Raw genomic sequence first — 112,474 nt, forward strand, 5'->3', positions numbered from 1 at the left:
TCGGCGTACCGGTCTGCCGGAAGACGGCGAGGCGGGTCAGCTCCTGGAGCGCCTCCAGGGTGGCCCCGCGCTGACCGACCAGATTCTGCAGGCGCTCGCCGACCACCTCGACCATCGGACGGCCGGCGGAAACCAGCTCGTCGATGTCGCCGTCGTAGTCGAGGATGTCGAGCAGGCCCTCGACGTAGTCAGCGGCGATCTCGCTCTGCCGGAACAGGTCGCCCTCGCCGACAGCCTTCTTCGCCCGGGTGCCACTGCCAGCGGCGGTGTCGGTGTCGTCGTCCGCCTCGGTGTCGTCGGCTTCGGTGTCGTCGCCGTCCACCGCGAGCGTGGCGGTCTCCTCCTCGTCCAGGGACTGCTCGGCGCGGGGGATGCTGGTCTCGGTCACGGTCTCATCTCCGTACTCGCTCGGCCGGACCGTCGGGTCCGACTGGTTTCCCGGGGCCGGCTGGAGGTCGCCGGTGCCCACGGGCACGTCTGTACGGGCAGTGTCGCCCGTGGCCGCGCGGCGCGCGGTCGGTTCCACCCGGCGCCGGCCGTACGGCGGCTGCGCGGTGCGGAACGGGCCGCCACCGGTGGTCCGGCGGCGGCCCTCGTGGATCAGCCCTGCCGCTTGGCGGGGCGGCTCTTCTTCGGGTTGTTCACCGGCTTCGCGCCCGGCTTCGGCCCGGCGACCTTGGGCGCTGCCGCCTTGACCGGCGCCGGCGGGGCCGCCTTGCCACGACCGAACAGGCCACCGGACTTGGCGGGCTGCACCGGGTTACGGGTGGTGGCGGGAGCGGCGGCCTTCTTGGCGGTCACCGGCGGCGGGAACTTCCGCAGCACCCACTGCTGCTGGCCGAGGGTGAAGAGGTTGTTGGTGACCCAGTAGATGATGACGCCGATCGGGAAGATCGCGCCGGAGATCAGCAGCGACGCCGGGATGCCGTAGAGCATCAGTCGCTGGATCATCCGCTGCTGCGGGTCCTCAGCCCAACCGGTCTTGAGGATCATCTGACGGCTGGTCAGGTAGGTGGTCGCGATCATGACCAGCACCAGGACACCAGCAATGATCTTCACAGTGCTGCCGTTGGCACCGAGGCTGGCCAGCTCGTCGGCGGTGGAGCCGAACTTGCCGGCGATCGGGGCGGTGAAGAGCTTCGCCTGCGAGGCGCTCTGGAACTGGTCGGCGGTCCAGCCGTAGAGGGTCTTGTTGCCCTTGTCCGGGTCGAGCCGGCGCAGCACGTGGAAGAGACCCAGGAAGACCGGGATCTGAAGGAACATCGGAAGGCAACCCATCAGCGGGTTGGCCTTCTCCTTCTTGTACAGCTCCATCATTTCTTTCTGGAGCGTCTCCCGGTCACCCTTGTGCTTCTCCTGAAGCTCCTTGACCTTGGGCTGGAGCGCCTGCATCGCCCGCTGCGACTTTATCTGCTTGACGAAGACCGGGAACAGGATCACCCGGACGGTGACCACCAGGAAGATGATGGCCAGGATCCAGGCGAAGTTGGTGCCGATCACCGCGTCGACCGGCACTCCGATGGCGTCCCAGGCCGAGTGCCAGGTCAGCAGGATCCACGAAATCGCGTAGTAGATCCAGTCGAGACTCAGACTCAATTCGGGGCTCCAGTCACATCAGCACGGCGGCGGCCGCCCGGCTCCGGCACCGGGTCATATCCACCAGGGTGAAAGGGGTGGCAGCGCAACAACCGCCGCACCGCCAGCACGGCTCCCCGGAGCGCGCCGTGTCGAGCGACCGCCTCCTGGGCGTACGCACTGCACGACGGGTAGAACCGACAGCGGGCCGGCAGTGCCGGACTTATCCACCGACGGTACGCGACGATGGGCGCAATCAGCACCTTGGCACCGGTTGTCGACGGGCGAGGGCTGGTCTGCTCGGTGCCGCTCATCGGGACCGCCGCTCGCGGGGCGACCGAGCGACCGCGATGGCGGCGTCCAGGTCGGTGGCGAGCCGAGGGTACGACGCCTGCGCGGCGACCGGGAGCGCCCGGACGACCAGGGTGCTGCCGGCGGGCAGGGCGCTCAACCGTTCCCGGACCAGCGCCCGGAGCCGGCGGCGGACCCGGTTGCGGGTCACCGCGTTACCGACCGCCTTGGAGACGACGAAACCGGCACGGGACGGCGCGGACGACTGCTCCGCGCTGTTGTCCCGTGCCGGCTCCGGCGAGGTCGGTGTGTCGGGGTCGACGGTCACCGGCACGGCCAGGTGGACCACGACGGCGCCACGTCCGGCGCGTCGGCCACCGCGAACCGCTGCGGCGAAGTCAGTGCTGCGCCGCAGTCGCTGCGCGGCGGCCAGCACGACTGCCCACGTCCCCTGGACCGGCCCGGTCGGCTCAGGCCGACAGGGTGGTGCGACCCTTGGCGCGACGGCTCGACAGGATGGCACGGCCGGCACGGGTGCGCATGCGCAGCCGGAAGCCGTGGGTCTTCGCGCGCCGGCGGTTGTTCGGCTGGTAGGTGCGCTTGCTCACGTCAGGCTCTCCGTTTTCGTACGCGCCCCGCGCGACGGGATCGCCGGGGTCGTGTGGTGGTCCAGGCCACCTCGACGGTGGCCCACGATCGGTGCTGCCCGGCGGAGCGGGACCTCGACGGTGCGGGGATGCGACCGCGGACAGCAAGCACCCATCACCCTAGCAGAGGGCGAGAAAGCAGCCGTTCCAGCCTACGCAGGGGGGCAATGGCCGTCAAACACCCCGAGCAGCGGAGAACAGGACGCGCCCGAGGCCGGAGGACGGTTTTCGCTGATGCCGACAAGGGCGCCGTCGCGCCGCCGGTTGATGGCGCAGGGACAACGCTGTTACCGTGCCCGATTGCGGTGAGCGTCTTCAAGCTCCGGTCGGCACAGGCAAGACCGGACAAGGCAGTGAATCGTTCGGCACGGTGAACCCGCTTCAGCGCCCGTTCAGGCAGGGGCAGGTCCCACCCCGTCCGGTGGCGGCCACATTTGGTCGGTACACAGGCTGTGGATAACTTGTGGATGACCACCGGTCGATCGTCCGGGTGGGTGTTGTTCCACCCGCGAACGCGGCGGGCCCGGGACGGCCGGCTGGCAGACAGCGGCGGCCGGGAGCAGAAGCGAGGGGGTGGCACGACGGTGGCCGGTACGACCGACCTTGCCGCAGTGTGGTTAGCGGCGACCGACGAGCTCGCCGACGAGATCATCTCCGCCCAGCAGCGTGCCTATCTACGACTGACCCGGCTGCGAGCGATCGTCGAGGACACCGCACTGCTCTCCGTTCCGGACGCCTTCACCCGCGACGTGATCGAGTCACGGCTGCGGCCGGCGATCACCGAGGCGCTCACCCGCCGGCTCGGCCGACCGATCCAGGTCGCGGTCACCGTTCGGGTGGCCGAGGACGCCACCGGCCGACCGGCTGGCACCGTCTACCGCAGCGCTCCGGAGACCGGGCAGCTCGACATCGACGGCCCCGGAGTCGCGCCGTACGACGAGGACCAGGACGCGCGACCGTCGGCCGACGCGATGATCCCGGAGCAGTCACCCGCGCCGCGTACGCCCGATCCGGTGGCGCCGCCCGCGCCGGCGGGTCCGCCGCTCGCCCCGACCGTCGACGGGCACCGCTCGGGGCTGATCCCCGCCAGCAGGGACGGCCAGGAGGCGTTGTTCAGCGCCGCCTTCGCCGAGCCCGTCCGGCCGCCCCGACCGGGCCCGGACCGGCGCGGCTACGACGAACAGGCGGCCCGCCTGGACCCACCCGGCCCGGACACCCGGCCCTACGAGCCCCGCTACCGGGACGACTCGGCGTCGCCACGCGACCAGCATGTGATCCGTTCGCTCCCTCGGGACAGCGGAACGGACAGCGGCCCGGGTCGCAGCGCGGTGGACCACCGGACCGGTGGCCGTGACGATCGCCGGTTGCCCGGAGCCGACACCGGCGGCAACCGGCTCAATCCGAAGTACATGTTTGAGACTTTCGTCATCGGCTCGTCCAACCGCTTCGCCCACGCGGCGAGCGTGGCGGTGGCGGAGTCGCCGGCCAAGGCGTACAACCCGCTGTTCATCTACGGGCACTCGGGGCTGGGCAAGACCCATCTGCTGCACGCCATCGGGCACTACGCCACGACGCTCGGCAACGCCCGCTCGGTCCGGTACGTCTCGACCGAGGAATTCACCAACGACTTCATCAACTCGCTCCGGGACGACAAGACCAGCGCGTTCCAGCGGCGCTACCGCGACGTCGACATCCTGTTGATCGACGACATCCAGTTCCTGGAGAACCGCGAGCGCACCCAGGAGGAGTTCTTCCACACCTTCAACACCCTGCACAACGCCAACAAGCAGATCGTGATCACCTCGGACCGGTCGCCGCGTCAGCTCGCCACCCTTGAGGACCGGATGCGAACCCGGTTCGAGTGGGGGCTGCTGGCCGACATCCAGCCGCCGGATCTGGAGACCCGGATCGCGATCCTGCAGAAGAAGGCGGCCCAGGAGCGGATGTACGCGCCGCCGGACGTGTTGGAGTTCATCGCCTCCCGGGTGTCGAACTCGATCCGGGAACTGGAGGGCGCGCTGATCCGGGTGACCGCGTTCGCCAGCCTGACCCGGTCGACAGTCGAGCTGTCGCTGGCCGAGGAGGTGCTTCGGGACTTCATGCCCGACGGCGCCGGTCCGGAGATCAACGCCGACCAGATCATGGCCTCGACCGCTGACTACTTCGGGGTGAGCCTGGAGGACCTGCGCGGCCAGTCCAGGTCCCGGGTGCTGGTCAACGCCCGCCAGGTGGCCATGTACCTGTGTCGGGAGTTGACCGAGCTGTCGCTGCCCCGGATCGGTCAGGCGTTCGGTGGCCGGGACCACACCACTGTGATGCACGCCGACCGCAAGATTCGTCAGCAGATGGCGGAGCGCCGCTCGCTGTACAACCAGATCGCCGAGCTGACCAACCGGATCAAGCAGAACAGCTGAGGCGTACGACCGCCGTCGCGGCGGTGCACAGCCCGGGACACGCCCGGCCGGATCTCCGGCCGGGCGTTCTTTTTCGGCCGCGGGCTGGACTCTCCACATGGTGTAGACCACAGAATCGAGGCCGTGACCGCCTCGTCCTCCACTCGTTGTCCACAGCTTGTTATCCACCGTCGGTGGATAACTACGGTCCGTCCTTCGCCGGTTACCCACAGGCTGTGGAGAAACCCTGTGTACGAGGCTGTGGACGCCTGGGGACGACGGTCACGTTATCCACCGATCACCTTCAACCTGTGTACGAGCTGTTGAAGGTTCTGGGGATGACGGCAATGGTGATCTTCCCCGCGATCCACAGGCTTGGGGAGAAAGTCGGTGGATTACCGGTGGACAACCGGTGGACAACGGTGGACAACCAGTCGCCGAGGCCGGGCTGTGGACACACCAGCGGGTTTTACCCCGGGTTCTCCACAGCTAAATCACCGGTGGATAACCTGTCTGACCTGCGCAGACCTCGGTTTTCCACAGTTTGCACAGGTGCGATGAAGACGATGAGTTATCTCTTCTAAGAGAACAAAAACCAATCATCACCGTTGGACTTTCTGTGGATCGGGCCGAACGCTGTCGGATCAGCCGGTCAGCACCGACACGATCCATGGGGTCGGGCGCACAGCCGATACCCCCGCGCCCTAAGGTGCGATGGGTACCCGCACGGTCGGGCGGGACGGTAGGCAGCGGTCGGCATGAGAGAGTTGTCGCTGACGTCGACGCGGAGGCATTGATGAAGTTCCGAGTGGAGCGCGACGCGCTCGCCGAGGCTGTGGCGTGGACCGCGAAGAGCCTGCCCAACCGGCCATCCGTACCGGTGCTCGCCGGGGTGATGCTCCGCGTCACCGACGGCAACCTGCGGGTTTCCGGGTTCGACTACGAGGTCTCCAGCCAGGTGACCGTCGAGGTGCAGGGCGACGCCGACGGCGCCGCGCTCGTCTCCGGCCGCCTGCTCGCCGAGATCACCAAGGCGCTGCCGGCCAAGCCGGTCGACATCGCCGCGGTCGGCGCGCACCTCGAGTTGGTCTGCGGCAGCGCCCGGTTCACCCTGCCCACCATGCCGGTGGAGGATTACCCCGCGCTGCCCGAGATGCCGCAGAGCGCCGGCACTGTCGACGCCGCCGCGTTCGCCACAGCGGTGTCCCAGGTGGCCATCGCGGCCGGTCGCGACGAGACGCTGCCGATGATGACCGGGGTCCGGGTCGAGCTGTCCGGCGACACGCTGTCGATGCTCGCCACCGACCGTTACCGGTTGGCGCTGCGCGAGATCCAGTGGCGGCCGGACGACCCCGAGGTGAGCATCAACGCCCTGGTGCCGGCCCGCACCCTGAACGACACCGCCAAGGCCCTCGGTCCGCTGGGCGGCGAGGTCACCCTCGCCCTCGCCCAGGGCGCTGCGGGCGAGGGCATGGTCGGTCTCGCCGGCGGCACCCGACGCACCACCAGCCGGCTGCTCGACGGCGCGAACTACCCACCGGTGCGGTCGCTCTTCCCGGCCACGCACAACGCCGCCGCCCGAGTCCCGGTCAGCACGCTGATCGAGGTGGTCAAGCGGGTCGCGCTGGTCGCCGAACGCACCACGCCGGTGCTGCTCAGCTTCAGCGCCGACGGCCTGGTGGTCGAGGCCGGCGGTTCCGAGGAGGCCCGGGCCAGTGAGGCGATGGAGGCCACCTTCACCGGTGACCCGCTGACCATCGGCTTCAACCCGCAGTACCTCATCGACGGGCTGGCAAACCTGGGCTCCCAGACGGCCGTGCTCTCGTTCGTCGACGCCTTCAAGCCCGCGGTGATCAGTCCCGCCGGCGAGGATGGCGAGGTCATTCCGGGGTATCGGTACCTCATCATGCCGATCCGCGTCTCGCGCTGATCGCGCGCAGCAACACCCAGATCCACGGAGGTAGGAACACATGCAGCTCGGCCTGGTAGGACTCGGCCGTATGGGCGGCAACATGCGGGAGCGGTTGCGTTCGGCCGGGCACGAGGTGGTCGGCTTCGACCACAACGCGCAGATCAGCGACGTCACGTCCCTCGCGGGCCTGGCGGAGAAGCTTGAGTCCCCGCGCGCGGTCTGGGTCATGGTGCCCGCCGGTGTCACCGATGCCACCATCGACGAACTCGCCGAGGTGCTCGGCGAGGGCGACATCATCATCGACGGCGGAAACTCGCGCTTCAGCGACGACGCCCCGCGCGCCGAGCGGCTCAACGAGCTGGGCATCGGCTACATCGACGTCGGGGTCTCCGGTGGCGTCTGGGGCCGGCAGAACGGCTACGGGCTGATGGTCGGCGGCGCCCAGGAGCACGTGGACCGGCTGATGCCGATCTTCAACGCGCTCAAGCCGGAGGGCGAGTTCGGCTTCGTGCACGCCGGCCCGGTCGGCGCCGGGCACTACTCGAAGATGGTGCACAACGGCATCGAGTACGGCCTGATGCACGCCTACGCCGAGGGCTACGAGCTGATGGCCGCCTCGGAGCTGGTGACCAACGTGCCGGGCGTCATCAAGTCCTGGCGGGAGGGCACCGTCGTCCGTTCCTGGCTGCTCGACCTACTGGATCGGGCGCTCGACGAGGACCCGGAGCTGGCCGACCTGAGCGGCTACACGGAGGACACCGGCGAGGGCCGGTGGACGGTCGACGAGGCGGTCCGGCTGGCCGTGCCGTTGAACGTCATCACCGCCTCGCTGTTCGCCCGGTTCGCCTCGCGTCAGGACGACTCGCCCGCCATGAAGGCCGTCTCCGCACTGCGTCAGCAGTTCGGTGGCCACGCCGTGCACAAGCGCTGAGCGGCGTCCACAACCTGTGTACGTTCACCGGCTGGAACTGGTCGACTTCCGCTCGTACGAGCGGGTGGCGGTCGACCTCCAGCCGGGAGCGAACGTCCTGATCGGCGCCAACGGCGTCGGTAAGACCAACCTCGTCGAGGCGCTGGGCTACGTGGCGACCCTGGATTCACACCGGGTCGCCACCGACGCGCCTCTGGTCCGGATGGGCGCCACGTCCGCGGTGATCCGCTGCGCGGTGGTGCACGACGGCCGCGAGCTCCTGGTCGAGCTGGAGATCGTGCCCGGCAAGGCCAACCGGGCCCGGCTGGGGCGGTCACCGGCGCGACGGGCCCGGGACGTGCTCGGGGCGCTCCGGCTCGTGCTCTTCGCCCCGGAGGACCTTGAGCTGGTCCGGGGCGACCCGGGCGAACGCCGCCGCTACCTGGACGACCTCCTGGTCAACCGGCAACCCCGGTACGCGGGCGTGCGGGCCGACTACGAGCGGGTCGTCAAGCAGCGCAACGCCCTGTTGCGTACCGCGTACCTGGCCCGCAAGACCGGGGGGTCTCGGGGCGGTGACCTCGGCACCCTCGCGGTCTGGGACACCCATCTGGCCCAGCACGGCGCCGAGCTGCTCGCCGGCCGCCTGGAGCTGGTGGCCGCGCTCACCCCGCACGTCGCCAAGGCGTACGACGCGGTGGCCGCGGGTCGGGGTGCGGCGAGCATCGCGTACCGGCCCTCGATCGAGCTGGCCGAGCCGACCACCGACCGGGCCGCACTGGCCGAGGCGCTGACGGCGGCCCTGGCCGCGTCCCGCTCCGCCGAGATCGAGCGGGGCACCACCCTGGTCGGCCCACACCGCGACGAGTTGGCGCTGAGTCTCGGTCCACTGCCCGCCAAGGGGTACGCCAGCCACGGCGAGTCGTGGTCGTTCGCCCTCGCGCTGCGGCTGGCCGGGTACGACCTGTTGCGCGCCGACGGCATCGAGCCGGTGCTGGTGCTCGACGACGTCTTCGCGGAGCTGGACACCGGCCGCCGGGAGCGGTTGGCGGAGCTGGTCGGTGGGGCGAGTCAGCTGCTGGTCACCTGCGCTGTGGACGACGACGTGCCGGCCGCCCTGCGCGGCACCCGATACCAGGTCGGCGAAGGGACGGTACGCCGTGTCGGATGAGCCACCCACCAAGCGGTCAGCGGCAGGCGACGACCCGGCTGCGCGTACCCCGAAGGCGGCGGGGGGGTCGACGGGCGGTGAGCCGGCGGCGGCCGCCAGCGGGCCGGAGCTGGCCCGAGCGGTGCTCGACGCGGCGCTGTCCCGTCGGCAGGCGGCGGCCCGGGCCCGGCGTGCCCCCGGCGGTGGCGACGCCGCCGGCGGCTCGGGGCGGCGGTTGCGCGGCTACTCCGGCCCGGGCCCCGACCCCCGTGATCCGCAGCCGCTCGGCGCTGTGCTGAATCGGCTGGTGAAGGCGCGCGGTTGGCAGCAGCCGGCGGCCGAGGCCACCGTGTTCGGTGCCTGGGAGCGGGTCGTCGGCGCGGAGGTCGCGCAGAACAGTCGCCCGGTGAAGTTGGAGAACGGCGAGCTGACCGTGGAGGCGCGCTCGACCGCCTGGGCCACCCAGCTGCGGCTGCTCGCCGGCTCGCTGCTCAAGCAGATCGCCAGCGAGGTCGGTCACAACGTGGTGCGCAAGCTGCACATCCACGGGCCGGCCGCGCCCTCCTGGGGGAAGGGCCCACGCCGGGTACGCGGCCGGGGCCCACGCGACACGTACGGCTGAGCCGCGTCAGCTCAGCCGCGCCGGTCCGCCTCGCGGGCTGCCCGCTTGCGTTCCCGCTGCTCCCGGGTGTGGCGCTTGCGCTCGGCCAGGTCGCGTTTCCACGCCTCGCGGGCCTCGGCCGAACCGCCCTGCACCGCGCCCTGCACCCCCTCGGCGGGGCCGGCGAGGTGTCGGAAGGCCCAACGCATCAACCGACCGCCCTCGCCCGGGGCCCTGGTGCCCGCGCCGTCCTCGCTCATCTGCCGCCTCTTTCCGCGTCGCGTCGTCTCGCCGGATGCCGCCCGTCGCACGAGCAGATAATTGGGCCACCAATGGTTGGTGTACCAATGATCGGTACGATAGTCATCGTGCGGAGAGAGGGCAACCGATGAGCGAACGACCGGACGGCGTCGACCCGCTGGCCCTGGAGCAGCAGGTCTGCTTCGCCCTCTCGGTCGCCGCGCGCAGCGTCGTGGCCGTTTACCGGCCACTGCTGGAACCGATGGGGTTGACCCACCCGCAGTACCTGGTGATGTTGGCGCTCTGGCAACACGCGCCGTTGTCCGGTCGCGATCTCAGTCGCCTGCTCCAGCTCGACCCGGGCACGCTGTCGCCCCTGCTCAAGCGGCTGGAAGCCGCCGGCTACCTGCGCCGGGAACGCGACCCGAGCGACGAGCGCAGCCTCGCCGTCACGCTCACCGCCAGCGGCGCCGCACTACGCAGTCAGGCAGAGCTGATCCCCGCCGCGATCGTGCAGCGACTCGGGCTGCCCGTCGAGGACCTGCAACATCTGCACGCGGTGCTCACCCAGCTGATCACGGCCGCCAACCAACCGGCCGCCTCGGACGTCCGACCCGGCGGCTGAGACGTCCGACCCGGCGGCTCAGACGTCCGCGTAGACGGCGAACCCGCGCTCGGCGCAGCGCCGGTAGAACGCGGCCAGCACGCCCAGCTCGGCGCAGGTGAAGTTCCACTGCGGCGGGTCGCCGCGCTCGTCGCGCAGCGCATCGAGCCGGCTCTCCAGCCAGCGCAGCTGCTGCTCGGCCAACCGGCCGTCACCGAGCAGGGAGCGCAGCACGGTGCTGACCGACTCGAAGGTGACCGCCTCGCCGTTCGCGCGGTGCGCGGCCACGAACCGCTCGATGCCGCTCGCGATCCAGGAGCAGCCGTCCGGGTCGATCACCGGGTCCTCGTCCTCGGCGGCGGCGTCTGTGGCATACAACACACCTTCGAGACCGAGCAGAAGATCCACCAACTCGGTGTACGCGGTCGCCCGGATGGTGCCGGTCTTCGCGATCAGCTCGGCCAGCGCCGCCGTCGGCGCGGAGATGCGTGGCAGGTCGACGATCTCGCCGAAGTCGACGAACTCGGCCGGCGCCACCGGATCGTAGAAGCGGCCGGTCCGCGGCCAGTGCACCGCGACGTTGTCCAGCCCCATCTGTCACCTCTTCAAGAGCACGTGTCGGGTCGATCGAGTCGATCGTCCCGGTTCCAGGCCGTAAAGATCAAGGCTGGTTCCGGGGCGCCGCAAACGTACGGCACGGACGCCCCGGCCGCGACCCCCGACCCGCCCGGGCGCGGGTCAACCCGTTCGGCGGCGGCGCGTGCGATCCGAGCCTGGCGTGTGGGGGGAGTCGTGGGCGATGGGGTTCTGCCGGCTATGGACTTCTCAGCCGCCTCTCTGAGGGTGCCGAGTGGTGGTTCTGTCCTCCGCGCACAGTAGGATTGACAGCGAGACGAAGACTCGGTGCGGGGGCGGGGCCGGTGGCCCAGGTTCATTCTCCACGTCGGGTCGAGCCGATCGCGATCCGCGGGCAACCGCGGCGACCGGCGCGTTCGACCCGTGGTCCGGAGGTCTCCGGCACCGGTCCGCGCGCCGACGTCGCGTCCTGTCCGCCGAACCCGCGCCCGCCGCGCCCTACCGGCGCGGCTGACGCGAGAAAGTGGCCGAGGGTGGCAGCGCAGGACAAGCAGGAGTACGGCGCAGAGTCGATCACCGTTCTCGAGGGGCTGGAGGCCGTCCGCAAGCGGCCCGGTATGTATATCGGGTCCACCGGCGAGCGCGGTCTGCACCACCTCGTCTGGGAGGTCGTCGACAACGCTGTCGACGAGGCGATGGCCGGCTACTGCGACACCATCGACGTGGTGCTGCTCGCCGACGGCGGCGTCCGGGTCACCGACAACGGCCGTGGTTTCCCGGTCGACCTCCACCCGAAGCTCAAGAAGCCGGGTGTCGAGGTCGCGCTGACCGTGCTGCACGCGGGTGGCAAGTTCGACGGCAAGGCGTACGCGGTCTCCGGTGGTCTGCACGGCGTCGGCGTTTCCGTGGTGAACGCGCTGTCGACGAAGATGGCCGTGGTGATCCACAAGTCCGGCTTCGTCTGGCGGCAGCAGTACACCAACTCCAAGCCCAGCCAGCTGGAAAAGGGCGAGACCACCGACAGCACCGGCTCGGCCGTCTCCTTCTGGCCCGACCCGGACGTCTTCGAGACGATCGACTTCGACTTCCAGACCATCTACCGACGCCTGCAGGAGATGGCCTTCCTCAACCGGGGCATCACCATCCACCTGCTCGACGAGCGGGTCCCGGAGGACGAGGAGGGCAAGACCCGCGAGGTCACCTTCCGCTACGACGGCGGTATCGCCGACTTCGTCCGGCACCTCAACGCCTCCAAGAACCCGATGCACAAGACGGTCGTCGAGTTCGAGGCCGAAGAGGAGGGCATGTCCCTCGAGATCGCCATGCAGTGGAACGAGTCGTACGGCGAGTCGGTCTATACCTTCGCCAACAACATCAACACGCACGAGGGCGGCACCCACGAGGAGGGCTTCCGGTCGGCGCTGACCAGCGTCGTCAACCGGTACGGCACCGACAAGAAGCTGCTCAAGGGCGACGAGAAGCTCTCCGGCGAGGACATCCGTGAGGGCTTGGCCGCGATCATCTCGGTCAAGCTGACCAACCCGCAGTTCGAGGGCCAGACCAAGACGAAGCTGGGCAACACCCCGGTGAAGAGCTTCGTGCAGCGGGTCTGCAACGACCGGCTTGTCGACTGGTTCGACCGCAACCCGGCCGAGGCCAAGACGATCATCCAGAAGGCGTCCCAGGCGGCCCGGGCCCGGATCGCCGCCCAGCAGGCGCGCAAGCTGGCCCGACGCAAGTCGCTGCTGGAGTCCGGTTCGATGCCGGGCAAGCTGGCCGACTGCCAGTCGACCGACCCCCGCGAGTCCGAGGTGTTCATCGTCGAGGGTGACTCGGCCGGCGGCTCGGCGAAGCAGGGCCGCGACCCGCGCACGCAGGCGATCCTGCCGATCCGCGGCAAGATCCTCAACGTGGAGAAGGCCCGGATCGACCGGGTGCTGAAGAACAACGAGGTCCAGGCCCTGATCACCGCGCTGGGCACCGGCATCCACGACGACTTCGACATGGAGAAGCTGCGGTACCACAAGGTGGTGCTGATGGCCGACGCGGACGTCGACGGCCAGCACATCCAGACGCTGCTGCTCACCCTGCTGTTCCGCTTCATGCGTCCGCTGGTCGAGATGGGGCACGTCTACCTGGCGGCCCCGCCGCTCTACAAGATCAAGTGGAACAAGAAGGGCGACGACGCCCAGTACGCGTACTCCGACCGCGAGCGGGACGGTCTGATCGCGCTGCGCCAGCAGAAGAAGCCGAACGCCAAGCCGGACGACATCCAGCGCTTCAAGGGTCTCGGCGAGATGAACTATCCGGAGCTGTGGGAAACCACGATGAACCCGGCGACGCGTACCCTGCGTCAGGTCACTCTCGACGACGCGGCGACCGCCGACGAGTTGTTCAGTGTGCTGATGGGTGAGGACGTCGAGGCACGCCGGTCGTTCATTCAGCGCAACGCCAAGGACGTGCGGTTCCTGGACATCTGACGGGCTGCGGTGGGTCGGCCGGGCGCTGCCCGATCGACCCACCGGTCCACAGAGTTATCCACAGCTTGGCCGGTATCCACAGCCGTTATCCACAGCACAAAAACGACTCTGAGTCTGATAAGGGTATACAGTGACCGATTCTCCCGAGTCCACACCGAACGAGCCCGAGGTCCCCGCCGAGGCCATCGCCGCGGTGGTCGCGCACGACCGGATCGAACCGGTCGGGCTCGAGGTGGAGATGCAGCGCTCCTACCTCGACTACGCGATGAGCGTCATCGTCGGTCGCGCGCTGCCGGACGTCCGGGACGGGCTCAAGCCGGTCCACCGCAAGATCCTCTACGCGATGTTCGACTCCGGCTACCGTCCGGACCGCGGGTACGTGAAGTGCTCCCGCGTCGTCGGCGACGTGATGGGTCAGTTCCACCCGCACGGCGACTCAGCGATCTACGACGCGCTGGTCCGGATGGCGCAGCCCTGGTCGCTGCGCTACCCGCTGGTCGACGGCAACGGCAACTTCGGCTCGCCGGGTAACGATCCGGCTGCGGCCATGAGGTACTGTATTTCAGGAAATGTCCGTATTCGTACCGCCGACGGTAGTGTGCGGATCGCGGACGTGGTGGCCGACGCCGCGCCGTCGAGCGAGACCGACATCGACCTCAAGGTCCGCGACCGCAACGGCGACCTGGTCCGCGCCACCAAGTTCTTCCACTCCGGCGAGCACCCGACGCTGCGGCTGCGCACCCGCGAGGGGTACGAGCTGACCGGCACCCACAACCACCCGGTGCTCTGCCTGGTGGACGTGGCCGGCGTGCCGACCCTGCTGTGGAAGCTGCTCGCCGAGATCTCGCCCGGTGACCGGGTAGTGCTTCAGCGCTCGGTGCCGGACGAGATCGGCTACCCGATGCTGGAGCACGTCGAGGCGGCTGTCCTCGCTGGCGCGCTCGTCAGCGAGGGTTGGATTTCCGACCAGTGGGTCGAGTTCGCCAACGTCGACCGGGATTTCTTCACCCGCGTGGTGGCGGCCTTCGACCTGGCCGTCGGTGGTAAGCGCTGGTTCGGCGAGGAAGTTCTGCCCTCGGGGAAGACCCTGCATCGCGTTCGTGCCAGCATTCGGCAGTTTGCGACGACAGCCCTCGGCGAGCTGGTCGGCGCCCGGAGCGCCGCGAAGTTCGTACCCGAGTTCGTCTGGCAGGGTCCGGCCGCGGTCAAGCGGTCCTTCCTCCAGGCGCTCTTCGAGGGCGACGGCTCGTCCTCGCTGCTGCCGCGCAACACCATCCAGATCTCGTACTCGACGCGCAGCGAGCGGTTGGCGGCCGAGGTCCAGCAGTTGCTGCTGGAGTTCGGCGTGATCAGCCGGCAGACCCGCTATGACGACGGCGAGATCAAGGTCGTGGTGACCAACCGCCGCGACGCCCGGATCTTCGCAGCGCACGTCGGTTTCCTCGGCAGTAAGCAGGCCAAGCTGGAGGCCGAGCTGGCCCAGGTGCCGGCGAGCAGCACCGCGCTCTCCAGCGACCACGTGCCGCTGGTCGGCGACTTCATCCGCGAGCACGGCGCGCAGCGCTGGACCGAGCGGGACTGGCTGCGCCGGCACAACGTGGACCGGGTGGAGCGCTGGGAGCGGGACCGCGACGAGATCGCCGCCCGGATCACCAACACCGAGGTGCTCGACGTGGTCGAGCCGCTGGTCGACGGCCGCTTCTACTACGCCGAAGTGGCGCAGATCACCGACGCTGGCGTCCAGGCGGTCTACAGCGTTCGGGTCGACACCGACGACCATTCGTTCGTCTCCGACGGTTTCGTCAGCCACAACACCGAGTGCAAGCTCGACCCGCTGGCCATGGAGATGCTGCGGGACATCGACGAGGACACCGTCGACCTGCAGGACAACTACGACGGCCGGGCCAAGGAGCCCACCATCCTGCCGTCGCGGATCCCCAACCTGTTGGTGAACGGCTCCGAGGGCATCGCGGTCGGCATGGCCACCAAGATCCCGCCGCACAACCTGCGCGAGATCGGCGCGGCGGTGCAGTGGTGCCTGGAGCACCCGGAGGAGGACGAGGAGACCACCCTCGAAGCCCTGCTCGGCATCGTCAAGGGCCCGGACTTCCCGACCCACGGCCTGATCGTGGGCACGACCGCGATCCAGGACGCGTACCGCACGGGTCGCGGCTCGATCCGGATGCGCGCCGTGGTGGAGGTCGAGGAGGACAAGCGGGGCCGCCCCTGCCTGGTCGTCAGCGAGCTGCCCTACCAGGTCAACCCGGACAACCTCGCCGAGCGGATCGCCGAGCTGATCAAGGAGGGCAAGCTCGCCGGGATCGCCGACATCCGCGACGAGTCCTCCGGGCGTACCGGCATGCGGATTGTGCTGGTGCTCAAGCGCGACGCGGTCGCGAAGGTCGTGCTGAACAACCTCTACAAGCACACCCAGCTCCAGGAGACCTTCGGCGCCAACATGCTGGCCCTGGTCGACGGGGTGCCGCGCACGCTCAACCTGGCGCAGTTCATCCGCTACTACGTCGAGCACCAGATCGACGTGATTCGCCGGCGGACAGCGTTCCGGCTGCGCAAGGCCGAGGAGCGGGCACACATCCTGCGCGGTCTGGGCAAGGCGCTGGACGCGCTGGACGAGGTCATCGCCCTGATCCGGCGCTCGCCGACCGTCGACGACGCGCGACAGGGCCTGATCCGGCTGCTGGAGATCGATGAAATCCAGGCGACCGCGATCCTGGACATGCAGCTGCGCCGGCTCGCCGCGTTGGAGCGGCAGCGGATCGTGGACGACCTGGCCAAGCTCGAGCTGGAAATCGCCGACCTCAAGGACATCCTCGCCAAGCCGGAGCGGCAGCGGAAGATCGTCTCGGAGGAGCTGGGCGAGATCGTCGCCAAGTGGGGCGACGACCGCCGGACGCAGATCATCCCGTTCGACGGCGAGGTCTCGATGGAGGACCTCATCGCCCGCGAGGACGTGGTCGTCACCATCACCCGGACCGGGTACGCCAAGCGGACCAAGGTCGATCTGTACCGCTCGCAGCGGCGCGGCGGTAAGGGCGTCAGTGGCGCCACGTTGCGGCAGGACGACATCGTCAGCCACTTCTTCGTATGCTCGACCCACGACTGGATCTTGTTCTTCACGAACAAGGGCCGTGTCTACCGGGCCAAGGCGTACGAGTTGCCGGAAGCCAGTAGGGTGGCCAAGGGCCAACACGTGGCCAATCTGCTCGCCTTCCTACCCGACGAGCAGATCGCGCAGATCATTGAGATCCCGAACTACCAGGTAGCCCCCTATCTGGTACTGGCCACGAAGAACGGCCTGGTGAAGAAGACGCGGCTCGAGGAGTTCGACTCCAACCGTTCCGGCGGCATCATCGCGATCAACCTGCGCGATGAGGACGAGCTGGTCGGTGCTGCGCTGGTTGCCCCGGAGAACGACCTGCTGCTGGTCTCGAAGAAGGCACAGGCGATCCGGTTCAACGCCTCGGACGAGGCGTTGCGGCCGATGGGCCGGGCCACCTCGGGTGTGATCGGCATGCGCTTCACGGACGACGACGTCCTGCTCGCCATGGAGGTCGTGCGGGAAGGTTTGGACGTTCTGGTGGCCACGAACGGGGGATATGCCAAGCGCACCCCGATCGAGGAATACCCGGTGCAGGGCCGGGGAGGTAAGGGCGTGTTGACTGCGAAGATCACCGAACGGCGCGGTGGTCTGGTTGGCGCGGTGGTGATCGATCCGGACGACGAGCTGTTCGCGATCACCAGCAATGGTGGTGTCATTCGGACTCCGGTGAAGCCTGTACGCCGTACGCGTGACCGGAACACAATGGGGGTCAAGCTGATGGACCTCCCGGACGGCGTGACTATCGTGGCGATTGCTCGCAATGCCGACGAGCCTGACGAACAGGACTAGTTGAATGACGGAGACACAGGCGAAGTCGGGGAACACGGGGACCTCGGCCAACCCGGTCGACGAGGAGGCCGCCAAGGGCGGCACACCAGCGACCGGCCGCGCGGCCGTAGGCCGGGCGACGGTCCCCGCCGATGCGCCTGCCCCGAAGTTCACCAGGGCTCCAGGTATGACGCCCCCACCTGAGCAGACGGGCGAGGACGGCGGGTCGGGCGACAAGTCCGAGGCGTCGTCAAGCGCCGAGACGCCGACGTCGGCCGTGGCCAATCCTCCGGGGCCGGCGACGACACCGTCGGCCCGTCCGGCGACCACCCAGCCGATCGGTGTCCGGCCCGGCCAGGCGGCGTCGACCGGGTCCACCGGCACCCAGCCGCGGATCACACCCGGCATGACCCAGCCGCAGCCGGACCCGGCGCGTGCCACCGCCCCTGCCGGCCGTCCGGCCAGCGGCGGTGGCCTGCCACCGGGGATCGGCAACCCGTCCGCCGTCGGGGCGGCACGGGTCGGTGACGCGGTGCGTGCGGCGCGTACGTCGGTCAGCTCGGCCGCGTCCCGCGGACCACGCCGGGCCCGGCTGAACCTGAAGCGGATCGACCCGTGGTCCGTGATGAAGTTCGCATTCGCGGTGTCGGTGGTGCTCTTCATCGTCGTGGTGGTCGCCACCTCGGTGCTCTACCTGGCGCTGGACGCGATGGGTGTGTTCCAGAGCGTCAACGAGAGCCTGAGCGACCTGGTCAACGCCGGCGGTGGGCAGAGCACCAGCGGCTTCCAGATCACCGCCAAGGGCGTGATCCTCAGCTCGGCGCTGATCGGCCTGGTCAACGTGGTGCTGTTCACCGCGCTGGCCACGCTTGGCGCGTTCGTCTACAACGTCTGCGCTGACCTTGTTGGCGGGATCGAGCTGACCCTCGCCGAGCGGGACTGAGCCACCGGGGCGCCGGAGCACCGCGGAATGCGGTCGCTCCGGCGTCCCGTACTCGGGTAGGTTTTGGAGGCGACGGCGGGCCCCGGCTCGCAGGCTCGGACCCCGATTTGGGGCCGGCAGAGCGGATGGGTTAATCTTGCTCGTCGCAACGCGGGGCTATAGCTCAGTCGGTTAGAGCGCAGAGCTGATAACTCTGAGGTCGATGGTTCGATTCCATCTAGCCCCACCGCATGTCGTCCGACGATAGTCGAGCGCGAGGGGTCGCCCCATGTTCAAGAAGCTGCTGATTCTGGCTGGCGTCGTCGGTGTGGCCGCCGTCGTGTTCAACAAGATCAAGGCCTCGAACGACGAGCGTGCCCTGTGGCACGAGGCGACCACCGCGCCCGACCTGCGCTGACGGTCTGCCTGCGGCGAGCGATAGTCGCCGCGGCACTCACGGGGCCCTAGCTCAACTGGCAGAGCACTGCCTTTGCAAGGCAGGGGTTAGGGGTTCGAGTCCCCTGGGCTCCACCAAGCTCCGGTGCAGGTCACCGGGCGTCTTCCCTCGTGATTCCGGATTGTCGGATCGACGGTCATCCTTATTCGTCAGCGAATCGGACAAGCCCTCCCGCGCGCTTGCGCTGTGCGGGTAGCCGCATCAGCAAGACTGGCGACAGAGGTTGGTAGTCGTTGACAGGACGGCAACGTCTTGGACGTAGACACCACTCGCTGACCTTCCGGAACAACCGTTGGTCAGCTTGAGCCGCCTTTGTCAGCACGGCTCGTACAGCAGTAGCGCCTTACCGGTCCAGCGCGCTGCCGAGCCGCTTGAGCGCGTCGCGGGTGGCCGCCGAGGACACCACCGTGTAGATCTCCATGGTGATGGCGAACTGCGCGTGCCGGAGGATCTGCATCGCCACCCGGGGGTGGACGTCCAGGTCGGCCAGGAGCGAGGCGCAGACGTCCGGCGTCTCGCACGGTGATCCGCCGGACTTCGGACTCGTCCAGCGGGTCAAGCGGGCTTGGCCTGCAAGATCGTCGTCGGATGCGCGTCGGCGAGTTTACGGACCAGGGCGCTGTGAAATCCCGGGCTGCTCCGCTCGCCGTCGGATGGCAAGCTCATGCCTCATGATCCATGACTTCGCTAAGGACTATCTGCACCGCCAGCTCAGGTCGAGACGTCAGGCGCTGATCTGGAAGCTCGGTGGGGACGCCGTGAGAAGTCCGGATCGCGTGGAGGTTCGCCCGTGAGGGCGGTCATCGTCGCGGCCGCGGTCGCGTTCATCATCTCCCTGTTCGGCACGCCGGTGGCGATTCGCGTCTTCACCGCGCTCAAGGCAGGCCAGCCGATCCGATCCATCGGGCTCGCCAGCAACCAGGGCAAAAAGGGGACGCCCACGATGGGCGGCGTCGTCTTCATCGTGGCGACCGTCTTCGCCTACGTCGCCGGGCACATCGCCCTGACCACCCTGCCCGAGCGGCAGATCGCGCAGGAGGGCCCGACGATGACGGCCCTGGTGCTACTCGGCCTGTTCGTCTTCTGCGGCGCGGTCGGCTTCTTCGACGACTTCCTCAAGGTGCGCCAGCGCAACTCCGACGGACTGTCCGCCAAAGGCAAGCTGCTCGGCCAGGCCATCGTCAGCGCAGGCTTCGGCATCGCCGCGCTCTACGTGCCGAGCACCAACGGCCAGACCGTGGCCAGCGAGCACATCTCGCTCATCCGCGACATCAGCTGGCTCGACGTCGGCAAGGTCGGCGCAGTCATGGTCATCGTCTTCGTGATTACGGCGATGTCGAACGGCGTGAACCTCACCGATGGCCTCGACGGCCTGGCCACCGGCGCGTCGATCCTGGTGCTCGGCGCGTACGCGCTGATCGGCTTCTGGCAGTACCGGCACTGGTGCGCCGACGACGCGTACGGCCGCGTGAACGACTACTGCTACCAGGTCCGGGATCCCCTGGAGGTCGCCATAATCGCGGCGGCGGCGGCCGCCGCCTGCGTGGGCTTCCTGTGGTGGAACACGTCCCCGGCGCGGATCTTCATGGGTGACGTGGGCGCGCTCGGACTCGGCGGCCTGATCGGCGGGCTCGCGGTGGTAACCCGCACCACGCTGCTGTCGATCCTGATCGGCGGTCTCTTCGTCATCATCACGGTCACCTGGGTGATCCAGATCGTCTCGTTCCGGACTACCGGTAAACGCGTCTTCCGGATGGTGCCGTTGCACCACCACTTCGAGCTGGCCGGATGGAGCGAGGTCAACATTGTGGTCCGCTTCTGGATCATTGCCGGCGTCTGCGTGGCGGTCGGCCTGGGCCTGTTCTACTCGGATTTTCTGGCGGTCGTTGGATAAGAGCCACGCGACAAGCCTTGTCGCGCCACCGACGGTGATCCACCTGGCAGCCTGGTTCCCCAACCGGTTGCCAGCTGATCATTCGAGCATGACAGCGGGCCGTGAGCTACGCGGAGTTTCGGGGTGGCTGTGACCGAAGCTGTTTGGGTACCTCTTGCCTCCGGCGTTCCCGCCCTCCGTCAGCAAGACGTCACCGAGACGCGCAACAACGGCCGACAACCGCCGGCACAAGACAGCAAGGTTCTTGACGCCAGCGCAATCCGCCGGCACCTATCGGCAAGCGCCCAATCCATGGAGTCGCCTTTGCAAGGCACTGTTAGGGGTTCGAGTCCCCTGGGCTCCACCAGCACTTTCACCGGTTGATCTCGGTCCCGAGTACAGCCATTCGTACAGCCAAGCGGTCACGCCGTCCCCTCCTAGTCGAGAATCCGGTCAATGGCCGAGGCAGCCTGACGAGCCCGCGCCGGCAGAACGTGGCGAAGGCGTACCCCAGGTCGTGCAGGTGCAGCCAATCCAGCCGGCCGCCGCGCGGGGTGCCCGAAGCGCCGGTTGACGTTCCGCGGCTCCATCGCGGTGCCGATGGTGCGGGCGAAGACCAAGGCGGCCCGCAAGCGGGCCGCGCCGGCATGGCCCCGGCCTGCTGGCGACCTCCGCCGGCCCGGCCACACTGTGGGGACACAAGACCCTGAAGACCCTGGCCGTTCTACGACTGCCCGACGAGGAGATCCGCTTGAATCCGCAGGCGCTTGGGCCGCAGGCACTAGAGCCTTGCTGTAGCCGAGCGAGAGGAGCCCTCTCTGCCTGTGCGAATCATGGTGCTGAGCTTCGCTAGCCTCTGCACGTGATCTTCTACCGCGCTACCGCCCCCGCAGACCTCGACCGCGTGACCCCGTGGATCGTGACCGAGCCCGTTGAGTGGATCCCCGCCGACCGTTACCTGGCCGAACTGGCCGAGGACATGTACCGGCCGGAATGGACATGGATCGCCGAGCACGACGGCCAGGTCGTGGGACGGGCATTGTGGTGGGGGCCGAGGGGCAGCCTGTATCCGGTCGCGCTTGACTGCCTCGACGTGGATCCTGCCGTGGGTGACCGCGCCGTTGTCGCCACCGAGCTGATCAGGGCGGCGCTGGCCGGGTTCCCGGAGCCGGTGCAGTACCAGATCAAGGTCACCGGAGGCTGGCGTGACGATCCGGCTATTTCGGCTGCGGTGGAGTGGCGGCGGGCGGCGGCGTACGCGGCGGGCCTCACCCGGGAGGTGGAGCGGCTGCAGTTCGAGTGGGCGCCAGCCGACGGGGTGCCCACCGCGGCCGGCAGGCTGCGGTTCGCCGAGGCCTCCGACGAGGAGTTCCTCGCGGTGTTTAGGAGAATCGCCGAGGGGAGCCTGGATGCCCAGACCCGTGCGAACCTGGCCGCCAAGGGCATGGACGCGACCGCGCGCGAAGAAATGGACTTCTATCTCAGGGCGCCGGGCAAGCGGGAGTGGTGGCGGATCGCCTACACGCGCGAGGGCGAGGTGGCCGGCATGGCGATTCCCTCCGCGACTCAGTACAACGTGAACGTCGGCTATCTCGGGGTGGTGCCGGAGTTCCGCGGGCGCGGCTACGTGGACGAGGTGCTCGCCGAGATCACGCGCTTTCACGCGACCAACGGGGAGTCGCGCATCACCGCCACCACCGACATGGGCAACGCGCCTATGGCGGCCGCTTTCGGTCGCGCCGGATACCGCAACACGGGGATCCGGATCAACCTTTCCAACGACGTCCAGCCCTAGACGAGGAAAGGTCGGTGCCGACATTGCAACGCACGAGCTCGGACCGCCTTGCCCAAGCTACGGATCAGAAGGTGGCTGTACAGCCATTCGTACACCGCCGGTGAGCTGCACCGAAGCTGAGTTCGAGATCATCGGGCCCACTTCCGGCACCGCCAGGAGTGATCTCTTTATCGGGGTTGCGCGCGCCGTGGCTCTACTCTGATTCCACGACGGATCAGCCAAGCGGTCGCCGGCCAGGCGGCGATGAAGCCGCTGGCCAGCCCGATCTGGGTGAAGAACCAGAAGGCCGGTGTGGTCGGATTCAATGGTGGCTCCGGGACAATGACGTGGTGTGACAACGCCAACCAGACGAACAGCGCCATCTCGAAGGCGGTCACGGTCAGCAGGTCGGCCTTGGCGACGGTCACTATCGCGTCCCAGATCCTGTGCCGGCCCCTGCGCACCGAGGTGAAGTATCGGAACGTCACCCCAACGACGACCGCCCCCAGATAGTCGCTGACGTACGAGGCCCACAGCGTGTCGCCCGCTAATTTGATGTCACCTGCAAAGACGACCACCTCACCGAGGACGACGCCCAGAGCGCAGTGGGCGCCGCACTGACAAACTCCGGTCAGGACGGCTAGCTGCCGTGGCTTTTTCGGTGGCCTGCCGTGTCTCTGCTGCCACCTGGGGGAATGGGGCCTGATCCAACGGCGGTAGGCCACAACGGCGGCTGGGCCGAGGTAGAGCCCGGTCACCGGCCAGACAAACTCTTCGTTCTTGAGTAACTGGCGGTACCTGCCGACGCGGATGTCGACGACGATCGAGGCTGAGCTGACCACTCCCACACCGATTGCGATCCAGGACAGCGACATGAGCACCATCTGCTGCATAGCCCACCCCTTGCCCGTGCACGAGGTGGTGACGCAACCCAGCACGGAGGGAGTGTGGCAAGCACGGGATAACGAAGCCACCTGGATGGCTCCAGCTTTTCAGTTTTCACTCGTAGCGTTGACGGAACGCATCGACCTGCTAGCGGGATCGATGCGGGGCGACGAAGAACTCGTTGCCCTCGGGATCGGCACGAAGCAGGGAACAGCTCGGAACCGGCTCAGCCCTGGGCGTCGCGTTGGGCGGAGTGCGGCGGGTGCGCCTCCGGGAGGCGTTCCATCAGCTTCGTGAGCGCGCCGTTGGCGAAGGTCGCGCCGAGCGCCGACCCGGCTCCGATGGTCCAGCCGACCGGCCCGAGCGGGGTGCAGCCGAAGAACTGGCTCACCCCCGGCGTCTGCACCACCACGACCAGCACGCCCAGCGACGCCACCGTGGAGGCCAGTACGGCCGGGCTGGTCCCGCCGGCCAGGATCGTCTGCCCGAGTTGGGTGCCGACCAGGGAGACCAGGGCGACAGTGCCGGCCCGCTGGCGACGTCCGGTGTAGCGGGCCAACGTCCAGCCTGCGGTCGCGCCCAGCGTGGTTGCTGCCGCCCGCAGCCCGATCTCCCTGGTGAGGCTCTCGCCGAGCGCCGTGTCCGGGCCTTCGCGGAGCAGCGTGTCGGTGCGGTCCGACGCGGGTGGCCGGACCGCGATGGCCAGCGCCGGCGCCAGGTCGGTGAGCAGGTTGACCAGCAGCAGTTGTCGCCCGGTCAGCGCGGAGCGGCCGGTCGCCGCGGCGCTCAGCACACTGAACGCGATCTCGCCGAGGTTGCCGCCGACCAGGATGCTGAGCGCGTGCCGCACCGACGACCACATCGCCCGCCCTTCGATCAGGGTCGCGATGATGGTTTCCAACCGGTCGTCGGTGACCACCAGGTCGGCTGCGGCGCGGGCGGCCGGGGTGCCCCGTTGACCGAGGGCGATGCCGACGTCGGCCAGCCGGATCGCCGGGGCGTCGTTGGCGCCGTCGCCGGTCATCGCCACGGTCCGCCCGCACTTCTGCAAGGCCTGGATGATCCGCACCTTGTGGGCCGGGGTGCAGCGGGCCACCACGTCGGTGTTGGCCAACCGCTGGGCGAGCGCGTCGTCGTCGAGTTGGTCGAGTTCACCGGCAGTGACCACCTGCTGCTCGTCGTGGTCGCTGATGGTGGCGGCGATCGCCTCGGCGGTGGCCGGATGGTCACCGGTGATCATGATGGTGTGCACGCCGGCCTGCCGGATGCGACGTACCGCCGGGGCGGCGCTCTCCCGCACACCGTCCGCGAGGGCCAGGAAGCCCACGAAGGTCAGCCCTCGGACGTCGCCGTCGGTCACCTTCGGGTCGTTCACCGGGCATTCCGCGACGGCCAGGATCCGGTTGCCGGCACCGGCCCGATCGGCGAGCATCCGTTCCAACTCGGCGCGGCCGGCGTCATCCAGCGGTTCCTGGCGACCGTCGGTGCGTCGGGACGAACAGCGCGGCAGCACCGTCTCCGGAGCACCCTTGACGCTCAACAACAGGTGACCGTCGGTCTGTCCGATGCTCGCGTGGTAGCCGCGGGACGGCTCGAACGGCAGGCCCCCGGCAGCGCGCCAACCGGCGGCACCGGTCTGCTCCACCACCCCGGCCTCCCCGGCGCCCCGCCGGACCGCCCGGTCGGTCTGCAACGCCAACTCCTCCGGGTTCTTGGCGGCGGGGGTGGCGCGCAGCGCCGCCGCCAACGTCATCCGGAGCCGGTCGTCCAGCCGGTCCACCGGCGCGTACCGGTCACCGACGCCGTCACCGACCCCGGCGAGCAGCAACTGGCCCTCGGTGAGGGTGCCGGTCTTGTCGAAGCAGAGCACGTCCACCCGGCCCAGCGCCTCGATCGTGCGCGGGTTGCGGACCAACGCGCCGTGCTCGGCCAACCGCCGGGCCGCGGCCAGTTGCGCCGCGCTGACCAGGAACGGCAGCCCCTCCGGCACCGACGCCACGGCGAGGTTCGCGGCGGTCGCCGCCGTTTCGGCCAGGGGTACGCCCCGAAGCAGGCCCGCGCCGGCCACCGCCACCGCCGAACCGGCCGCCAACGGGATGGCGGTGCTGGTCAACGAGCCGAGCCGAGCCTCCACCCCACTCGCCGGGGGTGCCTGCCGCACCAACGCCAGGCTGCGTCCGGCCTCGGTGTCGTTGCCGGTCGCCACCACCACCGCGGTGCCGTGCCCGGCGGCGACGGTGGTGCCCTCGTAGAGCATCGAGTGCCGGTCGGCGATGGCGGCGGCGACCACCGGCCGGTTGGACTTGGCGACCGGCAGCGACTCACCGGTCAGCGACGACTCGTCGGCCTCCAGGCCCACCGACTCGAGGACCCGGCAGTCGGCCGGCACCGAGTCCCCCGGTTCGAGGGTGATGACGTCCCCGAGGACCAGGTCTTCGGCGGCGAGAACGTGATCGGCGCCGTCCCGGCGGACCCGTGCCATGACCGCCGACCGCGACAGCAGCTCCGCCAGCGACCTCTCCGTGTTGCGCTCGTGCACCGCCCCGATCAGGGCGGACCCGCCGACCACGCTGCCCACCAGTGCGGCGTCGACCAGTGAACCGAACGACGCGGAGAGCACCGCCCCGGCGGCCAGCACCGGGGTGAGCGGGTTGGACAACTCGTCCACGAAGGCACGCAGCAGCCCACCACTTCCGGGGGCGGCGCCGCCGTCACCTGAGCCGTGGCGTCGCTTCTGCGCTTCTGCGCTGGCCAGGCCGTCCGGTGTGGAGCGCAGATGGTCGAGCACGGCGCTGACGGGCATCAGGTGCCAGGCGGTCGCCACGGGCGCCGGCGTGTCCGACTGGTCGTGCAATCGGCGGGCCTGCCAGACGCCGTTGGCGAAGGCCAGCCCGGCCGCGCCGTTGACCGCGACGAGCGCGCGGTGCGGCAGTTGGGTGGGTGGGGCCGTGAACGCGCCGAGCGCCCCGAGACCGGTGCCGGCCATGGCCAGCCGGATGTTCTGCTGGGCCGTGCGCCGGGCCACCCCGGTCGCCTCGATCACCAGTGCCACCACCCGCAGGTCGGCACCGACCAGCAGGTGCGCGCCCCACGGCGGCAGGTCCTCCGGCGCGGCGAACCCGAGGCCGCAGTCGGACGCGCCGAGCGCCTTCCGGTCCGCGGAAACCAGCATCACCACCGCGCCGTCGCGCTGCAACCCGCGTACCGACTCGGCCAACTGGTCCCCGCCGGGCAGCATCGCGTCGGCGAAGCCGTACCGCTGCTCGTCACCGCCGGCAACGACCAGCCGCAGGCCGGCATGGCGGGCGGCGGCGGGCAGGCCGTCGACGCCGGGCGCGGGTTCCGGCTCGACCCGCAGCAGTGCGGCGAGCCGGTCGCCGTGGGCGAGGCCGAGGAGCTGACCGCCGGCGGAGCGCAGCCGGGCCGCATCCGGGATGTCGTCCGGGTCGTTCGCGGGCATCCGGTCCAGCGGCCCGAGCCGCCAGCCGTCCGCAGTACGGAAAGCGGCCGGATCGTCCGGGTCGAACAACGCGAAGGCCCGCTCGGCGACCTGGTCGACGTCCGCGTCGGACGCCGGCGCCAGATCGGCGAGTACGCCCCGATCCGAGCCGAGCACCGCGGCGTCGAGCACGAGCGTGTCGATCCGGTCCAGTTCGCGCAGGACACTCCGGTCCATCGCGATCACACCGCGCCGGGCCAGCATCCGGCCGAGCTGGGCCGCGTACCCCTCGCGACCGCTGCCGGGCGCCTTGGGTAGTGCGGAAAGGCCCAGCGCGGTGGCCCGCTTCGGCCCGGCGAACGGCACGGCCGCCGCGCCGGCGGCCGCGCCCGCGGCGAGCATGCGGTTGATGTACCGCTCGACCGGGCCGTCCGGCTTCGGTCGGGGGCGGTCGATCACCGGCCAGCGGGCGGTGGCCCGTTCGGCGTCGCCGGTCAGCCGTGGCTCGGCCTTCTCCCAGGCGGAGAGTTGGGCCCGATCCTCACCCCACTGCACGATGCGTTGGGCGCCGTCCAGGACGATCCCCGTCCAGCGGCCGGTCAAGCCCTGCACCACTGCCTCGGCCAGCGGAAAGAGGACGTCGGCGCGGGGGTCGGAGCGCAGTCGTTTGCCGATGAACTGGTGCAGCTTCGGCTGCAGATCCACTGCGGAGAGCAGGCCGGACACCTCGCCCGGCAGCGGCGCGAACGGCAGGATCCGGGTGGCCGCCGAGATGGTCAGGCCCAACGCGTCCGAGGCGAGCGCGCCGAGGGTTCGCGGGGTTCGCGGCCCCTCCTCCGGTGGGTGTGGCGGTGGGATCTCCGGGTCGGGTTCGTGGTCGCAGGTCCGCTCGACACGGTCGATCGTGGCGATCAGGTCGCGCAGCGTCGGCTCGGGGGTCTGGACGGCGACCACCACCCGCCCGGAGGGTGCGTTGACCCGGGCCCAGGCAACCCCGGGCATGCGCTCCAGCGCGCCCTCCACCTGCCGGGCCAGCCGGTTCCCGCCGTCCTGGCAGACGCCGTGCACCTCGATGTGGTGCCGGCCCGGTCGGGACCAGACCCGACGCCGCGTCAGGCCGGCGGTCCGGGCCAGCCGGGTCGCGGCCGAGCCGACCGTCCGGGACGCCTCCCCGATCAGGTGCGGCACGCCGAGGGACGGCAGGATGCGGCCGGCGGCGCGACCTACCGCCGTCATCGAGGCGTACGGCTGGACGGGCCCCTGTTGCCGCTGGTCCTGACCTTGGCCATGTCGTCCTCCCACCGCACTCACGTCCGGCGGCCTGGCTTCCCGACCTGTCATCCGTTATGCCCCCTGAGTGGCGGAATTTTCCACCGGCACTGGCGCATGGAAGGGGTGGTCCGTGGAATCCGACGACCATCACCGGACAAGGGGAGGCCGGCATGAGCACGCTGACGCGAAATCTCAACGGTTCACGGGAAAACATGCAGACGTACAACCGGCGGGTTCAGGTGCCGATGCTGGGTGAGGTGGCGGTGCCGCCACCGGACAAGATCGCCTACTACGCCGGGCTCGGGGTGCTCGCCGCGCTACAGGTCATCGAGTGGCCGATCGCGGTCGTGGTCACCGCCGGCCACCTGTTGGCGGACCAGCATTTTTCCGGACTGGTGCGAGGTGTCGGGGAGGCGTTGCAGAGCGCCTGACGAGAGCCGGGTCACCGGTGGTTGACATGAATCAGGGTTGAGGTCGGATGCTCGGCCGATGCCGAGCACAGTCGTCACCGCCACACCCGCCGCACCGGGACTCTTCGCGCCCCGGCTGCGCGCGATGACGGTGGGCAGCGTCGCGCTGATCTCACTCCTCGCGTTCGAGGCGTTGGCGGTCGGTACGGCGATGCCGACCGTCGCCCGCAGCCTGGACGGGTTGGCGCTCTACGGAATCGCGTTCGGTGGCCCGTTCGCCACCGGTGTGCTGGCCATGGTGGTCTCCGGCATCTGGTGCGACGCCCGGGGTCCTCGTGGGCCGATGTGGCACGGCGTCGCCTGGTTCGTGGTCGGGTTGCTGATCGCGGGGACCGCCCCGGTGATGAGCGCGCTGATCGTCGGGCGGGCCGTGCAGGGTTTCGGCTCCGGGCTGCTCTCGGTGGCGCTCTACGTGATCGTCGCGGACGCGTACCCGCAGGACCTGCACCGGCGGATCTTCGCGGCGTTCGCGGCGGCATGGGTCGTACCGTCGCTGGTCGGGCCGGCGGTTGCCGGCCTGATCGTGCAGTACCTGGGTTGGCGGTGGGTCTTCCTGGTGGTGCCTGCGGTGGCGGTGCCGGCGGCGCTGCTGATCCATCCCGGCCTGCGGTCGCTGGGCCGGAGTGCGGCCGCGAGCCCGCCGGTGGGTGCGGCCGGGCGGATCGGTTGGGCGTGCGGGGCCGCGGTGAGTGCCGCACTGCTGCACATCGGGGGACAGCAGCGCGGCGCCACCGCCCTGGTGCTGGTCGCGCTCGCCGTGGTCGGCCTGCTGGTCTGCGCCCCGCGCCTGCTGCCGGCCGGGTTTCTCCGGGCCGCACGAGGGTTGCCCACCGTCGTCGGGCTGCGTGGTCTGGCGTCGGCGGCCTTCGTCGGTGCCGAGGTGGTCATTCCGCTGATGCTCTCCCGGGAACGGGGTCTCTCGCCGACCATGGCCGGGCTGGTCCTCACGGTCGGCGCACTGGCGTGGTCGGCGGGCTCCTGGTTGCAGGGCCGCATTCCGGTGCCGGCCTCGCGGGCCAGCCTGCCGCGCGCCGGGCTGAGCTGCATCACGGTCGGCATCGCCACGGTGGCGCTGGCCGTCCGGCCCGAGTTGCCGGTGGCCGTCGCCGTGCTCGGTTGGGCGGTCGCCGGTCTGGGCATGGGGTTGCTCTATCCGTCGTTGTCGGTGCTCACGCTGGAGTTGTCAGCGCCGGGTGAGCAGGGCCGCAACAGCTCGTCACTGCAGCTGAGCGACTCTCTCTTCGCAGCCACCGTGCTCGCGCTGACCGGGGCCGTGTTGGCGGCCGGCAGCGCGCCCGGCCCGGCCAGCTACACGACGACGCTCATGCTGACTGCGGGGCTTGCGCTGCTCGGGGCGTTGCTGGCCGGCCGTGTCGTCGTGGGCGGGGGTGTGCGACAGGGCGGGTGATCCGTGGAATCGGACGCGTCCCACCAGCTTGTGCCGGAAGGATGGCGGGCGATGAACATCCTGACCATCCTGCCGCTCGCCGTGGTCATGGTCGCCGGGACGCAGTTGGTGGTGGCGGTCTTCCTCGCCTCGTCGGATCGACCCCGGGCTGCGTCGCTGGGGTTCCTCGCGGGCGCAGGGCTGGTGGTCGCCGCCGGGGTGACGGCGGGCTGGTTGCTGACCCGGCTGGTGGGCGGGCTGGTCGCCGACGCCAGCGCCGTCGCCGGGAAGGTCGATCGTGGTCCCACCATCGACCTGGTGGTGCTCGCCCTGCTGGTGATCCTGGCCGTGCTGATCTGGGTACGCCGGAATCGTTCCGGTCCCCCACGGTGGCTGGGGAGCATCGAGCACGCCGGTCCGCCGCAGGCGATGCGACTGGGTGCGCTGCTCTTCGTGGCGACTCCCACCGACGACCTGACCATGGCCACCGTCGGGGCGACTGTGGCCCGACACGACCTGCCGTGGTGGCATCTGGTGCCGTTCGTGCTGCTCACCGTGCTCCTGCTTGCGCTGCCCCTGCTGGCGCTGCTGCTCCTCGGGAGCAGGGCGGCGCGGGTGCTGACCCGGATGCGGGAATGGGCCGAGGGGCACGCCTGGATCGTCAACGAGATCGTGATTGCGTTCTTCGCGCTGCTCACCGTGTTGGACCTGATCCGGTCGCGCTGAGCCGCGGCACCCCCCTCTGACACGTACGGGGGAACCGGCCGGAGATGAGAGCAACAACGGTTCACGTTCGTCTTACCGTGATGCCATGTTCGCTGTCGTCACCACGGTGATCCTCTACGTCTTCGGCTTCGTCTTCCTCTACGGCGTGATCCGGCTGGGTGTCCGGCACGCGTTCGAGGATCTGGAGCTGCAACGGGCCAAGGCCCAGCGCGAAGAGGAGTTGGCGGCTGCCCGCGACCGCTCCTTCATGCGCGACAACGCTTTCCTCGCCGGCAGTTGAGCGCCGGATCGATCCGGCCCGGGCCGGTGGCGTCGCCGGGCGACCGGGGAGCCGCCGGGCGGTTCAGCGTCGCGGATGCGAGGATCGCACCCGTGATGGGAACGCTGAAGACCGAACCGGCCCGCGCCCGACTGGATCTGCTCGCCCCGCCGGTCGCGGAGGCCATCGCGCAGTGGCCGGCCAACGCCCCGGTGGACGTCGACGACGTGCTGGTCGCGCCGATCGACGCCGACCTCGCCGACACGGCGGCGTTCTGCGCGGCGTACGAGGTGGGGCTGGACGTGTCGGCCAACTGTGTGGTGGTGGCGGGCAAGCGTGACGGCGTGGTCCGCTACGCGGCCTGCATCGTCCTGGCCACCACCCGGGCCGACGTGAACGGCGTGGCCCGCCGGGCGCTGGACGTCCGCAAGGCGAGCTTCGCCCCGATGGCCGACGCGGTCGAGTTGACCGGCATGGAGTACGGCGGCATCACCCCGATCGGGCTGCCGGCCCAGTGGCCGATCCTGGTGGACGCACGGGTCATCGCCACACCGCACGTGATCGTCGGGTCCGGCGTCCGGCACAGCAAGATCGCGCTGCCGGGGCCGGCGTTGGGCGTGCTGCCGGGAGCGCAGGTGGTGGAAGGCCTGGCCAGGCCGGCTTGACCAGGCATCGGCATCGATACCGTTGCACGTGAAACATTACGGTCGTCGATGCCGACCGCCGGCCGTTGGTGACTCAGTGTGAGTGGGCTGCCGACTCGCGCTGCTCGACCTCGGCGAGCGCGGCGAGCAGTGTCTGCACCTGCTGCGCGCCGGAGACCGCGTACTTCCCGGCCAGCACGAAGGTCGGCACGCTGGTGATGCCCAGGTCCCGGGCGGCAGCCAGGTCGGCGGCGACGTCGGCGACGCGCTCGTCGGAGTCGAGGAACCGGCGCGCGTCGGCCGCGTCCAGGCCGATCTCGCCGGCCAGGGTGGCCAGTGCCTCCCGCGACCCGACGTCGACCCCGCTGTTGAAGTGCGCCTGGTAGAGCGCCTCCACCATCTCGGCCGCCTTGCCCTGGTCGGTCGCCCAGGAGACCAGCCGGTGCGCCTCGAAGGTGTTGGCGATCACCGCGCGGTCGTAGTCGAGCCGCAGCCCGTCAGCCGCCGCGACCTGGGTCACGTGGTCGACCATCTGCCGGGCACGCCCCGGACCGCCGAACTTGCCGGCCAGCGCCTCCACCAGCGGAAGGGGTTCCGCCACCGGCGACGGGTCGAGCTGGAACGGTCGGTAGCGGACCGTCACCTCGCCCTGGTAGCTGGCGAGGGCCTCATCCAGGCGGCGCTTGCCGATGTAGCACCACGGGCAGATGACGTCCGCGTAGATCTCGATCTCCATGATCGATGGCAACCTCGCGGTCAGCCGAGTTGTTCCCGCACCTGACGCTTGAGCCGGCCCAGAATCGCCGTGCCGCCGCGGATTCGCAGCGGGCTGATCGCCTGCGCCAGGCCCATTCGCTGGTAGAGGTCGTCCGGCACGGCAAGCACCTCTTCCGGGCTGGCCGAGGCCAGCCCTTCGGCGAGGATCCCGGCGAACGCCCGGGTGGTGGGCGCTTCCGGCGGGCAGTCGAAGAGCGTCTCCACGGTGCCCTCCGGGGTCACCTTGGCCCGTAGGAAGAACGCCGTCTGACACTCGGGCACCTGCTCCATGCCCTCGCGCTCCGCGGTGCCCTCCGGCAGCGCCGGGATGACGTCCGCGTACTCCAGGAGCATCTCCAGCACCACATCGCGCGGCGCGGCGGCGAATTCGTCGACGATCTCGGCCAGTCGGGCCGGCATGTCAGCCATGCGTCGAGGCTACCGCCGTCGTGCCGGGGCCCCGGGTCACACGGTTGGTGACTGCTCGCTGATCTCGCTGAGCGCGCTGGTGGGGTCGAGCTGCATGGCCAGGTCGCCGAGCGACACGATCCCCACCAGCTTGCGGTCACTGTCACAGACCAGCACCCGTCGGATGCCCCGATCCCGCATGAGCGCCGCAGCCTCACCCGCTGTGCAGTGCTGTTCGATCATGACGACCTCGCGGGTGACGATCGAACCGATCGTGGTGGCCGCGGGGGAGCTGTTCTCCGCCACGGCCCGCACCACGATGTCCCGGTCGGTGAGCATCCCGGCGAGGCTGGCGCCATCGGTGACCACCACATCACCGATGTCGGCCTCCTTCATCACCCTGGCCGCCTCGTCCAGGGTGGTCTCGGCCGGCAGGTACACGACCTGCTTGGTCATCACGTCACTGACCCGGTAACCGGTCATGAGAGCCTCCGAAGACGTTTTCATCGATCCGACTGCACTACCCCGTGGTGTGGTAGCTACACCACGTTTCCACGTTCGCGGCGTACCTCGTGGACAAGTCGGTCGACAAGACCGTCCAGGGGCAGCTCCGTGCGCTCGTCGCCGGCCCGCTCGCGCAGCTCGACGTACCCCTCGGTGAGCCGGCGGCCGACCACGACGGCCCGGGGGATGCCGATCAGCTCGGCGTCGGTGAACTTGACCCCGGCCGAGACGTGCGTGCGGTCGTCGACCAGCACCCGCAGGCCGGCGGCGGCCAGGCGCCCGCCGAGCTCCAGCGCCGCGTCGAGCTGCGGGCCCTTACCCGCAACCACCAGGTGTACGTCACACGGCGCGATCGCCGCCGGCCAGACCAACCCCCGGTCGTCGTGGTGCTGTTCGGCGACTGCCGCCACCGCCCGGGAGACCCCGATGCCGTAGCAGCCCATGGTCGGCCGGACCGGCTTGCCTGCCGGCCCGAGCACGTCGACCGCGAAGGCGTCGGTGAATCGGCGGCCGAGCTGGAAGATGTGCCCGATCTCGATGCCCCGCCGGATGGTCAGCTCGCCCGACTCGCAGTCGGGGCAGGGGTCGCCGGCACGTACGTCGGCAGCCTCGATGGTGCCGTTGGCTGTGAAGTCCCGTCCGCACACCACGTCGGTCGCGTGTCGGCCCGGCTCGTTCGCCCCGGTCAACCAGGCTGACCCGGCCACCACCCGAGGATCGACCAGGTAACGGATGCCCAGCTTGTCGAGCAGTTGCGGCCCGATGTAGCCGCGTACCAGCTCCGGGTGCTCGGCCCACTCCTCGAAGACGGTCACCTGCGCGGGGTGCAGCGCGGCACCGACCCGCTTCAGGTCGACCTCCCGGTCACCGGGCAGCCCGATCACCAGGGGCTCGGCGTGGTCGGCACCGGGCTGACGGACGGACAGCACGACGTTCTTCAGGGTGTCGGCGGCGGTCCAGCCGTCCCGACCGCCCAACCGGCGGGCGTTGGCCAACTCCACCAGGCTCGCGATCGTCGGGGTTTGCGGGGTGTCGTGCACCTCGACGGCCGGTCGCGTGCCGTGATCACCGATCGCCGGCACCCGGGTGACCACCGCCTCGGTGTTGGCCGCGTAGGTACAGGAGGTGCAGCCCACGAAGGTGTCCTCGCCGACCGGCGTCGCCGCCAGGAACTCCTCCGACGCGGAGCCGCCCATGGCGCCGGACATCGCCTGCACCACCGTGTAGTCCAGGCCCAACCGGTCGAAGATCCGCCGGTACGCGGTGCGATGCCGGGCGTACGCCTCCCGCAGCCCCGCCTCGTCCAGGTCGAAGGAGTACGCGTCCTTCATCAGGAACTCCCGGCCGCGCAGCACACCGGCCCGGGGCCGGGCTTCGTCGCGGAACTTCGTCTGCACCTGGAACAGCGTCAGCGGGAAGTCCCGGTACGAGGTGACCAGGTCCTTGACCAGCAGCGCCGCCATCTCCTCATGGGTGGGCGCCAACAGGTGCTCGGCACCGCGCCGGTCGGTGAGGGTGAAGATGTCGTCGCCGTACTCCGTCCACCGGCCGCTGGTGCGGTACGGGTCGGCCGGCAGCAGCGCCGGAAAGTGCACCTCCTGATCGCCGATCGCGAACAGCTCGGCGCGTACCACCTCGGTGATCCGATCCAGCACCAGCTTGCCCAGCGGCAGCCAGGTGTAGCCGCCCGCTGCGGCACGACGGATGTAGCCGGCACGCAGCAGCAGTCGGTGGCTCGGCACCTCCGCGTCGGCCGGATCCTCGCGCAGGGTCCGGAGCAACAGGGTCGACATACGTAGCAGCATCCGCGCAGCCTAGGCCCGTGACGGCGGGCGCGGCGACGCAATTCGTCCGGCGGTTCCGCCTGCACCCGAACCCTCGATGACGAAGCCGGGCTCGGGTGGCACGCCCCACACCTTTCGGGCGGCACCAGCCGTTCCTGCGGTGACAGACTGGTCGCCGCAGGCAACGAGTGGGGTGAGGGAGGCGCGGGTGCGCTGGGGCAGCTTTGTCGCGGTCGGGGACAGCTTCACCGAGGGTATGGACGACGCGTACCCGGACGGCACCTACCGGGGGTGGGCGGACCTGGTGGCGACCCGGCTCGCCGCCGAGGCGGGGCCCGACTTCCGGTACGCCAACCTGGCCATCCGGGGCCGGCTCTTCCCCAGTGTGGTCGCCGAGCAGGTGCCCTCCGCGGTGGCGATGAAGCCGGATCTGATCAGTTTCGCGGCCGGTGGCAACGACGTGCTGCGGCGCACCTTCGACCCGGACACGCTGGTCGCCCGCTTCGACGAGGTGGTCCGGCAGCTGCGCTCGGGCGGCGCGGACGTGCTCCTCTTCCGGTTCGCGGACGTGATGGCCAGGCTGCCTGGCCAACGCCTCGTCGCACCCCGGGTGCAGCTGCTCAACCAGGCGGTCGGTGACACCGCCGAGCGGCACGGCGCCATCATGGTCGACCTGTACGCCGACGACACCTTCCTCAATCCGATGCTCTGGAGCACCGACCGGTTGCACCTCTCCCCGGCCGGCCACCGTCGGGTCGCCGGGCAGGTGTTGAACGCCCTCGGGGTTGGCTGCGACGAAGAGTGGTTGATGGTTCCGCCGCACCCGGCGCCGTCGCCGTGGCTGGCCGCCCGCGCCGCCGACCTGCGGTGGGCCGGTCAGCACCTCGCGCCCTGGGTGAAGCGGCGGTTGACCGGTCGGTCGTCCGGCGACACGGTGACGGCGAAGCGCCCGCAACTCGGCCCGCTCGTCGACTGAGCGTGCTCACCCTGCACACCGCGGCGCTGCTGCGCCGCGACCGCGACGACGAACCGGCGCCGGAGCAGGCCGTGCTGGTCGATGGCGACCGGGTCGCGGCAGTCGGCCCGCTGGCCGAGCTGAGTTCGGCGTACGCCGGTGCCCGGGTTCGCCGTTGGCCCGGCACTCTGGGGCCGGGTCTGCTGCACGACGGTCCGCTGCCGCCCGCCCCGACCCCGCGCGAGCGGGTGCACGCGCTGCTGCGTACCGGGGTGACGGCGGTCCTGGCGGAACACCTGACCGACCCGGCGTTGCGGGCCGCCGTCGAGCGGAGCGACCTGCTGGTGCTGCCCACCGCGGTGGCGCCGACGCTGCGTCCGGACGGGCGGGCCGACCTCGCGGTGCACGGTGTCGACGGCACCTGCCTGGTGACCGTGGTCGCCGGTCGGATCGTCCACCGACGCGCCTGAGCAGGCCCGTCCCGTTACAGCGGTCGTGGACGGGGATCCGGCGTACCTTGGGGATCATGTCTGTGCCGAACGATCCCGATCCCCGCCTCCAGTCGTACGCGGACCCGCAGCGGCTGGTCACCACCGAATGGCTGGCCGAGCATCTGGGCGACGAGGGCCTCGTCGTCGTCGAATCCGACGAGGACGTGCTGCTCTACGAATCCGGGCACATTCCCGGTGCCGTCAAGGTCGACTGGCACCTGGATCTGAACGATCAGGTGACCCGGGACTACCTGGACGCCAAGAGTTTCGCCGAGATGTGTGCCGCGAAGGGCATCGGCCGCGGCGACACGGTCGTCTTCTACGGCGACAACTTCAACTGGTGGGCCGCGTACGCCCTCTGGGTCTTCTCCCTCTTCGGTCACGCCGATGTGCGGCTGCTCGACGGCGGCCGGCAGAAGTGGATCGCCGAGGGGCGCGAGGTGACCCGGGACAAGCCGGCTCGTCCGCTGGCCGACTATCCGGTGCCGTCGCGTAACGACGCGCCGCTGCGGGCCTTCCGTGAGCAGGTCATGGCGCATGTCGCCGCCGGTCGGCCACTGGTCGACGTCCGCTCGCCGGGTGAGTACACCGGCGAGATGCTGCACATGCCGGACTACCCGCAGGAGGGCGCGCTGCGCGGCGGGCACATCCCGGGCGCGGTCAGCAAGCCGTGGAAGTCCGCCGCGAATGAGGACGGCACGTTCAAGTCCGCCGACGAGCTGAAGGCGATCTACGCCGACCAGCTCGGGCTGGGCCCCGACGACGACGTGATCGCGTACTGCCGGATCGGCGAGCGGTCCAGCCACACCTGGTTCGTGCTGCGGCACCTGTTGGGCTACCCGCAGGTGCGCAACTACGACGGCTCCTGGACCGAGTGGGGCAACCTGGTCCGGGCACCCGTCGTCAAGGGCGATCAGCCCGGCGGCCTGGCCGGCTGAGCCACACGACCGTCCCCGCGTGACAGTGAACGTCGCGCGGGGACGGTGTTTCAGCTGGCCAGTGCGAACACGCCGCGCAGGTCGCGGACGATGCCGGTGATCTCGCCGGTCTCCGGTTGCCAGCGGGCCAGTGCGGCCGGTTCCAGCCGGAGCAGCACAGCGCCCTTGTTGTCCCAGCCCATGACCACGCAGCAGCCCTTGGCGCGGTCCCGGCCCAGGTCGAGCAGGTGGAGCACGGCACCGGTCCGCGCGTCGAGCACGGCGGCCCCCTCAGCACCGTTGATTTCGCTGCTGGTGATCCAGGCTGCTCGGGCCAGTCGCTCGCCGTGCAGCCAGCCCCGGCCGTAGAACTCGTTGACCCGGTAGGGCGAGGGCAATGCTGAGGCGTTGACCGGCTGTTCGGAGCGAAGCTCCCCGTCCCGGGCGGTCCGGCTGCGTAGCTTCAGGCTGCCTCCCTCGCCGTACATGTCGATCAACGGGGCCTCGCGACCGGCGGCCGGATCGGGTGCGATCAGCTCCCAGGTCGACACGTCGATCGGGCTGGCCGCCCCGGTGATCCGGTCCACCGCGTACGTCCGGTCGTCACCCCCGACCAGCACCCGGTCGTGCGCCCACACCACCTGCTCCAGGTAGCCGTCGAGCGGAATCCGGCGGACGGCCGCAGTGGTGAGGTCGACCATGACCAGCTCTTTGGTCTGCGCGAACGCGGCCGTTCGGCCGTCGGGCGACAGCACTCCCGGCTTCAGCGCGTGTGCCTCGTTGCCGCCCGCGTCCCGGGTCGGTGCCAGCGTCACCACGTCGAGGCTGCGCACCACGCCGTCGTTGCCGAGCACCCGGACCGGGCCGTTCGAGTGATTCTCCTCGTCCGTCGGCTCGAACAGCGCCAGTGCCCGCTCGACCGGTCGCTCGGAGAGCGACACGGTCGCCGGATCGCCGAGCTTGGCCAACGGATCGGGCGGGAAGGTCAGCTCGGCGGGCGGTCGCTGCACCGGACCCGCGTGGGAGGGGTCGACGGTCGGGGTCACCGTCGGACCCACCGGCGCGGGATCGGCGGGCGGTCGCAGCGCCGCCACCGTGCCGCCACCGACCAGCACCACGGCCAGGGCGACCACTCCGACGGCCCGTCGGGTACGCCGGGTCCGCCGAGCCCGCTCCCATCCGGCGGCGGCCGGCTGGCTGGGCAGCACGTCCTCGACGCTGACGGTCAGCAGTCGGCGCAGCTCCTGCTCGTTCACGGGTTCACCTCCAGACCGTTGGCCAGGTCGGCCGAGCCTCGGCCCGGACGCGCATCGCGGGCGAGGTCCGGGGCGACCTCGCGGAGTCGGCGTAGCGCCGCATGACACTGGCTCTTCACGGTGCCGACGGTCACCCCCAGCGCCTCCGCGGTGGCGACCTCGGTGAGGTCCTCGTAGTAGCGCAACACCAGTACGGCCCGCTGCCGTGGCGGCAGCAGGCCCAGCGCATCGTGCATCGTCAGCCGTAACGCGCCGTCCCGGTCGTGGGCCACCTGGTCCGGCGGAGCGGCGCTGAGCCATTCCCGCCGCCGGCGACGCCACCACGACACCGAGTCCCGATAGAGGATGGCCCGCACGTACGCGGAGGGGTCGCCGTCGCGGACCGAGGACCAGCGCAGCGCCAGCTTCAGCAGCGCGTCCTGGAGGAGGTCTTCGGCCTGATGCTGGTTGCCGCAGATCAGGTAGGCCACGCGGAGCAGGCGGTGCTGGTGGTTCTCCACGAAGGCGAGGTAGCCGTCGCGTCCGTCGTCTCTCGTCGGCGCCATCCGCCCCCCTCCCGGCCGTCGCGGTGTAGGTGTCATCTGCCAGACGCATGGGAGGTGGGAAAAGGTTGGGTCAGCTCGGTGGCGTTCCGGTCAGATAGCGCTGAAGGGTCGGCGCGACCCAGGAGACCAGCTCTTCCGGCGTGGTGTCCACCATGGGCGGCAGACGGACGATGTATCGGGTGAAGGCGAGGCCGAGGATCTGGCTGGCCACCAGGCCGGCCCGTCGGGCGGTCAGGGTCGGGTCGGTGCCGAACGTGGCCACGGCGGCGGTGAGCTGGTCGGCGAAGATGCCGCGCATGCGTTCGGCCGCGCCGGGATTGGTGCTGGCGGCCCGCAGCAGCGCCACCAGGGTCTCGTCGCCCTCCCAGCGGGCAAGAAAGTGCCTGACCAGCACCTCGCCGAGTCGGGCGGGTGGCACCGAGGTCAGGTCGGGCAGGCGTAGATCGAACTCGGCCGCCGCCGCGAAGAGCCCTTCTTTGCTGCCGTAGTAGCGCATGACCATCGACGGGTCGATCTGGGCGTCGGCGGCGATGGCCCGGATCGTGGCGCGCTCGTAGCCGTCCGCCGCGAACCGTTCCCGGGCTGCCCGCAGGATCGCCGCCCGGGTCGCGTCGGAGCGGCGGGGTTGGGTCGACCGGGTGGACGAGGTCATGCCAACGATCGTATGCCAACAACTGTTGACACGCAATCGGGTGGGCTCTAGCGTTGCCAACAAGTGTTTGCCAACATGTGTTGGCAACGGTCGTCTGGAGGTGGCCATGCTGCCCACGAGCACCGACGTCCTGGTGGTGGGTGCCGGCCCCACCGGTCTCGCCACCGCGCTCACGCTGGCCCGGCGCGGCGTTCAGGTGACAGTGCTGGACCGGTTGGCCGCGCCGCCGACGACCTCCCGCGCCGCCGTCGTGCACGCGTACACCCTGGAGGTGCTGGACCGGATCGACGTCGCCGCGCCGCTGATCGCTCAGGCGGTGCGGACGCCGCGTTTCACAGTGCGCGACCGGGACCGGGTGCTGCTGTCGGTGCCGTTCCACGAGTTGCCGTCCCGCTTCCCCTACGCGCTGCTGGTCTCCCAGGCGGTCACCGAGGCCGTGCTCACCGAAAAGTTGGCCGAACTCGGTGTGCAGGTACGACGACCGTGCCAGCTCACCGGGTTGAGCCGCGCCGGTGCCGGCATGCTCGCCCAGGTCGACGGGGAGGCGGTGCGCGCCCGGTTCGTGGTCGGCGCGGACGGCCTGCACAGCACGGTCCGGCGGCTCGCCGGCATCGGCTTCACCGGCGGCACCGACGAGGAGTCCTTCGTCCTCGCCGACGTGCGGGTGCGCAGCGTGCTGCCCCGCGACGAGGCGGCGCTGTTCCTTGCCCGCCCCGGGCCGCTGGTCTGGGCGCCACTCCCCGACGGGGTGGTCCGGTTGGTCGCCGCCGTGCAGACCGCGCCGGCCGAACCGGATGCGGCCTACCTTCAGGCGCTGCTCGACGAGCGCGGTCCGGCACGGCGACCCGACCGGGTGACCGAGGTGCTCTGGGGCTCCCGGTTTCGGGTGCACCACCGGATCGCCGACACCTTCCGAGCCGGGCCGGTGCTGCTGGCCGGCGACGCAGGGCACGTGCACAGCCCGGCCGGTGGACAGGGCATGAACCTCGGCATCTGCGACGCGGTTGCGCTCGGCACCGCCCTGGCGGACGTGCTCGACGGTGGCCCGGAGGCGCTGCTCGACGACTACACCGCCCGGCAGCGGCCGATGGCCGAGGACGTGATGAGCTTCGCCGCCGGACTGACCAGGTTGGCGGGCATCTCCCCGGCCGGTCGGCCGGCCCGGGACGTGCTGCTCCGGTTGCTCGGTGCCGTCCCGCCGGTCCGCCGCAGGATCGCGCTGCGCCTGTCCGGCCTGTCCCACCGCGAGCGAACGCCGGGTTAGGCAGCGCGGCTCAACACACCGGGCGCGGCCGACCGCAGTGTCCGCCAAGCGGCCAGGGTGACCAGCGCGAACGTCCCCGCCGCCGCGCCCGCCACCGGCACCGTGCCGTACGCCGCGGCGGCCAGCCCGGCCAGCGCCGCCCCGAGCGGTGCGGTGAGCAGACCGACCATCCGCTGGGCCGCACCGACCCGGCCGAGCAACTCGCTCGGCACCTGCCGTTGCCCGTACGACGCGGACAGGCTGTTCCACACCACGGTGCCGGCGGCGAAGACGGCCAGCGCGATCCCACCCGGCACCGGATGCCGGGCCAGCGCGAAGCCGGTCAGCGCCACGGTCTGCGCAGCCAGCACCGCCCGCAACGCCGGCACCGTGCCGAGCCCGGCGGCGAGCCGCGCCGCCCCGAGAGCCCCCGCCACGCCCCCGAGGATGGCGGCGGCGGCGAACAGGCCGTACCCGGCGGGCGGCACCCGCAGCACGTCCAGCGCGTAGAGCACCAGCACCGCCAGGAGTCCGCTGATCGCCAGGTTGCTCGCGGCGGCAAGCAGGGCGAGCCGCCGCAGGGTCTGGTGCCCACGCAGCCAGCGCAACCCCTCGACGATCTCGCTCCACACCGATCCGCGTGGGGTTTCCACGCTTGTTCGCGCAGCTGGGGCAAGGGCCAGCACGAGCAGGGCTGCCGCTGCGAAGGTGACGGCGTCGACCGCGAACGGAAGGGCCGGGGCGGCGGCGAACAGGACCCCGGCGGCGGGTGCCCCGAGGAAACCACCGGCCACCGCGGACCCGGCCTGCAGCCGGCCGTTCGCCCGGGGCAGCGCGTCCGGCGGCACCAACGCGGGAAGCAGCGCGAAAGAGGCGGAGTCGAAGAGGGTCCCCAATGCGGCGAGCAGAAACGCCGCCACCAGCAACACCAGGACACTGACCCGGTTGAGTGCGACCACCACCGCCAGCGCCGCCACCACCACAGCGCGTACCCCGTCGACCAGGGCCATCGTCCGACGGCGGTCCCAGCGGTCCGCGTACACGCCGCCGAGCAGGCCGAAGAGCAGCGGCGGCAACTGACCGGCCACGGTGACCGCCGCGATGATCCGGGGGTCGCGGGTCACGGTCGCGGCCAACAGGGCCAGTGCCGGCGTACGCAGCGCATCCCCGAAACGCGACGAGACGGCGGCCGACCACAGCAGCCGGAAGTCCCGGCCCAGAGCGGAGGAAGTCATGGCGGCGACCGTGCCGGTTCGAGCGGGTCGAGGGTCAAGCCACCACAGTGCGGAACGACCGTCAGCCGCCACTCCACCGCAGGCAGTTCGCGGTCTAGGCTTGCCCGGTGACGGTGGAGCAGCAGGCACGGGGTGCGGCGGGCGCGGGCCGGCGCAGGTCCCGCAAGGACGAGATCCTGGAGATCGCGGTAGGTCTCTTCGCGGCGCGCGGCTATCACGGCGTGTCGATGGACGACATCGGCGCGGCCGCCGGAGTGACAGGTCCGGCGCTGTACCACCACTTCGCGGGCAAGGAAGCCATGCTGGCCGCCGCGTTGATCCCGGTCAGCGAGGGGTTGCTGGCCGGCGGGCGGGAACGCGCCGCCGGGCGCTCGGACGACCCGCGCGGCGTACTGGAGTCGCTGATCGACTTCCACGTCGAGTTCGCGCTGGCCAACCCGGCGGTGATCGCGTTGCACCTGCACGAGCTGGACCGCCTCCCCGAGGAGCCGCGGCGGCGGATTCGTCGTCTGCAACGGCTCTACGTCGAGGAATGGGTGACCGTGCTCACCGCGCTGCACCCGGGCATGCCCGACGGTGAGGCGCGGGTGCTCGCGCACGCCGCGTTCGGCCTGATGAACTCGACGCCGTTCCTCGGTGGTGAGGTGGACCGGCGACGCCGGGCCGAGCTGCTGCGCGGCGCGACCCTGGCCGCGCTGCTCGCCTGATCCGACTCGTCAAGAGCGCGCCGGTCATGATTCCCTGACATCGTCCCACCATCCGGACGCCGGGAGGAAACATGATCGAGTCACTGCTGGTCGCCAATCGGGGCGAGATCGCCTGCCGGATCATCCGGACCGCCAAGCGGCTCGGCATCCGCGTGATCGCGGTGCACTCGGAGGCCGACGCCGACCTGCCGTTCGTCGCGGAGGCGGACGAGGCGGTCCTGATCGGCCCGCCGAACCCGGCGCTGAGCTACCGCAACACCGAGGCGATCCTCGCCGCCGCGAAGTCGACGGGTGCGCAGGCCATCCACCCCGGGTACGGCTTCCTGTCGGAGAACGCCGACTTCGCCCGTACCGTCGAGGCGAGCGGCCTGATCTGGGTCGGGCCCGACGCGGACGCGATCACCGCGATGGGCGACAAGATCAACGCCCGGAACCTGATGGCGGCGGCCGGGGTTCCGGTCGCGCCCGGCACCACCGAGCCGGCCGCCGACCTGGCCTCGGCGGTGACGGCCGCCGCCGAGATCGGCTACCCGGTGATGGTCAAGGCCGCCGCCGGCGGTGGCGGCATGGGCATGGGTGTGGCCGTCGACGAGGCCGCGCTGCGCACCGAGTACGACAAGGTGCGCGCGTTCGCCGAGCGGATGTTCGGCGATGGTTCGGTGTTGATCGAGCGGTACTTTCCCCGGGTGCGGCATGTCGAGGTGCAGATCCTCGGCTTGGTCGATGGTCGGGTGGTGGCGCTCGGCGAGCGGGAGTGCTCGGTGCAGCGGCGCAACCAGAAACTGGTCGAGGAGTCTCCGTCGCCGGCGGTCTCGCCGGAGCTGCGATCCCGTCTCCTGGCGGCGGCGGTGCGGGCCGGCGAGGCGGTCGGCTATCGCAACGCGGGCACGGTGGAGTGCCTGCTCGATCCGACCACGGGTGAGTTCTTCTTCTTGGAGATGAACACGCGGTTGCAGGTGGAGCACCCGGTGACGGAGTACGTCTACGGCATCGACCTGGTCGAGGAGCAGTTGCGGGTGGCCTCCGGGCTGGCGCCGACGTTCGACCCGGACGCGTTGACCCCGCGCGGCCACGCCATCGAGATGCGGATCAACGCGGAGGATCCGAAGCGCTTCCTGCCCGGCCCCGGCAAGGTCACGACCTGGGTGGAGCCCACGGGCGAGGGTGTCCGGGTGGACTCCGGCTACACCGAGGGCAACACGGTCACCCCGTTCTACGACAGCCTGCTGGCCAAGCTGATCGTCAGCGGCGCGACCCGCGAAGAGGTGCTCGAACGCGCCGAGGGTGCGGTCGCCGCGTTCCAGATCGTCGGCCCGAAGAACAACGTCCCCTTCTTCGCCGAGCTGCTGGAGAACGAGGAGTTCCGCTCCGGCGCCTACGACACGGGCATCGTCTCCCGCATGCGCTGACCGGCCGACACTCTGTCCCGACCCGACGTCACAGTGAGGTGACCGATGAGCCATTTGCCAGATTCCGTCTCCATTCGTGAGGTTGGGCCGCGCGACGGGTTGCAGAACGAGGACCCGATCCCGACCGACGCCAAGGTGCGGCTGCTCGACGCCCTCTCCGGCACCGGCGTACGCCGGATCGAGGCGGTGTCGTTCGTGCACCCCAGGGCGATCCCGCAGATGGCCGACGCCGACGAGGTGTGGCAGCGGGCGGTGAAGGCCGACGGGGTGCGGTACTCCGCGCTGGTGCCGAACACGCGGGGCGCCCAACGGGCCCTCGCCGCCGGGTTCACCGAGATCGAGGTGGTGGTCTCGGCCAGCGACACGCACAACCGGCGCAACGTCAACCGATCCACCGACGAGTCGCTGGACGACATCGCCGAGTTGATCGACCTGCTGCACGGCTCATCGGCGCGGGTCGAGGTGATCGTGGCGACCAGCTTCGGTTGCCCGTACGAGGGGGACATCGACCCGCAGCGGGTGGCCGGGATCGTGGACCGGGTCGTCCGCGACGGCGCGGACCGGGTCGCGTTCGGCGACACCACCGGCATGGGCACCCCACGCCGGGTCCGAGAGCTGCTGACCGCGGTACGCGACCGCAACGCGCACGTGCCGGTCCTGCTGCACTTCCACAACACCCGGGGTACGGCGCTGGCCAACCTGTTGACCGCGCTGGAGTTGGGGGTGACCGAGTTCGACGCCAGCGTCGGTGGGCTCGGTGGTTGCCCGTACGCGCCGGGGGCGAGCGGCAACCTGGCCACCGAGGAGGCCGTGCACATGCTGCACGACATGGGCATCGACACAGGCATCGACCTGTCGGCGCTCATTGAGGTGGCGGAGTTGGCCGAGGAGTTGCTCGGCAAGAAGCTGCCGTCGGGTGTGCTGCGGGCGGGTCCGCGTACCCGGTTGACGCCGCTGCCGAGCTGAGGACGCGACGAAGGGGCCGGCGCATCTGCCGGCCCCTTCCACCTGTCAGGTCGCTCAGCTCACCGGGGTGAGCGCGCCCGGCCAGCTGTCGCGGAAGATCTCAGACCCGGCGCGGTCCGTGCTGCGCTCGGTGGCGATGCGGGTGCCGGCGAAGAGGTTGCTGACCCGGTTCGCCTCGGCGCTGCTCGGGTAGGCGTTGGTGCAGCTGGTGCCGGCGCTGCCGCCGGACATCAGCAGGGAACAGTTCCCGTTGTAGTTGTCCGGCAGGCCGAGGATGTGCCCGATCTCGTGCGTCATGATCCGCAGCACGCTGTACTGGGCGGCCTGCTGGGTGTCGATGTAGACCCGGCCGTTGCCGAGGCTGGTCCGGACGGCGTACGAGCCGCCGCCGGTGATCCGGTAGATCCGCAGGTTCGAGCCGCAGTTCGCCGAGAGCGTCAGGTTGACGGTGGCGTTGTTCCAGATCGTGGCGGCCTGGTTGGCGACGCTGGCGTAGCTGCCCGCCTGGCTGGTGTTGTAGCAGATGGTCATTGCGGCGGACGCGGGCGCGGGGTTGGCGACCGTGACGCCGAGGGTGGCGAGTGCCGTCGCGAGGAACGCGACCGCGAGCCGATTGAGTCGTGAGGTCATCGCTGACTCCAATCCGGGAGGAGGGGTGTCAGGAGCCTAGCGACACTCATTCATGTTATTCAATGTCTTGCTCTCGGCTCGACTGTCTGATTCGCTCGTAGGTCGCCGACAGTCGCAGTCATGCGCTAGCCTAACGATCGTTCAGGTCATCGGCTGGAGGAGTCGGCGTGACGCTCGACGGTGAGGCACTGGAGCAGCTGCGCAAGCGCGCCCGGTCCGGCGGCGCGGACAAGTACCACGCGGCCAACGCGGCCAAGGGCAAGCTCTTCGCCCGTGAGCGGGTCGCACTCCTGGTCGACGAGGGCTCATTCGTCGAGGACGGCCTCTACGCCAACGCGCTCGCCGAGGGGTTGCCAGCCGACGGCGTCGTGACCGGCACCGCCACGATCGACGGTCGACAGGTCTGTCTGATGGCCAACGACTCCACCGTCAAGGCCGGCAGCTGGGGCGCCCGCACCGTCGAGAAGATCATCCGCATCATCGAGCGGGCATACGGCGCCGGTGTGCCGATGGTCTACCTGGTCGACTCGGCCGGCGCCCGGATCACCGACCAGGTCGATCTCTTTCCCGGCCGGCGTGGTGCCGGCAAGATCTTCTGGAACCAGGTCCGCGCCTCGGGCTCGATCCCGCAGGTCTGCGCGCTGTTCGGTCCGAGCGCCGCCGGTGGGGCGTACATTCCGGCGTTCTGCGACGTGGTGGCCCTGGTCGACGGCAACGCGAGCATGTATCTCGGCTCCGACCGGATGGTCGAGATGGTCACCGGCGAGAAGACCACCCTGGAGGCGATGGGTGGCGCCAAGGTGCACACCGCCGAATCCGGCGTCGGGCACTTCCTCTGCAAGACCGAGGCCGACGCGCTCGACGTGGTGAAGACCTACCTGTCGTACCTGCCGGCGAACTGGACGCAGGCGCCGCCAACCGCGCCGGCGGTCGCCGCGCCCGCGAAGGCCGACCTGGCCGCGCTGGTGCCGGCCAGTGAGCGGCAGGCGTTCGACATGCGGCGGTACGTCAAGGGTCTGCTCGACGAGGGCTCGTTCTTCGAGATCCAGGCGCTCTGGGCCAAGGAGTTGACAATCGGCTTCGGCCGTCTCGACGGCCAGGTCGTCGGCGTGGTCGGCAACAACTCGATGTTCAAGGGCGGCGTGCTCTTCGTCGACTCGGCCGACAAGGCCACCCGGTTCGTGCAGCTCTGCGACGCGTTCAACGTGCCGCTGCTGTTCCTCAGCGACGTGCCCGGCTTCATGGTCGGCAGCGCGGTGGAGAAGCAGGGCATCATCCGGCACGGCGCCAAGATGATCACCGCTATCTCCGAGGCGACCGTGCCGAAGATCTGCGTGGTGGTCCGCAAGGCGTACGGTGCCGGTCTCTACGCGATGGCCGGCCCCGGGTTCGAGCCGGACGCGACGATCGCGCTGCCAACCGCGAAGATCGCCGTGATGGGCGCCGAGGCAGCCGTGAACGCGGTCTACGCCAACAAGATCGCCGCCATCGCGGACGAGGACGAGCGGGCCGCCTTCGTCGCCGCCAAGCGAGCCGAGTACGAGCAGGACATCGACGTCGTCCGGCTCGCCAGCGAACTGGTGGTGGACGCCATCGTCGAGCCGCACGACCTGCGCACCGAGCTGGTCCGTCGATTCGCGGCGGCGCGTACCAAGGATCGGCACTTTTCCCGCCGCCGGCACGGCGTCACCCCGGTCTGATCATCGACTCAGGCCCGCACAGCGACCCGCCCCCGACGTCACGAGCGCCGAGGCGGACCGTCCTTACAGGAGGATGAGATGGACTTCCGGCTCACCGACGAACAAGCGGCGCTGCGCGAGAGCGTGCGGGAATTCGCCCGCGAGGTGGTCGCCCCGGTCATCGCCGAGCACTACGAGCAGCACACCTTTCCGTACGAGGTGATCCGGCAGATGGGCAAGATGGGCCTGTTCGGCCTGCCCTTCGACGAGGAGCACGGCGGTATGGGCGGCGACTACTTCGCTCTGTGCCTGGCGCTGGAGGAGTTGGCCCGGGTCGACTCCAGCGTGGCCATCACGCTGGAGGCGGCGGTCTCGCTGGGCGCGATGCCGATCTACCGCTTCGGTACCGAGGAGCAGAAGGCGACCTGGCTGCCCCGGCTGCTCAGCGGCGAGGCGCTGGCCGGCTTCGGTCTCACCGAGCCGGGCACCGGCTCGGATGCGGCCGGCACGCAGACGCGGGCGGTGCTGGAGGGTGACGAGTGGGTGATCAACGGGTCGAAGGCGTTCATCACCAACTCCGGGACCGACATCACGGCCATGGTCACGGTCACCGCGGTGACCGGCACGAACCCGGACGGCTCCAAGGAGCTGTCGACGATCATCGTGCCGACCGGCACGCCCGGCTTCGCCGTCGCGCCCGGCTACTCCAAGGTGGGGTGGACCGCCTCGGACACCCATGAGTTGACCTTCGACGACTGTCGGGTCCCGGCCGCCAACCTGCTCGGCGCCCGGGGGCGGGGCTTCGCGCAGTTCCTGCGGATCCTCGACGAGGGCCGGATCGCCATCGCCGCGCTGGCCGTCGGCCTCGCGCAGGGCTGTGTCGACGAGTCGATCAAGTATGCCAAGGACCGGCACGCCTTCGGTCAGCCGATCGGCGCCAACCAGGCCATCCAGTTCAAGATCGCCGACATGGAGCTGAAGGCACACACCGCCCGGTTGGCCTACTACGACGCCGCCGCGCGAATGCTGGCCGGCGAGCCGTTCAAGCGGCAGGCCGCCATCGCGAAACTGCACGCCAGCACGATCGCTGTGGACAACGCCCGGGAGGCCACCCAGATCCACGGCGGGTACGGCTTCATGAACGAGTACCCGGTGGCCCGGTTCTGGCGGGACTCCAAGATCCTGGAAATCGGCGAGGGCACCAGCGAGGTGCAGCGCATGATCATCGCTCGGGATCTGGGTCTCTGAGTGGTCCAGCCGAACTGATCAGCCGTCGTTCCGGACGAACTGTCCGTACGGCTGTCGGGTTTCGGCGAGCGGGCGTCGGTAGCCCGACGTTCGACTGCCGACGATCGGAGTCGATCCGTACTCTTCGTGCCCATGACTCCGGATCATGACCGGTCGCGGAGCCCGGCTGGACGTACCACTCTGCCGGAGCTGCTCCGCGGGCATCGACGCGCCGCCGGCCTGACCCAGGCCGAGCTGGCCTCCCGGGCCGGGGTGGGTGTGCGGACGGTGCGTGACCTGGAGCGTGGCCGGTCGATCCGGCCCCAACGCACCACGGTCGAGCTGCTCGCCGGGGCGTTGGCGCTGACCGGCACCAGCCGGGCGGCGTTCCTGGCCGCGGCCCGCGGCGTCGGTGCCGAGCCGGCCCCATCGGACACGACCTCGACGACGTTCGCGGTCAGCGGCAACGCCGCGTCGGCGGCCGCACCCGCCGCCCCGTCGGTCGCGCTCCCGCCGCCGGTCGCGTTGATCGGCAGGGAGCGCGACCTCACCGAGCTGGCCGGAATGCTGACCGCCGAGCACGGGCCCCGGTTGGTGAGCCTCGTCGGGCTGGCCGGCGTCGGCAAGACCGCCCTGGCGACGTCGGTCGCGCACCTGGTGGCCTCCGCCCACCCGGCCGGTGTTGCCGGGGTGCTGGTCGGCGAGGGGTCGGACGGCCCGGACGTGCTCGCCACCTCGATGTCAGTGCTCGGCGTGGCGCGTCTGTCCGAACTCGCGGCCCGGCTCGCAGGGCGGCCGGCGCTGCTGGTGATGGACGCGGTGGAGCGCGCTCCGGGCCCGGTGGCCGCGACCCTGCACCGGTTGATCGGCGCGCTGCCCTCGCTGCGGGTGCTGGTCACCGGGCGGCACCCGGTCGGATTGCCCGGTGAGCGGGTCTGGCCGGTCGCGCCGCTCGACGTGCCACCACCGGAGGCCGAGCACTCCGGACTCGAGTCGTGGCCGGCGGTCGCGTTGTTCACCGCCCGGCTCGCTCAGGTCCGCCGGGAGCCGCCCAGCCCCGCTGAGCTGCCGGCGCTCGCCGCGCTGGTTCGCCGGTTGGGCGGGCTGCCGTTGGCCATCGAGCTGATGGCCGCCCGAGGCCGACTGCTCGACCTCACCGAACTGCTCGACCGGTACGGCGACCGGGTGCTCGACCTGGCAACTCCGGCCGACGCGTCCGCCCACCCGAGCTGGGACGCGCCGGAGGCGCTCACCACCCGCACAAGCCGACCCGACGCCCGTGCGACGGCCGCGGTCACCCTGCGGGACGCGGTGGCGTTCAGCTACCGCCTTCTGGCGGCGGACGAGCGGGCCGCGCTGCGGCAGTTGGCCGTCTTCGGTAACCGCTGGTCGGTGGAGTTGGCCGAGGAGATGCTCGCCGACGAGGCCGACCGGGACGGCACAGTGGCGATCGACCCGGTGCCGCTGTTGGACCGCCTCGTCGAGTTGGGGCTGCTGAGCGTACGCGGAACCGGGTCGTTCCGGTTCCGCCTGCTCGACGCGGTCCGTGACTACGCCGTCGAGCAGGCGGCCGGTGGGGGTGAGCTGACCTGCATCCGGCGTCGACACGCGGAGGTCATCGCCCGCCTGGTGGCACGGACCGCCAGCGACCTGGTCGGTCCTCGGTTGTCCGACGCGGTGCACCGGCTGGACGAGATGAGCAGCGACATCAGTTCGTCGTTGGCCCACGCGGCTACCGACGACCCGTTGACCGCGCTGCGGCTGGCGGCCTGCCTGACCCGCTGGTGGCGGTTCCGTGGACGCGATGTGGTCGGGCGGCAGTGGCTGCGGCGGCTGCTGGCAGACCCGCGGACCACCGACGCCGATCCGCTCCTGCGGGGCTGGGCCGCCCTCGGGGTCGCCCGGCTCGCGGCCGAGCACGGCGCGGGTGCCGAGGAGTTGTCGACGGCGCGCGCGGCGTTGGACACCTTCCGGCGGGCCGGCGACGTCACCGGGGAGTTGGAGGCGCGGAACGTGCTCGGCACCCTGCTGATCTCCGTGGGACGGCAGGATGAGGCTCGCGAGCAGGCCGAGGCGCTGCTGCGGTTGGCCGCCCGTAACGGTCGTACCCGGGACCTGGCGGTGGCCCAGAACAGCCTCGCCTGGCACGAGATCCGCGCGGGTGACCTGGCTGCCGCTCGGCGCCGGCTCGCCGCGGTGGATCGACTTGCCGTCGAGAGCGGGGAGCAGCGACTACGGGTGCTGGGCTGGGCCAATCGCGCCGAGGTCGCCCGTCTGGAGGGCTGGTACGCGGATGCCATCGACCGTGGCCGGAGGGCGATGGAGGCCCTGTCCGAGCTGGGTGATCCCGGGCGTCGCCGTCGGGTGCTCGGCACCATCGGGTTGGCGCTCGCCCAGGACGGGCGGGGCGCGGAGGCGACCGAGGTGCTGACCGAGTTGCGTGCCGGGGGCGTGGAGTCGTCGCCGGCGCGTCCGATCGTGCCGCGACAACGCTCGGACGATGCGGCGCTGAGGTCGGGTGGGCCGGAGGTCGGGCTCTGTGCGTTGATCGAGGGGACCCTGGCGCTGCACCGGGGTGACCGGGAGTTGGCCGCCGAGTGGTTCGCCGCCGCCGCCGACCATGCGGGGCAGGATCGCCGCGACGTGGTGGAGGCGCTGGTGGGACTGGCCGCGAGCACTGCGGACCCGGAGGTGCTCGATCGACTGGACCAGGTCTGTGTGGAGAGCGGCATCCGGCTGTTGCCGCAGGAGTCGGGTCTGCTCTACGCGCTGATCGCCGACCGGGGCGGGCCGGCTCAGTAGTCGCGAGGATTCGGGTGCCCGCGCGGGTGCCCCGAGTGGACCGCGACGGGAGAGTGGCGCGGGCGAAGAGCCCCCTTTGGTGCTACCCCTCGCTGATCGCCCGCGCCGTCACCCCCCGGTGATCCCCGGTGCGGGAAGCCTGCCACCGGCGCGATGGCAGAAAGTCGGCTTGGACCGAATCATCCAGCTTGGCGGAGTCACTTCTGCCGGTCTTTCTGCCGCTGCCAGCGCCCGGCGGCGGGTGCTTCTCAGTGCCTTCGGGCGGCGCCGTCGGCGTCGGCGGTCTGCTCCGGGTCGACGTCGTCACTGCCGGCGGTGGCGCACGGGTGCGCGGCGTCGCGGACCCGCCGTAACCCGTCGAGGAGGGCCGCCAGTGCCTCGGGGTCGAGTTGCCCGGTGAACCACTGCTCGATCATCTGCAGGTGACCGGGCAGCGTCTCGTTCAGGCGTTGCATCCCGGCGGCGGTGACCACCGCGTACGAGCTGCGTCGGTCGTTCGGGCAGGCCCGGCGGGTGAGTAGCCCGTCGCGCTCCATCCGGTCCACCACGCGGGTCACTCCGCTGGTCGACAAGGAGGTCTGCGCGGCGAGGTCGGTCATGCGTAGTTGGTTGCCCGGCGAGCGGGCCAGTCGGGTGATGACCTCGAACTCGACCGCGGAGAGGCCGTGCTCCTCAAGCTGGGCGGTGAACCGGGCGGACAGCCCGGCGTGTGCCTCGAAGAGCAGGCCGACGGCGGTGATCCGGGGATCGTCGAAGACGTTGGTCACCTGTTCATCATACCAGTGCTTGACACGGGGAATGTTGTTGCGATTATATTTGCTCAAGCAGTCGTTGGGCTACTAAACAATCTTCTGGAGGATAGCAGCATGACCAGCAGCATCGATGCGGCAACCCGCGACTGGGACGGCCTCACCATCCCGACGGCCGGCACCTACGCGCTCGACGTGGCGCACAAGCGGGTCGGCTTCGTTGCCCGGCACATGATGGTGAGCAAGGTTCGCGGTGAGTTCAACGAGGCGACCGCCACCATCACCGTTGCCGAGGACCCGCTGCAGTCGTCGGTCGTCGCCACCATTCAGGCCGCCAGCGTCGACACCACCCAGGCCGACCGGGACGCGCACCTGCGCAGCCCCGAGTTCCTGGACGCCGAGAAGTTCCCGACGCTCGAGTTTCGCAGCACCGGGGTCAAGTCCCGTCGCGGCAACGAGTTCGTGCTCACCGGTGAGTTGACCATCAAGGACGTCACCCGTCCGGTCGAGCTGGAGGTGGAGTTCGAGGGTGTCGGCCGCAGCCCGTTCGGCCAGGACATCTTCGGCTTCTCCGCGAGCACCGAGATCGACCGCGAGGAGTTCGGCCTGACCTGGAACGTCGCCCTGGAGACCGGGGGCGTGCTGGTCAGCCGCAAGATCAAGATCGAGATCGAGGGCGAGGCAGTCCGCCAGGCCTGACCCATGGGATCGCCGGAGGGTCAGGGGCACCCTCCCCGGTGATCCGCGACGCAGGGCCCGCGCCGACGTACGGCGCGGGCCCTGCGTCGTCTCCGCTCGTGGTAATTGTCACGGGTTGTTCGCACGTCCACGGGGTCCAGCCGGTCGACGACGGGGTACAGATGGCGCCACGAGCGCGTCCGCGCCGGTCGACGTCGGATCACCGGCGTCGGCCACTGGCCCCGGCCAGGTGGGCGCTCTTACCGTGGATGCTTCACAAAGCGCTTCCGGGACGGCATGATCCCGAACCGCGCCGGCCGTCGGGAGGACACATGGGCAGGGACGTCTCAGAGGGCGCCTTCACCCGGGATGATCGCGTCCGATATCGACAGAAGGTGCGGCGGTGCCTGGACGTCTTCGCCTTGATGCTCGACGACTTCGGCTTTGACGCAGACCGGCCGATGACCGGCCTGGAAATCGAGCTCAACCTGGTCGACTCGGCCGCCGAGCCGGCGATGCGCAACGAGGAGATCCTCGCCGACATCGCGGATCCCCTCTTCCAGACCGAGTTGGGGCAGTTCAACCTGGAACTCAACGCCGAGCCCCGACTGATCGAGGGCACCGGCTTCGCCGACTACGAGCACGACCTGCATGGCAGCCTCTCCCGGGCCGACGAGCGTGCCACCAGATCCGACGCGAAGATCGTCCTGGTCGGCATCCTGCCCACCCTCACCGAGGGGCACCTGGTCGAGGACAATCTCTCCACCAACGAGCGTTACCGGGTGCTCAACGACCAGATCGTCGGCGCCCGGGGCGAGGACATCGAGCTGGACATTCGCGGCGTCGAGCAGCTGCGGACGCACACCGACTCGATCGCCCCCGAGGCCGCCTGCACGAGCCTTCAGTTCCACCTCCAGGTCGCCCCGGACAGCTTCGCCGACTACTGGAACGCGTCCCAGGCCATTGCCGGTGCGCAGGTGGCGGTCGGAGCGAACAGCCCTTTCCTGTACGGCCGCCAACTGTGGGCCGAAACCCGGATCGCCCTGTTCCAACAGGCCACCGACACGCGCCCGGACGAACTGAAGGCCCAGGGCGTACGACCGCGGGTGTGGTTCGGCGAACGGTGGATCACCTCGATCTTCGACCTCTTCGAGGAGAACGTCCGGTACTTTCCGCCGCTGCTGCCGATCTGTGAGGACGAGGACCCGGTGGAGGTCCTGCACGCCGGCGGTGTGCCAAAGCTCGGGGAGTTGCGGCTGCACAACGGCACGGTCTACCGGTGGAACCGCCCGGTCTACGACATCATGAACGGCCGTCCGCATCTGCGGGTGGAGAACCGGGTGCTGCCGGCCGGCCCGACGGTGGTGGACATGCTGGCCAACGCGGCCTTCTACTTCGGGCTGGTACGCGGTCTGGCCGAGGCCGACCGTCCGATCTGGAGTCAGCTCACCTTCAGCTCGGCCGAGGAGAACTTCCACGCCGCCGCCCGACGTGGTCTGGACGCCGTGCTGCACTGGCCCGGGCTCGGCGACGTGCCGGTCACCAAGCTGGTCCTGGAGCAACTGCTGCCGACCGCCGCCGCCGGCCTGGACGCGTTCGGTGTCGCCCCGGCGCAGCGGGATCGTCTGCTCGGCATCATCGAGCAGCGCTGCCGTACCGGCCGCAACGGTGCCGTCTGGCAGACCGAGGCGGTCTGGGCGGCGGAACGGCGTCACGGCATGGACCGGACGGCCGCGCTGCACCACATGGTCCAGCGTTACGCCGAACTCCAGCGCACCAACCAACCAGTCCACACCTGGCCAGTCCCCTAACTCCACCCACCCCCCAAACCCCCACCCACCCCCCAACCCCCGCCCGACGGTGCGTTGATCATGAAGTTATTGCCACGACACGCCGGGTGAGATGGCAATAACTTCATGATCAACACGGGCGGGGTGGGGTTGGGGGGTGGGGGTGGTTCTGCCTGGGTGGGGGCGGGTTAGTTGGTGGTGGGGCGGCGGGATGCTCGGGTGCGCCGGGTGCTGGGGGTCTGGTCCGCCGCTGTTGCTTCGGTGGGACGGGTCGGATCCGTGCGGTCCGGGTCCGTGCGCGGGGCGGGCACCTGCGGTGCGGCCGTGGCCTCGCCTGGCAGAGAGCCCGTGCTGGGCATCTGCGGTGGGGCGTCCGCCTTCCTGCGCCGCGACGCGGTTCCGGCCGTTGAGCTGGAGACTGGCGACGCGGTTCCGGCCGTCGGGCTGGGGATCGGCGACGGGGGTTCGGTCTCGGCCACTGTGTCCCGAGAGACCGCGCTGGGCTCGGCCACGTGGTTCCGCCCGGCTCGCTCGGCGAGGCGGGCGGCCAGCACCGAGCCGCCAACACCGGCGATCACCGCGTACGGGGCTATCAGTTGGGTGGAGAGCTGCGCGGGGCCCAGCGTGGACCAGTGCGGCAGGGTGGTCAGGTAGGCGAGCGCGACGAGCATCGGGCCAGCCGCGCCGGAGGCCGCCGCACCCACGCGATGCCCGCCCGAGCGGGCGGACCGCTGGGCGGCCAGCACCCCGATCAGCAGCGCGGGCACCAGTGCCAGCAGCGCACCGGGCCAGTAGATCTGCCCCCCGATCCAGTACCGGGCGTGGTCCGGGTCGAACTGCCAGGTACCGAGTTGTGCGCCGGTCAGCCCTCGTCCGACGCGTACCCCGTCGATCACCGAGATCACTGCGAGCAGCCAGAGCCAGGCGGCCGTCGCGGTCACGTTGACCGCGGCGGCTCGGGAACGAAGCGCCCAGATCGCGACGAGGGCGCCGATCAGGATGCCTAGCGCCGCCTGCACGGCCGCTGTCCGTTGCGGTGCGCCGGTGTCCGCGCCGGTCGCGACCCGCGCGGGTACGGCGATCAAGAGCACCGTGACCAGCCCGCCCAGCCCGGCGGCGAGCGCCAGGGCCACCCGCCGCAGCAGGCCGCCTCGGTCGGGCACCGGCACCTCGGCCACCGGTGGTGACGTATCCGTCACCGTCGGCGGTGCGGTGTCGGCGGTCGGTGGCCGTCCGTCAACCGGGGTGTCGTGCTCCGGCGGGGTTTCCGGGACCACGGTCGTGGTTGGGGCGGTCCGTTGGTGCAGCCGCTGCGCGCAGACCGCGCCGAGGACTGTCGAGCTGGCGGCGAGCCAGGTTGCCCAGGCGAGGCCGTCCGCCCAGGCCGTGTCCGTCGCACCGGCATCGGTGGGCGTCCAGGTGATGACGCCGAGCCCGTAGCCGAAGCCCAGTTGTGCGGCACCCGCGCCGGCAGCGACCCCGATCGCCGTCGCGATCGACACTCCCCAGCCCTGTCTGGCCATGCCGGGCAGCGTAACGTCCCGTCGTCGGCGCGGCGAGTCGTAACGGCCCGCAGTGCGGCGGATTGGGCGGCGGGCGGTACGGTCGCCGGTGATGAGGCGGTGGGCGTTATGACGGACACGAACACGGGCCAGCAGAATGCCGCCGGTGGCGGTGCCGGCCGGGCCAGCGTCGTGCTCGGTGGTGGGTTGGCGGCTGTGCTGCTCGCCGCCGTCGGCGCGACCGGCGGCTGGTTGCTGGCCGGCGAGGACGACACACCCGCCGGTGATCCGCTGGCCGTTGCGACCACGTCTGGTGCGCCGACCAGCCGGACCACCGCACCCCGACCGAGCAGCGCACGGCCGACGCCGTCGGCCGTCCAGCCCTCCGCCACCTCGACCAAGGGGGCCGGTCTGACCGTGCCGCCGGTGATCGGCACCGACTTCGAGCAGGCCCGGGAGGCGCTGCGCAAGCAGCGGCTGGGTTGGCGGCTGGTCTTCGGTGGCGGCGTCGGTCGTACGGTCGAGAGCACCGAACCAGCCGTGGGCAGCGTGGTCGCCCGGGGGACGACTGTGCAACTACAGGTCGCCGGGCCGGCACCGGCCGCCGAGGTGCCGGATGTGGTCGGCAAGAGCTGCGCCGACGCCGCCGACGAGTTGGTCGACGCGGGCCTTTACCCGCGCTACGTCAGCAAGCGCAGCGGGAAGGTCAGCCGGCAGGAGCCCGCCGAGGATGGCCCGGCCCGGTGGAACGACCAGGTCAGCATCTGGTGTGGGGCGGATTCCGTCGACCAGCCGACCACGAAGCCCACGCCCTGATTCCTGGCCGGCGGGTAGCGCTTCCCCGCCGGTGCCCGCCGTCCTGCCCCGCCGACAGTCGGCGCGGCTCGGCACGCTGATCCCCGCCAATGGCGGTGTGGGCGACTAGGTTGGCGGTCGAGGGCCATGACGCCCGTCCGGGTTCGGGAAGGGACGTGCGATGAGCGACGACCGCCAGGAGCCTCCCGCCGGCGAGCACGACGACGACCGGACCCGCCCCCTGCCGCCCCCCGCTGGCGATCGGCCGGAGCCGACGGAACCCGCTGCGGACCGGCCGGGGCCGATGCCAGCCGGCACCCACCCGGATGACACGGCACCGATACCTCCGCCATGGTCCGGTCGGGCCGAGGTGCGCTCGCCCCGACCCGATGACTCCGCCGGAGAGTGGTACGTCGAGGAGCAGGGCGGTCGGCGATGGTGGTTGCCGATTCTGTGGGGCGTACTGGCGTTGCTCCTCGCCGGCCTGCTCGGGGGCGCGCTCTGGGTTTTGCGCGGCCAGCAGGATGACGACCGGGACGACCCGGGGCCCACCCCGTCACTTCCGCCGACCAGTGCCCCCACCGCCCCACGGACCAGCGCAGCCCCCACGTCGGCGTCGCCCAGCAGCGAGTCGCCGAGCAGCCCGGCCACCACGGACGCGCCGGACGAGGTGCCGGTGCCACCGCTCGTCGGCCTGCCGCAGGCCACCGCCGAAGGGCTGTTGGATCGGCTCGGCCTGGCCTACCGGGTGGTCTTCCGCCCGTCGGAGTTGCCACCGGGGACGGTGGTGGGCACCGAGCCGGAGGCCGGCAGTTCGGTGTCGTCCGACGACGAGGTGTTGTTGATCGTTTCCCAGGCCCGAACTCCGACCGGGACGACCCCGACCACGCCGAGCCCCACGGTGACGAGCACGTCGTGACCGCCGGTCACCACATCCTGCGGCGGGTGCCGACGAGGCCGATGCCGGCCAGCGAGATGGCGAGGCCGAAGATGCCGGACCAGAACAGGGAGCGACGGATGTCGGCAGCGCCGTGTCCGGCTGGAGCTGCTTCGGTGAGCTCCTGACGACCGCTGGACTGGCCGCCGGCACCCAGGCCGGATACCGGCCCGGTCGGGTCGGCGTCACCGAAGTGGTCGTCCGGGGCGTCGGTGTCGATCCAGCCGGGTTCCTCGTAGACCGACTGGCCGTCACCCGTCGGTGGGTTGGAGTCGAGCACGGTGATCTCCGGTGCGGGCACCGGTGTGGTCAGCCGGGTGGACGACATCGCCGGGTCGCGGACGAGGACCAGGAGTGTCGTCATCGCCCCGAGGAGGGCGAGGAGTCCGAAGGCATAGGCGATACGGGAGCGGTGGTGCCGCCGCAGGGCGGGCTGATTGACCATGACCATCCCAGGGTCAGGGTCCTGGACGAGCGGGTGGAACGGTGCCGGGGTGGGCGTACCTGATTCTATGGCGACGGCACGCCCACCGGCGGCGGATCTGCTCGGTCAGCCCACCCGGACCGGGGTACGCGCGACCGGTCGGCGGGCCCGCACGGTGTGCGGACGGGGTTCGGGGGCGGCCTGCAGCTGCTGCAGCCCTTCCCGCTGGACGAAGATCGACCGTCGGGTGACCGCGTCACCCGCGGCGTTCAACTCGTAGCCGTCGAGCCAGAGCCAGCCGTCATAGGTCGGCCAGTCGAGCACCCGGATCACCCGGAACTTGATCGGCCTGAGGAACTGGACACTCGCCGCGCGAGTCACGTGCAGTACGTCACCGGTGCGGGGAAGCACATGGGCTCCTGGGGAGGATCGGCCGGCAGTTGGGCCGGCGGTGCCTGAACGGGGGACGTCTCGGCCGGTGACGGGGTCGTGCCTCGTGAACCGGTGGTGCGGATGGCGGTGGTCGGGCCGTACCCCGCTGGTGACGTGCCGCCACCCGACCACCACCCGGTTGCTTCCGGGAACCGCGCCCGCCGCCACAGCTTGCCGGCTTGCAGCGGCGGGGTCCTTACCCCGGAGCAGGTCTCGTTGTCGTCGGCCGGACCCGCGTCGTGCCCGGCATCCCCGGATCGGTGGGGTCACCACTCCGAGGGACCGAACGCGGACGCTGAGTGATCCGTGCCATACGGACAGAGTGCATCAGGGACGTGCTTCATGCAAGTTGCACGTCGACTTTTGCCGATACGTGAGCGTGTCGCGCGAAAGGCCTATTGAAGGCGAACGCGTCCGGGCGGCACACTGAGGGCCGGTTTCGCCCGTCGCGGCCGGCCGAGGACCGGCACCACTCCCCTCCGTCGCGAACGCTCGCCGGTCGACGATCGCGCCCCCGGCGGGTGTCACCCAGTGGCGCGTTACCGGAGGTAGCCCGAGTGGGGTCGAGCAGCCAGCGGCGGAGACCAGTGACTCACGGGTTGCGCGATGAGTGAGCGGCGCAGTCCCACAATCAGACGGCGGCGTCTCGGGGCCGAGCTGCGCCGCCAGCGGGAGTCCGCCGGAATCACCATCGAGGTGGTCGCCGAACAGTTGGAGTGCTCGGCGTCGAAGGTCTCCCGGATCGAGACCGGGCACACCACGGCCACTCCTCGCGACGTGCGGGACATGCTGCGGATCTACGGCGTGGTCGGCGCCGAGAGCGACGAGCTCGTGCAGATCGCCCGGGAGGCCCGCCAGAAGGGCTGGTGGCACCCGTACAGCACGGTGCTCGTCGGCGCGTACGTCGGGCTGGAGGCGGCGGCGAGTTCGATCCGGGCGTACGAACAGCAGGTCGTTCCGGGTCTTCTGGAGACCGAGGAGTACGCCGGGGCCATGATCCGCGCCGCTCGGCCGGACTTCACCGCCGATCAGGTACACCAGAGGGTGCGTGTCCGTCTGGGCCGTCAGTCGTTATTGACCCAGGACGATCCGGTCGATCTGTGGGTGGTGCTCGATGAGGCGGTGGTGAGTCGGCCGGTGGGCGGGGACGAGGTGATGCGCGGCCAACTCAGGCGGTTGGTCGAGGTGGCCGAGTTGCCGAACGTGACGCTGCAGATCCTGCCCTTCGAGGTGGGTGCGCACGCCGGCATGGACGGCACGTTCACGATCCTCAGCTTCCCTGAGCCCGGTGATCCGGATGTTGTGTACGCGGAGAACGCCACGGGTGGGCTTTTCCTGGAGAAGAGCGACGAACTACAGAAGTACAGCTTCATCTTCGATCACATCCGCGCTGCGGCCATACGTCCGGAGGAGTCCGTCGCACACATCGCAAAACTGGCAGAGGAGCCGTTGTGGAAATGGCGACCAAAGGGTTCCCGGTGGACCTGACGCAGGCAGCATGGTTCAAGAGCTCGAAGAGCGGGCCGAACTGTGACAACTGCGTGGAGGTGGCGTACGTGACGGGGGCGGTCGGAGTGCGGGACTCGAAGGACAAGGCGGGCCCCGCTCTGGTCTTCGCGCCGGGTGACTGGCACGCGTTCGTCGCCGGCACCCGCGGTGGTGTGTTCGGCGTGGTCTGACCGAGTGGTCAGTGAAGTCCCCGTCCGGTTCGCCGGACGGGGACTTCGCCGTGTCCGCCCCAGGTGCGGCGAACGGCCGCGTCGCGACGGTGGTCGGCGAGGTTCCGTCGGGATTCCCGTCGCCACAGCGCCCCCATCTCGTTGAACCGGTCGGTACGGCGCTGGTCGACGACCCGCCGCACCAACCCGCAACCGAGCGAGTAGGCGAGACGGATGACGACGATCGGTTCAGACAACCTCACCAATGGTCCGGCAAAGCCGGAGCGGTTCGGTGGCAAGTACCGCGGCGCTCGTCGGGACACGGTTCTGACCGAGGTGGTCTCGGCCGACCAGGAGATGACTGGGCGGGAGGGAGCTTCCGAGGCGACGGACTCGCCGCTCTCGCTGCCCTCACTGGACCCGAACCCGCTGATCGAACCGTCGTTCCCGCCCACGGGCTGGCCGATGGAGCCGCCCGAGTCCCTGGCTGACCACCCGTTGCTGCGTGGTCTGCTGATGGAGTTGCCACCGAAGGGCACCGTGCCCTCGCAGGACTGGCTGGACCGCTGGTTCGAGGCGACCAGGTCGATCCTGGAGCTGCTATACGTGCAGAGCGCCAGCCGTCCGCGCTGACTGTGCGGCGGCCGGCTGGGCCCGCTCGGCGAAGCGGTTGTGCCGCAGCGCGTGCCGGACCCCGATAGCGACCACCGCGAGCGCGCCGACGGTGATCGCCGGCCCGGTGACGCCGGGGTCGGCGCCGAGGTCGGTGCCGGCCGCCGCGATCAACGCCGGCACTGTGGCCAGGGCGGTGACCTGTAGTGGCAGCCCGACGAGCGGGTGGGCCGCGTCGGCGCGCAGCCCGTGCGGCGCGGGGGTGGCGGGGGCGCTGGCGAACGCGCCGGCACCGGCCCACAGCCGGCGGATCCGCCGTACGGAGCAGACCGTCGCCACCAGCGCGGGGCCGGCGGCCAGGGTGAGCCCGGCGGCGGCCCGGTCGACCGGCGCGGTGCCGGCGCTGAACAGTCCGCCGCCGAGCACGGCCGCGGTGAGCGCCATGCCGGTGACGGCAAGCACCAGCAACCATCCGGTACGCCGGCGCAGCACGCGGGTGTTGCGCAGCCGGGGCAGGCCGTCGGCAACGATGCCGGCGGCCAGCCAGACGGCGGCGACCGGGACCAGGATGGTGAGCTGACTCTCCATGTTCGAGAGTCTTTCCCGAATCCCGGCGGGGCGAATCCGGGCCCGTCCCCCGTTCGCCCCGGACGCCGGGCCCGTAGGGGGTCATCACTCGAAGGTTATGGACGTTTCGGCATGTTCAACTGCCCGACCGCTGATCTACCCTCAGCTAAATCGGCGAGTGTCGATTGATGTTGGGACCGGTGGTCACGTTCCGCCGCCGGTCAGAGGGAGGTAGGAGATGGGTCTTCCACGAAGGTCCGTGCTGATCGGGGTGGCCACGGCGACCATGCTGGCCGTCGGCACCCCAGCCCTGGCCGCCGAACCCGTCGGTGTGGTTCGGGCCGCCGGCGGAGCCACCGCCGTGCCGGACAGCTACATCGTCGTACTCAAGGACAGCGCCGTCGCCCGCGACCGGGTCGGCGACACCGCGAAGCGGCTCGCCGGCCGCCACGGCGGCACTGTCGCCCGCACCTACGGCGCGGCGCTGCGCGGCTTCGAGGTCAAGGTGAGCGCGAGCGCGGCGGCGCGGATCGCGACCGACCCGGCGGTGGCGTACGTCGAGCAGAACCACACCGTCTCGATCTCCGGCACGCAGGCCAACCCGCCATCCTGGGGCCTGGACCGGATTGACCAGCGCAACCTGCCGTTGGACAGCTCCTACACCTACCCGAACACGGCGAGCAACGTGCACGCCTACATCATCGACACCGGCATCCGGTTCTCCCACAACGACTTCGGCGGTCGGGCCACCTCCGGCTACGACGCGGTCGACGGCGGGTCGGCCGACGACTGCAACGGGCACGGCACGCACGTGGCCGGCACCGTCGGCGGGTCCGCGTACGGCGTGGCCAAGGCAGTCCAGCTCGTCGGCGTACGGGTGCTGAACTGCTCCGGCAGCGGCACCAACGCCGGTGTGATCGCCGGCGTCGACTGGGTCACCGCGAACGCCATCAAGCCGGCAGTGGCGAACATGAGCCTCGGCGGTGGCGCGAACAGCTCACTGGACAACGCCGTCCGCAACTCGATCGCCTCGGGCGTCACGTACGGCCTGGCGGCCGGCAACGACAACGGCGCGAACGCCTGCAACACCTCGCCGGCGCGTACCACGGAAGCCATCACGGTGGGCTCGACGACCAGCTCGGATGCCCGGTCGTCGTTCTCCAACGTCGGCACCTGCCTGGACATCTTCGCGCCCGGCTCGTCGATCACCTCGGCCTGGTACACCAGCAACACCGCGACCAACACGATCAGCGGCACCTCGATGGCCACGCCGCACGTGGTCGGAGCGGCGGCCCTGGTGGCCAGCGCCAACCCCAGCTGGACGCCGGCTCAGGTCCGCAACCAGTTGGTGGCCAACGCGACCCCCAACGTGGTGGGCAGCCCTGGCTCGGGCTCGCCGAACCTGTTGCTCTACGTGGGCACCGGCAGCACCCCGCCGCCGCCCACCGGCTGCACCGGCACCAACGGCACCGACGTGTCGATCCCGGACGCCGGCTCGGCGGTGACCAGTTCGATCACCATCTCCGGCTGTGGTCGCAACGCGTCATCGGCCTCCACCGTGGCGGTGAACATCGTGCACACCTACCGCGGTGACCTGGTCATCGACCTGCTCGCCCCGGACGGCAGCTCGTACCGGCTGAAGAACAGCAGTGGCTCGGACAGCGCCGACAACGTGAACACGACGTACACGGTCAACGTGTCCGGTGAGGCCGCCGACGGCATCTGGCGACTCCAGGTGCGGGACGTCTACTCGGCCGACACCGGCTACCTCAACACCTGGACCCTGACCGTCTGACCGGTCTCCTACGACGCGAGGCCCCACCTGGACACGCCGGGTGGGGCCTCGCGGCCGTACGGCTCAGACCGAGAAGGTGGCCGGCCGTTCGGTGGCCGGTGCCGGCGGACGGGCATTCCACACGCCGATCTTCTGCGCGACCAGCCGGCCCAGGTAGGCCGGGTTGAGAATGATGTAGCGACGCCAGAGCCGCTTCGGCTCCAGACCCAGACGCCAGAACCACTCCAGGCCGACACGCTGCATCCACGGCGGAGGCTGGCGCAGCAACCCGGCGTGGTAGTCGAAGGCCGCGCCGACCGCCATCAGCGGCATGTCGAGCAGCGGCCGCATGGCGTACGTGAAGACCTCCTGGCGCGGGCAGCCGAGCCCGACCAGGACCAGCCGGGCGCCGCTGGACCGGATCCGGTCGGCGATCTCGGCGTCCTCACCGGGCTGGACGGCACGGAACTTGGACGGCTCCACCCCGGCGATCTTCAGCGCCGGGAACATCCGCTCCAGGGCCGGGATCAACCGGGCGAGGGTCTCCTCGGTCGAGCCGTACAGGTAGACCGGTAGCCCCTCGTCGGCGAAGCGCGACAGCACGTGCAGGGTCAGGGTCGGCCCGTACACCCGGTCGGTGAGCCCGGCGTGGTGCAGCAGGTTGAGCGCCCACCGCACCGGCTGCCCGTCCGGGGTGACCACGTCGAAGGAGTTGAGCCGCGCGTTGTGCGCCGGGTCGAGCACACCGGTCATCACACCGTGCACGGCCAGCGCCGTCAGCGCGAGGGGACGCCGCTCGTGCGCCGCGGTCACCACCGCGTCGGTCGCCGTGGCGTAGTCGGTCGCGTCGACCAGGACGCCGAGCACGTTGCGCTTGGTTCGGCTGCTCACGGCTGGGCCACCCACTTGTCCACGTTGGCCTCGTAGATCTCCCGCAGGATCATCGGCACGTCGTAAGTGATCTTCCAGCCCGGATACTGCGCCTCGAACCGGGCCATGCTGCTGACGTACCACTGGTGGTCGCCGGTGCGGTTCTGCTCGACATAGTTGATCCGCGCCTCGCGGCCGGTGATCTCTTCCGCGATCCGGAACGCCTCGATGTGGGAGGTGTTGGAGTGCCGGCCGCCGCCGAGGTTGTAGACCTCGGCGGATCGGGGGGACCGGAAGAACGCCTCGAACGCGGTCAGCACGTCGTGTGAGTGGATCGCGTCCCGGACCATCTTGCCCTTGTAGCCGAACAGGTTGTACGTCCGGCCCTCCATGACGCAGCGCATCAGATAGGCCAGGAACCCGTGCAGCTCGGCCGCGGAGTGCGCCGGGCCGGTCAAGGTGCCGCCCCGGAAGCAGGCGGTCTTCATGTCGAAGTAACGCCCGTACTCCTGAACCATCACGTCGGCGGCGACCTTGGAGGCGCCGAAGACCGAGTGCAGCGAGTGGTCGATCGACATCTCTTCGGTGATGCCCTGGTACCAGCGGTGGTCCTCGGGCAACTCGTACCGGGTCTCCAGCTCGATGAGCGGCAGGCTGTTGGGCCGGTCGCCGTAGACCTTGTTGGTCGAGCAGTGGATGAACGGCGCGTCGATCGCGTGCCGGCGGGTGTTCTCCAGCATGTTGAGCGTGCCGCCGGCGTTCACGTCGAAGTCCGTGTACGGCTCCTTGGCTGCCCAGTCGTGGCTCGGCTGCGCAGCGCTGTGGATCACCACGGCGATGTCCGAGCCGTACTTCTTGAAGACCTGCTCCAGGCCGTCCCGGTCCCGGATGTCCACCGCGAAGTGGGTGTACGCGTTACCCAGGTCACGGCTGAGCCGTTCAAGGCTCCAGGAGGTGGAACCGTCCTCGCCGAAGAAGTACCGGCGCATGTCGTTGTCGATGCCGACGACATCCAGACCGAGGCCGGCGAAATGCCGGACCGCCTCGGAGCCGATCAGACCACCCGACCCTGTCACCAACGCGACACTCACACGCCACTCCTGGTCCATCGGAGGCAGAATCCATCGGAGCATAGCGTGACGTCCAGCACGCCCCGATATGACGGAAGGGCCCCGCACAAAGCGGAGCCCTCGTCGGTGGTGGGGATGGGGGGAGTTGAACCCCCACGCCCTTTCGGGCACACGGACCTGAACCGTGCGCGTCTGCCATTCCGCCACATCCCCGTGGCACAACCCGGAACACTGTAGCCGCCCCGGCCCCGCTGTCTCCAGCGGGCCTCGGGAATACTACGCTGTTCCCGGCGCTCGCCACGAGCGATTACCGTTCGTGGCGGACGAAAGATTAGCACGACCATCCCGGCCCTTCCGAACGGGCCGAGAGCAGCCGGCCGAGCGGCGTGTGAGCTGCGCGCGCGTCGGCCGGATACCATCATGTCCTCGGGACCCGAGGAGGAGCCGGTGAGCGTGCTGCAACGCTTCGAGAAGCGTCTGGAAGGCCTGGTCGAAGGGGCCTTCGCCAAGGTCTTCAAAGGGGTGGTCCACCCCGTGGAGATCCTCAACGCCATGCAGCGGGAGGCCGAGGCGCACAAGGCGATCCTGGCCGGTGGGCGCACGTTGGTGCCCAACCGCTACGTGATCGATCTCTCGCCGTTCGACCATAGTCGGCTGGCGCCGTACGCCGCCGCGCTGGCCCAGGAGTTGGCCCAGTCGCAGGCGGAGTTCATCGGCGAGCAGGCGTGGACGGTCTACGGCGACGTGATCGTCGAGATCGAGCGAGGCGAGGGCCTGGACACGGGCATGTTCCGTGTCACGGCCGAGGTCTACACCGGCGGCGAGGTCGCTCCGGTGTCGGCACCCGGTTACGACGCCGGCCCGCCCGCCTACCCCGCGTACGACCAGGGCGGTGGCTACGGCCCGCCGCCCGGGCACGGCGGCGGTCGCAACGTGCGGCTGGTCTCCGGCGACGGTCGCACCTATCCCCTCCAGATGGGGTCGACGGTGATCGGCCGCGGCGACCAGGCCAACCTGCGGCTGCCCGACGTCGGCATCTCCCGGCGACACGCCCGGCTGGATTTCGACGGGGGCCAGGTCGTGCTGACCGATCTGGGTTCGACCAACGGCACCATGGTGAACGGGCAGCGGGTCTCCGCCGTCGCGCTCAACCCCGGTGACATGGTCCAGCTCGGTACGACGACGCTGACCTTCCGCGTGGACGGCTGAGCCGCCTTGCCGGAACTGGTCATCACCGTTGCCCGGTTCGGGTTCCTGATCCTGCTGTGGATCTTCGTGTTCACGGTGGTCGGTGTGATCCGCCGGGACCTCTTCGCGGGCGCCCGGTCCGGTCGCCTGGTGGCCGCGCCACGCGCGGTGGGCGCCTCGACGGGGCAGGCGGCCAAGCCAGCGAAGGTGAAGCGGGGCAGGGCGGCGCACCAGCTGGTGGTGACAGCCGGGCAACTGGCCGGCACCAGGATCACTCTCGGTGAAGCGCAGATCACCATTGGTCGGGCTGAGGACTCCACCCTGGTCATCACCGACGACTACGCCTCCGCGCGACACGCCCGGCTCGTGCCGCGTGACGGGCAGTGGTACGTCGAGGATCTCGGCTCGACTAACGGCACGTACCTCGATCGCGCTAAGGTCTCCGGACCAACCCCCGTCCCCCTCGGCGTGCCGATCCGGATCGGCCGCACTTCCCTCGAATTACGGCCATGACTCTGACCCTGCGCTATGCGGCCCACAGCGACCGCGGTCTGATCCGAGACGGCAATCAAGACTCCGTCTACGCCGGACCGCGGTTACTCGCCGTTGCCGACGGCATGGGCGGTATGGCCGCCGGTGACGTCGCCAGCAACATCGTCATCGGTGCCATGGCGCCGCTCGACGAGGACGTCCCGGGGGACGCCCTCGTCGATGCGTTGCGTTCGGCCGTGGGCACCGCCAACCAACAACTCCGCGACACGGTGGACGCCAACCCACAGCTGGAGGGGATGGGCACCACGCTGACGGCGACCCTCTTCACCGGCAGCAAGCTGGGGATGGTCCACATCGGCGACTCGCGGGCCTATCTGCTGCGCAACGGCGAGTTCGCGCAGATCACCAAGGACGACACTTACGTCCAGATGCTCGTCGACGAAGGCCGGATCAGCGCCGAGGAGGCGAGCAGCCACCCGCAGCGGTCGCTGCTCACCCGCGCGCTCGACGGCCGGGACATCGACCCGGAATACTCGGTCCGCCAGGTCATGCCCGGCGACCGGTACCTGATCTGCAGCGACGGCCTCTCGGGTGTGGTCAGCGCCGAAACCATCGGCGAGACCCTGCGGGAGTACGCCGACCCGCAGCAGTGCGTCGAACGGCTGGTGCAGCTCGCGCTGCGCGGCGGTGGGCCGGACAACATCACGGTGATCATCGCCGACGCCACGGATCAGGACATCGTCGAGGCGACCCCGATCGTCGGCGGCGCCGCCGCCCGGGACCGGGGCATGGCGACCTCCGCCGACGACTCGACTCCGGCCGCCCGAGCCTCGGCGCTCTCCGCGCCGCGCCCGGCCGCGCCCGAGGAGCCGGCGGCATCCGACGAGGACGCCGACCGGCCGAAGCGACGCCCGGTCCGGACCGCCGCCATGGCGCTGGCGCTGCTGGTGATCGTCGGCGGTGCGGCGTTCGGCGGCTGGACGTACACCCAGCGGCAGTACTACGTGGGAGCTACCGAAGAGGGTCAGGTCGCCGTCTTCCGTGGCGTCCAGGGTCAGATCGCCGGGATGGACCTGTCCAGCGTGCACCGCCGCAGCGGTACCCGGTTGGACGACCTAACGGTCGCGGCACAGGACACCGTCAAGGTCGGCATCCGGGCCAAGAGTGAGCCGGACGCCGAGCGTCAGCTCGCGGAGCTGACCAGCGACACGCCGAGCAACCCCAACCTGAAGCCGCTCTGCCCGCTCGACCCGGCCGTCGTCGGGAGCAACACCCCGACGCCCACGCCGACGCCGACGCCGATCGGTTCGACACCGACCCCGAACGGCAGCCCGAGCGCCAATGCGTCGTCGACCCCCAACGGGGTTGTCAGCGTAAGCCCGACCGTCGGCGCCACCACCGCTCTCGGTGGGGCCGGCGCGACCACCACACCCGACGTCACGCCCTCCGACACCGCCACGCCGGCGCTCGACCCGGCCGGTTGCCGGTCTCCTGAGTGAGCGTCGGCTGAGATCCTGAGGACCCCACCCGTGACCGTAGCGGCCACACCGGCACCCTCGCCCGCCACCGCGGGCGAGCAATCCGGCGTACGCCTGGCGCGGTCGCGCCGCAACGCCGAGCTGTCTCTGCTGCTGCTCGCGATGGTGCTGGTTGCCGCGTACGGGGCGACCGTCGAGGCGAGCCTGCTGGACACGGTCACCCCGGATTTCTGGATGCCCGCCGCCGCGCTCGGCGCGGTCTTCCTCGGCCTGCACCTGGTCATCCGGTTCCTCGCCCCGTTCGCCGATCCGGCGCTGCTGCCGGCGGTGGCCCTGCTCAACGGCCTGGGGGTGGGCTTCCTCCGCCGGATCGACCTGGGCGAGGCCCCGGTTACCGAGCGGGAGAGTCTGGCCGTCTTCGCCGGGCAGGGCGGGCGCCAGCTGGCCTGGACGCTCAGTGCGGTGATCCTCGCCGCCGCGCTGCTCGCCATCATGCGCGACCACCGGTCGATCTCGCGGTACGCGTACACCCTGGGGTTGGCCGGTATCGTGCTGGTGATGATCCCGGCGGTGCTGCCGTCGAGCATCTCCGAGATCAACGGCGCGAAGCTGTGGATCCGGGTGGGCAGCTTCTCCATCCAGCCGGGTGAGTTCGCCAAGCTGGCGCTGCTGGTCTTCTTCGCCTACTACCTAGTGCGTAAGCGCGAGGTGCTGTCGCTGGCCAGCCGGCGCTTCCTCGGCATCGACTTCCCGCGCGGCCGCGACCTCGGCCCGGTGGTCGGCGTGTGGCTGGTCAGCGTCCTGGTGCTGGTCTTCGAGAAGGACCTGGGCACCTCGCTGCTCTACTTCGGCATGTTCGTGGTGACGCTCTACATCGCCACCGAACGGGTCAGCTGGCTGCTGATCGGTCTGGTCCTCTTCTTCGGCGGGGCATACCTCGCCTACGTCCTCGGCTCGACGGTCGGAGGGCCGTTCGCCAACTTCTACGTCCGGGCGGAGATCTGGCTGGACCCGTTCGCCGACCCGACCGACAAGGGCTACCAACTCGTGCAGGGCCTGCTCGCCCTGGGCACGGGCGGGCTCTTCGGCGCGGGGCCGGGCGGCGGCCAACCGGACATCCTGCCCGAGGTGCAGAACGACTTCATCTTCGCCGGCATCGGCGAAGAGCTCGGGCTCTTCGGCCTCTCCGCGCTGCTGGTCGTCTATCTGTTGATCGTGGAGCGCGGGCTGCGCGCCGCGCTCGCGGTCCGGGACTCGTTCGGCAAGCTGCTCGCCGGCGGTCTGGCGTTCACCCTCGGCCTGCAGGTCTTCGTGATCGTCGGCGGGATCAGCAAGCTCATCCCGCTGACCGGTCAGACCACCCCGTTCCTGTCCGCCGGTGGCTCGTCGCTGATGGCCAACTGGTTGCTGATCGCGGTGCTGCTGCGGGTCTCCGACGGTGCCCGTCGGCCGGTGACCGGAGGGAGCGGCGGCAAGGTGGCCCGTCCCAGCGGTGGCCCGCCCGAGCAGTTGCACGGTGCTCCCACGGAGGTGATCAAGCCGTGAACGCACCGCTGCGCCGTGTCGGCGTCGTCGTCATGGTCCTGTTCGGCCTGCTCTTCGCGAACCTCAACTGGATTCAGTTCCAGAAGGCCGACGAGTACCGCACCAGCGACTACAACGGCCGGGTCCAGGTTGCCGACTACAAGCGCAAGCGCGGCAACATCGAGGCCGGCGGCACCGCCGTCGCCACCAGCAAGGAGACCACCGGCAAGCTGAAGTTCCAGCGCTTCTACCCGGGCGGCGCCAAGTACGCGCACGTGCTCGGCTACAAGCCGGTCAACCTGGCCGACCAGGGCATCGAGAAGGTGGAGAACGACTTCCTGGCTGGGACCAGCGACCAGCTGATCGGCGACCGGTTGAAGGACATGTTCACCGGGGACGACACCGGTGGCGGCAACGTCCTGCTCACGCTCTCCAAGCGGGCCCAGGACGTGGCGTACGACCAGCTGCGCAACAACGAGGTGGGGGCGAAGCGGGGTGCGGCGATCGCCGTCGACCCGCGCACCGGTGCCATCCAGGCGCTGGTCTCCATGCCGAGCTTCGACCCGAACCCGCTGGCCAGCCACGACACCAACGAGGCGGCTGCGGCGTTCAACAGGCTGGAACAGGACCCGGCCGAACCGCTGAAGAACCGCGCGCTCGCCGATACGCTGCCACCGGGCTCCACCTTCAAGATCGTGGTGGCTGCGGCGGCGCTGGAGAACGGCGTCACCAAGACGACCGAGATCCCGGCCGGTCCCAGCTACACCGCGCCCACCTCGGGCACCCCGATCAAGAACGCCGACCCGTCGATCTGCCCGGGGCGACAGGTCACCCTGCTGGAGGCGGTCACCAAGTCGTGCAACACCGGCTTCGCCCAGCTTGGTGTGCGCCTCGGTGCCGAGACGCTCAAGGAGAAGGCCCGGCAGTTCGGCTTCGAGCAGGAGGACCTCACCGTCGGTCAGCTCGGCGAGGGCGGCCTACCCACGGCGGCCAGCCGGACCGGGGACATCCAGAACCCGGACGGCAGCACCGACCAGGCCGCACTGGCCCAGTCCTCGATCGGCCAGAACAACGTCCGGATGACGCCCCTCGAAGGCGCGATGATCGCCGGCTCGATCGCCAACAACGGCAGCCAGATGCGGCCGTACCTGGTGCGGCAGCTGCTCGCTCCGGACCGGACCACCAGCTACTACACGGCCAAGGCGCGGGAGCTGCGCCAGCCCGTCAGTCCCCAGGTCGCCACCGACCTGCGCGAGATGATGGTCAGCGTGGTCCAGAACGGCACCGGACGACAGGCCGCGATCAACGGCTACACCGTCGGTGGCAAGACCGGCACCGCCCAGTCCGCGCCGGATCGGCCCGACCACGGTTGGTTCATCGGCTTCGCCCTGGACAAGAACGGCAACCCGGTCTCGGCGGTCTGCGTGATGTTGGAGCAGGCCGGCCCGGGTGGCAGCGGCGAGGCCGCTCGGATCGCCGGTCAGATCATGCGGGCCGCCATCGCCGACCCGGGGGGTCGCTGACATGCTCAGCCCCGGTGTGCAGCTCGGCAACCGCTACCGTCTCGACGAGCGGATCGCCAGCGGCGGCATGGGCGACGTCTGGCGCGGCACCGACCAGGTGCTCGGCCGGACGGTCGCGGTGAAGAGCCTGCTCCCCGCCCTGCTCGACGACCCGGACTTCGGCGAGCGGTTCCGTGGCGAGGCCCGCACCATGGCCACCATCAACCATCCCGGCGTGGTGGACGTCTACGACTTCGGCAACGACCAGCAGATCGCCTTCCTGGTCATGGAGTACGTCGAGGGTGACGCCCTGTCGTCCACGCTGAGCCGGGTCGGCCGGCTCACCCCGGCCCGGACGATGGCCCTCGTCGCGCAGGCCGCCGACGCGCTGCACGCCGCACACGAGAAGGGCATCGTGCACCGCGACGTGAAGCCGGGCAACCTGCTGGTCCGACCGAACGGCACGCTGGTGCTCACCGACTTCGGCATCGCCCGCTCCGACCTGGTCGGCCAGCTCACCGCCGCCGGTTCGGTGCTCGGCACCGCCTCGTACATCTCGCCGGAGCAGGCCACCGGCGGCGTGGCCACCCCGGCGTCCGACGTGTATGCCCTCGGCGTGGTCGCCTACCAGTGCCTGGCCGGTCGGCGGCCGTTCGAGGGCGACAACCCCCTCGACATCGCGATGCGGCACGTCCGGGAGACGCCCCGGCCACTGCCGGCCGACATCCCTCCGCAGGTGCGCGCCCTGGTGGAACGGGCGTTGGCCAAGGACCCGGCCGCCCGCTGGCCGAGCGCCGCCGCCCTCGCCGGGGTCGCCCGTCAGCTCAAGGCCGTGCTGTCCCAGCAGGCCCGGTCCGGCGGCAACCCCGGGCCGGTCTCCGCAGCGCCCGCCTCACCCGCCGCGCCGGGCCGGGCCCAGGTGCCGCAGGCGCACCAGATGCGTCCGCCGGCTGCCCGCCCGCCGGTGAGCGGGCCCAGGCCGACCGCGATCGCGCCCGCCCAACAGCCACGGCCCACCGCCGTCGCGCCGGCCGTTCAGCCCACCCGGCCGCAGGGCGCACCGAACGGTTACCCGCGCGGTGCGGCGGCCGTGCCCGCCGGGCCACCCCGGCAGGAACACCCGCCGGCGTACGTCCGACAGGCCGGCCCGGCAGTGCCGTCACCGCAGCCGCAGCGGTCCCGGCCCGGGATGGTGCTTCTCGCCGTCCTGCTGGCCGTACTGGTCCTGCTCTGTTCCGGCGTGATTTCCTACAAACTGCGAAAGCAGCAGCAGGACGGTGCATCCGCCGGGCTGGCGCCGCGCACCGTGGCGTCCGGCGCGCTACGACTCGACGGACGCGACGATCCGACCCGGACGTCGTACCGTCGGGAGGTACGACTCCAGCCGGGCGACGGCGGGACGACGACGAGCGAAGGACGACAGACGCGATGACAGCGCAGGCCCGCCTGCTCGGTGGCAGGTACCAGGTCGGCGAGCTGCTCGGCTATGGCGGTATGGCCGAGGTGCATCGCGGTCGTGACCTCCGACTCGGTCGGGATGTCGCGATCAAGATGCTCCGCACCGACCTCGCCCGGGACGCGACGTTCCAGATGCGCTTCCGCCGGGAGGCGCAGAACGCCGCCTCGCTCAACCACCCGGCCATCGTGGCTGTCTACGACACCGGCGAGGAGACCGCGCCGACCGGCGAGACGCTGCCGTTCATCGTCATGGAGTTCGTCAACGGGCGGACCTTGAAGGAGGTCCTCGGCGCCGAGGGTCGGCTGCAGCCGCGCCGGGCGCTGGAGATCTGCGCCGACATGTGCGCGGCACTGGAGTTCAGCCACCGGCACGGCATCATCCACCGGGACATCAAGCCCGGCAACGTGATGCTCACCCAGACCGGCCAGGTCAAGGTGATGGACTTCGGCATCGCCCGCGCGCTGGCCAGCGGCGCGACCACCATGACGCAGACCAGCGCGGTGATCGGCACGGCCCAGTACCTCTCCCCGGAGCAGGCCCGCGGCGAGGCCGTCGACGCGCGCTCCGACGTGTACGCGGCCGGCTGCGTGCTCTTCGAGTTGGTCTGCGGCCATCCGCCGTTCGTCGGGGACAGCCCGGTCAGCGTCGCCTACCAGCACGTACGGGAGACGCCGCCGACGCCGAGCGACATCAACCCGGACGTCACCCCGGCCGTCGACGCGATCGTGCTCAAGGCGCTGTCGAAGAACCCGCTCAACCGCTACCAGAGCGCCGGCGAGATGCGGGCCGACCTGCTGCGCGCCGCTGCCGGCCGGCCCGTGCTGGCCACCCCGGTGCTGCGCGAGGCGGAGACGGTGGCGATGGCCCCGGCCGGCGGTGGGGGCGGCTATCCGGCTCCCCCCGGGCAGCAGACCCGGCAGATCCCGGCGCGGGTGGGCGACCCGCGCCAGCGCAAGGCGTCCTCCTTGCTGATCGCGATGTTCAGCGCGGTCGGCGTGCTGGCGGTGATCGCCCTGGTCGCCGCCCTGCTCTGGAACATGCAGCAGGGCAAGGACCTGAAGTCGGTGCCCACCCTCACCGGCAAGGCCCGGGACGTGGCGATCGCCGAGATTCAGAAGGCCGGTCTGTCCCCACAGGTGGGTGAACCGGTGCTGGCAAGTGACTGCACCGAGGGCACTGTCTTTCAGCAGAACCCGCTGCCGACCACCCAGGTGAAGCAGAACAGCACGGTCACCATCCAGATCTGTGGCGGCAAGCCCGAGGTGCGTGTTCCCGCCGGGCTCAAGGGCAGCAAGCGGGAGAGCGCGATCGCCCGGCTGACCGAGGCGAAGCTCAAGTACGAAGTCAAGACGGTGGACGACGAGGCGAGCGAGGACGAGGTTCTCGAGGTCAGCCCGCCGTCGGGCGAGAGCGTCCCCGAGGGCACGAAGATCAAGCTCACGGTCTCGAAGGGCAACGTCCGCGATGTGCCGGACGTGGTCGGGTTGAGCCAGGAGGACGCCACCCGGTTCCTCAAGGACCGCGGCTTCGTGGTCGTGGTGCAGAACGGGCCGGAGGTGCCCGCCGACCAGGCGGGGAAGGTCACCGACCAGAGCCCGAACGGCAAGGAGAAGAAGCCCACCGGCACGAAGGTGACCATCAAGGTGAGTCAACCCGAGCCGGAAACCGACCCGACGCCGACGATCACGCCGACGACCACGCCGACGACGCCGACCACCCCCGGCAACGGGGGCGGGATCGGTCTGCCGTTCCCACCCCCGCCGAGCCGGATCGAGGATTAGGCCACCCGCGGGCACCGGCATGACCGAGGCTGAGTCGACAGCGATCGCATCGGTGCGGCGGTGGCCGCGACGCGTCCGCCGGCTGGCCGTCGCAGGCCTCGTCGTGCTGGTGCTCGCCAGTTCCCCGTGGCTGTGGACGACACTCTCCGCACGCGGGCACGTGTACGCCGCCGCCGACGCGCCGGCCGCCGATGTGGTGATCGTGCTCGGCACCGAGGTGGCCGCCGATCGGCAGCGACCGGGTGACCGTCTAGCCGGCCGCCTGGACACCGCCGCCGAGCTGGTGACCAGCGGGCGGGCCACTGTCGTCCTCGTGTCCGGCGACGGCGGTGGTGCGTCGGGCGACGAGCCGGCGGTGATGACGACGTATCTCGCCGAGCGTGGCGTCGACAGGCGACGGGTGGTGGCCGACCCGTTCGGCCTGGACACCTACGACAGTTGCGCGAGAGCGCGCGAGGTGTACGGAGTCGAGCGGGCCCTCATCGTCACCCAGTCGTACCACCTGTCCCGGGCCGTGACGCTGTGCCGCCATCTCGGCTTGGACGTCGACGGGGTGACCGCCCGCTGCGACGGTTGCGGTGCCGCACTGCTCGCCGAGAAGTCGATCCGGGACTATTTCGCCAGCGGCAAGGCCGCGTGGGACGCGGGTCGGGGTCGACCCCCTGCGGTGCGCTCGCCAGCGGATCCGGCGGTCCAGAACGCGCTGCGGGGCTGATCCGTCCGGTTCAGTACCGCGACCGAGCGGTAGGGCTTCAGGTTCAGTACCGCGCCGAGCGGTAGGGCTTCAGGCGGTGGCGAAGGCCGCGAGGCGGCGGGCGTCGACCTCGGCGGCGAGCGCGGGCGCGCGCTCCAGCGCCTCGGGGTGACCGCAACTGGCCAGCCAGTTGGCGAGCATCAGGTGACCGCCCTCGGTGAGCACCGACTCCGGGTGGAACTGGACGCCCTCGATGGGCAGCGTCCGGTGCCGCATCGCCATCACCACGCCGGAGCCGGTCCAGCCGGTGACCTCCAGCTCGTCGGGGAGCGTCTCGGGCAGCACGGCGAGGGAGTGGTACCGGGTGGCGGTGAACGGGTCGGGCAGGCCGGCGAGCACGCCGACCGACTGGTGTCGTACCTCGGAGGTCTTGCCGTGCAGCAGCTCGGGGGCGCGCGTCACGGTCGCCCCGAACGCCTCCCCGATCGCCTGGTGACCGAGGCAGACACCGAAGATCGGCAGCTTGCCGGCGTACTCCCGGATGACGTCCAGGCAGATGCCGGCCCGGTCGGGGCTGCCCGGCCCGGGCGACAGCAGGATGCCATCCGCGCCAACCGCGCCCACCTCGGCGACGTCGATCTCGTCGTTGCGGCGGACCTCGCAGTCCACGCCGAGCTGACCCAGGTATTGCACGAGGTTGAAGACGAACGAGTCGTAGTTGTCGATCACCAGGACGCGCATGGTCACCTACTCGGGGAGGGGGGCGCGGAGTTGTTCTGGTCGGTGTCGTACGGCAGCTCGTGCTCGTCGCCGGCCGGGGTCTCCCCGGTCACCGGGTCGCCGCCACCCGTCTCGGCGGGTACGCCGGACTCGACCTGCACGTCGTCGAAGGGCAGCAGGGGCTCGGCCCACGGGAAGGCGACATACCAGAGCAGGGCGACAGTGGCGGCCACCAGCAGCACCGAGCCGGTCAGCTTTCCGACCAGGCCGAACGGCAGCTTGCGCCAGATGAACGCGTACATCCGGTCAGCCTCCCAGCTCCGCCGGGCGGCCCGCCGACTTGGGTTGGGTGCGGTCCAGTTCGGCGTGGATGATCAGGCGCTGGTAGTTGTCGAACTTCGGGTTGCACGTGGTGAGGGTGAGCATCCGCTTGGTCGCCTTCTTGCTCGGCTCGCCGGGCACCGGAGCCACCACCTCTACCTGGGTCGGCCTGACGATCCGCGTCTGCGACACCCGGTAGACGTACCACTCGGTCTTGCTCTCGACCACGATCGCGTCGCCGTCGTCCAGCTCGTCCAACCGCCAGAAGGTGGCCCGGTTGCGGTGGCCGGCGACGGAGAAGTTGCCCACCTGGCCGGGGAGCGCGCTGGCCGGGTAGTGGCCCGGGGCGTAGCGGATGTCGGCCTGGGTGACGCCTTCGACCACGACCCAGTTCTTGTCGAGCTTGGGGATGTAGAGGCCAGCGAGCGGCTTGCCGCGTACCGGCGGCGACGGTTTGGCGCTCGGGCCGGCAGCTGACGGGGCGACCGTCGGGTCGTCGGTCGGGGCCCACACCTGAGCCAACTCGTTGTTGAGGTCGTTCTGGTGGGCGTCGACGATGGCCGATTTGCCCCAGACCTCGTAACCGGCGAAGAGCAGCACCACCAGGCCGAAGGTGATCAGGACCTCGCCGGTGACGCGGATGCCGGTGCGTAGTCGTGATGCGAACGACGGACGGGTGAGCTCGGAGTAGACGCTCTTGTAGCCCTCGCCGGTCTGGTGCGGCCGGAGTTGGACCACCCGTTCGCCGCGCCGGGGTTGGGGTGGGTCGGCGGGGTTGCCGGCAGCCGGCTCCTCGGGGACCGCCGTGCGGGGGACGGCACCCATCAACGCGGTCGTGTCTATGGTCGGCGGCCTGGCGGCGGGTGTGGCGGGCACTGCCGGAATCAGTGCGGTGGCGGCCGGATCCGCGGCCCGGTCCCCGCCGGCGCTCGGCGGGACCCGACCCGGCCCGGTCGACGGCGCGAAGCCTTCCTGCCCGGCTGCTGCCGCGCGGCTGGGTGCGGCCGGCGAGACCGGGGTGGCCGGGGGGCCGGTGGGTCGTGCGGGCCGGGCGGTTACCTGCGGAATGGGCGCGGTCGGCGAGTCGGCCAGCGGCGGGCTCGGCGGGCCGGAGGAGGCAGGCCGGGTCGACGGGCCGGAGGAGGCGGGCGGGCTCGGCGGGCCGGAGGTCGTCGGCCGGGTCGGCACCGGCATCCCGCCGGGCGTGGCCGGTCGGGTCGGGGCGTCGCCGGGGGCAGGGGGCCGGACCGGACCCGGATTGCTGGGTGGTCGCCCGGAGGCGGTCGCTGGGGGAAGCCCGGCGCCGCCGTGCGGGCCCAGCGCGGGAGCTGCGATGCCCGGCCAGGGCGGTGGGGCTTCGACACCCGGCCGGCTCGGGGGCTCGGTCGGCTCGGGTCGGCTGGCGCTCGGCCGCGTCGGTTGCTCGGCTCGCGGAGGGTGCAGCACCGGCTCGGGCCAGTTGCCGGCCGGGGCCGGTCGGTCCGGGGCCGGTCGGTCCGGTGCCGACTGGGGCCGGTCGAGCTTGGGCAGGAAGGCGGTCGGCTCGTCGGTCTGGTCCCGGTGTCGCCCGTCGCGGCGTTCGTCCGGCCCGCTCATCTGGGCACCGTCGCCGAGCGCAGGGCGGTGGAATCCTCGAATGCGGGAACTCGCACCGTGGAGGCTGTCTCGCTGTAGCCGAGCTGGTAGTCGTCGACCGCGTCCTTGAACAACCGGACTCCCTGAGAGCTGGCGAGGGCCTGCTGGAGGGCAGCGGGATCGCCGATTGCTACGATCTTGAACGGTGGGGAGTACACCCGGCCATGAAGTAGCAGGGTGTTACCGACGCAGCGTACCGCGCTGGTGGTGAGCACGCGGACGTTCATGATTGACATGGCCTCGGCTCCGCCGGCCCAGAGCGCGTTGACCACTGCCTGCACGTCTCCCTGATGCACCACCAGGTCGTCGTTGCTGGCGTCCGACTGCGTCTGGTCGATCTGTGGCGCGTCGTTCAGCTCGACCGTGACCCCGGGGCCGGTCAGGGCGGTGAATCCGGCGTCCTGGAGGCTGCCCTGGGCGCGATTCTGCTGTTCCTTGATCGGGGCGTCCGAGCCGGCGAGTGTGTTGGTCCGTTGCTCGACCTCGCCGCGCAGCGTGGCGGCGCGGCGTTCGCTGGCCGCCACCTGTTCGCGCCGGTCCTCGATGAGCTGGTTGAGCTGGGGTCGCCGGTCTTCCCGGAGAGCGGTGCCGTCTGCGGTGGTCGCGCTGGTGGTGAAGAGCAACCCGGCCGCCGCGGCGATCAGGGGCACCCCGATCGACCAGCCCGGACGGCGCTGACGCGGTCGCCGGGGCAGCAGCCCGGCGGCGGCCCGTCGGAGGACCTTCTGCCAGGAGGTTGCGCCGGATGTGTACTCCACCGAGCGTTCCTTCCGCGTGTCGGGGATCGGTCCGTGCCGGCCGGGCCGGTGATGCGAACAGTCCCGCCTCTTTCGGTCACTCCGTGCACCGGCCTGACCCCATTCGTGGTCCGGGCGGCCGATCCGGACTACGCTAGCTCTCGAACATTATTGGCCATGGACCGTCGCCCTCGCGCCCGGTTGTCAGGCCGGACGAGGTCGTCACCCCTCTGGAGAGCGCCGTGCCCAAGTCTCAGGTCCGTAAGAAGAAGGTGTACACCCCGCCGACGGACGTCCGTCCGACGACGACGGCGTCGTCGCGCAAGCCTAGCCCGGTGTGGTTGCCGATCACTGCGGTCGCCTTGATCGTCGTCGGGATCGGCTGGCTGGTGCTCTACTACCTGTCCGAGCAGGAGTACCCGGTCATGGCGTGGGGTTACTGGAACCTCGCCGTCGGGTTCGGTGCGATGGTCGCCTCGCTGGGGTTGCTCTCCCGCTGGCGCTGATCTGTCAGACCGTCGCGTCGGCGGTCTCATGTCACCCCGTCGAGCCCCTGCCCGGCAGGATCGGGTGGGGCCCCCTATGGTGTGCGCAGGCAGCGCGGCCTACTGCGAGATGACTCACGTTACCGCTGGGTAACCTTCGCGTAGGCTGCACTGCATGACCGAGCACGGCGAGGTCATCAGGCAGCAGACCGGGGAGGCCAACTCGATGGGCAGCGTCCAGATCGTCACCACGATCCTCGCGGCCGCCATCACCGCTGTGGCGGTGTGGCTTGCGGTGCGTGCGGTCCTGAAGATGGTGGCAGTCGTCCGGCTCGGGCAACCAGCGCCGGAGCGGTTCTCCGACAAGGTCACCCGCACCAGGACGATGCTGGTGGAGACGGCCGGCCACACCCGGATGCTCAAGTGGGGCGTGGTGGGTGCCGCGCACTGGTTCGTGATGGTCGGCTTCGTCGTGCTGTCGCTGCTGGTGCTCGAGGCGTACTTCGAGGTGGTCACCACCGACGGTGGTCTGCCGATCATCGGGCACTGGACGATCTTCGGTCTGGTCACCGAGATCATCGGGGTGCTGGGTCTGGTCGGCATCCTGGTGCTGATGGCGATCCGGTTGCGCAACCGGCCGACCCGCCCGGGCGGGCGGTCCCGGTTCACCGGCTCGACCATGTGGCAGGGCTACTTCGTCGAGTGGATCGTGCTGCTGGTCCTGATCTTCGGCTTCGTGATCCGGGGCTTCAAGGTCGCCACCGACCACTTCGAGTTCCCGTTCTGGGCCACTCCGGTCAGCCACGCGGTAGGTGCGGTGCTGCCCGACTGGGCGGACGGCGTCAGCGTGGCGGCGGTCATCAAGATCATCATTTCGATGACCTGGCTGATCGTCATCTCCCTGAACGTCACGATGGGCGTCGCCTGGCACCGCTTCCTGGCGTTCCCCAACATCTTCTTCAAGCGGGAGCCGGCCAAGCCGGCCGGCTCCGGTCTCGGCGCGCTGCGCCCGATGACCAGCCAGGGCAAGCCGCTCGACTTCGAGGAGGCGGACCCGGAGAAGGACCAGTTCGGCGTCGCCCACGTCGAGCAGTTCAGCTGGAAGGGCCTCCTCGACTTCAGCACCTGCACCGAGTGTGGTCGCTGCCAGTCGCAGTGCCCGGCCTGGAACACCGGCAAGCCTCTGTCGCCGAAGCTGCTCGTGCTGAGCCTGCGCGACCACGCGTACGCGAAGGCGCCCTACCTGCTGGCCGGCGGTGGCAAGGACCTGACCGGCGAGGAGAAGGCCACCCAGGCGCAACTCGCCCACCTGGACGTGCTGGCCCTCGCCGAGGCCGACAAGCCGTTGATCGGCACCGCCGAGGAGGGCGGTGTCATCGACCCGGACGTGCTCTGGTCCTGCACCACCTGCGGCGCCTGTGTCGAGCAGTGCCCGGTGGACATCGAGCACGTGGACCACATCGTCGACATGCGCCGCTACCAGGTGCTGATCGAGTCGAGCTTCCCCTCCGAGGCCGGGGTGATGCTGCGCAACCTGGAGAACAAGGGCAACCCGTGGGGCGCCCCGCAGAACACCCGCGAGGACTGGACCAAGGGTCTGGACTTCGAGGTGCCCCGGGTCGGCGAGGTGGACGACTTCGAGTACCTGTTCTGGGTCGGCTGCGCCGGTGCGTTCGAGGACCGGGCCAAGAAGACCACCCGCGCGGTGGCCACGCTGCTCAACGAGGCGGGCGTGAAGTTCGCGATCCTGGGCGAGGGCGAGACCTGCTCCGGCGACCCGGCGCGACGGATCGGCAACGAGTTCGTCTTCCAGATGCTCGCCCAGCAGAACGTGGAGACGCTGAACGAGGCGTTCGAGGGCCGGGAGAAGGCCAAGCGCAAGATCGTGGCGACCTGCCCGCACTGCTTCAACACCCTGGGCAACGAGTACGGGCAGCTCGGCGGCGAGTTCGAGGTGGTCCACCACACCCAACTGCTTGCCCACCTGGTCGCCACCGGCAAGCTCACGCCGGTGCAGCCGGTCGACGGCGGTGTCACCTACCACGACCCGTGCTACCTGGGCCGGCACAACCGGATCTTCGCGGCGCCCCGGGAGGTCCTCGGCGACGCCATCGCGGGTGACCTGACCGAGATGCCGCGCAACAGCGAGCGCTCCTTCTGCTGCGGTGCTGGCGGCGCCCGGATGTGGATGGAAGAGAAGATCGGCAAGCGGATCAACGTGGACCGGGTCGAGGAGGCCATGGCCACCGGGGCGAAGACGGTCGCGGTCGGCTGCCCGTTCTGCTCCACCATGCTCAACGACGGGGTCAACGGCAAGGGTGCCGGCGAGCAGGTCGAGGTGATCGACGTGGCGAGCGTGCTGCTCCGTTCGGTCAAGCCCGAGCAGCCGCAGGGCGGCAAGGAGAGCGCGTCGATCGGCGGCTGAGCCGCGTACACCTGGATTCTGTTCATCGACGACGGCGGCCCCCTGCGGGCCGCCGTCGTCGTGCAAGAATCTCGCCGAGGTGAGGCGACATCGACGGCCTACTCTTGACGACGTTGTTGCCCCTGGTCGGTTTCGTAGCGCTGACCGCGGGCAACGCGTTCTTCGTCGCGGCCGAGTTCGCCCTGGTCACAGTCGACCGCGCGGAGATCGACCGGCGGGCCGCCGCAGGCGACCAGGCCGCCCTGACGGTACGCGCAGCGCTGCGTGAACTCTCCTTCCAGCTCTCCGGGGCGCAGCTCGGCATCACCATCACCGCGCTGCTCACCGGCTACCTGGCGGAGCCGGCGCTGGCCCGCCTCTTCGGCCCGTTGTTGCGCCCGCTCGTCGGCGACAGCACCGAGCGGTTCACCCCGTTCCTCGCGTTGGCCCTGGCCACGCTGATCTCCATGCTCTTCGGCGAGTTGGTGCCGAAGAACGCGGCGCTGGCCCGGCCCATGCCGGCGGCGCTGGCCACGGCCGGCCCGATGCACACTTTCTCCCGGACGCTCGGCTGGGTGATCCGAGGGTTGAACGGCTCGGCGAACCGACTGGTCCGGGCGCTCGGTGTGGAGCCGCAGGAGGAGTTGGCCAGCGCCCGCTCACCGGAGGAGCTGGGCCTGCTGGCGGGCATCTCGGCGCGGGCCGGCGCGCTGCCCACGGACACCGCGATGCTGCTGCGTCGCACCATCCGCTTCGGTGACAAGCGGGCCGCGGAGGCGATGACCCCCCGGGTGGACGTGGTCGCGCTGCGCGTCACGGCCACCGTGGCCGAGTTGCTGGAGGAGTCGCGGCGCACCGGGCGGACCCGGTTTCCCGTGTACGAGGAGACCCTGGACCTGGTGACCGGCGTCGCCGGTGTGCCCGACGCGCTGGGTGTGCCGCTGGCCGACCGGGCGTCGACCAGGGTCGGCTCGGTGGCCCGCGAGCCGGTGTACGTGCCGGAGAGCCTGAACCTGGACGGTGTCCTGGCCGCCCTCAAGGCGGCCGGGGCCGACCTGGCCATCGTGGTCGACGAGTACGGCGGCACGGACGGCGTGGTGACCGTCGAGGACCTCGTCGAGGAGTTGGTCGGGGAGATCGCCGACGAGTTCGACCCGGCCAGCGTGGACGACGACGGGTCGGTCGAGCTGACCGTGCCGGGCGGTGAGCGCACCGTGCTGGTCGACGGCGTGCTCCGCTCCGACGAGTTGGCCGAGCAGACCGGGTTCCGGCTGCCCGAGGGGCCGTACGAGACGTTGGCCGGGTTCCTGATGGCCCAGCTCGGGCACATCCCGCTCGCCGGCGAGACGGTCGAGGCGGACGGCTGGGAGTTCACCGTGGTGGAGGTGGAGCGGCACCGCATCGAGCAGGTCCGGGTGGTACGCCCGGCGGATCCGGACGACGATGACTGAGCTACTGGTGACCGTGCTGCTGCTGCTCGGCAACGGGTTCTTCGTGGGCAGCGAGTTCGCGCTCATCGCGTCCCGTCGGACGGTGATCGAGCCGCTGGCCGCCGCGTCGAAACGGGCCCGCTGGGCGCTGTCGGCGATGAACCAGATTCCGTTGATGATCGCTGGCGCGCAGCTCGGCATCACGGTCTGCTCGTTGGGCCTGGGCGCGATCGCGGAACCGGCGCTGGCGCACCTGCTGGAGCCACCGTTCCACGCGGCCGGCCTGCCGGAGCGGGCGGTGCACCCGGTGGCGTTCGTGCTGGCGCTGGGCGTGGTGGTCTTTCTGCACACGGTCGTCGGCGAGATGGTGCCGAAGAACATCACGCTGGCCGGTCCGGAGGTCTCCGCCCTCTGGCTCGGCCCGGCGATGCTGGCGTTCTGTGTGGCCACCAAACCGTTGTTGCTCGCGATGAAATGGGCGGCCCGCCGGGTGCTCGCGCTCTGGCGGATCGAGGCGTCCGAGGCGGTGAAGACGGTGTTCACCGCCGAGGAATTGGCCGGGTTGGTGTCCCAGGCGCGGACGGAGGGACTGCTCGACGCGGAGCAGCACGCCCGGATCACCGGTGCGCTGGCCCTGCACAGCCGAACGGCGGCGGACGCGCTGCAACCGTGGTCGACGGTGGTGACGGTGGCCGAGGACGTCTCGCCGGCGTCGCTGGAGGTGCTGGCGACTGCGACCGGCCGGTCCCGGTTTCCGGTGGTGCAGCGGTCGACCCGTCGGGTGCTCGGATTTGTGCACGTCAAGGACGTGCTCGGGTACGCCGGGCAGGGTCGCCGGTCCCCGGTTCCGGCCGATGTCTATCGGCCGCTGGCGGTGGTGCCGCCGGAGCGTACGCTGGCCGACCTGCTGCTGGCCATGCGTCGGGAAAGGCGGCACATGGTGCTGGTCAGCGACGGCCGTCGACCTCTCGGTGTCGTCACGCTTGACGATGTATTGACCGCAATCGTTGGGTGACGGGTCAATACCCTTGGTGTGCAAGCGGTTGCCCGACAGTGATGGTTACCGCGCTCGCCTTGATTACCGCCCCGAGCTTCCCTAATGTGGGGCACCGACCGCTGTGGGTCGTCTGCCTCGGCCCTTCCCTCACGCGAGGCGCCCGGCGGTCGGTTGCAAAGGAGTCGGTGCCGGTGGCAACCATGCCCCCTCATCGTCACGACCTGTTTGCGTCTGCTCGCTCTGGTGGAGTGCGCCGCGTCGCCCACCGGGTGCTTGTCCTGGTCGCCGCCGCGGCGGTCGGCGCAGGTCTGTTGACCGCGCCGGCACATGCCGCGCCCACGGTCGACGAGATCGAGGCGCAGATCGACAAGAAGTGGGAGCAGTTGGAGCCCACCATCGAGCAGTACAACAAGGTCCGGGCGCAGCTGAAGACCAACCGGAAGAAGTCGGCGGACCTGCAGAAGAAGATCGAGCCGCTGGCGCTACAGAGCGAACTGGCGCTCAACCGGGTCGGCGATCTCGCCTCCCGGTACTACATCTCGGGCCCGTCGCACGACATCGGCGCGCTGCTGGTCAGCGCCAAGCCGGACACGCTCACCGAGCAGCTCACCATCCTCGACCGGCTCGCCGCGCAGGAGCGCAAGGAGGTCGAGGGCGTGCTGGCCGTGCGGGCCAAGTACGACGGCGAGAAGCAGAAGCTGGACGCGCTGATCGTCACCCAGACCCGGCAGCAGAACGATCTGGCGGCCAAGAAGAAGCAGATCGACGCCGAGATCAAGCAGCTCGAGGCGTCGATGCCGAAGACCACGGTCAAGACCGCGTCCTGCCCGACCATCAACGGAGTGGTCAACGCGGCGGCCCGTACCGCGATCAAGACCGCCTGCGGGAAGGTCGGCAAGCCGTACGTCTGGGGCGCCACCGGCCCGAACTCGTTCGACTGCTCGGGGCTGACCCAGTACGCCTACAAGGCGGCGGGGATCTACCTCACCCACCACACCGGTGATCAGTGGAATGAGGGCAAGGCCATCGCGCGCGCCGACGCCCGCCCCGGTGACCTGGTCTTCTTCTTCGCCGGCCTGAGTCATGTCGGGCTGTATCTGGGCAACAACCAGATGGTGCACGCACCACGTGCCGGCAAACCGGTGCAGGTGTCCAGCATCAACACCATGCCCGTCGCCGGGTTCCGTAGACCTGGCTGATCCACCTCGCGCAACACGACGGCCCCCGGTCACCGACCGGGGGCCGTCGTGGTTCTCAGCGAGGCGCGCCCACCGGGGACGGCAACAGCTGCACGTCGGCGAGGTCGACGTACATGATCCGGTGGCCGAACTGGATCTGCGCGTAGCGGTTCTTGCCGCGAATCACCGTCCAGTCGCCGGGCGAGGAGCCGTCGAACGTGCTGGCCCGGTAGTACTCGCCGGCCAGCACCGCGCCGACGGCGTACCGCTGCCCGGCGGCCAGGGTGTACTGCAGGGGCGAGATGGTCTGGTAGGGCACCCCGTCCGGGTACGCCGCCTGCTCCGGGTACGCCCGTCCGTACACCGGGATGGTGGCCCGTCCGGGCTTCGGCGTGGCCACCACACCGACGGTCCAGCTGGCGGTCGGCGCGGACGCCGGGTTGTGGAACCAGGCCCGCTGCCCGAGGTACCAGATCGCCGTCCAGTCGCCCTGCCGCCCGGCCAGCGCGTACGTCTGCCCGGCGGATGCCCGGGCACCGTGGTCCGACACGGCCATCGTGTTCGGGGTGCCGTTCGGGCGCAGTGCGATGTCGTTGACCAGCGGCGCGTCAGCGGACGGTGCGCTCCGCAGCACCACCGCCGAGGAGCCGCGCGGCGCGCACGGCACGCCCGCGGTGACGCAGCCGGTGAACGCCGGCTGGTTGGTGGCGTAGTCCGGGTCGATCCGGACGAGCCCGGTGGCCGGCGTGCCGGTGTCCAGTCGAGGTGCGTGCAGCAGGTCGAAGTAGTGCGTCCAGTCCCAGTACGGCCCCGGGTCCCAGTGCATTCCGGGCACGGTCGCGGCGGTGGTGCCGGGCACGTTGTCGTGCCCGATGATGTGCTGGCGGTCCAGTGGGATGCCCAGCCGCAGCGCCAGATGCCGGACCAGCTTCGCCGAGGTCCGGTACATCGCCTCGGTGTACCAGGTCCCCTGCGCCGCGAAGCCCTCGTGTTCCAGCCCGATCGACTTCGCGTTCACGTACCAGTTGCCGGCGTGCCAGCCGACGTCCTTGGTCAACACATGCTGGGCGATGTGCCCGTCGACCGAGCGCAGCGAGTAGTGCCAGCTCACGTAGGTCGGATCCTGGACGAGTTGCAGGGTCGTCGCCCAACTCGCCTCGGTGTCGTGGATGACGATGTATTCGATTTTCTGCCGGGCGGGCCGGTCGGAGAGGTCGTGGTTGCCGTAGTCCCCGTCGCCGAACGCTTCGTAGGGGGCCGGGATCCACTCGCAGGAGATGGTGCGCGGGCACTCCACCCCGTCCGGGCGGGCCAGCCGGCGCAGGCCCAGACGGTCCAACCAGGAACGTTCGGGTCGCACCGCGCGGGCCGGCAGGGTGATCCGCTGGCCGTCGTCGGTCATCCGGGACGCGCCCGCGCCGATGGTGGTGAAGACCTCGTCGGCGAAGGCGGCGGCGGCGTCGGCGCTGTCCGCGCCGGAGTAGCGGGCCACCGCGCCGTACCAGGCAGCCGGGTCGGTGTCCGCGCCCACCGGAGCGCCCAACTCCCGTTGGTACGCGCTCAGCAGCGCGGCCCCACCCCGGATGTTGAGGCCGGCGTCGGTGCGTAGCGCCTCGGGGGCGACGCCGGTCAGCGTGGCGGCGGCGTCCACGGTCTGCAACGCGGTGGTGGACGGCGCTGGGGCCTCGACCGGCCGGGGCGCGGGGACCCGGGCGGGACGGGAGTCGTCGCCGCGTGGGTCCTCGGCTCCGGCGTCGTGGTGACCGCGCCCGGGTAGGGCGGCCACGTGCCGCGCATCGGTCAGGTGCATCGGGCCGTAGCCGCCACTGGTGCTCGGTGTGCCGGCGTTGGCGTCCCAGCGCGACTCCAGGTAGGAGACGCCGAGCAACACGACCGTCGGCACGCCGTACTCGGTGGCTGCGGCGGCGTACTGCTGCTGGCGGTCGGTGGTTGGCGCGGCGGCGGCCGGGCCGGCGGAGAATGGCACCGTGGTCGCTGCGGCGACCACGGTGGCGGCGAGCAGTGCGCGCCAGCCGGCGGACAGGGTTGAATGGTGCATCGAACCCCCTAGATTCTCGCGGAGTGAGGTCAGGTCACCATCGCGCCGCCCGGCAGGCCAGGTCAATACCTTTCTATCTATCGAAGCGTGCGGAAAGAATTCTTCACACACGGTCGGTGACCTCGCCCAATCGGTACGGAGTGTCACGGCCGAACGGGTTGCGGATCGGTAACAAGCGTCTCTACTCTGGTCATTCGTCGGCCCGACAGCAGCTCCGCCCAACCCGGGCGGTAACGGACCGACACCGCCGAGTCGTTTCCGAGCGAACCGGGGACCCAGGTCCCTCGGGGTGAATCCGCAGCCACTGCGGTAGGGCGCCGACTTCCCGCCCGAACCCGTCAGCTAACCCGGTAGGCGGTCAGGAAGAAGGAGTACGGAACCCCGGTGGCACTCCATGCCCCGCGGCCGTCGTCCGAGCGGTCGGCATCAGCCGGCCCTGCGTCGATCGTGCCGCGCCCACGCTGGTCCCGCTTCACCACCGCACTCGCCGCGCTGGCCGGCATCGCCGTCGTCCTGACCGGCAGTGCCACGGCGGCCCACGCCGACCCGTCCGTCGCCGAGATCGAGCGCCAGATCGACGCCGACTGGAACAAGCTCGAACCGATCATCGAACGGCACAACGCCACCCGCGCCGACCTCGCCGCGAAGCGCAAGCAGGCCGACGCGCTGGCCGCCCGGATCGCCCCGCTGGAGCGTCAGGTCGACGCCGCGTTGGACAAGGTCGGCGCCCTGGCCGCACGTGCCTACATGGGTGAGAACGTCTCGACCGTCAACGCCGTACTGGGCAGCCGGTCGCCCAGCGAGGTGGTCGGCCAGCTCGAAATCCTCGACCGCTTCGCGCACAACCAGCAGAAGGACGTACGCCAGGTGGCCGACCTGCGCGACCAGCTGGCCGCGCAGAAGGCGCCGCTCGACGAGATGGTGTCCCAGCTGGCCCGCACCGAAGCTCAGTTGGCGGCGAAGAAGAAGCAGATCAACGAAGAGATCGACCGCCTGCAGAAGCTGCGCCTCAAGGTGTACGGCAACGGCGGCGGCGGCCCGCTGCGCCCGGCGCCCTGCCCGGGTAGCTACCCCGGCGGCGCCGCAGGTACCGCGGTCAAGTTCGCCTGCGCGCAGATCGGCAAGCCCTACGTGTGGGGTGCCGAGGGCCCGAACTCGTACGACTGCTCCGGGCTGATGCTGGCCGCCTGGGCGAAGGCCGGCGTGTCCCTGCCGCACAACGCCGCCGCGCAGAGCCGGGTCACGAAGAACGTCAGCAGGGGCGACCTGCGCCCCGGCGACCTGGTCTTCTACTACAGCGACATCCACCACGTCGGCATGTACGTCGGCGGCGGCTGGGTGGTGCACGCCTCGCAGGCCGGTCAACCGGTCAAGATGAAGAAGGTCGACGACGGCCCGATCCACAGCTACGGCCGCCCAGGCTGACCCTTGGATGACCGAAGGGCCCGTCGCGATCCGTCGCGGCGGGCCCTCGTCGTCTCGGTCCTAGCGGCTGAACCTCAGCGGGTGGGCCAGGTGCGCCAGTGCTGCCAGGCGCGGCTGGGTGTCGGCCCCCGCTGGCCCTGGTAGCGCGAGCCGTAGACCACCGAGCCGTACGGGTGCTCGGCCGGCGAGGAGAGCCGGAAGATGCAGAGCTGGCCGATCTTCATGCCCGGCCACAGGGTGATCGGCAGGTTCGCCACGTTCGAGAGTTCCAGCGTCACGTGACCCGAGAAGCCCGGGTCGATGAAACCCGCGGTGGAGTGCGTGAGCAGCCCGAGCCGGCCCAGGGAGCTCTTGCCCTCCAGCCGGCCGGCGAGCTGGTCGCCCAGCGAGATGACCTCCAGTGTCGAGGCGAGGACGAACTCCCCCGGGTGCAGCACGAACGGCTCGCCGTCGGGGACCTCGACCACCGAGGTCAGGTCGTCCTGCTGCATGGCGGGATCGATGTGGGTGTAGAGGTGGTTGTTGAAGACCCGGAACAGCCGGTCGAGTCGGACGTCGATGCTGGACGGTTGGACCAGGGTGGGCTCGAACGGCTCCAGGCCCAGCGTGCCGGCCTTGATCTCGGAGACCAGGTCGCGGTCGGAGAGCAGCATCGGACCACCATAGCCGCGTCGCCAAAAGTGGCCGGATTCGGTGCCGGTGACCAGCGCGTCGAGGTCGCTGCTCGTACATTTGTTCGATAGAATGCCCACATGGCTTCCTGGTCCGAATTCGCCGCCGACGAGCCCCGACTCGCCGACGGGATCCGCGTTCTCCTCCAGCAGTACGGGCCGGGCTTCGGCTATCTGGCCACGGTCCGCGCCGACGGCGGGCCCCGCGTCCATCCGGTCTCCCCGGTCATCACCACCGAGGGGCTGTTCTGCTTCATCATCGACTCGCCCAAGCGCCGTGACCTCGAACGGGACGGCCGCTACGCGCTGCACTCGTTCCCCGCTGAGGAGAGCGACGACGAGGCGTACGTGGCGGGGCGGGCCCGTCCGGTGACCGATCCGGTCCGGGTGGCGCAGCTGGCGCAGAGCGCCCGGGCCGAGCCGCAGGTCGACTGGCGGCTCTTCGAGTTCACCATCGACGTGGCGATGCTCACCCGACGTGAGCAGCACATTGCTGGGGTGCCGGGGCTCGCGCCGGGTCGGCCGGCCGTGCGGGTCTGGCTCGACCCAAACTCCCCGTCGGCGGTGGCCGCCCCACTGGCCGTCCCGCCGGCGCGCCCGACCCGCCTCAGCCGTGACGTCCAGTGCACGGCCGCCTGACCGCAGGCCGGAAGATCATCGGTGCCGGCTCCGTCGTCACGGAGCCGGCACCGGGCGTACGCGTCGCCCGGCCCGGCGTTCCGCCGCCTCGCCCGGCCCGGCGTGCCCCCACCTCACCCCGCCTGGTCCGGCCCGGCCCGACGTGTCCCCATCCCTACCCTCACCCGGCCCGGCGTTCCGCCGCTCCGCATGATCAACTCGGTTTGGGTGAAACCGCGGTGTCCCGGCGCTTCGGACGCCCCGACTTTCAGGAAGTCGAGTGGATCAACCCGGGTCGCCCCGAGCCGTGCGGTATGCGGACACCTCCAGTCGGCGGGGGTACCTGGGTGCACGGGCACGACGACTCGGGTACAGTGGTGCCGCTTGCGGGTGTAGTTCAATGGCAGAACATCAGCTTCCCAAGCTGACAGTGCGGGTTCGATTCCCGTCACCCGCTCCACCGTGAGGCCCCAGCTCAGGACTTGTTCCCTGGCTGGGGCCTCATTCGTTGCTATCACTTCTTGCGCTTACCGTGTCCGATCCTGACTCTTCTTGATCTGCGAGCTGAGCGCGTCGGCGATCTGCTCGTCCTGTTCGCGGGCGGTGTGCTGGTAGATCATCGCGGCGCGAGTCGAGGCGTGACCCATCCGCGCCATCAGGTCGGCGAGACTCGCCCCGGTCCGCGAGGCGAGGGTGTTGCCGGTTTGCCGCAGGCCGTGAAAGTGGAAGCCAGGCAAGCGAGCAGACCACCGCCCGACCCGCCAGCGTCCGAACCTGCGTCAAGGCCGGCCGGGCGGCGGCCCGCTCCCTAGGAGGGCGGGTCGATGGCGTACGGGATGGCTGAGTGGCTCCCGTGGAATGCCAAATATGACGAGAAATCCCTAGTGCAGATACGGTTATTCCGTGGGTCGACAATCAGCCCCTTTTGCGACGGACGGTGGAAAAGAGGGCTAGCTCCGGTTCGTCCCAAAAGGCCGGCGTCGGGGAGCGTGGTACCACGACGCGGGCCCTGACGGCACCTTCGCGATGACCTCATCGAAGGTCAAGACCGGGCCGCGGTGCATCTCCACAGTCGGCCGCCCGGTCGATTAGCGGGATCCCGCATGTCGTTAGACTATCGAGATGGGAAAAGTCGCTCAGCTATCCGAGTACTCCGACGACGAGGGCAACAGCATTGCCTGCGAGGGGATAATCGGCGGGAATATTTCCATCACTTTCAAGGGCCGCAACAACCGGATTGTGGCCCCTAAAGGCGTGCGCGTCGAGTACCTTAACGTGAACTTCGACTGCGACAACGGGACGCTGATCCTGGGTGCCAACACGAAGGTCGGCGGGATCAAGGCGGCCATCCGCATCGGACAAGACGCCACCGTGAAATTCGGTGACAACATCAACATGACCGGCCATTGCATGATCACAGCCGTGGAGGGGTGCACCGTCTCCTTCGGGAATGACGTGATGATTGCACAGGAAAATCAGTTCCGCTCCGACGACGCCCATCCCATCTTCGACGTTACGACGGGGAAGCGGATCAACGCCGCACGCGATGTAACGATCGGAAACCATGTTTGGTTCGCCAATGGAGCGGTCGCACTGGCCGGTGCGCGAGTCGGCGACGGCTCCGTGATCGGATTCCGCAGCCTGGTTACCGGAAAGATCCCCAACAACTGCATTGCGGTTGGCTCGCCGGCCAGGGTGACCCGCCGCAACATCGCATGGGAGCGGCCGCACCTGTCACTTGTTCCGCCTTTCTACAAGCCCGACGCCTCGACCGTTGAGAAGTCCGCCTATTGGGCGCTCACTGAGGACGATAAACCAGATGTAAGGAAACTGACCCTGGTGCGACGATTGAAGGACGCAACCATGGCGTTCATGCGCTGACTCCACATGAAGTCCTTGAGGGCATTCCCATCCCCGGGGGGTGCCCGCAAGTTTTAATCAACCCCGCATCGTTCGCGGGCGCCAGATCCCAGGGACCAACGTGCACGAGCCGCCTGGAAGGTCCCTCGCAGAGCTTGGCCGAGTCGCTCGTGCTTCAGCGACCAGGGGGCAGCAGGCCCGGGAGACGCGACTCAACCCGATTCCCATGCTGACAGTGCGGGTTCGATTCCCGTCACCCGCTCTACCGCGAAAACCCTGGCCAGGACGACAGCCCCGGTCGGGGCCTTGGATGTTGCGGCGGCCTGCATCCCCGGACGGGGAGATCCGCCCACGGACCGCGTTTCAGCGTCAGGCCGAGGCCGCCTGGAGACCCGTACCAGCTGCTGGGGGTGGGGCGCCCAACGGGAACTCGCAGACGGTGCGCCACGGGCTGACGTCCGGCGTGCCGGCGATCAGCCGCACCCGGTCGACGGCCGCGTTGATCGGCAGGTGCGCGGCCACGGTTTTCGCTGCGTGGCTCAGCACGGGCTTGTCGGCGTCATGACCGATGGTCAGGTGCGGCACCACATCGCTGTGCGCCCCGGCGTACGGAGGTGCCTCGGGAAACCGTTGCCACACTGCCCGGGTGAGGTCACGGAAAGGGCGATCTGGCTGCGGCGCGAGCCAGAGGACCGCGTCGCCGAACCAGTCGACGTGCGTCAGTGCGACGTCGAACCGAGGTATCCCGGCAATGGTTTCACGCAGCACGGCCAAGGTCTGCTCGTCGATCTGCTGCGGGGACAGGAACGGGTAGAGGACGGTCACGTGCGCTGGCACGCCCCACGAGGCGGCCCGGTCGAGCGATGCCCGAAAGCGGCCCACCGCCTGCTCGGCCTCGGGTATCGGCACGATGAGCGCTGTCTGCGTCGGTTCCATCCCCGTAGTTTCCGTCCATGGCCAGGCGCCGATCTACCGGGTTTCGCGCCCTCGGCACCTGGCTGACGGCCCCTATCGGTAGTCGGCGAAGATCCGACGCTCCACGCCGTCGACGGTGACCGGGCCGCCGTGGGGAAGGATCCACTGTGGTTTGGTGTGGCCGAATGGGACGCCGACACAGACGACCGCCTCGGGGTTGTAGCGGGTCACCACGTCGACGACCGTGTCGCGCTGCTGTTCGCGTAGCCGCGCGCGATCTTCGGCGGCGGGTCGACGGGTGTGGTCGGAGACCGGCGGACGGGCGACCAGGACCGCGTCGACGGCGCTGAGGAGACCGCGTTCACCCAGTGATCGGACGATCCAGCCGACCTCACGGGCGGGGAGAAGCTCCTCCGACGTCTCGATGATCAGCACCCCACCCCGCAGGGCCTCCGGGGGAAACGGGAACCGTCCCGCCGTCAGGATCCACTGGATGACCTCCAGGCAGCCACCCCAGGTGCGGCCGGTGACCGCTCGGGACGGCCCGTACCAGCTCCACGGCTCCGTCGATTCGCGTTCTCCGAAGGATTTCAACGCCTGCGGGTCCGCCCAGTCGATGCCGATGTCCTCGGATTCACCCGGGTCGGTGATCTCCAGCCGCTCCCCGGTGAGTAACGCCGCTCGCAGCGACCGGACGTGGATGTCGTCGACGGCTGGCCCGGGGCCAAGGTGCACCTGGGAGGATCCGCCGTAGAAGCTGGCGATGCCGAGGCCCCAGAGCCAGTGGTGCAGGTTGGTGTTGTCGCTGGTGCCGAGGAATGGCTTCGGATCGGCTCGGGCCAGGTCGGCGTCCAGGTGGGGGATGACGGTGATCTGGTCCTCGCCGCCGATGACGGCGAGAATGCCGCGTACCTGGGGATCCGCGAATGCGGCGTTGATGTCCGCCGCCCGCGCTGCCGCGCTCGCGCCCACCTGGCGGGTGGTGGGGTATTCCACCGGAACGAGGCCGGTCAGGTCGGCAAGCCGTCGCATGGCCTGCTCGTGAATCCCGGGATAGGCGCCGGCCGCGGCGAACGAGGGCGAGAGGACCGCGAGGTGGTCCCCGGGGCGGGCCTTGCGGGGGTGAACAAGCTCATGCTCCATGTCGAGATCCAACAGGTGCGCGAACCGGTGCGCATCTCATTTAGGGATCGACGGTGGTGGTTCCGGCTGGACGTCGGCACCGGCTAGTGTCCGGCGTGGAGGTGGTCCGTGTTCACCGAAGCTTTTCCGATCGTGACGACACCTGACCTGCCACGACTGATCGCGTTCTACCAGGATGTGGTCGGCTTCGAGCTGACCTACCGGTTCCCGGACGAGGGCGCCCCGGAGTTCGTCGCGCTGCGACTTGGCAGCAGCGAGCTCGGCCTGGCCGCCAACCCGGAGGCTGGTGGGCCGGCCGACTCGCACCGCTGGGAGCTGTGTGTCTACGCCGATGACTGCGACGCAGCTGTGGGCGCGCTGCGTACGGGTGGAGCGACGGTCACCGAGGAACCGGTCGACCAGCCCTGGGGTGAGCGGTCCGCCCGGGTCACCGACCCCGACGGCAACCGGCTGCTGGTGCTGACCCGCCTCTGAGAAGGCGCAGATCTTGGACAGTTTCCGTTCAGGCGTAACGGAAACTGTCCAAGATCTCGGTGGCGGGGTCGCTCAGAGCGCGCGTCATCGTCTCCAGAACAGGAGATGGGTGATTCCGCTGGGGCTGGGCACCGACTCGAGGTGGAAGCGGTCGAGCAGTTCGTCAGGGCTGTCCCACAAACGCTCGCCCCGGTGAAGGTCGACGGGCGCGACGGCGAAGTGCATCGTGTCGACCAGGTCGGCCGCGAGGAACTCGCGGATCGTCGCCACACCGCCCCCGAGGCGTACGTCCCGGCCGGCGGCTGCCTGCCTTGCCTGGGCCAGCGCCTCGGCCGGGCTGGCGTTGAGGAAGTGGAACGTGGTGTCGGCCAGGGTGAACGACGGGCGCACGTGGTGGGTGAGCACGAAGACCGGCGTGTGGAACGGCGGGTTGTCCCCCCACCAGCCCTGCCAGTCATGGTTCTCCCAGGGGCCACGCTGGGGGCCGAACTTGTTGCGACCCATGATCTCCGCTCCGATGTTGCACTCGGCGTCGCGGGTCAGGTAGTCGTCCAGGCCACGCGTGCCGCCCGGCTCGGTGCGGTACACGAAACTGGCGGTGGCGGCACGCCAGGAGAAGAGCGGGGTGGGATCCGCGTGGCCGAACGGCCGTTCCAGGCTCTGCCCCTCTCCGGTCCCGAACCCGTCACGCGAAACGTTGAAGCACTGCACCCGCAACAGTTGCGGCATGGTGTCTCCTCCTTCCTTCGACGGGCCGTGATTCAGTTCGCGGTTACCGTCGGGCCGCCTCCGCGGCCCCGGTCGTCGAGCACGAGCGGGGCGCGACCACGCACCGCGTACCGGATGTGGGTCACCTGGGGGGTGGTGAGGACGCGGGTCGACGTCAGCTCGATCCCCTCCCGGTCGCCGAGGTCGAGGTCCGCGTCGAAGAGCCGCAGGCCGGTGCCGAGCACGACCGGTACGACGTGCAACTCCAACTCGTCGAGCAGACCGGCCTTGAGCACCTGCCGCACCAGGCTGCCGCCCCCGGCCACCGCGACATCCTTGCCACCGGCCACGGCGCGCGCCTGCTTGACGGCGCTGGCCACGCCATCGGTGACGTAGGTGAAGCTGGTGCCTCCCTCCTTCAGCAGCCGCTGGCGGGGGCGGTGGGTGACGACGAAGACAGGTGCGCGGAACGGCGGCTCCTCACCCCAGGGGATCTCACCCCCGTCGGCCATCCGGCGGCCCATCACGTACGCGCCGGCCGCGCCGAACGACTCGGCTATCACCTCGGAGTTGGTGTCCTGCTCCCCGCCGGCGAAGCCCTGCCGCTCGCGCCAGGCCGCCGCTTCGGTCGCCCACCGGGTGACCCGGAAGAATTTCGCGCTCTCCGTCGAGCCCATCCAGTCGCCGTTGCCGTCGAACTGTGGGCCGGCGTAGAAGCCGTCCACCGATACCGACAGTTGTGCGGTCACCTTGGTCATCGCGCTCTGGTCCTCTCGTCGGGCGACACCCCGCCTGGGTGCCGCTCCCCGAGGAGTCGGAGCCGAACGCGATGTCCCTACCGGGAAGAAGTGTGACGCGTGCCACTATCGGGCTTGGTCAGGTGCCACGTCCCGGCGTGTTCCGGGTCGCGTGACCAGCGCATGCGGGGCTTCTCCTCCGGGCGGGGCCGCCAGTCCCGGTACGGCGCGAGGGCCACTCGCCAGGCGATCACAGCGAAGACGTAGATGCCCGGGCCGACCAGCCAGAGCAGCGCGTCGCGCCGCCGATAGGAGGCGTACGGAGCGAGCCACGCGGTCGCCGCCATCGGCACCGCGACCGCGCTGAGGTCGGCCATCGGCCCGTGGCCGAACCGGGACTCGACCAGCTCGCGGAGGACGAGGGACGGAACGACCACCCCGACCAGCAACGCCACCGTGCGGATCATGCGGAACCGGCGATCCGCAGATACGCGGGCAGTGGCCGGTTCGGTAGTCATCCCCGGAGAGTACGGGCTGGCCGCAGCGGTGGGGCGCGGATGTTCGGCCCGACTAGGGTGGCGATCATGCGGATTGGCATCGTGATCCTGCCGGACCAGCGGTGGGCGGAGTCGCAGCGTCGCTGGCGGCAGGTCGACGAGTGGGGCTTCGACCACGCCTGGACGTACGACCACCTGGGTTGGCGTGACCTGGTCGACGGCCCGTGGTTCGACTCGATGTCCACGTTGACCGCCGCCGCCACGGTGACCTCGCGGATTCGACTGGGCACCCTGGTGGCGTCGCCGAACTTCCGGCACCCGGCCGCGTTCGCCCGGCAGATCACCACGGTGGACGACGTCTCCGCCGGCCGGCTGCTGCTCGGCCTTGGCGCGGGTGGCATCGGCTTCGACTCGGCGGTGCTGGGTGGTGAGACGCTGCCACCGCGTCAGCGGGTCGACCGGTTCGCCGAGTTCACCGAGTTGTTGGATCTGATCCTGCGGGAGGACGGCACCACCTGGCGTGGCGACTGGTTCGCCGCGGTGGATGCCCGCAACAACCCTGGCTGCGTGCAGCAGCCCCGGGTGCCGTTCGTGGTGGCCGCCAACGGGCCACGGTCGATGCGGTTGGTGGCCCGCTTCGGCCAGGGGTGGGTGACCACCGGCACCGGTGACGACAACGACCTGGCGGGTTGGTGGGCCAGCGTGTCGGCGCTGTCCGCGCGGATGGACCGGACCTTGGACGAGGCCGGCCGCGACCCGGCCAGCCTGGACCGCTACCTGTCGCTGGACGCGGCGCCGGTCTTCTCGCTCAGCAGCGCACAGTTCTTCGCCGACCAGGTCGGCCGGGCCGCCGAGCTGGGCTTCACCGACGTGGTGACGCACTGGCCCCGGGCCAGCAGTTGGTACGCCGGTGACGAGGCCATCCTGGTGGACGTGGCGACGCGGTTGCTGCCACAACTACGCGGCTGAAACCGCCACGCCCGTCCGTGTCCGGCCCGGCCGGGCCGCCGCGCCCGCGCCAGACCGGCTGAAGCCGCCGGAGTCGCCCGCGCCCGCCCGGCTGAGGCCGCCGGACTCGCCCGCGCCCGGCCGCTGGGTCAGGGGCCGAGATCGCCGCTGGCCACCCCGCCGTCGCCGCCGGAGACCAGCCGGAAGCGGAGGCAGACGATCGGGGTGTCGCCGTCGACCGGCGTGCCGAGCCGCGCCCAGTAGGCCGAGTGCCCGGCCCGCCACTCCTCGATCGACCGGTCGCCCTCGCCCTCGGCGTGGGCGAAGTCCCAGGGCACGTCGGCGAAGCGGACCACCTCGACTCCGGTGATCTCCACGACGCCGGCCAGGGCGTTGTCGTCGTCGATCAGGGCCAGGCGTTCGCCGACGTGCTCCAACTCCTCGCCCTCTTCCGCGTACTCGGCGAGTCGGCCGGCCGTCGCGGTCTTCACACCGGCCAGCACCAGGGTGTTGAGGGTTGCCCGCAGCTCGCCAGGGGTGCCGAGGGCGAGGGCGCGCAGTTCACCGATCCGAGGCCACATCCTGCCGAGGCTAGGCCAGCACGTCGCGGGCCGCCGCCGTAATACGCGTCGCCCCGCTCAGATCAGCTGGCCGGCGTAGCCGGGTGCGCTGAGGAGCCGCTCGTCACCACTGGCCGCGTACGCGTCGAGGATCGCGTCGGCCAGCTTGACCACGTGCTCGTCGCCGTGCCGGGCCGCGCGGGCGAAGACCTCCGCCGGCGTGGCAGGGGTCACGGTCGGTGGCGCGATGCCGTCGGCTGGGGCGTACACGGAGGTCATGGCCGCCGTCGCGGCCCAGGCCGCGGTGAGGCTCGGCGCCCACAGACCCCGGTCCAGTGCCGGCAGGGTACGCAGCACGGCGGTCGGCGCGGTGACCGCGTGCACCAGCATGACCGGCGCGGCGTGCCCGAACCGCAGGTAGTCCAGGCTGGCGCGGTGCACCAGCGTGGCGAGCCCGCGCTCCGCCTCGGCCGGGCTGCGCGCGGGGCGCAGCGTCGCGAGTGCCGGCTCCCACCGGGGTACGCCGGGAAGCCGGCCCAGCCGATCCCGGACGCCCCCGGTCTGGTCGTCGATCCGGGGCACCCCGGCCAGCGCGCCCGTTACGTCGATGTCGTCGGTGCCTGGCCCTTCGGGCTCGCCGGCGAGCAGTTCGTCGGTGCCCGGCCCTTCGGGCTCGCCGGCGAGCAGTTGGTCGGTGCCGGGGATTGGCTGCCAGCGGGCCGCCCAGTAGCCGAGGGCCTGGCCCAACTCGGTGAGCCGCTGCTGGTTCTCGTCGTCCGGGTCGAGCGCGCGTACGGCGTGCCCGACCCGGATCACCCCGTGCGTGGCGCCGGCGGCGATGCCCGGCAGCAGCCGGGGCCACCAGGTGCCGAGCACGTCACGCCACGGGTGTTCGCGCAGTTCTCGGTCGAAGTAGGCCAACCAGTCGCCGGCACGCTTCGGATCGCCGAGCGCCGACCGCCAGTCGTCGATCGGGTGCAGCCCTCGGGGCAACTCGTCGAGGCGGTCGAGGTAGTCGTCGAGCCAGCGGTGCACCCGGTGTGGGTGCCCGTGGCGGACCAGCGCCTCGACGGCCATCGGCCCGTGGTTGGAGAGCCAGCCCTGGAATTCGGGGCCGGTGCGGTGCAGCCGCTCGTACGCCTCGTCGAGAACTCCGTCAGTCATCAGTCGATCATCAGTGTTGAACCTCGCTTCAAGTCAAGCAGGCAGATCCGCGGCGTCGATCAGGCCGGTGATCCGGAGGTCGGCTGCGACGTCGGGCGGGCAGTCCATGGCCACCACGGCGGTGCCCAGCACCTCGGCGCCCCGTGCGGCGCAGATGTCGTAGAGGGCGTGTAGTTGCGAGCCGGTACGCACCCAGTCGTCGACCACCAGCACGCGGTCTTCGGGGCCGAGGTGTCGGTCGCGTACGGCGAGGTCGACGCGTCGGCCCCGGTAGTCGGGTGGGCTCTGCGCCCAGGTCAGTGGCCCGGCCGGCAGTCGTCCGTCACCGGGTTTGTGGGCGGCCACGAAGCCGACCCCGAGGGCGGTGGCGGCCAACGGCCCGAGCAGCAGCCCGGTGACGGCGGGCGCGAGCACCACCGTGGGTCGGGCGGCCCGGTACGGCGCCACCAGGGCCGGCCCCAGCTCGGCCAGCACCGCCGGGTCCCGCCACCAACCGGAGATGTCGCTGACCAGGTGACTGGTGCCCGGACCGGGGTCGATCCACTGGAACAGGGCGGCCAGGCGTTCGGTCAGCTCAGCGGGCATCTGCCCATCCTGCGGCACGGGCGGTGGGGCGTGGCGCACCCGGGCCGCCCGGCCCACCCTGGGTCGGATGATCGGCTACACGTACCTGGGTAAATGCGGGCATACCACCATGATCAGGTTGACGTCCGAAGTACTTCTCTCGTTACGGTCCGACCCGGTTTGTTCAGACGACGAAAGGACCGGGCCGGTGGCAGGCAAGCACTCCCGTACCCGCATCTTCTCCTCCCCGGCGGGCATCGTGGCCACCGCGGCGGTCGGCGTCGCCCTCGCCGTCGGGGGCACGGTCGGTGCCGTGCAGCTGACCTCCGGCTCCGACCAGTCGGGGCAGACGGCTCTCGAGTTCACCCCGACCACCGCCGCGAGCAGCCTCACCCCCAGCGCCCCGGCCGTCTCCCCGAGCGTCAGCGCCTCGCCGAGCGTGACCGCCAGCCCGTCGGCGACCCGATCGCAGCAGGCCGCCTCCCGGAGCAAGGACCGCACCGCGTCGCCGAAGCCGAAGCCGACCGCCAAGAAGACCACGGCCGCGGCGAAGGTGCTGGAGAGCGGTTCCTGCGGCGCCTCGTTCTATTCCGACGGGCAGCTCACCGCCAACGGCGAGTCGTTCAACCCCAACGCGCTGACCGCCGCGCACAAGACCCTGCCGTTCAACACCAAGGTCCGGGTGACCAACCCGGCCAACGGCAAGTCGGTGACGGTACGGATCAACGACCGCGGCCCGTTCATCGACGGTCGCTGCCTGGATCTCTCCCGGGCCGCCTTCGCCACCATCGCCTCGGTCGACGTGGGCGCGCTCACCGTCCGTTACGAGGTCCTCGGCTGACCGGGACGGGCGACGCCGATTCGGCCAGCCGACTGGGCCGGCCGGACAGAACCTGCTCGGACGACGGGTCAGGTTCGTTCACCGGTTCACGTGGATCAGGCAAACTGTCTTTCGTACCCACGCGACTCCTCCAGTCGGGCCGTCGCCCGCTGAGCCCCGGATCCCGCGCCGGCCTCGGCGCGGCCCTCGTTCTGCTCGCGATCGTGTCGGCGGTGGAGGCGGCGGACGGCCGTAAGGTGCACTACGTCGCGCTCCTGGCGGCCGCGCCGGTTCTCGCCGCAGCCATGGCGTCCTGGCTGGTGGTCCTGGGGGTGGGCGTCGCGGCGACAGTGGTCGGCGTCGGCTTCGCGCTGATCGCGCCGAAGGTCTCGCTGGTCACCTCGGTCAACGTTGTCGCTGTCGCGCTCGTCACCGCGTTGGCCGTGGCGGTGGCCTGGGTTCGGCAGCGGCAGGCCGAGCGGATCGTCGAGCTGACCAAGCTCGCCGCGGTGGCCCAGCAGGCGGTGCTCCGCCCGCTCGGGCCGCAGGTCGGCACGCTATCGGTCGCGGGACGCTACATCTCCTCCACCGCCACGGCCGAGATCGGCGGCGACCTGTACGAGGCGATCGACACCCCCTACGGGGTACGCATGATCATTGGTGACGTTCGGGGCAAGGGCCTGGACGCGGTCCGGCTGGCCAGCATCGTCCTCGGTTCCTACCGGCACGTGGCGTACGAGCGAGCCGACCTGCGGGCCGTCGTCGCCGACCTGGACCGCGCGGTGGCCCGCAACGTCGGCGACGAGGACTTCGTCACTGCGGCGCTGGTCGAGGAGCGTGGCGGCACCCTCACGATCGTCAACTGTGGGCATCCGCCACCGTTGCTGCTGCGCCGAGGTGCGGTGATCCCGCTGGAACCGCCGGCCCCGGCGCCTCCGCTCGGGTTCATGCCGGTGGTCCGCCCCCGGGTCGAACGCCTGGAGCCCGGGGACCGGCTGCTGCTGTTCACCGACGGCCTCGGCGAGGCGCGGCGGGATGGCGAGTTCTTTCCCACCGCCGACCGGGCCTGGCGACTGCTCGGCCATGGCACCGTCGCCGACGGGCTGGCGTCGCTGGAGACTGCCCTGGTCGAGTGGGTGCACGGCCGGCTCGACGACGACATCGCGCTGGTCCTGATGGAGTACGTCGGCACCCGTACCGGGGCGGCGGTGGCCGTTCCGAGCTGGGAGGTCGGGGCCGCCGAGAGCTGAGCCCGGTCGGCGTACCCGGGAGTGTGTAATCGCCGTCACTTGGGTGATCCGCTTGTCGCTGCCTACCCGCGAGTAATACAGTCGGGGTTACTGATCGGTAACACCTGTCCGGAAGCGGGGCCAGCGAGCATGACCCACTACAAGAGCAACCTGCGGGACCTTGAGTTCAACCTGTTCGAGGTCTTCGGGGCGGACCGGGCGTTCGGCCAGGAGCCGTACTCGGATCTCGACGCCGACACCGCCCGCAGCTTCCTCGCCGAGCTTGACCGCCTCGCCCGTGAGGACCTGGCCGCGAGCTACACGGACAGTGACCGCAACCCCCCGGTCTTCGACCCGGCCACGCACACCGCCCCCCTGCCGGAGTCGTTCAAGAAGTCCTACCAGGCGTTCATGGACTCCGAGTTCTGGCGCCTGGACCTGCCGCCGCACCTTGGCGGCACCACCGCGCCGCGCGCCCTCTGGTGGGCCCTCGCCGAGCTGGTGCTCGGCTCGAACGCCCCCATCTGGATGTACGCCTCCGGCCCGTCCTTCGCGCACGTGCTGGACGTCGAGGGCACCGAGCAGCAGAAGCGCTGGGCGAAGCTCTTCATCGACAAGCAGTGGGGCTCCACCATGGTGCTCACCGAGCCGGACGCCGGCTCGGACGTCGGCGCCGGCCGTGCCCGCGCAGTCCAGCAGCCAGACGGCTCCTGGCACATCGAGGGCGTCAAGCGCTTCATCACCTCGGGCGAGCACGACCTGAGCGACAACATCGTGCACTACGTGCTGGCCCGCCCGGTGGGCGTGGAGGGCGTCGGCGGCCCCGGCACCAAGGGCCTGTCGCTCTTCGTGGTGCCGAAGTTCCACTTCGACGAGACCACCGGTGAGCTGGGCGAGCGTAACGGCGTCTACGCCACGAACGTCGAGCACAAGATGGGTCTCAAGGTCTCCAACACCTGCGAGCTGACCTTCGGCGAGCACGGCGTACCGGCCAAGGGCTGGCTGCTGGGCGACAAGCACGACGGCATCCGGCAGATGTTCATGATCATTGAGTACGCGCGGATGCTGGTCGGCACCAAGGCCATCGCCACCCTCTCCACCGGCTACCTCAACGCCCTGGAGTACGCGAAGAACCGGGTGCAGGGCGCCGACCTGATCCAGCAGGCGGACAAGACCGCTCCCCGGGTCACCATCACCCACCACCCGGACGTACGCCGCTCGCTGCTGCTGCAGAAGTCGTACGCCGAGGGTCTCCGCGCTCTGGTCCTCTACACCGCCACCTGGCAGGACAAGGTCGCGGTGGCCGAGGCTGCCGGCGACGAGAAGGCCACCAAACTGGCCAAGCGGGTCAACGACCTGCTGCTGCCGCTGGTCAAGGGCGTCGGTTCGGAGCGGGCGTACGAACTGCTCGGGCACGAGGCCCTGCAGACCTTCGGCGGCTCCGGGTTCCTCCAGGACTACCCGCTGGAGCAGTACGTCCGGGACGCCAAGATCGACACCCTGTACGAGGGCACCACCGCCATCCAGAGCCTCGACCTGGTCTTCCGCAAGATCGTTCGGGACAACGGCAAGGCGCTCATGGCAGTCGCGGGCGAGATCCAGGAGTTCATCTCGACCGAGGCGGGCAACGGTCAGCTCAAGGAGGAGCGGCAGGCGCTCGGCAAGGCGCTGGCCGAGATCCAGAACATCCTCGGCGTCATGACCGGCTGGCTGGGCGAGGCGCAGGGCGGTGACACCCGCGCGCTCTACCGGGTCGGGCTGAGCAGCCGACGGTTCCTGCTGGCGATCGGCGACCTGGTGGTCGGCTGGCTGCTTCAGCGGCAGGCCGACGTGGCGCTGAAGGCGCTGGCCGGCGAGGTCTCCGCCAGTGACAAGGCGTTCTACACCGGCAAGGTGGCCGCAGCGCGTTTCTTCGCCCGTGAGGTGCTGCCCCGCATCGGTGCCGACCGGCGGATCATCGAGGGTGCCGACCTCGACATCATGGACCTCCCGGAGGAGGTCTTCTGAGCGTGCCACGGCACGTCTGACGGTTTCGGGTCGCACCACCCGACGCCGCAACGGCCGGCGGGGCTGTCTGCCTCGCCGGCCGTCGCCGTCCCACCCTGGCGGCGGGCACGTATTGGGCGAGCCCGGTCGGGTATGCCGGTGCCGTGGCGGGTAACCGTCGCGTGACCTCGAAAGGGAACGCCCAGAGCCACCGCACGGGGGAGTGCAGCGCACATGGGTGTAGGAAGCGGCATTTTTCTCATCGCGATCGGCGCGATCCTGACCTTCGCGCTGAGAGCCAACGTCTGGTGGATCGACGTACGCGCGGTCGGCTGGGTGTTCATCCTGGCTGGGCTGGCCGTACTGCTGACCACGCTCTGGTTCTGGCAGGACCGGCGCAAGCGGGCCCGAACCCTCATCGTGGAGGAGAACCGGCTGTCTCATCCGACGGCGATGATGCCGCCACCGCCGGACCCGCCGCCACCAACCGCGCCGCCGTCCTGATCGCCGCACGCCCTCGACGCGACCGCTGAGCCACCCGCCGACAATCGGCGGGTGGCTCAGTCGCGTGCGGTGTGTCGGGCCGTGAGCGGCGCTCCCGCCCTGCTCAAGTCCATCCAGCGGACCGGGCAGCGGTGCACCGCCAGTTCGGCGGTGCGCAACCCCTCATCGGTGAGGCCCTCCGGATCAAGGAGCGCCGAGAGCAGCGATATGCCTGGATTATGGGCAATGAGCAGCGCCGTGCGGGCCGCCGGGTCCACCGTCCGGACCAGCGACAACAGCTCCTCGGGGTGCGCGTCGTACGCGCCCGGCTCATAACGGACGGTCGGGCGCGGACCGGTCGGGCCGCCCTCCGGCGGTGAACCGGTCATCCCCATCGCCACCCCGTGCCAGGTCTGCCTGGTGCGTCGGGCCGTCGAGCAGATCACCACGTCGGGCAGCAGCCCGTGGTGCGCCAACCAGGCACCAGCCGAAGCCGCGTCGGCGGTGCCGCGTGCGCTCAGCGGCCGCTCGGCGTCGTCTGCCGCGTCGCTGCCCTGCTCGGCTTTCGCGTGCCGCAGCAACACCAGTGTCCGCGTCTCGGGGTCAGCGTCCGTCATGTTCCCAGCTTGCCCGATTGGCGATCTCCGTGCCGGGGTAAGTCGATGGATGCCGCACCCCTACCGACGGCCGCGGCGCGACGTACGCCAGGTTAGAGCCGAGGAGCGAGACATGGGCATTGGTGGCAGCATCTTCTTGATCGCGCTGGGCGCGATCTTCGCGTTCGCAGTGGAAGCCGACCTGGGCTGGCTGGACCTGTCCGTGGTCGGCTGGGTGCTGATGCTCGCCGGCGTCGCCGGCCTGCTCGCCACCCTCTACTTCTGGAGCAGCCGCCGCCGCACGACGGTCGCCGCGCCGGTACGCGAGGAGCGCGTGGTGGCCGACCGGGTCGTTCCGGTCCAGAACGACCAGGTCGTGCAGGAGTACCGCGAGGTGCGTCGGCCGGGCCGGCCGGTCTGATCCTCGCTCACGCACTCCGGGGTCCCGCAGCGTCGCGGGGCCCCGGCTCGCGTTCGGCCCCGGCCCCTCTCGGCGCCGCGCCCAGGCACCCGGGCGCCCCGTGGATCGTGAGGTGGGTGCCCGGTCCCGGGGAGCAGCGATCCGGAGATCGTGCTCGATCCAGGAAACAGGGCGTTCGAGGCGTGAACGTGGCCACTACATCCTGGATCGAGCACGATCGTGGCCCGGGGCACGATCGTGGCCCGGGGCACGATCGTGGCCCGGAGCGTTCGGGTCAGGCGAACAGCGCGAAGTAGATCGCGATGTGGTGACAGAGCGCCGCCAGCAGTGTGCAGGCGTGGAAGAACTCGTGGTGGCCGAAGACGGTCGGCCACGGATTCGGGCGGCGCAACGCGTAGAAGACCGCCCCGACGCTGTAGATCGCGCCACCGATGATCAGCAGCACCAGCGCCGCGACGCCGCCCCCGTGCAGGATCTCCGGCAGCATGGCCACCGCCACCCAGCCCAAAGCCAGGTAGAGCGGCGCGGACACCCAGCGCGGCGCGTGCGGCCAGACCACCTTGACCGCCACGCCGGCCAGCGCGCCCCCCCAGACCAGAGCCAGCATCACGGTGGCCGGCCGGGGCGCGAGCAGCATCGTGCAGAGCGGTGTGTACGTGCCGGCGATGAACACGAAGATCATCGAATGGTCCATCCGGCGCATCACCTGGTAGCCGCGCTCCGACCACACCCGACGGTGGTACAGCGCGCTCGTGCCGAAGAGCCCGCAGACCGTCAGGCTGTAGATCAGGCAGCTCACCAGGGGTGCCCACCCCGGCCGGGTGGCGGCGATCGAGCAGAGCACGATGCCGCAGACCACGGCGACGAAGAAGGCGTACGTGTGCAGCCAGCCGCGCATCCGGGGCTTACCGATGTCGACCGGCTTCAGGCGAAGCGGGGCGGAGGTGGTCATCCAGTCAGGCTACGACACCGTAGGTTACTTAGCAGTAGTGGCGTTGGTGACACCCGGCACCATCATCGTGAACACCAGATCGGCACGACATCGGCGAGGATGAGCGGATGCGGATCCGACCCGTCGGGGCGCACGCCCTGCTGATCGACTGCACCACCCCCGCCGACATCCCCGAGGCCGTGCTGGTCGAAGCGTGGCGAAGCGAGCTGTGGCGGCGTCGGGAGCAGGGCGACCTGATCGCCGTCGAGATCGTGCCGGCGGCCCGGACCGTGCTGCTCGACGGCCTGCCCGACCCGACCACCACGGCCCAGCAACTGACCCGATGGGCGTCCGCCGTCGCCGCCGCGACCACCCGCTCCACACAGGCCGACGCCGAACACCACCACGCCGACGCCGAAGACGACGCGGTGGACGTGGTCGTACCGGTCTCCTTCGACGGGCCGGACCTGCCGGCGGTGGCGGAGCACTGGGGCGTGCACGTGTCGGCGGTACGCGACCGGATCACCAGCACCAGGTTCCGGGTCGCGTTCTGCGGCTTCGCCCCCGGCTTTCCCTACCTGACCGGGCTGCCCGCAGAGTTGGCGTTGCCCCGGCTGGCCACGCCCCGCCCCCGGGTGCCGGCCGGCTCGGTCGCGCTGGCCGGCCCGTACGCCGGGATCTATCCGGGCGCGTCACCGGGCGGCTGGCAGCTGGTCGGTCGGACCGACCTGGTGCTGTTCGACGTGGCCGCCGACCCGCCGGCCCGCCTCAACCCGGGCACCACGGTCCGGATGGTGGCGGCGTGACCCACCCGGCGACCATCGAGGTGCTCCGCGCCGGCGCGCTCACCACAGTGCAGGATCTGGGCCGGCCCGGCTGGGCGCACCTGGGCGTACCCCGATCCGGCGCCCTCGACCCGGCCGCCCTGCGGCTGGCCAACCGGCTGGTCGGCAATCCGGAGCACGCGGCTGGCCTGGAGATCACCCTGACCGGCTGCACCCTGCGGCTGACCCGGGCCACCACGGTGGCCGTCACCGGTGCCGAGGTCCCGGTCCAGGCGGGCGTACGGCCCGGTGACACCGGCCGCCCGCTCAGCGTGCCGGCCGGGACGGTGCTGCGGATCGGTCCCGCCCGACAGGGCGTACGGAGTTGGCTGGCGGTGGCGGGCGGCATCGACGTGTCACCGGTGCTCGGCAGCCGGGCCACCGACACCCTCTCCGGGCTCGGCCCCCAGCCGTTGCGCGACGGTGACCGGCTGCCCCTCGGCGAGCCGATCGACGCACCCGCCCCGGTGGACTCGACCTGCTGCCCCGGCCCTGCCCCGGAGCTGCACCTGACGCTGGGACCCGGTCCTCGCGAGGACTGGTTCACGCCGACGGCGTTCGACCGGCTCTTCGGCAGCGCGTACACCATCAGCCCGTTGAGCAACCGGGTCGGCGCGCGGCTCGCCGGTGCGGCGCTGCCCCGCGCGGTCGCCGGCGAACTCCCCAGCGAAGGCATCGTGCTCGGCGCGGTGCAGGTGCCGGCGGACGGGCAACCCCTGATCTTCCTCGCGGACCATCCGACCACCGGTGGATACCCCGTCATCGGGGTGGTCACCGACGTGACCCCGCTCGCGCAGGCCCGCCCAGGTACTACCGTCAGATTCCATGGACCTCAACGCTGACCTGGGCGAGGGATTCGGCATCTGGCGACTCGGCGACGACGAGGCGCTGCTGAGCCTCGTCACCTCCGCCAACGTCGCCTGCGGCTTCCACGGCGGCGACCCGTCCACGATGCGGCGGGTCTGCGAGGGCGCCGCGCGACGCGGGGTCGCGGTGGGCGCGCAGGTCGGCTACCGGGACCTGGCCGGCTTCGGCCGGCGGCACATCGCGTACGACTTCGCCGAGCTACGCGACGAGGTGACCTACCAGTTGGGGGCGCTGGACGCGTTCTGCCGGCTGTTTCACACCCGGGTCCGCTACCTCAAGCCGCACGGCGCGCTCTACCACGCGGCCAGCACCGACGAATCCCAGGCGGCGGCGGTGGTCGCCGCCGTCAGCGGCTACGACCCCGAGCTGCCCGTGCTCTGCCTGCCCGGCTCGACGCTCGCCCAACTCGCCGTCGGCGCCGGTCTGCCGGTGGTGGCCGAGGCCTTCGCCGACCGCGCCTACCTGCCCACCGGGGCGCTGGTGCCGCGCGGCACCCCCGGCGCGGTGATCACCGACCCGGAGCAGATCGCCGAACGAGCGGTGCGGATGGCTATCGAACGCAGCGTGGTGGCGGTCGACGGCACCATCATCCCCTGCTCGGTCGACTCGATCTGCGTGCACGGCGACACCCCGGGCGCGGTCTCCGCCACCGAACTCGTCCGCGCCACCCTGATCGACGCCGACATCACCCTGGCCCCGTTCGCCTGATCGGAGGGGCCCGGTTGGGCCCCTCCGGTCACGTCAGGCGTCCAGACCGCGAAGTACCAGCGGCAGCCGGGTCACGGCTCCGTCGACCACCCGGACCGGTACGCCCCAGTCCTGCCGCGTCAGATGGCACGCCGCGTGCTCGACGTCCGCGTCGCAGGTCGCCGCCTGGGCGGTCACCTGGAGCACCCCCGCGGTGACCTCACCGTTGAGCACCAGCCGGCGGGACAGCTCGGTGCCCGTGCCGGCACCATCCACCAGCAGCTCCGGCGGGGACGCGGAGACCACCAACCGGGTCGACGGCCCGTACGTCTCGTCCAGCTTCTGCCCCGGCGCCGGGGTGAAGACGATGTCCAGGGTGACCTCGCCGGCCGCGACGTCGGTCGGCTTGCGCTCGGTGCGGTGCCGCGGCCCGTCCACCGTGCTGGCCCCCGCCGCCGACAGGGCACCGGGCGCGAGTCGGGTCAACCGGTGCGCGGCGGACTCCACCACCAGCACCTCACCGGACGGGGTGAGCACCAGGTCGCTCGGCTCCGCCAACCCGTCCGCCACCGTGGAGACCTGGTTGCTGGCCGGGTCGAAGCGGCGCACCGCGCCGTTGTACGTGTCCGCGATCAGCACCGAGCCGTCCGGCAGCGCACACACGCCCAGCGGGTGCTGGAGCAGCGCCGACTCCGCCGGCCCGTCCACGTGCCCAAAGTCGAACAGGCCCTGCCCGACGGCGGTGCCCAACACACCGTTCTCGACGTACCGGACGGAACTGGTCTCGCTGTCGGCCACCCAGAGGCGGGTGCCGTCAGCGGAGACGGAGAGCCCCGACGGCTGGGCCATCCACGCCTCGGCCAGCGGGCCGTCGCGCAATGCCTCCACGGTGGTACCGGCGTACATGCCGGCGGTCCGCTTGATCGGGTCGAACCACCAGAGCTGGTGGATGCCGGCCATCGCGATGATCAGCTTGTCGTCGTACCAGGCCAGGTCCCACGGAGAGGAGAGGTCGACGGCGAGCGCGTCGTGGGCGTGGTCGTCGACCTCGGCACGCCACTGACGGCCGCTGCCGGCCACGGTGACCACCTCGCCGGACTCCAGTCGTACGCCGCGCAGCAGGTGGTTGACCGTGTCGGCCACCACCAGGTCGTAGCCGGCCACCTCGGCGACAGGCGTAGGCAGCAGGCACACACCCTGCGGCTCGGAGAACGTCGCCGCGGCGGCCGGCCCGTCCGCCCGGCCCCGCTCACCCGAGCCGATCCGACGCACCGGCGTCTCACCGTCCGGCGCGACCTCGACCAGGGAGTGCCGGGCCGAGTCCGAGACCAGCAGGTTGCCGTTCGGCAGCAGCGCCGCCTTACCCGGGAAGCGCAGCGCGGTCTCCGGTGCCGGCGGCGGCACGTACGGGCCGTCCCCCCGGTGCAGGGTGCCCTTGGCCTCGTGGGTGGCGACCAACTCGTCGATCAGTCGGGAAAGCCCCTCGGCATGGCCCTCGCCGGCCATGGTGGCCACCACGTAACCCTCGGGGTCGATCACCGACAAGGTCGGCCAGGCCCGCGCCGCGTACTGCTGCCACATGTCCATCTCAGGATCGTCGAGTACGGGGTGGTGCACCCCGTACCGCTCCACGGCGGCGACGAGCGCGTCGGCGTCCTTCTCGTGCTCGAACTTCGGCGAGTGCACGCCGATCACGACGAGCACGTCGCCGTACTTCTCCTCCAGCGGGCGCAGCTCATCGAGCACGTGCAGGCAGTTGATACAGCAGAACGTCCAGAAATCTAACAAGACGCAGCGACCTCTAAGGTCCTGCAATGTCAGGTTTTGTCCACCTGTGTTGAGCCACTGCCGGCCCCGTAGTTCGGGCGCACGTACACGCGCTGTCGTTGCCATGCCTGTCAGCCTGCCACGGCGAGGCTTTTCCGTATCGGTGGTCGTGACCCGGACGACAGAAAGCGTCGAGGCGTCTTAGCCCGCGCCACCTTCGTTGCGTTCCCGACGCCTCGCGGCGTATTCGCGGACCTCGACCGCGTCCCAGATTCGGCCGACGGTCAACGTCTCCATCGGGGCCGGGAAGTCTGGGCGATCAACCAGGATCGCGGCGCGCTGGCGGGAGACGCCGAGGTAGTCGGCGACCTCCGCGAGGGCCATTACGCGCACGGTCGGACCATCCGGTGACACGGGTAGGCAACTTGTCACCGAGGGGGTTGACGACCTGCCAACGGGTCAGCCAAAGTCGAGCCTATGCGCCTACGCCAAGCAATGGAGCCAATACCGTCTGATCTCGTCCACCGCCGTCAGCGGTGGTCCCGCGCGTGTGTCTGCGGCTTGCGCTGGCGGTATTGCCCAGACCGCCGCCGGACCCCGCCGCTCGCTGAGCCGCAGACACCCGCGCTTCCGGCCTGGGCGAGCGCGCCGACTGACGCCTACCCGCAGCCTGGCCGCGCGCCGTGGCTGACGCGGGGCCCGGCGTTCCGGGCCAACTCTGGGCGGCATTGGTGACCGGCCACCGGCCGCAGCGCCCCTCGTGGGACTGCGAAGCGTGTAAACAGCCCTACCCATGCCCGGACGCACGGACGGCGCTCGCGGCCGGGGACCCCTGGACGGCGGCGACCTACCTCGCGGGCCAGTTCGTGACGGCCGTGAACGACCTTCCGACGGTGCCGGTGGTCGACCTGTACGCGCGGTTCTTGTTGTCGGTGCCCGTGCGGGGGGCCAACTCGCCCCGAAGACCTCCCACCTAGCCCTCGCTCCCTACCCCAGCCAGTCACGGCAGAGACCGGCTTGCATTCCATCGATACGCTCTTTTGTGGGGTAGGAACCACCTCTCGCCGTGGCCCCAGGCGGTGGACCGGCAGCTAGCGCCGGACCGGGTTCGTCAATTCCCTGATGGGAGGCGGCGGCCGAGGAGGATCCGAAATGCGCTCAACGCGCAAACCGACGGTGCGGCGGCGGGAAAGGGCAGAGAGAGGTCAGGTACTTCGGAGAACCAGCGAGTTCGGATCAGTCGTAGAGACTGCGCTGCGCATCACGTACCTGGTTCTGCTCATCACCGGCCACTGGTACTGAGGTTCGGTCGAGGACACAGGTCGGTCCTCTACCCGTGACGGGGGCTCCAACGTCCGACGGGGGCCCCCGTCACCTAAACGCCAAGAGGCCCCGCACCGGAACCGAGCCGGGCGGGGCCTTCGTGACGGTGCTACTTAAAGAGGGCGATGATTGCGGCGATGGCGGCAACCAGCGCGAGAACGCTGTTGGACCACGCGAGCCGGTACGCCCGCCGTGCCAGCCTGTCCGAGGCTTCGATGGCGCGGCGGCGCTCGCGACGTTCCAACTCGTCCATGTAGTAGCTGGTGCCTACATGCGTATTTTGAGCGTGCCGGTCGTGCTCAGCAATCAGAACGTCGTCGGGCGTTGCGCGTAGGTCCTCGATGCCTCTCACCACACGTCCGAGGCTAGCCGGTTCTGTCCACGCCAGGATCAGGCTGCGTTTGGGTCAGTCCTCGGCCTTATCTCGGGCCTCGCGCCGTCACGGGAATCCCCGGGGACGGGGGGTCGTTGTCGATCAAGAGCGGATCAGTTGATGCCGCTTAACGTGACAATTAAGGGGAAGTTTATGTTCAAGATGAAAAAAGCCGCTGAAGCCGTACGGTACGACAGCGAGACCGCAAAGCAGGTTGGCGAGCTGGCTAAGCGCGCCCGCCCCCGTGCAAGCCACGACAACTTGTCGGGTCCGTTCCGGATCTACAACGACGGTCCTATGGTCTCGGTTGAGCTGGGTCAGTGGCTTGTCAAGATGGGTAGCTCCCTCATGGTCATGAATGACGAGGAGTTCCGGGAGTTGTTCGAGCCCGTCGCGTAG

105 protein-coding genes, 4 tRNA genes, 4 pseudogenes and 1 riboswitch (1 of these 114 running past the window's edge) are annotated in these 112,474 nt (G+C 70.4%); of the genes and pseudogenes, 66 read left to right on the top strand and 47 right to left on the bottom strand.

The window, feature by feature from the left end; genetic code table 11:
• The 5 genes from V6U86_RS08130 to rpmH all read right to left on the bottom strand — a co-directional run.
• Window positions 1–388, bottom strand: the 5' portion of a protein-coding gene (locus V6U86_RS08130) for a Jag family protein (RefSeq protein ID WP_334500313.1). Its footprint begins 236 nt before the window's first position; 388 of the gene's 624 nt are visible here — the first part of the coding sequence; it begins with the start codon at window positions 386–388; the stop codon falls past the left edge of the window.
• A gap of 212 nt (window positions 389–600) precedes the next feature.
• Window positions 601–1,590: a membrane protein insertase YidC gene (yidC, locus tag V6U86_RS08135; RefSeq protein ID WP_334500812.1), complete on the bottom strand. Its 990-nt coding sequence runs from the start codon at window positions 1,588–1,590 to the stop codon at window positions 601–603.
• Between the two features lie 2 nt (window positions 1,591–1,592).
• Window positions 1,593–1,889 (bottom strand): membrane protein insertion efficiency factor YidD, encoded by a 297-nt coding sequence (gene yidD, locus V6U86_RS08140; RefSeq protein WP_334500315.1) that lies wholly within the window; start codon window positions 1,887–1,889, stop codon window positions 1,593–1,595.
• The gene (gene rnpA, locus V6U86_RS08145) at window positions 1,886–2,302 is read right to left on the bottom strand and encodes a ribonuclease P protein component (protein ID WP_334500317.1); all 417 of its coding nucleotides are present in this window, start codon (window positions 2,300–2,302) and stop codon (window positions 1,886–1,888) included. Before rnpA ends, yidD begins: the two co-directional genes overlap by 4 nt.
• A gap of 34 nt (window positions 2,303–2,336) precedes the next feature.
• Window positions 2,337–2,474 (bottom strand): 50S ribosomal protein L34, encoded by a 138-nt coding sequence (rpmH, locus tag V6U86_RS08150; protein ID WP_007453904.1) that lies wholly within the window; start codon window positions 2,472–2,474, stop codon window positions 2,337–2,339.
• A 506-nt stretch (window positions 2,475–2,980) separates the two neighbouring features.
• Here rpmH and dnaA point away from each other — a divergent pair.
• The 5 genes from dnaA (at window position 2,981) to V6U86_RS08175 (ending at window position 9,500) form a co-directional block, all read left to right on the top strand.
• The gene (gene dnaA / locus V6U86_RS08155) at window positions 2,981–4,927 is read left to right on the top strand and encodes a chromosomal replication initiator protein DnaA (protein ID WP_442934897.1); all 1,947 of its coding nucleotides are present in this window, start codon (window positions 2,981–2,983) and stop codon (window positions 4,925–4,927) included.
• A gap of 775 nt (window positions 4,928–5,702) precedes the next feature.
• A complete protein-coding gene (gene dnaN, locus V6U86_RS08160; RefSeq protein WP_130405841.1) occupies window positions 5,703–6,836 on the top strand; it encodes a DNA polymerase III subunit beta in 1,134 nt (377 codons plus the stop codon).
• A 40-nt stretch (window positions 6,837–6,876) separates the two neighbouring features.
• Entirely contained in the window at window positions 6,877–7,749 is an 873-nt protein-coding gene (gene gnd / locus V6U86_RS08165) for a phosphogluconate dehydrogenase (NAD(+)-dependent, decarboxylating) (protein WP_334500329.1), read from the top strand.
• Between the two features lie 16 nt (window positions 7,750–7,765).
• A complete protein-coding gene (recF, locus tag V6U86_RS08170; protein WP_334500331.1) occupies window positions 7,766–8,899 on the top strand; it encodes a DNA replication/repair protein RecF in 1,134 nt (377 codons plus the stop codon).
• A complete protein-coding gene (locus tag V6U86_RS08175; protein WP_334500333.1) occupies window positions 8,889–9,500 on the top strand; it encodes a DUF721 domain-containing protein in 612 nt (203 codons plus the stop codon). Before recF ends, V6U86_RS08175 begins: the two co-directional genes overlap by 11 nt.
• An 11-nt stretch (window positions 9,501–9,511) precedes the next feature.
• Here the strand turns inward: V6U86_RS08175 and V6U86_RS08180 are convergent, their stop codons facing one another.
• Complete coding sequence (locus V6U86_RS08180; RefSeq protein ID WP_334500335.1) at window positions 9,512–9,739, bottom strand: hypothetical protein; 228 nt, start codon at window positions 9,737–9,739, stop codon at window positions 9,512–9,514.
• 128 nt (window positions 9,740–9,867) lie between these two features.
• On the opposite strand from V6U86_RS08180, the gene V6U86_RS08185 reads away from it, so the two are divergent.
• On the top strand, window positions 9,868–10,344 hold the full coding sequence (locus V6U86_RS08185) for a MarR family winged helix-turn-helix transcriptional regulator (protein WP_334500338.1): 477 nt from the start codon (window positions 9,868–9,870) through the stop codon (window positions 10,342–10,344).
• Here the strand turns inward: V6U86_RS08185 and V6U86_RS08190 are convergent.
• Window positions 10,338–10,917, bottom strand: a pseudogene (locus V6U86_RS08190) (hypothetical protein); the annotation flags it as partial. The gene V6U86_RS08185 and the pseudogene V6U86_RS08190 sit on opposite strands and share 7 nt — an antisense overlap.
• A gap of 515 nt (window positions 10,918–11,432) precedes the next feature.
• Between V6U86_RS08190 and gyrB the strand changes: the two are divergent.
• The 6 genes from gyrB to V6U86_RS08220 all read left to right on the top strand — a co-directional run bounded on the left by gyrB (window position 11,433) and on the right by V6U86_RS08220 (window position 18,724).
• Window positions 11,433–13,379, top strand: coding sequence for a DNA topoisomerase (ATP-hydrolyzing) subunit B (gyrB, locus tag V6U86_RS08195; protein WP_334500342.1), 1,947 nt, complete (start codon window positions 11,433–11,435; stop codon window positions 13,377–13,379).
• Window positions 13,380–13,509: 130 nt separating this feature from the next.
• Entirely contained in the window at window positions 13,510–17,289 is a 3,780-nt protein-coding gene (gene gyrA / locus V6U86_RS08200; RefSeq protein WP_442934898.1) for an intein-containing DNA gyrase subunit A, read from the top strand.
• Between the two features lie 4 nt (window positions 17,290–17,293).
• On the top strand, window positions 17,294–18,211 hold the full coding sequence (locus tag V6U86_RS08205) for a DUF3566 domain-containing protein (protein WP_334500345.1): 918 nt from the start codon (window positions 17,294–17,296) through the stop codon (window positions 18,209–18,211).
• Window positions 18,212–18,363: 152 nt separating this feature from the next.
• Window positions 18,364–18,437, top strand: a tRNA-Ile gene (locus V6U86_RS08210).
• A 42-nt stretch (window positions 18,438–18,479) separates the two neighbouring features.
• Window positions 18,480–18,608 carry a DLW-39 family protein gene (locus tag V6U86_RS08215; protein ID WP_209444550.1) on the top strand — a complete coding sequence of 43 codons (129 nt, stop codon included), beginning with the start codon at window positions 18,480–18,482 and terminating at the stop codon, window positions 18,606–18,608.
• Between the two features lie 40 nt (window positions 18,609–18,648).
• Window positions 18,649–18,724: transfer RNA gene (locus tag V6U86_RS08220), tRNA-Ala, on the top strand.
• Window positions 18,725–18,990: 266 nt separating this feature from the next.
• On the opposite strand, the pseudogene V6U86_RS08225 reads toward V6U86_RS08220, so the two are convergent.
• Window positions 18,991–19,183: pseudogene (locus tag V6U86_RS08225) on the bottom strand (site-specific integrase); the annotation flags it as partial.
• 254 nt (window positions 19,184–19,437) lie between these two features.
• Between V6U86_RS08225 and mraY the strand changes: the two are divergent.
• Together mraY and V6U86_RS08235 are read left to right on the top strand one after the other, a co-directional pair.
• Complete coding sequence (mraY, locus tag V6U86_RS08230; RefSeq protein ID WP_334500349.1) at window positions 19,438–20,541, top strand: phospho-N-acetylmuramoyl-pentapeptide-transferase; 1,104 nt, start codon at window positions 19,438–19,440, stop codon at window positions 20,539–20,541.
• 841 nt (window positions 20,542–21,382) lie between these two features.
• Window positions 21,383–22,315 carry a GNAT family N-acetyltransferase gene (locus tag V6U86_RS08235; protein ID WP_334500351.1) on the top strand — a complete coding sequence of 311 codons (933 nt, stop codon included), beginning with the start codon at window positions 21,383–21,385 and terminating at the stop codon, window positions 22,313–22,315.
• 167 nt (window positions 22,316–22,482) lie between these two features.
• Here the strand turns inward: V6U86_RS08235 and V6U86_RS08240 are convergent, their stop codons facing one another.
• Both V6U86_RS08240 and V6U86_RS08245 read right to left on the bottom strand, forming a co-directional pair.
• Window positions 22,483–23,187, bottom strand: coding sequence for a DUF4396 domain-containing protein (locus tag V6U86_RS08240; protein ID WP_334500353.1), 705 nt, complete (start codon window positions 23,185–23,187; stop codon window positions 22,483–22,485).
• A gap of 218 nt (window positions 23,188–23,405) precedes the next feature.
• Entirely contained in the window at window positions 23,406–27,854 is a 4,449-nt protein-coding gene (locus tag V6U86_RS08245) for a cation-translocating P-type ATPase (protein WP_334500817.1), read from the bottom strand.
• Window positions 27,855–28,060: 206 nt separating this feature from the next.
• Between V6U86_RS08245 and V6U86_RS08250 the strand changes: the two genes are divergently transcribed.
• The 5 genes from V6U86_RS08250 (at window position 28,061) to V6U86_RS08270 (ending at window position 31,397) form a co-directional block, all read left to right on the top strand.
• Window positions 28,061–28,321: a hypothetical protein gene (locus V6U86_RS08250; RefSeq protein WP_334500355.1), complete on the top strand. Its 261-nt coding sequence runs from the start codon at window positions 28,061–28,063 to the stop codon at window positions 28,319–28,321.
• 58 nt (window positions 28,322–28,379) lie between these two features.
• The gene (locus tag V6U86_RS08255; protein ID WP_334500357.1) at window positions 28,380–29,768 is read left to right on the top strand and encodes an MFS transporter; all 1,389 of its coding nucleotides are present in this window, start codon (window positions 28,380–28,382) and stop codon (window positions 29,766–29,768) included.
• Window positions 29,769–29,819: 51 nt separating this feature from the next.
• Window positions 29,820–30,473, top strand: coding sequence for a GAP family protein (locus V6U86_RS08260; protein WP_334500359.1), 654 nt, complete (start codon window positions 29,820–29,822; stop codon window positions 30,471–30,473).
• An 85-nt stretch (window positions 30,474–30,558) separates the two neighbouring features.
• Window positions 30,559–30,753 (top strand): hypothetical protein, encoded by a 195-nt coding sequence (locus V6U86_RS08265; protein ID WP_030331904.1) that lies wholly within the window; start codon window positions 30,559–30,561, stop codon window positions 30,751–30,753.
• 95 nt (window positions 30,754–30,848) lie between these two features.
• On the top strand, window positions 30,849–31,397 hold the full coding sequence (locus tag V6U86_RS08270) for a YbaK/EbsC family protein (protein ID WP_334500819.1): 549 nt from the start codon (window positions 30,849–30,851) through the stop codon (window positions 31,395–31,397).
• A 73-nt stretch (window positions 31,398–31,470) separates the two neighbouring features.
• Here the strand turns inward: V6U86_RS08270 and V6U86_RS08275 are convergent, their stop codons facing one another.
• The 4 genes from V6U86_RS08275 to V6U86_RS08290 are packed head-to-tail and all read right to left on the bottom strand — an operon-like array spanning window position 31,471 to window position 34,849.
• Window positions 31,471–32,112 carry a DsbA family oxidoreductase gene (locus tag V6U86_RS08275; RefSeq protein ID WP_334500363.1) on the bottom strand — a complete coding sequence of 214 codons (642 nt, stop codon included), beginning with the start codon at window positions 32,110–32,112 and terminating at the stop codon, window positions 31,471–31,473.
• A 20-nt stretch (window positions 32,113–32,132) separates the two neighbouring features.
• Window positions 32,133–32,561 carry a SufE family protein gene (locus V6U86_RS08280; protein ID WP_334500365.1) on the bottom strand — a complete coding sequence of 143 codons (429 nt, stop codon included), beginning with the start codon at window positions 32,559–32,561 and terminating at the stop codon, window positions 32,133–32,135.
• A gap of 36 nt (window positions 32,562–32,597) precedes the next feature.
• The gene (locus V6U86_RS08285) at window positions 32,598–33,023 is read right to left on the bottom strand and encodes a CBS domain-containing protein (protein WP_030487636.1); all 426 of its coding nucleotides are present in this window, start codon (window positions 33,021–33,023) and stop codon (window positions 32,598–32,600) included.
• Window positions 33,024–33,079: 56 nt separating this feature from the next.
• Window positions 33,080–34,849 carry a proline--tRNA ligase gene (locus tag V6U86_RS08290; protein ID WP_334500369.1) on the bottom strand — a complete coding sequence of 590 codons (1,770 nt, stop codon included), beginning with the start codon at window positions 34,847–34,849 and terminating at the stop codon, window positions 33,080–33,082.
• Between the two features lie 187 nt (window positions 34,850–35,036).
• Between V6U86_RS08290 and V6U86_RS08295 the strand changes: the two genes are divergently transcribed.
• From V6U86_RS08295 to V6U86_RS08305, 3 genes are read left to right on the top strand one after another with little or no spacing between them, the layout of a single operon-like run.
• Window positions 35,037–35,804 (top strand): SGNH/GDSL hydrolase family protein, encoded by a 768-nt coding sequence (locus tag V6U86_RS08295; protein ID WP_334500371.1) that lies wholly within the window; start codon window positions 35,037–35,039, stop codon window positions 35,802–35,804.
• Between the two features lie 2 nt (window positions 35,805–35,806).
• Entirely contained in the window at window positions 35,807–36,253 is a 447-nt protein-coding gene (locus tag V6U86_RS08300) for an imidazolonepropionase-like domain-containing protein (RefSeq protein WP_334500373.1), read from the top strand.
• Between the two features lie 56 nt (window positions 36,254–36,309).
• Window positions 36,310–37,212 (top strand): sulfurtransferase, encoded by a 903-nt coding sequence (locus V6U86_RS08305; protein ID WP_334500375.1) that lies wholly within the window; start codon window positions 36,310–36,312, stop codon window positions 37,210–37,212.
• 50 nt (window positions 37,213–37,262) lie between these two features.
• Here V6U86_RS08305 and V6U86_RS08310 read toward each other — a convergent pair whose 3' ends face one another.
• The 3 genes from V6U86_RS08310 to V6U86_RS08320 all read right to left on the bottom strand — a co-directional run bounded on the left by V6U86_RS08310 (window position 37,263) and on the right by V6U86_RS08320 (window position 39,644).
• Complete coding sequence (locus V6U86_RS08310) at window positions 37,263–38,447, bottom strand: hypothetical protein (RefSeq protein ID WP_334500377.1); 1,185 nt, start codon at window positions 38,445–38,447, stop codon at window positions 37,263–37,265.
• On the bottom strand, window positions 38,444–38,992 hold the full coding sequence (locus V6U86_RS08315) for a SigE family RNA polymerase sigma factor (RefSeq protein ID WP_334500379.1): 549 nt from the start codon (window positions 38,990–38,992) through the stop codon (window positions 38,444–38,446). Before V6U86_RS08315 ends, V6U86_RS08310 begins: the two co-directional genes overlap by 4 nt.
• Window positions 38,993–39,062: 70 nt before the next feature.
• Window positions 39,063–39,644, bottom strand: coding sequence for a TetR/AcrR family transcriptional regulator (locus V6U86_RS08320; RefSeq protein WP_334500381.1), 582 nt, complete (start codon window positions 39,642–39,644; stop codon window positions 39,063–39,065).
• Between the two features lie 106 nt (window positions 39,645–39,750).
• Between V6U86_RS08320 and V6U86_RS08325 the strand changes: the two genes are divergently transcribed.
• Complete coding sequence (locus tag V6U86_RS08325) at window positions 39,751–40,908, top strand: FAD-dependent oxidoreductase (RefSeq protein ID WP_334500382.1); 1,158 nt, start codon at window positions 39,751–39,753, stop codon at window positions 40,906–40,908.
• Here the strand turns inward: V6U86_RS08325 and V6U86_RS08330 are convergent.
• Entirely contained in the window at window positions 40,905–42,122 is a 1,218-nt protein-coding gene (locus V6U86_RS08330; RefSeq protein ID WP_334500384.1) for an MFS transporter, read from the bottom strand. The two genes, V6U86_RS08325 and V6U86_RS08330, sit on opposite strands and share 4 nt — an antisense overlap.
• A gap of 107 nt (window positions 42,123–42,229) precedes the next feature.
• Between V6U86_RS08330 and V6U86_RS08335 the strand changes: the two genes are divergently transcribed.
• The 3 genes from V6U86_RS08335 (at window position 42,230) to V6U86_RS08345 (ending at window position 45,204) form a co-directional block, all read left to right on the top strand.
• On the top strand, window positions 42,230–42,829 hold the full coding sequence (locus V6U86_RS08335; protein ID WP_030331931.1) for a TetR/AcrR family transcriptional regulator: 600 nt from the start codon (window positions 42,230–42,232) through the stop codon (window positions 42,827–42,829).
• 71 nt (window positions 42,830–42,900) lie between these two features.
• Entirely contained in the window at window positions 42,901–44,238 is a 1,338-nt protein-coding gene (locus V6U86_RS08340; protein ID WP_334500388.1) for an acetyl-CoA carboxylase biotin carboxylase subunit, read from the top strand.
• Window positions 44,239–44,283: 45 nt separating this feature from the next.
• Entirely contained in the window at window positions 44,284–45,204 is a 921-nt protein-coding gene (locus tag V6U86_RS08345) for a hydroxymethylglutaryl-CoA lyase (RefSeq protein WP_334500391.1), read from the top strand.
• 54 nt (window positions 45,205–45,258) lie between these two features.
• On the opposite strand, the gene V6U86_RS08350 is transcribed toward V6U86_RS08345, so the two are convergent.
• The gene (locus V6U86_RS08350; RefSeq protein WP_334500393.1) at window positions 45,259–45,834 is read right to left on the bottom strand and encodes a snapalysin family zinc-dependent metalloprotease; all 576 of its coding nucleotides are present in this window, start codon (window positions 45,832–45,834) and stop codon (window positions 45,259–45,261) included.
• 167 nt (window positions 45,835–46,001) lie between these two features.
• Between V6U86_RS08350 and V6U86_RS08355 the strand changes: the two genes are divergently transcribed.
• The 4 genes and pseudogenes from V6U86_RS08355 to V6U86_RS08365 all read left to right on the top strand — a co-directional run.
• Entirely contained in the window at window positions 46,002–47,534 is a 1,533-nt protein-coding gene (locus V6U86_RS08355) for an acyl-CoA carboxylase subunit beta (protein WP_238659435.1), read from the top strand.
• Window positions 47,535–47,612: 78 nt separating this feature from the next.
• On the top strand, window positions 47,613–48,761 hold the full coding sequence (locus tag V6U86_RS08360; RefSeq protein WP_334500400.1) for an acyl-CoA dehydrogenase family protein: 1,149 nt from the start codon (window positions 47,613–47,615) through the stop codon (window positions 48,759–48,761).
• A 132-nt stretch (window positions 48,762–48,893) separates the two neighbouring features.
• Window positions 48,894–49,116 (top strand): annotated as a pseudogene (locus V6U86_RS33350) (helix-turn-helix domain-containing protein); the annotation flags it as partial.
• 128 nt (window positions 49,117–49,244) lie between these two features.
• Window positions 49,245–51,542, top strand: a pseudogene (locus V6U86_RS08365) (ATP-binding protein); the annotation flags it as partial.
• 248 nt (window positions 51,543–51,790) lie between these two features.
• On the opposite strand, the gene V6U86_RS08370 reads toward V6U86_RS08365, so the two are convergent.
• A complete protein-coding gene (locus tag V6U86_RS08370) occupies window positions 51,791–52,309 on the bottom strand; it encodes a MarR family winged helix-turn-helix transcriptional regulator (protein WP_334500404.1) in 519 nt (172 codons plus the stop codon).
• Between the two features lie 99 nt (window positions 52,310–52,408).
• On the opposite strand from V6U86_RS08370, the gene V6U86_RS08375 reads away from it, so the two are divergent.
• On the top strand, window positions 52,409–52,990 hold the full coding sequence (locus V6U86_RS08375; protein WP_334500406.1) for a YceI family protein: 582 nt from the start codon (window positions 52,409–52,411) through the stop codon (window positions 52,988–52,990).
• A gap of 311 nt (window positions 52,991–53,301) precedes the next feature.
• Window positions 53,302–54,780: a glutamate--cysteine ligase gene (locus tag V6U86_RS08380; protein WP_334500408.1), complete on the top strand. Its 1,479-nt coding sequence runs from the start codon at window positions 53,302–53,304 to the stop codon at window positions 54,778–54,780.
• Window positions 54,781–54,947: 167 nt separating this feature from the next.
• Here the strand turns inward: V6U86_RS08380 and V6U86_RS08385 are convergent, their stop codons facing one another.
• Window positions 54,948–56,282, bottom strand: coding sequence for a hypothetical protein (locus V6U86_RS08385; protein WP_334500410.1), 1,335 nt, complete (start codon window positions 56,280–56,282; stop codon window positions 54,948–54,950).
• A 108-nt stretch (window positions 56,283–56,390) separates the two neighbouring features.
• On the opposite strand from V6U86_RS08385, the gene V6U86_RS08390 reads away from it, so the two are divergent.
• Both V6U86_RS08390 and V6U86_RS08395 read left to right on the top strand, forming a co-directional pair.
• Window positions 56,391–57,077 carry a PASTA domain-containing protein gene (locus tag V6U86_RS08390; protein ID WP_334500412.1) on the top strand — a complete coding sequence of 229 codons (687 nt, stop codon included), beginning with the start codon at window positions 56,391–56,393 and terminating at the stop codon, window positions 57,075–57,077.
• A gap of 160 nt (window positions 57,078–57,237) precedes the next feature.
• Entirely contained in the window at window positions 57,238–57,975 is a 738-nt protein-coding gene (locus V6U86_RS08395) for a PASTA domain-containing protein (protein ID WP_334500414.1), read from the top strand.
• A gap of 7 nt (window positions 57,976–57,982) precedes the next feature.
• Here the strand turns inward: V6U86_RS08395 and V6U86_RS08400 are convergent, their stop codons facing one another.
• Both V6U86_RS08400 and V6U86_RS08405 read right to left on the bottom strand, forming a co-directional pair.
• Window positions 57,983–58,444 carry a hypothetical protein gene (locus V6U86_RS08400; protein WP_334500417.1) on the bottom strand — a complete coding sequence of 154 codons (462 nt, stop codon included), beginning with the start codon at window positions 58,442–58,444 and terminating at the stop codon, window positions 57,983–57,985.
• Window positions 58,445–58,543: 99 nt separating this feature from the next.
• Entirely contained in the window at window positions 58,544–58,828 is a 285-nt protein-coding gene (locus V6U86_RS08405; RefSeq protein ID WP_124775688.1) for a hypothetical protein, read from the bottom strand.
• A gap of 627 nt (window positions 58,829–59,455) precedes the next feature.
• Here V6U86_RS08405 and V6U86_RS08410 point away from each other — a divergent pair.
• The 3 genes from V6U86_RS08410 (at window position 59,456) to V6U86_RS08420 (ending at window position 61,140) form a co-directional block, all read left to right on the top strand.
• Window positions 59,456–60,337 carry a helix-turn-helix domain-containing protein gene (locus V6U86_RS08410; RefSeq protein ID WP_030331961.1) on the top strand — a complete coding sequence of 294 codons (882 nt, stop codon included), beginning with the start codon at window positions 59,456–59,458 and terminating at the stop codon, window positions 60,335–60,337.
• A complete protein-coding gene (locus V6U86_RS08415) occupies window positions 60,307–60,528 on the top strand; it encodes a DUF397 domain-containing protein (RefSeq protein ID WP_210861763.1) in 222 nt (73 codons plus the stop codon). Before V6U86_RS08410 ends, V6U86_RS08415 begins: the two co-directional genes overlap by 31 nt.
• 213 nt (window positions 60,529–60,741) lie before the next feature.
• Window positions 60,742–61,140, top strand: coding sequence for a hypothetical protein (locus V6U86_RS08420; protein ID WP_334500429.1), 399 nt, complete (start codon window positions 60,742–60,744; stop codon window positions 61,138–61,140).
• Here the strand turns inward: V6U86_RS08420 and V6U86_RS08425 are convergent.
• The gene (locus V6U86_RS08425) at window positions 61,108–61,707 is read right to left on the bottom strand and encodes a hypothetical protein (protein WP_334500431.1); all 600 of its coding nucleotides are present in this window, start codon (window positions 61,705–61,707) and stop codon (window positions 61,108–61,110) included. The two genes, V6U86_RS08420 and V6U86_RS08425, sit on opposite strands and share 33 nt — an antisense overlap.
• Window positions 61,708–61,924: 217 nt before the next feature.
• On the opposite strand from V6U86_RS08425, the gene V6U86_RS08430 reads away from it, so the two are divergent.
• Window positions 61,925–63,481 carry a S8 family peptidase gene (locus V6U86_RS08430; protein WP_334500433.1) on the top strand — a complete coding sequence of 519 codons (1,557 nt, stop codon included), beginning with the start codon at window positions 61,925–61,927 and terminating at the stop codon, window positions 63,479–63,481.
• Between the two features lie 63 nt (window positions 63,482–63,544).
• Here the strand turns inward: V6U86_RS08430 and V6U86_RS08435 are convergent, their stop codons facing one another.
• From V6U86_RS08435 to V6U86_RS08445, 3 genes are all read right to left on the bottom strand, one after another.
• Window positions 63,545–64,351: a WecB/TagA/CpsF family glycosyltransferase gene (locus tag V6U86_RS08435; protein WP_334500436.1), complete on the bottom strand. Its 807-nt coding sequence runs from the start codon at window positions 64,349–64,351 to the stop codon at window positions 63,545–63,547.
• A complete protein-coding gene (locus V6U86_RS08440) occupies window positions 64,348–65,463 on the bottom strand; it encodes an NAD-dependent epimerase/dehydratase family protein (protein ID WP_334500438.1) in 1,116 nt (371 codons plus the stop codon). Before V6U86_RS08440 ends, V6U86_RS08435 begins: the two co-directional genes overlap by 4 nt.
• Window positions 65,464–65,527: 64 nt before the next feature.
• Window positions 65,528–65,613 (bottom strand) — tRNA-Leu (locus tag V6U86_RS08445).
• A 207-nt stretch (window positions 65,614–65,820) separates the two neighbouring features.
• Here V6U86_RS08445 and V6U86_RS08450 point away from each other — a divergent pair.
• The 8 genes from V6U86_RS08450 to V6U86_RS08485 are packed head-to-tail and all read left to right on the top strand — an operon-like array spanning window position 65,821 to window position 75,539.
• Window positions 65,821–66,609, top strand: coding sequence for an FhaA domain-containing protein (locus V6U86_RS08450; protein ID WP_007454122.1), 789 nt, complete (start codon window positions 65,821–65,823; stop codon window positions 66,607–66,609).
• Window positions 66,610–66,615: 6 nt separating this feature from the next.
• The gene (locus V6U86_RS08455; RefSeq protein WP_030331975.1) at window positions 66,616–67,101 is read left to right on the top strand and encodes an FHA domain-containing protein FhaB/FipA; all 486 of its coding nucleotides are present in this window, start codon (window positions 66,616–66,618) and stop codon (window positions 67,099–67,101) included.
• Window positions 67,098–68,579, top strand: coding sequence for a PP2C family protein-serine/threonine phosphatase (locus V6U86_RS08460; protein ID WP_334500443.1), 1,482 nt, complete (start codon window positions 67,098–67,100; stop codon window positions 68,577–68,579). Before V6U86_RS08455 ends, V6U86_RS08460 begins: the two co-directional genes overlap by 4 nt.
• Window positions 68,580–68,609: 30 nt before the next feature.
• Window positions 68,610–70,103, top strand: coding sequence for an FtsW/RodA/SpoVE family cell cycle protein (locus V6U86_RS08465; protein ID WP_334500445.1), 1,494 nt, complete (start codon window positions 68,610–68,612; stop codon window positions 70,101–70,103).
• On the top strand, window positions 70,100–71,605 hold the full coding sequence (locus tag V6U86_RS08470) for a peptidoglycan D,D-transpeptidase FtsI family protein (RefSeq protein WP_334500447.1): 1,506 nt from the start codon (window positions 70,100–70,102) through the stop codon (window positions 71,603–71,605). The genes V6U86_RS08465 and V6U86_RS08470 overlap by 4 nt, the downstream gene beginning before the upstream one ends.
• Window position 71,606: 1 nt before the next feature.
• Complete coding sequence (locus V6U86_RS08475) at window positions 71,607–73,016, top strand: serine/threonine-protein kinase (protein WP_334500449.1); 1,410 nt, start codon at window positions 71,607–71,609, stop codon at window positions 73,014–73,016.
• Window positions 73,013–74,824, top strand: a complete 1,812-nt coding sequence (gene pknB / locus V6U86_RS08480) for a Stk1 family PASTA domain-containing Ser/Thr kinase (protein ID WP_334500451.1) — start codon at window positions 73,013–73,015, stop codon at window positions 74,822–74,824. Before V6U86_RS08475 ends, pknB begins: the two co-directional genes overlap by 4 nt.
• A gap of 19 nt (window positions 74,825–74,843) precedes the next feature.
• Window positions 74,844–75,539 carry a SanA/YdcF family protein gene (locus V6U86_RS08485; RefSeq protein ID WP_334500453.1) on the top strand — a complete coding sequence of 232 codons (696 nt, stop codon included), beginning with the start codon at window positions 74,844–74,846 and terminating at the stop codon, window positions 75,537–75,539.
• Between the two features lie 69 nt (window positions 75,540–75,608).
• Here the strand turns inward: V6U86_RS08485 and V6U86_RS08490 are convergent, their stop codons facing one another.
• The 4 genes from V6U86_RS08490 to V6U86_RS08505 are packed head-to-tail and all read right to left on the bottom strand — an operon-like array spanning window position 75,609 to window position 78,952.
• Window positions 75,609–76,259 (bottom strand): aminodeoxychorismate/anthranilate synthase component II, encoded by a 651-nt coding sequence (locus tag V6U86_RS08490; protein WP_334500455.1) that lies wholly within the window; start codon window positions 76,257–76,259, stop codon window positions 75,609–75,611.
• Between the two features lie 2 nt (window positions 76,260–76,261).
• Window positions 76,262–76,540: a hypothetical protein gene (locus tag V6U86_RS08495; RefSeq protein ID WP_334500458.1), complete on the bottom strand. Its 279-nt coding sequence runs from the start codon at window positions 76,538–76,540 to the stop codon at window positions 76,262–76,264.
• Window positions 76,541–76,544: 4 nt separating this feature from the next.
• Entirely contained in the window at window positions 76,545–78,155 is a 1,611-nt protein-coding gene (locus V6U86_RS08500; protein ID WP_334500460.1) for a class E sortase, read from the bottom strand.
• A complete protein-coding gene (locus V6U86_RS08505; protein ID WP_334500462.1) occupies window positions 78,152–78,952 on the bottom strand; it encodes a DUF881 domain-containing protein in 801 nt (266 codons plus the stop codon). The genes V6U86_RS08500 and V6U86_RS08505 overlap by 4 nt, the downstream gene beginning before the upstream one ends.
• Window positions 78,953–79,173: 221 nt before the next feature.
• On the opposite strand from V6U86_RS08505, the gene V6U86_RS08510 reads away from it, so the two are divergent.
• The 5 genes from V6U86_RS08510 to V6U86_RS08530 all read left to right on the top strand — a co-directional run bounded on the left by V6U86_RS08510 (window position 79,174) and on the right by V6U86_RS08530 (window position 85,446).
• Window positions 79,174–79,437 carry a cell division protein CrgA gene (locus V6U86_RS08510; RefSeq protein ID WP_124774961.1) on the top strand — a complete coding sequence of 88 codons (264 nt, stop codon included), beginning with the start codon at window positions 79,174–79,176 and terminating at the stop codon, window positions 79,435–79,437.
• Between the two features lie 205 nt (window positions 79,438–79,642).
• Entirely contained in the window at window positions 79,643–81,841 is a 2,199-nt protein-coding gene (locus V6U86_RS08515; protein ID WP_334500822.1) for a (Fe-S)-binding protein, read from the top strand.
• A gap of 104 nt (window positions 81,842–81,945) precedes the next feature.
• Window positions 81,946–83,271 carry a hemolysin family protein gene (locus tag V6U86_RS08520; protein WP_334500472.1) on the top strand — a complete coding sequence of 442 codons (1,326 nt, stop codon included), beginning with the start codon at window positions 81,946–81,948 and terminating at the stop codon, window positions 83,269–83,271.
• Window positions 83,264–84,265: a hemolysin family protein gene (locus V6U86_RS08525; RefSeq protein WP_334500474.1), complete on the top strand. Its 1,002-nt coding sequence runs from the start codon at window positions 83,264–83,266 to the stop codon at window positions 84,263–84,265. Before V6U86_RS08520 ends, V6U86_RS08525 begins: the two co-directional genes overlap by 8 nt.
• Before the next feature lie 167 nt (window positions 84,266–84,432).
• Entirely contained in the window at window positions 84,433–85,446 is a 1,014-nt protein-coding gene (locus V6U86_RS08530; RefSeq protein ID WP_334500476.1) for a C40 family peptidase, read from the top strand.
• 55 nt (window positions 85,447–85,501) lie between these two features.
• On the opposite strand, the gene V6U86_RS08535 is transcribed toward V6U86_RS08530, so the two are convergent.
• Window positions 85,502–87,484 carry an N-acetylmuramoyl-L-alanine amidase gene (locus V6U86_RS08535; protein WP_334500478.1) on the bottom strand — a complete coding sequence of 661 codons (1,983 nt, stop codon included), beginning with the start codon at window positions 87,482–87,484 and terminating at the stop codon, window positions 85,502–85,504.
• Window positions 87,485–87,719: 235 nt separating this feature from the next.
• Window positions 87,720–87,855, top strand: a riboswitch (cyclic di-AMP (ydaO/yuaA leader).
• Window positions 87,856–87,931: 76 nt separating this feature from the next.
• Here V6U86_RS08535 and V6U86_RS08540 point away from each other — a divergent pair.
• Complete coding sequence (locus V6U86_RS08540) at window positions 87,932–88,909, top strand: C40 family peptidase (protein ID WP_334500481.1); 978 nt, start codon at window positions 87,932–87,934, stop codon at window positions 88,907–88,909.
• 74 nt (window positions 88,910–88,983) lie between these two features.
• Here V6U86_RS08540 and dcd read toward each other — a convergent pair whose 3' ends face one another.
• Window positions 88,984–89,562, bottom strand: coding sequence for a dCTP deaminase (dcd, locus tag V6U86_RS08545; RefSeq protein ID WP_089018323.1), 579 nt, complete (start codon window positions 89,560–89,562; stop codon window positions 88,984–88,986).
• 99 nt (window positions 89,563–89,661) lie between these two features.
• On the opposite strand from dcd, the gene V6U86_RS08550 reads away from it, so the two are divergent.
• Window positions 89,662–90,219: a pyridoxamine 5'-phosphate oxidase family protein gene (locus tag V6U86_RS08550; RefSeq protein ID WP_334500485.1), complete on the top strand. Its 558-nt coding sequence runs from the start codon at window positions 89,662–89,664 to the stop codon at window positions 90,217–90,219.
• A gap of 365 nt (window positions 90,220–90,584) precedes the next feature.
• Window positions 90,585–90,658 (top strand) — tRNA-Gly (locus V6U86_RS08555).
• Between the two features lie 67 nt (window positions 90,659–90,725).
• Here the strand turns inward: V6U86_RS08555 and V6U86_RS08560 are convergent.
• Window positions 90,726–90,935 (bottom strand): hypothetical protein, encoded by a 210-nt coding sequence (locus V6U86_RS08560; protein WP_334500488.1) that lies wholly within the window; start codon window positions 90,933–90,935, stop codon window positions 90,726–90,728.
• A 385-nt stretch (window positions 90,936–91,320) separates the two neighbouring features.
• On the opposite strand from V6U86_RS08560, the gene V6U86_RS08565 reads away from it, so the two are divergent.
• Window positions 91,321–92,079: an acyltransferase gene (locus V6U86_RS08565; RefSeq protein ID WP_334500491.1), complete on the top strand. Its 759-nt coding sequence runs from the start codon at window positions 91,321–91,323 to the stop codon at window positions 92,077–92,079.
• 348 nt (window positions 92,080–92,427) lie between these two features.
• On the opposite strand, the gene V6U86_RS08570 is transcribed toward V6U86_RS08565, so the two are convergent.
• Both V6U86_RS08570 and V6U86_RS08575 read right to left on the bottom strand, forming a co-directional pair.
• Entirely contained in the window at window positions 92,428–92,994 is a 567-nt protein-coding gene (locus V6U86_RS08570; protein WP_334500494.1) for a 2'-5' RNA ligase family protein, read from the bottom strand.
• 72 nt (window positions 92,995–93,066) lie between these two features.
• The gene (locus V6U86_RS08575; RefSeq protein ID WP_334500824.1) at window positions 93,067–94,005 is read right to left on the bottom strand and encodes an LD-carboxypeptidase; all 939 of its coding nucleotides are present in this window, start codon (window positions 94,003–94,005) and stop codon (window positions 93,067–93,069) included.
• 243 nt (window positions 94,006–94,248) lie between these two features.
• Here V6U86_RS08575 and V6U86_RS08580 point away from each other — a divergent pair, with 243 nt between their 5' ends.
• Window positions 94,249–94,590, top strand: coding sequence for a VOC family protein (locus tag V6U86_RS08580; protein ID WP_334500497.1), 342 nt, complete (start codon window positions 94,249–94,251; stop codon window positions 94,588–94,590).
• Window positions 94,591–94,674: 84 nt separating this feature from the next.
• Here the strand turns inward: V6U86_RS08580 and V6U86_RS08585 are convergent, their stop codons facing one another.
• The 3 genes from V6U86_RS08585 to V6U86_RS08595 form a co-directional block, all read right to left on the bottom strand.
• A complete protein-coding gene (locus V6U86_RS08585) occupies window positions 94,675–95,319 on the bottom strand; it encodes a dihydrofolate reductase family protein (protein ID WP_334500499.1) in 645 nt (214 codons plus the stop codon).
• Window positions 95,320–95,351: 32 nt separating this feature from the next.
• Entirely contained in the window at window positions 95,352–96,056 is a 705-nt protein-coding gene (locus V6U86_RS08590) for a dihydrofolate reductase family protein (protein ID WP_334500502.1), read from the bottom strand.
• A 77-nt stretch (window positions 96,057–96,133) separates the two neighbouring features.
• Window positions 96,134–96,553 carry a hypothetical protein gene (locus tag V6U86_RS08595; RefSeq protein ID WP_334500505.1) on the bottom strand — a complete coding sequence of 140 codons (420 nt, stop codon included), beginning with the start codon at window positions 96,551–96,553 and terminating at the stop codon, window positions 96,134–96,136.
• A 39-nt stretch (window positions 96,554–96,592) separates the two neighbouring features.
• Between V6U86_RS08595 and V6U86_RS08600 the strand changes: the two genes are divergently transcribed.
• Window positions 96,593–97,501: an LLM class flavin-dependent oxidoreductase gene (locus V6U86_RS08600; protein WP_334500507.1), complete on the top strand. Its 909-nt coding sequence runs from the start codon at window positions 96,593–96,595 to the stop codon at window positions 97,499–97,501.
• A 128-nt stretch (window positions 97,502–97,629) separates the two neighbouring features.
• Here V6U86_RS08600 and V6U86_RS08605 read toward each other — a convergent pair whose 3' ends face one another.
• Genes V6U86_RS08605 through V6U86_RS08615 form a run of 3 tightly spaced genes read right to left on the bottom strand, consistent with a single transcriptional unit; the run spans window position 97,630 to window position 99,789 of the window.
• A complete protein-coding gene (locus tag V6U86_RS08605) occupies window positions 97,630–98,061 on the bottom strand; it encodes an ASCH domain-containing protein (protein WP_334500509.1) in 432 nt (143 codons plus the stop codon).
• 57 nt (window positions 98,062–98,118) lie between these two features.
• A complete protein-coding gene (locus tag V6U86_RS08610) occupies window positions 98,119–99,204 on the bottom strand; it encodes a questin oxidase family protein (RefSeq protein WP_334500511.1) in 1,086 nt (361 codons plus the stop codon).
• Between the two features lie 33 nt (window positions 99,205–99,237).
• Complete coding sequence (locus tag V6U86_RS08615; RefSeq protein ID WP_334500514.1) at window positions 99,238–99,789, bottom strand: phosphoribosyltransferase family protein; 552 nt, start codon at window positions 99,787–99,789, stop codon at window positions 99,238–99,240.
• A 187-nt stretch (window positions 99,790–99,976) separates the two neighbouring features.
• On the opposite strand from V6U86_RS08615, the gene V6U86_RS08620 reads away from it, so the two are divergent.
• The 4 genes from V6U86_RS08620 to V6U86_RS08635 all read left to right on the top strand — a co-directional run bounded on the left by V6U86_RS08620 (window position 99,977) and on the right by V6U86_RS08635 (window position 104,307).
• Window positions 99,977–100,609, top strand: coding sequence for a septal ring lytic transglycosylase RlpA family protein (locus tag V6U86_RS08620; protein WP_334500516.1), 633 nt, complete (start codon window positions 99,977–99,979; stop codon window positions 100,607–100,609).
• Window positions 100,610–100,713: 104 nt separating this feature from the next.
• Window positions 100,714–101,838 (top strand): PP2C family protein-serine/threonine phosphatase, encoded by a 1,125-nt coding sequence (locus V6U86_RS08625; RefSeq protein ID WP_334500826.1) that lies wholly within the window; start codon window positions 100,714–100,716, stop codon window positions 101,836–101,838.
• A 129-nt stretch (window positions 101,839–101,967) separates the two neighbouring features.
• Window positions 101,968–103,824 carry an acyl-CoA dehydrogenase gene (locus tag V6U86_RS08630; protein WP_334500518.1) on the top strand — a complete coding sequence of 619 codons (1,857 nt, stop codon included), beginning with the start codon at window positions 101,968–101,970 and terminating at the stop codon, window positions 103,822–103,824.
• Window positions 103,825–104,037: 213 nt separating this feature from the next.
• Window positions 104,038–104,307, top strand: a complete 270-nt coding sequence (locus V6U86_RS08635) for a DUF6458 family protein (protein ID WP_030332052.1) — start codon at window positions 104,038–104,040, stop codon at window positions 104,305–104,307.
• Between the two features lie 56 nt (window positions 104,308–104,363).
• Here the strand turns inward: V6U86_RS08635 and V6U86_RS08640 are convergent, their stop codons facing one another.
• Window positions 104,364–104,903, bottom strand: coding sequence for a SixA phosphatase family protein (locus V6U86_RS08640; RefSeq protein WP_334500524.1), 540 nt, complete (start codon window positions 104,901–104,903; stop codon window positions 104,364–104,366).
• A gap of 112 nt (window positions 104,904–105,015) precedes the next feature.
• Between V6U86_RS08640 and V6U86_RS08645 the strand changes: the two genes are divergently transcribed.
• A complete protein-coding gene (locus V6U86_RS08645; RefSeq protein ID WP_334500526.1) occupies window positions 105,016–105,303 on the top strand; it encodes a DUF6458 family protein in 288 nt (95 codons plus the stop codon).
• Between the two features lie 274 nt (window positions 105,304–105,577).
• On the opposite strand, the gene trhA is transcribed toward V6U86_RS08645, so the two are convergent.
• Window positions 105,578–106,255 (bottom strand): PAQR family membrane homeostasis protein TrhA, encoded by a 678-nt coding sequence (trhA, locus tag V6U86_RS08650; RefSeq protein ID WP_334500528.1) that lies wholly within the window; start codon window positions 106,253–106,255, stop codon window positions 105,578–105,580.
• Between the two features lie 107 nt (window positions 106,256–106,362).
• Here trhA and V6U86_RS08655 point away from each other — a divergent pair, with 107 nt between their 5' ends.
• The 3 genes from V6U86_RS08655 to V6U86_RS08665 are packed head-to-tail and all read left to right on the top strand — an operon-like array spanning window position 106,363 to window position 108,633.
• Window positions 106,363–107,040 (top strand): 5-oxoprolinase subunit B family protein, encoded by a 678-nt coding sequence (locus V6U86_RS08655; RefSeq protein ID WP_334500529.1) that lies wholly within the window; start codon window positions 106,363–106,365, stop codon window positions 107,038–107,040.
• The gene (locus V6U86_RS08660; protein WP_442934908.1) at window positions 106,938–107,900 is read left to right on the top strand and encodes a biotin-dependent carboxyltransferase family protein; all 963 of its coding nucleotides are present in this window, start codon (window positions 106,938–106,940) and stop codon (window positions 107,898–107,900) included. The genes V6U86_RS08655 and V6U86_RS08660 overlap by 103 nt, the downstream gene beginning before the upstream one ends.
• A complete protein-coding gene (locus V6U86_RS08665; RefSeq protein ID WP_334500532.1) occupies window positions 107,884–108,633 on the top strand; it encodes a LamB/YcsF family protein in 750 nt (249 codons plus the stop codon). Before V6U86_RS08660 ends, V6U86_RS08665 begins: the two co-directional genes overlap by 17 nt.
• Before the next feature lie 33 nt (window positions 108,634–108,666).
• Here the strand turns inward: V6U86_RS08665 and V6U86_RS08670 are convergent, their stop codons facing one another.
• From V6U86_RS08670 to V6U86_RS08680, 3 genes are all read right to left on the bottom strand, one after another.
• On the bottom strand, window positions 108,667–110,505 hold the full coding sequence (locus V6U86_RS08670; protein WP_334500534.1) for an NHL domain-containing thioredoxin family protein: 1,839 nt from the start codon (window positions 110,503–110,505) through the stop codon (window positions 108,667–108,669).
• A gap of 75 nt (window positions 110,506–110,580) precedes the next feature.
• Entirely contained in the window at window positions 110,581–110,772 is a 192-nt protein-coding gene (locus tag V6U86_RS08675) for a hypothetical protein (RefSeq protein WP_442934899.1), read from the bottom strand.
• Window positions 110,773–111,811: 1,039 nt separating this feature from the next.
• Window positions 111,812–112,057: a hypothetical protein gene (locus tag V6U86_RS08680; RefSeq protein ID WP_334500536.1), complete on the bottom strand. Its 246-nt coding sequence runs from the start codon at window positions 112,055–112,057 to the stop codon at window positions 111,812–111,814.
• 138 nt (window positions 112,058–112,195) lie between these two features.
• Here V6U86_RS08680 and V6U86_RS08685 point away from each other — a divergent pair, with 138 nt between their 5' ends.
• A complete protein-coding gene (locus tag V6U86_RS08685) occupies window positions 112,196–112,474 on the top strand; it encodes a hypothetical protein (protein ID WP_334500538.1) in 279 nt (92 codons plus the stop codon).

This window comes from Micromonospora sp. CPCC 205558 (assembly GCF_036902955.1).
Lineage (GTDB): Bacteria > Actinomycetota > Actinomycetes > Mycobacteriales > Micromonosporaceae > Micromonospora.

Excerpts from the sequence above, each read along its gene's own strand:
- V6U86_RS08490 (WP_334500455.1), bottom strand. The coding sequence starts at position 76,259 with ATGCGCGTCCTGGTGATCGACAACTACGACTCGTTCGTCTTCAACCTC.
- V6U86_RS08600 (WP_334500507.1), top strand. The coding sequence starts at position 96,593 with ATGTTCGGCCCGACTAGGGTGGCGATCATGCGGATTGGCATCGTGATC.
- V6U86_RS08205 (WP_334500345.1), top strand. The coding sequence starts at position 17,294 with ATGACGGAGACACAGGCGAAGTCGGGGAACACGGGGACCTCGGCCAAC.
- V6U86_RS08215 (WP_209444550.1), top strand. The coding sequence starts at position 18,480 with ATGTTCAAGAAGCTGCTGATTCTGGCTGGCGTCGTCGGTGTGGCCGCC.
- V6U86_RS08605 (WP_334500509.1), bottom strand. The coding sequence starts at position 98,061 with ATGTGGCCTCGGATCGGTGAACTGCGCGCCCTCGCCCTCGGCACCCCT.
- V6U86_RS08280 (WP_334500365.1), bottom strand. The coding sequence starts at position 32,561 with ATGGCTGACATGCCGGCCCGACTGGCCGAGATCGTCGACGAATTCGCC.
- V6U86_RS08245 (WP_334500817.1), bottom strand. The coding sequence starts at position 27,854 with ATGACGGCGGTAGGTCGCGCCGCCGGCCGCATCCTGCCGTCCCTCGGC.
- V6U86_RS08525 (WP_334500474.1), top strand. The coding sequence starts at position 83,264 with ATGACTGAGCTACTGGTGACCGTGCTGCTGCTGCTCGGCAACGGGTTC.
- V6U86_RS08630 (WP_334500518.1), top strand. The coding sequence starts at position 101,968 with ATGACCCACTACAAGAGCAACCTGCGGGACCTTGAGTTCAACCTGTTC.
- V6U86_RS08350 (WP_334500393.1), bottom strand. The coding sequence starts at position 45,834 with ATGACCTCACGACTCAATCGGCTCGCGGTCGCGTTCCTCGCGACGGCA.
- dcd (WP_089018323.1), bottom strand. The coding sequence starts at position 89,562 with ATGCTGCTCTCCGACCGCGACCTGGTCTCCGAGATCAAGGCCGGCACG.
- V6U86_RS08415 (WP_210861763.1), top strand. The coding sequence starts at position 60,307 with ATGGCGACCAAAGGGTTCCCGGTGGACCTGACGCAGGCAGCATGGTTC.
- V6U86_RS08290 (WP_334500369.1), bottom strand. The coding sequence starts at position 34,849 with ATGCTGCTACGTATGTCGACCCTGTTGCTCCGGACCCTGCGCGAGGAT.
- V6U86_RS08400 (WP_334500417.1), bottom strand. The coding sequence starts at position 58,444 with ATGGTCATGGTCAATCAGCCCGCCCTGCGGCGGCACCACCGCTCCCGT.
- V6U86_RS08340 (WP_334500388.1), top strand. The coding sequence starts at position 42,901 with ATGATCGAGTCACTGCTGGTCGCCAATCGGGGCGAGATCGCCTGCCGG.
- V6U86_RS08515 (WP_334500822.1), top strand. The coding sequence starts at position 79,643 with ATGGGCAGCGTCCAGATCGTCACCACGATCCTCGCGGCCGCCATCACC.
- V6U86_RS08640 (WP_334500524.1), bottom strand. The coding sequence starts at position 104,903 with ATGACGGACGCTGACCCCGAGACGCGGACACTGGTGTTGCTGCGGCAC.
- V6U86_RS08485 (WP_334500453.1), top strand. The coding sequence starts at position 74,844 with ATGACCGAGGCTGAGTCGACAGCGATCGCATCGGTGCGGCGGTGGCCG.
- V6U86_RS08385 (WP_334500410.1), bottom strand. The coding sequence starts at position 56,282 with ATGGCCAGACAGGGCTGGGGAGTGTCGATCGCGACGGCGATCGGGGTC.
- V6U86_RS08575 (WP_334500824.1), bottom strand. The coding sequence starts at position 94,005 with ATGCGACGGCTTGCCGACCTGACCGGCCTCGTTCCGGTGGAATACCCC.
- V6U86_RS08180 (WP_334500335.1), bottom strand. The coding sequence starts at position 9,739 with ATGAGCGAGGACGGCGCGGGCACCAGGGCCCCGGGCGAGGGCGGTCGG.
- V6U86_RS08305 (WP_334500375.1), top strand. The coding sequence starts at position 36,310 with ATGTCTGTGCCGAACGATCCCGATCCCCGCCTCCAGTCGTACGCGGAC.
- V6U86_RS08670 (WP_334500534.1), bottom strand. The coding sequence starts at position 110,505 with ATGGCAACGACAGCGCGTGTACGTGCGCCCGAACTACGGGGCCGGCAG.
- V6U86_RS08475 (WP_334500449.1), top strand. The coding sequence starts at position 71,607 with ATGCTCAGCCCCGGTGTGCAGCTCGGCAACCGCTACCGTCTCGACGAG.
- V6U86_RS08440 (WP_334500438.1), bottom strand. The coding sequence starts at position 65,463 with ATGCTCCGATGGATTCTGCCTCCGATGGACCAGGAGTGGCGTGTGAGT.
- V6U86_RS08495 (WP_334500458.1), bottom strand. The coding sequence starts at position 76,540 with ATGTACGCGTTCATCTGGCGCAAGCTGCCGTTCGGCCTGGTCGGAAAG.
- V6U86_RS08430 (WP_334500433.1), top strand. The coding sequence starts at position 61,925 with ATGGGTCTTCCACGAAGGTCCGTGCTGATCGGGGTGGCCACGGCGACC.
- V6U86_RS08595 (WP_334500505.1), bottom strand. The coding sequence starts at position 96,553 with ATGACTACCGAACCGGCCACTGCCCGCGTATCTGCGGATCGCCGGTTC.
- V6U86_RS08330 (WP_334500384.1), bottom strand. The coding sequence starts at position 42,122 with ATGACTTCCTCCGCTCTGGGCCGGGACTTCCGGCTGCTGTGGTCGGCC.
- pknB (WP_334500451.1), top strand. The coding sequence starts at position 73,013 with ATGACAGCGCAGGCCCGCCTGCTCGGTGGCAGGTACCAGGTCGGCGAG.
- V6U86_RS08685 (WP_334500538.1), top strand. The coding sequence starts at position 112,196 with ATGCCGCTTAACGTGACAATTAAGGGGAAGTTTATGTTCAAGATGAAA.
- gnd (WP_334500329.1), top strand. The coding sequence starts at position 6,877 with ATGCAGCTCGGCCTGGTAGGACTCGGCCGTATGGGCGGCAACATGCGG.
- V6U86_RS08450 (WP_007454122.1), top strand. The coding sequence starts at position 65,821 with ATGTCCTCGGGACCCGAGGAGGAGCCGGTGAGCGTGCTGCAACGCTTC.
- V6U86_RS08185 (WP_334500338.1), top strand. The coding sequence starts at position 9,868 with ATGAGCGAACGACCGGACGGCGTCGACCCGCTGGCCCTGGAGCAGCAG.
- V6U86_RS08635 (WP_030332052.1), top strand. The coding sequence starts at position 104,038 with ATGGGTGTAGGAAGCGGCATTTTTCTCATCGCGATCGGCGCGATCCTG.
- V6U86_RS08380 (WP_334500408.1), top strand. The coding sequence starts at position 53,302 with ATGGGCAGGGACGTCTCAGAGGGCGCCTTCACCCGGGATGATCGCGTC.
- V6U86_RS08410 (WP_030331961.1), top strand. The coding sequence starts at position 59,456 with ATGAGTGAGCGGCGCAGTCCCACAATCAGACGGCGGCGTCTCGGGGCC.
- V6U86_RS08250 (WP_334500355.1), top strand. The coding sequence starts at position 28,061 with ATGAGCACGCTGACGCGAAATCTCAACGGTTCACGGGAAAACATGCAG.
- V6U86_RS08360 (WP_334500400.1), top strand. The coding sequence starts at position 47,613 with ATGGACTTCCGGCTCACCGACGAACAAGCGGCGCTGCGCGAGAGCGTG.
- yidD (WP_334500315.1), bottom strand. The coding sequence starts at position 1,889 with ATGAGCGGCACCGAGCAGACCAGCCCTCGCCCGTCGACAACCGGTGCC.
- V6U86_RS08275 (WP_334500363.1), bottom strand. The coding sequence starts at position 32,112 with ATGGAGATCGAGATCTACGCGGACGTCATCTGCCCGTGGTGCTACATC.
- V6U86_RS08240 (WP_334500353.1), bottom strand. The coding sequence starts at position 23,187 with ATGCAGCAGATGGTGCTCATGTCGCTGTCCTGGATCGCAATCGGTGTG.
- V6U86_RS08460 (WP_334500443.1), top strand. The coding sequence starts at position 67,098 with ATGACTCTGACCCTGCGCTATGCGGCCCACAGCGACCGCGGTCTGATC.
- V6U86_RS08425 (WP_334500431.1), bottom strand. The coding sequence starts at position 61,707 with ATGGAGAGTCAGCTCACCATCCTGGTCCCGGTCGCCGCCGTCTGGCTG.
- V6U86_RS08655 (WP_334500529.1), top strand. The coding sequence starts at position 106,363 with ATGCGGATCCGACCCGTCGGGGCGCACGCCCTGCTGATCGACTGCACC.
- V6U86_RS08500 (WP_334500460.1), bottom strand. The coding sequence starts at position 78,155 with ATGAGCGGGCCGGACGAACGCCGCGACGGGCGACACCGGGACCAGACC.
- V6U86_RS08255 (WP_334500357.1), top strand. The coding sequence starts at position 28,380 with ATGCCGAGCACAGTCGTCACCGCCACACCCGCCGCACCGGGACTCTTC.
- V6U86_RS08590 (WP_334500502.1), bottom strand. The coding sequence starts at position 96,056 with ATGACCAAGGTGACCGCACAACTGTCGGTATCGGTGGACGGCTTCTAC.
- V6U86_RS08315 (WP_334500379.1), bottom strand. The coding sequence starts at position 38,992 with ATGGCGCCGACGAGAGACGACGGACGCGACGGCTACCTCGCCTTCGTG.
- V6U86_RS08325 (WP_334500382.1), top strand. The coding sequence starts at position 39,751 with ATGCTGCCCACGAGCACCGACGTCCTGGTGGTGGGTGCCGGCCCCACC.
- V6U86_RS08375 (WP_334500406.1), top strand. The coding sequence starts at position 52,409 with ATGACCAGCAGCATCGATGCGGCAACCCGCGACTGGGACGGCCTCACC.
- V6U86_RS08535 (WP_334500478.1), bottom strand. The coding sequence starts at position 87,484 with ATGCACCATTCAACCCTGTCCGCCGGCTGGCGCGCACTGCTCGCCGCC.
- dnaA (WP_442934897.1), top strand. The coding sequence starts at position 2,981 with ATGACCACCGGTCGATCGTCCGGGTGGGTGTTGTTCCACCCGCGAACG.
- V6U86_RS08610 (WP_334500511.1), bottom strand. The coding sequence starts at position 99,204 with ATGACTGACGGAGTTCTCGACGAGGCGTACGAGCGGCTGCACCGCACC.
- trhA (WP_334500528.1), bottom strand. The coding sequence starts at position 106,255 with ATGACCACCTCCGCCCCGCTTCGCCTGAAGCCGGTCGACATCGGTAAG.
- V6U86_RS08665 (WP_334500532.1), top strand. The coding sequence starts at position 107,884 with ATGGACCTCAACGCTGACCTGGGCGAGGGATTCGGCATCTGGCGACTC.
- V6U86_RS08265 (WP_030331904.1), top strand. The coding sequence starts at position 30,559 with ATGTTCGCTGTCGTCACCACGGTGATCCTCTACGTCTTCGGCTTCGTC.
- V6U86_RS08260 (WP_334500359.1), top strand. The coding sequence starts at position 29,820 with ATGAACATCCTGACCATCCTGCCGCTCGCCGTGGTCATGGTCGCCGGG.
- V6U86_RS08270 (WP_334500819.1), top strand. The coding sequence starts at position 30,849 with ATGGGAACGCTGAAGACCGAACCGGCCCGCGCCCGACTGGATCTGCTC.
- V6U86_RS08420 (WP_334500429.1), top strand. The coding sequence starts at position 60,742 with ATGACGACGATCGGTTCAGACAACCTCACCAATGGTCCGGCAAAGCCG.
- V6U86_RS08645 (WP_334500526.1), top strand. The coding sequence starts at position 105,016 with ATGGGCATTGGTGGCAGCATCTTCTTGATCGCGCTGGGCGCGATCTTC.
- V6U86_RS08395 (WP_334500414.1), top strand. The coding sequence starts at position 57,238 with ATGAGCGACGACCGCCAGGAGCCTCCCGCCGGCGAGCACGACGACGAC.
- V6U86_RS08565 (WP_334500491.1), top strand. The coding sequence starts at position 91,321 with ATGGGAAAAGTCGCTCAGCTATCCGAGTACTCCGACGACGAGGGCAAC.
- V6U86_RS08285 (WP_030487636.1), bottom strand. The coding sequence starts at position 33,023 with ATGACCGGTTACCGGGTCAGTGACGTGATGACCAAGCAGGTCGTGTAC.
- V6U86_RS08585 (WP_334500499.1), bottom strand. The coding sequence starts at position 95,319 with ATGCCGCAACTGTTGCGGGTGCAGTGCTTCAACGTTTCGCGTGACGGG.
- V6U86_RS08550 (WP_334500485.1), top strand. The coding sequence starts at position 89,662 with ATGGCTTCCTGGTCCGAATTCGCCGCCGACGAGCCCCGACTCGCCGAC.
- V6U86_RS08345 (WP_334500391.1), top strand. The coding sequence starts at position 44,284 with ATGAGCCATTTGCCAGATTCCGTCTCCATTCGTGAGGTTGGGCCGCGC.
- V6U86_RS08570 (WP_334500494.1), bottom strand. The coding sequence starts at position 92,994 with ATGGAACCGACGCAGACAGCGCTCATCGTGCCGATACCCGAGGCCGAG.
- V6U86_RS08320 (WP_334500381.1), bottom strand. The coding sequence starts at position 39,644 with ATGACCTCGTCCACCCGGTCGACCCAACCCCGCCGCTCCGACGCGACC.
- V6U86_RS08390 (WP_334500412.1), top strand. The coding sequence starts at position 56,391 with ATGACGGACACGAACACGGGCCAGCAGAATGCCGCCGGTGGCGGTGCC.
- dnaN (WP_130405841.1), top strand. The coding sequence starts at position 5,703 with ATGAAGTTCCGAGTGGAGCGCGACGCGCTCGCCGAGGCTGTGGCGTGG.
- V6U86_RS08615 (WP_334500514.1), bottom strand. The coding sequence starts at position 99,789 with ATGCCCGCTGAGCTGACCGAACGCCTGGCCGCCCTGTTCCAGTGGATC.